This window comes from Priestia megaterium (assembly GCF_023824195.1).
Lineage (GTDB): Bacteria > Bacillota > Bacilli > Bacillales > Bacillaceae_H > Priestia > Priestia megaterium_D.
In genome coordinates, this window is the sequence record NZ_CP085442.1 from 1,102,057 (window position 1) to 1,217,399 (window position 115,343).

Consider the following 115,343-nt stretch of genomic DNA (forward strand, 5'->3'; position numbering starts at 1 on the left):
TTTGAGAAAATATTTGAGCCTATTAAGCCAGGGGATGTCCCAGCTACATATGCATCGACAGAGTTGCTGCAAAATGCTGTTGGATTCAAGCCGGAGACTTCAATAGAAGAAGGGTTACAAAAATTTTCAAATTGGTATGTGGATTATTATAATATGAAATAGAAAATAACATTAATCTAACTGAATAAGTTAGCTGAATTTTAAAAGGCTTAAATCTAGGTTCCATATTTTTTAGATATATTTGCTAATCTTACACTTCAATCATATAGCGGTCGTGTCAAAAGAGAAAATTTGTAGTGTTTAAAATTGATTTACCAAATTAAAGTAACAAGATAATTTATTAAAATTTATAAAAATTATAAAGATAAATTTGTCATTTGGAAAGTAAACAAATTATCAACTATGTCGATATAAATACCGGAATAGAGAGGTAAATGTTAATATTTCACCCATTTTACAAAATAGTGTAGTTAATTATAGCTTTGTAAAGTATAGTGAGAAGTAGATGTTTTTAAGAGGTTACTAAGTTCGGAGGTCAGTTATGGAAGAATCTATTGATTTAAAACAATTATTCGGGGTTATAAAGAAGAGATTCTGGCTAATAGCTTTGCTTACAATCATAGCAGCAACAATCAGCGGTGTTGTCAGTTTTTTTGTCTTAACACCCGTATATGAAGCTAATACCCAGATCCTAGTTAATCAAGCAAAATCAAAAGAGCAGTTTTACAATTCATCTGAATTGCAAACAAATGTTCAGTTAATTCAAACGTACAATGATATTATTAAAAGTCCAGCGATTTTAGGAGAAGTAACAAAGCAATTAAACTTAGATATGACTCCTAAACAGTTAAGCAATCAAATTCAAGTGACTAATTCACAAGACTCTCAGGTTGCTCATATTGTAGTACAAGATACAAATGCTAGACTAGCAGTGAAAATTGCAAACACAACGGCGGCTGTATTTAAAAAAGAAGTCCCTAAAATTATGAGTATTGATAATGTAAGCATTTTAGCTAAAGCGCAGCTTGATGAGGCTTTAAGTCCAATTAAACCGCAGCCGTTTTTAAATATTGCAATAGCGGTAGTTGTTGGGTTAATGGCTGGCGTAGGTTTAGCTTTCTTACTAGAATACTTAGACAATACGATTAAAAATGAACAAGATGTTGAACGTATTTTACAACTATCTGTTATCGGAGTTATTTCTGTTATTAAAGAAGAAGAACTTAAGGATTTTTCTTCCTCTAGTTATGCATCACCAGTAAGGGGGGAATCGCGTGGTGCTTAAAATATTTAAGAAATCAAGATCTGTTTCAAAAAAATTAATGCATATGCGCAGCTTAATCTCACATCAAAAACCAAAATCTCCTATCACAGAGCAGTATCGAACGGTGCGTACCAACATTCAGTTTTCGAATGTAGATCGTGATATACAGTCCATTATGGTTACCTCTTCATTTCAAGAAGAAGGGAAATCAACAACTGCAGCAAATTTAGCTGTTGTTTTTGCTCAGCAAAAGAAAAAAGTGTTGCTGGTGGATGCAGATTTACGTAAGCCTAGCGTGCAGTATACGTTTCAATTGCAAAATCATACAGGTTTAACCAATGTATTAACGAGGCAAACGGTGCTTCATTCCGCTGTTCAAGCTACGGGAATAGATTCGCTGGACGTGCTAACAAGCGGTCCTATTCCTCCGAATCCGACAGAGTTGCTTGGTTCACAGGCGATGAAAGAGTTATTGGAAGAGATGTACAAACAATATGACATCGTTATCATTGATACACCACCTGTGTTGCCAGTGGCTGATGCTCATATTTTGGCCAATCAATGTCATGGGCTTGTATTGGTTATAAAAAGCGGACATGTAGAAAAAGACTCTGCCCTAAAAGCGAAAGATATATTAGAAAGCGCAAAAGGCAAGCTTCTTGGAGTCATAATTAACCAAAAGCAGCAGCCAGATGATGAACAATATTATTATTATGGTACAAAATAGTTTAAAAAAAGACCCTTGAGAAGAGTCTTGCTTTTGTTAAGTAAACAATGAAAAAAACTACACAGCCAGTATGTTTCGGTATTCGCCGGAGCATACTGGCTTATTTTGTTTGAATTCTTGTTGATTAGTAAAATTAAGTATATACCTTGGCTGCTTAAACCAATTTATTTTCTATCTTATGTAAAGAAGAGGGTAATTCCTCTGTTTTAAGCTGAGAAAAAACGATCCTAAATAAATGATGCCTTAATCTAGAAAAAGATAAAAATCAGAGACTTCTCATGAGTTCACTAAGATTTTGTAAAACTTCTTTTTTATATTTTGTAATATATATGAACTTGCGCCGTAGTCGCTTTCTCCGTATGATATTGGCAGGACTTTCGCCAAAATACAGATATTCTTTCTTCAAAAAATAAAATTCCCGCTAGGTTATTCTTTGTCCACCTGAACCTTTACTTCATTTTGTCTATCCTTATATTTTTATAACAATTGAGTTACTTCCTCCTTTATAATAGTTAAACGAATATAGTAGTTATCTATCTTAAATAGAAGCAAATAATAATCCTTTGTGTCACTTTTACAGGTATAATTATATTTTGTAACATTCATGTTTTTTCAAAACCGATATCTTTTCACTTGGGATAGATGAAAGGAATTAATTGCAGTAGAAATTACAAACAGTAAGCAATTAAGGGCGGCTTAAAATTATTCTTTTTTCGTCTTGAGATAAAAAATGACTTCTAAGTGCCGATAATATTAAAGTAAATTACCTTTCATTCAATTTTCACTAAAAAGACATAGGGTATATACATAAAGGGCAAGAACTAAAATATAATTTATAGGAGAAATAACGTGTTTTTTACGTCTAAAATATTTTATCACTGGCATCGTATTAGATTAGCATTTTTGGAACTATTAATAGAAGGCTGTGTGGACCAGAAAATAAAAAATAAATTAAAGAGCAAAATTAACTATCATAAGCAGAAAATGAGAGAGTATCAAAAGACTAACTTTAATCCTCTCGAAAGAGGGAAATAGTACAAAGAAATACTACATAAAAAAAGCTATAGGAGATTGCAAGGAATGTTTAAGCGTAATGTAATTAATGCTTTATTTTTAGGTTCAATTCTATTTATTATTGGTTTAACGATGTTTCCAGAAGCTTCATTGGGTATCGGTGTAGACCAAGGGGGCATTAATCTTGTGCCCTTTTATACAATTGGAGATTTATTACTTCATCGCTCTTTTGGCGATTTTATAATAAATAATATGGGGAATATTATTTTGTTTGTCCCTTTTGGTATCTTGTTACCCTTTAAATTCAATAGTGTAAGTAGTTTTTCAAAAGCGTGCCTAATAGGAATGGTATTTTCATTGCTGATTGAAATTGTTCAATTGTCCATGCCTAATAGGTGGACTGATATAGATGACGTTATTTTAAATACTTTAGGAACGGGGATCGGTTACGGCTTATCTAAATTATTAAAAAATATTTCGAAAACAGCATAGAAATATACAAGCAAGAGAGTGTATAGCAGTTCTATCTTTATTAGACAAAAGGTGCGGTTTCTATGAGGATAACTTTATGAATTTAAACAAAATATAGAAACAAAAGAGCGCTGATTCCTGCGCTCTTTTGTTTGCAAAAATAAATAATTTAAAATATATTTTTTGTTCATTAATTGAAATAAAATTATTCCTTAGATATGTTCTAGTAATTTAGCAGCCTTAACTTTATTTGTAAGTTTCAGTGTATTTTTAGTATATTTTCATGGTTTTTTCATTTTTTATCGCTATAATAACTCACGTGAAAATTCCTATACAAAAATCAAAAGATTAGGATGGAAAGCTAACAGTCTAAGTCAAATGACTATGACAGCTGGAATGTCTGGTAAAAGGGGAACTTAAAGTGATAGAGTTTTTTAAAAAGATTTTAAAGTGTAAGATTAAGGCGCAACATAAAGTAGAAATTTCTTCTGGTAGATGTATTCGATGTGGAAAAGAAATCGTTAAGTAATGTCTGATTGAGAGAAAAGTCCTTCCAAGATTGGAGGGGCTTTTTTATGCGCACTCGTTATTATTAAGTAAGAAATGTCAGGCACCCATAGTGGAAGAGCAAGAAGATAAACATCCTAATATTGAGGGCCATAAGAATTATATATACAGATTTATTAGGTGAAATCGTTGAAGGATATGATGATTTTAATAGTCGCACATTCAAAAGCATGGAGTAGTGATGATTCTTTTTGAGAGTATATCAATTGGTTAGTAGATAAATCATTTAACTAAAGATAAATGCTGATCTAATAAAACAAAGAATTTCTGCTTAAAAGAATTATATAAAAGAAAAAATTGGTTTTTATACTAAACTATTTAAGTTTTAAAAAATCTTTGATTATATTAAAATGAAATCCTTCTATGGTAAAATATACTTCATTAACTAGATTGGAGAATGAAGTAATGAAAGTAATTTTAATGAGAGTGGGTTTATTAACCTGCTTAGCACTAGGCTGGTTTCATGGAGAGGCATTTGCAGAAGTTGAACAACCCTCTCAATGTGCCTCATACGGTGAAATTAAGCAAAAACAGAATCCCTCACTGCAGCATGTAAATTGTTTATTGACGAATGCAGCTCTAGAAGCAGATATCCCACCTGAAGTTGTAAAAGCGATAGCTACAAAAGAAAGCGGGGCAACAGAAGATAATCGTATTTGGAGTCAATTCGACAACGAAGGTAAACCTAGAATTTCTCAAGACGGTGGAATTGGGCTTATGCAAATTACAAATCAGTCAACCTACGATCAAGAGAGGTTAAAATACGATGTTTATTATAATATTCAGACAGGTGTTCGGATACTTAGTGATATGTACAATCGGACTGATCTTCCTAAAATAAAAGGAGTGGGAAGAGAAATAATTGAAAATTGGTATTTTCCAGTGATGGCTTACAATGGAACCAAGCCAGTAAATAGTCCTCTTTATCAATCTACTGGTGAAAAAAATACGGAAGCATACCAAGAAAAAGTTTTTGCTTTAATAGAATACTACAGTTTTGTAAATGATTCTAAACTTAAGCTAGGACAGTTTCCTTTTACTACAGAAGACTTTGATTACGATGTATCTCAAGATGAAAATATCAAATTTTCAAAAAAAGAGTATACTTTAACTGATCAGTTGCATTCGTCAACCTACTCTTTTAAATTGGGTAATAAAGTAACGGTAACAGGTGATGGCGTGAATTTAAGGTCGCAGCCAGGAACCTCTTCAACTATTAGTACGTTAGCTAAAGATACAGCCTTGGTTGTTAATGGAGACTTTAAATATGATCAAGATTCAGGAAGTGAAAGGCAATTTGTATGGTATCCTGTCAGTACGTTAGATCAGCAATCAGCGGGATATATTTCATCAGCCTACCTTATGAAAAGTTATACACCAGGAAAAGTTACGAATGTGAGTATGAGTACAGATAAGCCAAGCCCCCAAACAGAAGGAACGCCTGTCACACTCACAGCAACATCTGAAGGAAGCATCGAACCGGAATATCGGTTTTATGTGAGAGACGAGAAAGGAACTCTTACAATGCTGCAAGAGTACGGATCAAGTAATAAAGTAACGTGGACCCCCAAAAGCAAAGGAACGTATACCTTAATTGTACACGCAAAAGACAAGAGTAAATCAGGTGCAAATAGTTACTATGAAGCACGCACAGAGAGGACTTATCAAGTAGAAGCAGGGAAAGTTACGAATGTGAGTATGAGTACAGATAAGGCAAGCCCTCAAACAGAAGGAACATCTGTAACACTGACAGCAACGTCCGAAGGAAGCAGCGATCCGGAATACCGGTTTTACGTAAGAGATGGAAAAGGAACTCTTACCACGCTGCAAGAGTACGGATCAAGTAATAAAGTAACGTGGATCCCTCAAAGCAAAGGAACGTATACCTTAATTGCGCATGCAAAGGATAAGAGTAGATCAGGTGCAAATAGTTACTATGAAGCACGCACAGAGAAGACTTATCAAGTAGAAGCAGGAAAAGTTACGGAAGTGAGTATGAGTACAGACAAGGCAAGCCCTCAAACAGAAGGAACATCTGTAACACTGACAGCAATATCTGAAGGAAGCATCGAACCGGAATATCGGTTTTATGTGAGAGACGAGAAAGGAACTCTTACAATGCTGCAAGAGTATGGATCAAGTAATAAAGTAACGTGGATTCCTCAAAGCGAAGGGACGTATACCTTAATTGTGCATGCGAAAGACAAGAGTAATTCAGGAGCAAATAGTTATTATGAAGCTAGAATGGATACCTCTTATGTTATAAACTAATTAATATGCAGCTCTATCATTTTTTAATGGTAGAGTTTTTATTATAGGAAACAAAAGTGACTAGTATTTATACACATTTAAATGGATTATCTTCTTAGCCGCAGATTTATTAATAGTAAATTGTTAAAATCTAAAAAGAAATTCTTATTTGCAAAAGGTAGCGTACCTGTTTTGTTATTCATATGATCTTTTACGCAATAAACGACATATAATTTAAAAGGACATTTTTTTAAAAAAATAGGTATTTAGTTCCTTGTTTTGATGAGTATAATAGACTAATCGAGGTGATTTTCACAAAGTTTAAAAATACTAATAACTTTATTTTAGCAACGATGGAAACGGTATCAAAAAATCATTTAGTAAATTCGAGAAAATTTTAAATTTTTCTTATAAACAAGTCTGTTGGCTCAAGAAAATATAAGGTTTTATTGGTAAAATTCTAAATAGATAATTTTGGGCAATAACCTATACATTTACATTTTTTTCGTAACATTAATATTACACTGTTATAATTTTGAAATATATTCACGATAATTTTAATGGGTAATAAGACCTGATTAAATAATATAAAAAGTATATAAAACTGGTATTCGGGGTATTTCGACAAAAACAGACATTGAACCTATAAAAAAGCTATGCTAGTATTGATAATGTTTTTGTAGGACTTTTGAAGGATGGTGAAGGTGAAGGTGATAGATTTACATTGTCATATATTACCTGGTGTTGATGATGGTGCAAAAGATATAGCATCGAGTGTTGAAATGGCAAAACAAGCAATCTCACAAGGGATTCATATTATTGTCGCTACACCTCATCACCAGAATGGAAAATACATAAATGAAAAAGAAAGTATTGAACAGCAGGTACGTTTATTAAATCAAGTGTTGCAAGAACAGGAATTACCTTTAACTATTTTACCCGGGCAAGAGTCGCGTATCTTTGGGGAAATGGTCGAGGAATATCATGCTAGCCGAGTTCTTACGCTAAACAATACAGGTAAATATATATTCGTAGAGTTCCCATCTAGCCAAGTGCCACGATATACAGAACAACTTTTATTCAATCTTCAGTCAGAGGGGCTTACACCTATTATTGTACATCCGGAGCGAAATAGCCGTTTAATTGAAGAACCTGATCTTCTATATAATTTTGTGAGCCGAGGGGCATTAACACAATTAACTGCTTCTAGTCTAGCTGGTGATTTCGGGAAAAAAATTAAGAAATTTTCTCATCAATTGATTGAAGCCAATCTAACTCATTTTATTGCTTCAGATGCTCATAATGTAGCTGGGAGATCTTTTAGAATGAAAGAAGCATTAAGCATAGTAGAAAGAGAGTATGGCATTGACTTAGTTTATCAATTTAATGAAAATGCAATATGTGTGGTAGAGGGGAAAACTTGCTTTATAGAGCCGCCAGAACGAATACAGCGCAAGAAATTTTTAGGCATATTTTAGTTAAGGTATGTTAAAGGTTCTTACAAATTTGTTAATTCTTTAGATTATATAGTTTATTATTCAATATTAGAAATGAAATAGTAAGGTAATGTCTCCTCACCTTTATCAATGGAGATACTCGATTGTACTGTGGGTGATTGACACCTTAGACGCTTGTCGTCAAAAGTACGGTGTGAGGGTGGGTTAGATGCCCGACTTTATTGAATAAATACTTACGAAAGAGTTACTAGCAGTAACTCTTTCATAAGTATTTATTCTATTATTACATAATTAAATAATAAAGAAGAAAAAAAAGAAAGAGGTATAGAATGTATGAAGAAAATCCGTAAAGCTATAATACCAGCAGCTGGTTTAGGAACCCGCTTTTTACCAGCTACAAAAGCAATGCCAAAGGAAATGCTGCCAATCGTTGATCAACCTACTATTCAATATATAGTGGAAGAAGCCATTGAGTCTGGTATTGAAGATATTATTATTGTAACAGGCAAAGGAAAACGAGCGATTGAAGATCATTTTGATTATGCACCGGAGCTGGAGAATAATTTAGTAGAAAAAGAGAAGTTTGAATTGTTAGAAAAAGTTCGTCAATCTTCAAACGTAGAAATACATTATATTCGACAGAAAGAACCAAAAGGTTTAGGTCATGCTGTATGGTGCGCTCGGAAGTTTATTGGAAATGAACCATTTGCTGTGTTATTAGGTGATGACATTGTCCAAGCTGAAACACCTTGCTTAAGGCAGTTAATGGATGAATATGAAAACACATTATCTTCTGTAATTGGCGTTCAAACCGTTGCAGATGAACAAACTCACCGTTATGGAATTGTAGACCCAATTTCGAAAGAAGGAAGACGTTATCAAGTAAATACATTTGTTGAAAAGCCAGCAGCAGGTACTGCGCCTTCTAATTTAGCAATTATGGGGCGTTATGTATTTACACCGGAAATTTTCATGTTCTTAGAACAGCAAGAAGTAGGTGCAGGTGGCGAAATTCAATTAACGGATGCTATTCAAAAGTTAAATGAAATTCAGCGTGTTTTTGCTTATGATTTCGAAGGTACGCGTTACGATGTTGGAGAGAAATTGGGCTTCATTCAAACAACGCTGGAATTTGCACTGCAACATGAAGAAATGCGAGATGAATTACTGGAAGTGATGACTTCTATTATTGAACGAGAAAGTAAGAAAAAAGTGAATATTAATTAATCATACTACAGGGGAAAGGGGATTAAACATTGTCAGAAATGGTAGGAAATAAAGCTGTTTCAGATACATCTGTTGCTAAACAATATCCAAATGTAACAGTAAATAATAGTATGTCGTTTCAATTTGCAAAAAGAACCCTAGATATAGTGCTTACTAGTGTGGGGTTGATACTACTTTCGATAGTTTTTCTAATAATTTCTATAGCAATAAAGATTGAAGATCCTAAGGGACCTGTTTTGTTTTCACAAAAAAGGATCGGCAAAGACGGCAAAGAATTTAATATGTATAAGTTTCGGTCAATGGTTACAGATGCTGAAGCGAAGCTCCAGGAACTATTGAAACATAATGAAACAAGCGGTGCTATGTTTAAAATGAAAAATGATCCTCGTGTAACGAAAGTAGGCAGATTTATAAGAAAGACCAGCATTGATGAATTGCCTCAATTGTTTAATGTGTTGAAAGGCGATATGAGCTTAGTAGGGCCAAGACCACCTTTACCTAGGGAAGTTGCAGAATATAATGAATATCATAAACAGCGCTTACTTGTAACACCGGGTTGTACGGGCATGTGGCAAGTGGGAGGCAGAAGTAATATTGGATTTGAAGAAATGGTGGAATTAGATTTGTATTACATAACAAATCAAAGTAATTTGTTAGATTGTAAAATAATATTAAAAACATTTAAAGTACTTTTTGGTTCCAACGATGCTTTTTAAATGTTAATGAGTATATAAGGTGAAAATAGATGAATTCTTTAACTATGTATATAAAAGAACGTAATAAAACAGTACTTATTCTATTTAGTGTTTTGATAAGCATTTTTCTTGGTGCTTTTTTATCATTTGTTGCTTATAAAAGTTTTTTAATTGGAGTAGGTATGTTTGCTGTTATATTGTTAGGCTCAATCATGCTCCTTTTACTCAATTTTTCAGGTATCAAAAAGACATTAATTATTTTATTCTTTTTTACTTTAGCTTTTAATATCGAATTTCCTTTGTATCCATTCAATGGAGGATTTTCTGCAAGTCATCCGGGGGGATTAAGAGGAGCTTTAGTCGTCAATCAGTTTTTTCTAATACTTCTTGCTTTGAGTCCGGTCTTTTTAAAAGAAATTACAGATAAACATTTAGCTTCAAAGAGACAATTAAAATCTTTAGAAATTATATTATTTGTCTTCTTTACATTGATTTCAATTATTTCATTTTTCTTTGCAGATAATAAACCAGCAGCATCTTATACTGTTGTAAGGTTAATATTTATGATGCTTTTTGTATTTATGATGCTCAAATTAACTTTTTCTTCTATATGGGATTTCTTTTTAAAGGGAGTTATTTTACTTTTACCAGTGCAATTTGGAATTGGAATTACACAATATATTACTGGTCAATATGTAGGCTTCCGTATACTTGGAGAAAGCAAAAATCCATTTCGAGCAGAAACTGTATTTGGTGCAGCAGAAAAAGGGTTAAGTGGTACGCTTGGGCACCCGGGTATATTAGGTGCTTTTTTAACGCTTGTAATGCCTTTTCTTCTTTTATATTATTTGAATTCAGAAAAGAAAACAAAAATCAGAAGTTGTTTAGTATTTTTATCAATTTTGCTTTGTGCATCGTTAATCATACTAACAAATGCAAGAACATCAATTGTAATTATGTTAGCAACTTTCTTTCTGGGGTTTTTAGGAACCTCTATTATTCGATACAGAACGGATGAACCTGCAAATAAGTTGCTGTGGTACCTATCTATTTTTACGCTGGCTATTTTAACATTTATTTTTGTATTTTCAGATGCTTTGATGGAGAGATTTGGAGATTCTGATTTATTATATCAAGCAAGTTATAGAGGGAACCTAAGTGTTATTAGCTGGGATATTATCACAGCTAATTTCAAAAACTTCTTTATAGGAGTTGGCCCTAATAACTATACAGATACAGTAGCGACAATGGGCAGCGGATTTGCGTATACTCAACCCGTTCACAATATGTATTTATTATTATTTGCTGAAGGCGGCATCTTTTTCGCGTTGTGTTATGTAGGTCTTTTGGGGACTGTGTTATTTAAAATGATAACAGTAATTATTCAGAAAGGTACACACTCATACTATGCGTTAGCAATAATCATAAGTGTAATTAACATCTTTCTATATAACTTTACTGGCTGGGCAAATAACAACAATCAAACTTTTATTTTATTTGTGATAATTTGTATATTCTCTATAAAAATTTATGAAGAACATAAACAAACAAGGTTGGGACAGTTATGACATTAGGAACTAATTTTTCAAGTGTTGTTGATATAGGCAGTGAAATTACTCTTGTAGGTTATTATGGGATGGATAATTTCGGGGATGACCTTATGTTAAAGAGTTTATTAGATGAATTTAAAAAGCATGATTTAAGAGTTAATATTTTAGCTTATCGAGAGGTTAGCTGGTTATTAAAAGAAGCCTACCCTAATGTGAAAGTATGGATTTGGCCGGACTCCAAGATAGGGAAATTTCAGATCTTTAAAAAAGCTTCGCAAAACAGCAAAGCAGTCTTTTGGGGCGGAGGCACCTGCTTTACAGATGAAGATGGAGACGGATATTTCAAGTATATGATTTATGCAAAACTATTAAGCAAGAAAGTTGGCTATCTAGGAGTAGGAATTGGTAATCTTAGCAAGACTTCAAGATTATTTAAGACTAAAAAGCTAATTAATATTTCAAGCATTTTAACGTTTCGGGATAAAACATCGTTAAAGAAAGCTTTAAATTGGAAAAAGAAATCATCAAAAGCATCAATTGAGCTAGTAGAAGATCCTGCAAATCAAACACTAAAAGTATTGGCGAGTTCTTTGCCGGTGCAAACAAATAATAATAGTCTTGTGTTAGCATGGCGTGATTTAAGCGATTATTCGAATACTACTATAGGTTCTGAATTATTGCCTGTATCAGAAATGGCGATTAGATTATGTCAAGAGTACAAAGCAAATAGAATTATAATTATAGACACAGATTCTGTAAGAGACAGAGAGCTGAGCATTTCTTTAAAAGAAAGCATTGAAAGACTTAATGGTACTATTTCTGTTGAGTATAATGACTGTAAGAATTATGAAGAAAAGCTTGCAGTAATTAATGAAAGTAAAGTGATTTTTACTTCTAGATTGCACGTAGCTGTAGCAGCTAAGTATTTAAATAAAGAATGTTTTGTATATAATTATTCTCCTAAGATTAGTTATTTTGTTCAAGAGGAAGGCAATAATAAAATTCAGCTAATCGATAAGGACTTAACTATCAAATCGGCTTAATTGGAGTTTTTTAAATGTCATTAAAGAAAAAGTTAGCTAGTAGCAAAAATAAAAATATCCTGGATATTTCTGTTCTATGGATATCGCAATTCGGTGCTGTGGGCATAGCCTTTTTCACCCAATTATTGTTAGCACGTATATTAAAAGTAGAAGATTACGGTTCGTTCACTTCAGCTATTAATATCGTAACTATTCTAGGGGGGGCAGCTGCCTTTGGGGCTGGATCGAATTGGTTGCGGGCCTTTGGAGTTGAGGGATGGAAGGCACATAGATGGGTAAGACCTACAATTAAAATTAACCTAATAATTGCAAGCATTGTTATTGTCGGACTACTAGTTTCTACTTACTATATGTCTGTATCGGATTCAACGAAAATCCTTACAATTATTTTTATTTCAATTTTATTGTCTTTAACTTTTTCAACTGCCGCTGAGGCTGTGTATCAACTAGAAGAAAAATACCAAAAACTTTCATTTCTAAAGTTTTCTGTACAAGGTTTGCGGTTTTTAGTAGTACTGATTGCTTCATTTATTGGTGCAAATCTGTTATTCATTGGAATAGGTTATGCAGTAGGAGCGTTTATACTAATTTATGTTTACTTTAGAATAATAAGAAGATTATATAAACAAAAAGTAGAATTGAAAGGACATGCACCATATAAAAATCGGACCTTAAATGATATACCTAGTACTAAAACAGCTTTTAAATATTTATTACCCTATGGTTCAACAATTGTCTTTTATTCTATTTACTTTCAAAGCAATATCTTTATTATAGGTCTAATGAGCGGAGAAGAAAGTGTTGCACTATATAATGTGGCTTTTACAATACTCAACGTCATTTATCTGTTCCCTACCACTTTTTATCAAAGTTATCTAATTCCTAAAGTTCATAGATGGGGAGAGAACAATGAAGAAAAAATGTCTCTCTTATTTAAACAGGGAAGTAAGATCGTTTTGACAATTGGAATTATTATTATGCTTGCAGTTGCAGGCTGTGCTTCATTTGTAGTTCCATTATTATTTGGAGAACGTTATGCAGAAGCAAGTTTAATATTAATGCTTTTATCGATAACTATTCCATTTAGATTACTTTGCAACAATCTGGGCAGTATCTTAGTAACAGAAAAGCATGTGGTGAAAAAAGCATATTATCAAATGACAGGTGCAATAGTAAGTATTGTTTTAAATGTTGTTTTCATCAACATATGGGGGATTTATGGAGCAGCTTTAGCGACAATTATTACAGAATTTATTGTTATGTTGTTATTTATAATAGGTGTAAATTCTTATGTGCCAGCGATTAAAAATCACAAATGGAAAAATACTAAGAAATTCACCAACCTGTTGCTAGTTACAACATTATTAGTTGTCTATTATTTCTACGTTTTGTCTAATAATGTAACTGCTTTTGAGTTTTTTATACCGATTTTAGTAATTGGTTTAGTTTTAATCTATTCGTTAGTTAAATTAATAAAAAATGATTTAATTGTTTCAGTTAAAAAACTTCTACTTTAAATTTAAAGTAGAAGTTTTATTGTCAAAGAAAAGATTTAGAGAGAAGTGAGACTTATGAAAAAGATTCTTTTCATCACAAACCTCATTCCTTACCCGTTAGATAATGGTGGGAAAATAAAAAGCTACAATACAATCGTAGCTTTATCAAAAATTTACAATATTGATTTACTTTGCTTTGCTAACTCACAGGATGAGTTAAAACATGTAGATGCTTTGAAAGATATTACCGATAACGTGAATGTTGTTGTTAAAACTTTAGTTAGAAGCGCTTCTAAATCAGCTTTCATAAAAGATTATGCAAGCAGTCTTTTTAGCGCGTGGCCTTATAGTATTAATAAATTTTATGATAACCGCTTTAAAGAGCATTTGCTAACTTACATAAAGAAAAACACCTATGATTTTATTTATGTCGATCATTTGCCGATGATGGTATACAACAAACATTTTAATGATATCCCTATATTATTAGATCAGCACAATGTAGAAAGTTTAATCTTTAAGCGTTTTATAGAAACAGAAAGTAGCCGTGTAAAAAAGATTCTAGGGACCTATGAATACGCAAAATTAAAAAAATTCGAAATTCAATCTATGCATGAATCATCTCAGATTATTTGCTTAAGTAAAAACGATCAGCAGGAGTTTCATGAATTTGGAGTTTCAACAGAAAAGCTATCAGTTTTGCCAATTCATATAAAATTAAATAAAAAGTATGAACCTAAAAAGCATGAAGGTGGAAAATTCAAATTATTATTTTTGGGTTCAATGTCATGGTATCCCAATCAAAATGGCTTGAAATGGTTTATGGAAAATGTATGGCCAAAGTTAAATCATTCTGAGTACGAACTTTACATTGTAGGAAGTAAACCACCTGCTTTTATTCAGTCATATCACAATGGAGAAAATGTCTTTGTAACTGGCTATGTGGATGATGTAGATGAATATATCGAGTTATGTGATATCAGCATTGTCCCTCTTTTTGTAGGAAGCGGGCAGCGTGTGAAAATTATTGAATCTTTCGCAAAAGGTATACCTGTAATCTCTACGTCAATTGGTGCTGAGGGACTTATCTGGGAGAATGGAAAAGAAATATTAATAGCAGATGATAGTAATGAGTTTATAAATAAATTAAATACCATAAAGTCTAATCCAAATATGTTAAAAGATTTATCAGTAAATGCCATGAATACATTTGAAACATATTATTCATCTGATAAGTTACCGAGAAAAATAGAGAAAATTATACAAAGAATGGATCTAAAAGGATGAGTGTATTGACAACTAATCAAGTTAAATTATTTGACATTAATTTTGATAATTTAACCATGCTAGAAGCTATTAATAGAATTGAAGACACGGTTGAAATTAATAAAAAAAATAACCAATGTAGTTATGTTGTTACTCCAAATGTTGATCATATTGTAAATACTTATAAAAATGAAAAATTCAAACAGGTGTACGATAATGCAGACTTAATTTTAGTAGATGGGATGCCTATCGTACAAGCATCTAGAGTGCTAAAGTCTGAATTGAAAGAAAAAGTATCCGGCTCAGATCTAACTCCAGAGTTATTTAAATTAGCTCAAAAAAAACAGTATAAAGTTTTTATTTTTGGTTCTAGAGAAGGTGTAGCAGATTTAGCTATACAGAAAATTCAAAAAGATTTCAATTATGATTTTCCAATTAAAGGTTTTTCACCTCCTTTTGGATTCGAAAAAGATCCTATTGTGCTTCAAGAATGTATACAGAAAATCGTAGATTACCAACCTGATATGTTACTAGTATCTTTAGGTTCTCCAAAAGGAGAATTTTTTATTTATAACCATTTATCGGAACTAAAGGTACCTGTTTCTTTACAGATAGGTGCGTCAATTGATTTTATTGCCGGTACAGTAAAAAGAGCACCTGTATGGATGCAAAAGTCCAGTCTAGAATGGTTTTATCGTTTTGTCAAAGAACCTAAACGCATGTTTAGAAGATACTTTATAAATGATAGTTTATTTTTTAAGATTTTTATTCAAGAATATGTTGCGAAGAAAAGAGGGAATTAAATGAAAACGATACTTTTATCAGGTGGTTCAGGAAAAAGACTATGGCCTTTATCAAATGATGCTAGATCTAAACAATTTTTAAAAGTGTTAGAAGATGATAATCAAGAATTACAATCTATGGTACAACGTGTTTGGAAACAATTAGAGAATGTGGAGTTAGCTGATTCGGCAGTATTAGCTACTAGTAAATCACAAGTGGACATGATTCATAGTCAATTAGATAACAAAGCTGATTTAATCGTAGAACCTTGTCGTCGAGATACTTTTCCAGCTATCGCTTTAGCTGCTACATATTTATATAGTGTACAAGACACGGGGCTAGAAGAAGTAGTAGCTGTGTTACCTGTAGATCCTTATGTGGAGAATCGCTTTTTTAACCGTGTAAAAGACTTAGAAAAAGCTGTACATGATAGCGATGCTCAACTTGCATTGATAGGAGTAAAACCGACTTATCCTTCAGCTAAATATGGCTATATTGTACCGGCAAATAACGAAGGTAATAACGAGTATTTGCCAGTAAGTCGTTTTACAGAAAAACCATCCGAAGATAAAGCAGCAACCCTTATCGAGCAAGGTGCACTGTGGAATTGCGGTGTATTTGCTTTTAAATTAGGCTATGTCATTTCAATCTTAGAAGAAAAAGGCTTGCCGATTCAATACGATGAGTTGTTAAAACAGTATGAAGGGCTTCCTAAAATCAGTTTTGACTATGAGGTAGTAGAGAAAGCAGAAAAAATTGTTGTTCTTCCATACGATGGATACTGGAAAGACTTAGGTACTTGGAATACATTAACAGAAGAAATGGCAACAAGCCAAATTGGTAAAGGCGTTATTAGTGAGGACAGTACAAATATTCATTTAATTAATGAATTAGATATTCCAGTTACCGTGTTGGGGGCTTCTAATTTAGTTGTAGCATCTAGTCCAGATGGCATCTTAGTCTCTGATAAAGAAGCTAGTCCAAGAATTAAAGAACTAGTGGGAGAATTTGATAATCGTCCTATGTATGAGGAGCGTCGTTGGGGATGGTATCGGGTATTAGATTATACGAAGTTTGAACAAGGAAAAGAAGTCTTAACAAAGCGCATTGGCGTAGATGCCGGTAAAAACTTAAGTTATCAATTACATGATTATCGTGATGAAGTATGGACTATTATCAAAGGTGAAGGAGAGTTTATCTTAAATGATAAGCTTAGCACTGTGAAACCTGGTGATGTTCTTCGAATTCAATCAGGAGACAAGCATGCTATAAAAGCCAATACTGATTTGGAAATCATTGAAGTTCAAACGGGGTCACAATTAATTGAAGAAGATATTGTCCGCTTATTCATGACTTGGGAGGAAATAACTGAACATGTATTGAGTTTGAAGAAGGCCTAATTATCCTCGAGAAAGAGTAGGTATTGTTAATCCTACTCTTTCTTTGGTTTATCATTTAACTCCAGCATGTTCTATAACTTATAAAGTTAAAAATTCAGTTATGAATTTTAATAAGATTATACATACATTTTAGCAAACAGTATTAGAGGAGATGTGTAAGCATTGAAACAACCATTATTTTTAAAGCCCTTATTTCAAGAAAGGATTTGGGGTGGAACGAAATTAAATGAGCTTTATGGCTATGAAATTCCTTCAAACCAAACAGGTGAATGCTGGGCTATTTCAGCTCATCCAAATGGTGAAAACATTGTTAAGAACGGAGAATTACAGGGGAAAACATTAGGGCGGTTATGGGAAGAAAACCCAGAAATTTTTGGCCGTTTTGAAAGTGACCGGTTTCCACTATTAATTAAAATTTTAGATGCAAATGATGATTTATCAGTACAAGTTCATCCAGACGATGAATATGCAGATGAGTATGAAAATGGTGAGCTAGGTAAAACAGAATGCTGGTACATTATTGATTGTGATGAAGATGCAGAGATGATTTTTGGTCATCATGCAAAATCACAGGAAGAACTGGTTAAATTAATTGAAGAAGGAAACTGGAATAAGCTTTTACAAAGAGTAAAGATTAAACCAGGAGACTTTTTCTATGTTCCAAGTGGTACTATACATGCTTTATGTAAAGGAACATTAGTATTAGAAACTCAACAAAGTTCTGATACCACATATCGCGTATATGATTATGATCGCCCTGGCCAAGATGGGAAATTACGTGAACTTCATCTAAATAAAGCAATTGAAGTGACCACGGTCCCACATGTAGCAGAGAAAGTAGAATCTGCAACTGCAAAAATAAATGGAGGAACAATTACAACATTTGTAGAGGAAGATTATTTTACTGTTTATAAGTGGGATGTTCAAACTTCCTTGGAACTAACGCATGGTGTACATTTTATATTAGCAAGTGTTATTAAGGGAAATGGAATGCTTATTACAGAAGAAGGCGAGTTTCCTTTGAAGAAGGGTGATCATTTTATCTTGCCGAATGCAATAGATACTTTTGCTATTAAAGGAAATGTAGAACTAATTGCTTCACACCCTAACAACAAAGGAGGACATAACTATGACATGGCAAACACAACTAGAGAAATGGCTAACATTTGATCATTTAGACAGTGAATTAAAAGAAGAGCTTTTATTAATGCAAGAAAACCAGAAAGAAGTAGAAGATGCATTCTATAAAAATCTTGAATTTGGAACAGGTGGTATGCGAGGAGAACTAGGACCAGGTACGAATCGTTTAAACTTATATATGATTCGTAAAGCAACAGAGGGATTGGCTAATTATATTGAAGAAAATGGTGAAAAAGCGAAAAAACGAGGTGTAGTTGTTGCTTATGATTCACGCCATAAATCCCCTGAATTTGCCCTAGAGGTTGCAAAAGTACTAGGACAACATGATATTAAGACATATATATTTGAAGAATTGCGACCTACACCTGAGTTATCATTTGCAGTTCGTCATTTAGGTGCATTTGCTGGTATTGTTATTACAGCAAGTCACAATCCACCGGAATATAACGGGTATAAAGTCTATGGAGAAGATGGAGGGCAAATTCCTCCAGAAGTTGCAGATACAATTATTAGTTATGTTAATGCAGTAAAAAACGAATTAACAATTCCAGTAATGGAAGAAAGTCAACTGCTCGAAAAGGAATTGTTAACATATATTGGTGAACAGATAGATTCTGCTTATATTGAACAGTTAAAAACGATTCAACTTAACCGAGAAATGGTTGAAAAGTTAGGAAAGGACTTAAAGATTGTGTTTACGCCATTACATGGCACAGCTAACAAACTAGTTCGTGCAGGATTAGAAGCTTTCGGCTTTAGCAATGTAACAGTTGTTAAAGAGCAAGAACTACCTGATCCAGATTTTTCAACAGTTAAATCACCTAATCCTGAAGAACATGCAGCATTTGAACTGGCGATTAAATATGGTAAAGAAATTGAAGCTGATATTTTAATGGGAACAGATCCAGATGCAGACCGTTTAGGTATTGCTGTGAAAGATAACAATGACAATTATATTGTACTAACAGGAAATCAAATGGGTGCACTTATGCTTCACTATTTACTGTCTCAAAAGAAAGAAAAAGGGATGCTACCTGAAAATGGCGTTGTGGTTAAAACTATAGTTACCTCTGAAATTGGACGTGCAATTGCCGAAAGTTTTGGTCTAAATACAATTGATACGTTAACTGGTTTCAAATTTATTGGTGAAAAAATTAATGAATTTGAACAAACAAAAGAATATACATTTGAATTTGGTTATGAAGAAAGTTATGGGTATTTAATAGGCGAATTTGTACGTGACAAAGATGCAGTTCAGTCAGCAATTTTTGCTGCGGAGGTAGCTGCTTACTATAAAATGCAAGGTAAGTCTTTATACGAAGGCTTGCTAGAAATCTTTGAACAGTATGGCTTTTATAAAGAATCACTTCAATCAATAACTTTAAAAGGAAAAGATGGAGCAGAACAAATAGGCAATATCTTGACGTCATTCCGAACAAACCCGCCACAAGAAGTGGCTAGTGTTAAAGTAGTAGCAATTGAGGATTATCAAATTAGCCAAAAGACAATTTTAGAGACTAATATTACTGAAACAATTCATTTACCAAAATCAAACGTATTAAAGTTCTATCTAGAAAATGGTTCTTGGTTTACAATTCGTCCATCAGGAACAGAGCCTAAAGCTAAATTTTATTTTGCAGTTAAGGGGAATTCTACACAGGATAGTGATAAAGCAATTAATCTATTAGAGTCTTATGTCATGGGAATGGTCGATGATATAGTGGGTTTAAAGAACTAAAAAAGTACTGTTTTAATTTTGAATAGCTTTTTTAGTGTAAAAAGATTCATTTTAACTTTAATATCTTGACGTTTTTTTCTATTTTTATCTAAAATTTATAAAAAATCATAGATGTTGTATAAAAACTCTATTATAATAGAAGCTATGTGAATTTATCTTTTTTATTGGAGGTCATCATGGAAGAAACACTTACTTTAAAGGAGTTGTTTCAGGCTTTAAAAAAGCGTCTTTGGCTTATTGCATTAATTACGGTTATTACTGCAACAGTTAGTGCCGTACTTACTTTTTTCGTTTTAACGCCAATGTACGATGTGAAAACACAATTACTTGTAAATCAAACCAAGTCTGAGCAACAAATCTATAATACTACTGAACTGCAGGCAAACGTCCAATTAATTAATACTTATAATGTAATCATCAAAAGCCCGACTGTTTTGGATAAAGTACGTAAAAACTTAAATCTAGAAAGAAATGCAGATGAGCTCAATAAACAAATTTCAGTGACAAGTGCTGAAGAATCTCAGATTGTTGAAATAGTAGTAGAGGACAAGTCACCAGAAATGGCTGCCAAAATTGCTAATGAAACAGCCAAAGTTTTTAAAGCAGAAGTCTCTAAGGTCATGAACGTAGATAATGTAAATATATTATCTAAAGCTGTAGTAAAAGAAAATATTAATCCGGTGAAACCAATACCAGCTTTAAATATTTTAATTGGTATTGTAATTGGTTTAATTATAAGCATTGCGACTGCATTTGTATTAGAATTCTCTGATAAATCAATTAAAACAGAAGTAGATATTGAGAAGTATTTAGACCTCCCAGTTATGGGTGTTATAGCAAATATTGAGGACATTCCGGTCTCTTCCTCTAGATCATCTCGAGTTTCTAATCAAGCTAGTAGTAGAGTAAGGGGGGAATCAATTGGCTCGTAAAAAGAATCAAGTCAACGATAAAACATTAACAGTAAAGCGCCGATTAGTTGCTCATACTAATCCTAAGTTACCAGTAGCTGAACAATATCGTACAATACGTTCCAACATTCAGTTTTCTAGTCTAGACGAAGACATTCGCTCTTTGGTAATGACGTCTGCTGGTCCAGGAGAAGGGAAATCAACAACCGCTACTAACTTAGCTATTGTATATGCACAGCAAGGTAAGAGAGTCTTGTTGGTTGATGCCGACCTGCGTAAGCCTACAGCGCACTTCTCATTTAGATTAGAGAATCACATTGGGTTTACAAATGTCTTAACTAAAAAAACGAAATTATTAGATGCTGTTCACCAAACTGATATTCCTAACCTATTAGTTTTAACAAGTGGTCCAATTCCTCCAAATCCTTCGGAGCTTTTGGGCTCTAAAAATATGGATGAATTGTTGCAAACAATGTATGACAACTTTGATTTTATCGTATTTGATACGCCACCTACTTTGGCTGTAACGGATGCTCAAGTTTTGTCTAACAAGGCTGAAGCTACAATTTTAGTCGTCAGCAGCGGTGCAACAGATAGAAATGCTGCTCAAAAAGCTAAAGAATTATTAACTAATGCGAAGGCTAAGTTATTAGGTGTTATTTTGAATAACCGCAAAATTGAGTCAGGAGATTATTACTACTATTACGGCAGTAATTGAATTTACAAATAGCGTGGACCTTTACCGGACTTGGTAAAGGTCCACGCTATTTTAAGTTCGTTTAAACTGATAATTATCAGTTTAGTGTTATAAAGTAATAAATTATAATGCAACTATGAATACATGCTAATAATATGTTCATTTATAAGAAAAGCTTCTTATACCACACTAATAATTTAGATATGGTATAAGAAGCTTTTTTAAATTAATTTATCTTAAATTTAAATTCTCTTTTAAAGTTTGTGAAATCTTAGTACGCTCTGCATCCAGTACTTCATAGTAGTAAATACCATTGATTTTTTTACCTGTACCGTTAATTTGGATATGCTCCACATTATTACGGGCTTCTTTATAGTTTGATTGAATTTCTTTCATATCATTAAACGTAAGGTTGGTTTTAACGTTATCCCCAATAGCATCTAGAATTGTACCATAATTCGTCAGAGATTTGATACTTGCTCCTTCGTCAATAACGGCTTGAATGATTTGTTGCTGACGAGATTGGCGACCAAAGTCACCACGTGGATCGTCATAGCGCATGCGAGAGTACTTCAGGGCGTTTTCTCCGTTTAATTCAAGCGTTCCTTTTTCGAAGTGATGGCCTTCATATGTGAAATCTAGCGTATTATTTACCGTGACGCCTCCAACTGCATCCACAATGTCTTTAAAGCTTTCCATATTTACTTGTACATAGTAATCAATTGGCACATCTAAAAAATTTTCAACCGTGTTAATTGACATATCAACGCCGCCATAAGCATACGCGTGATTTATTTTGTCTTGCGTGCCTTTGCCAACAATTTCAGTGCGTGTATCACGAGGGATACTCACCATTTTGACCGACTGTTTGTCTGGGTTTACTGTTAACAGCATGAGTGAGTCTGAGCGCCCTCGATCAGCTCCGCGCTGATCAACACCGAGTAATAGAATTGAAATTGGATCGTGTTTTGCAAGACTTACTTTTTCAGAACGCTTTTCTGATTTTTCTCGGCTTAGTGGATCGTGTGTTCGATTTAGTGTATTTGCTACTGAACTGTAAACTGAATAACCATAAATCCCTACGCCAAGAATAAGAAGTAAAATAATAGCTAAAGCAATTTTAAAGCCTTTTTTCTTTTTGGATTTGCGTTTTCTGCGCTTGCGCTGCAGGTCTTGTTCTGTTTCCATTTTTCTCGTCCTTTACAATTTTTTCGGGTATATAGTTCGTGTCTTTCATTATGTGACAAAGTACACAACCATTCTTATATTCTATCAAAAAATTGTCAGTTTTAATCATTTTTCATAAAAAATAAGTAAAAAATATATTATAATGGAAAGATAAGTGAAAAATAAGAGAGTTAGTTTATGAAAGTAATGGTAAACATTATAGCAATTATTGTGCTTATCGGGACTATTATCGGAGGTAAGTTGTATTGGAATAAACAAACATCTGCTGGAACGTCAACATTAGTAGAAACTGCAGTTGCATCAAACGAAATGGCAAGTAAAACAAAGAATAGAAGTTGGGAAGAGTACACTAAAAATCTTCCAAAATCTGTTGTAGCTAAACTTAAAGAAGCAGAAAAATCAGGAAAACCTATGAATTTATTAATTGTGGGTTCACAGGCAACATCAACAGATTCAACAGGATGGCCTGCTATGCTCAAAGAAACATTAAAAAATACATATGGTTCACTTATTAATGTGAAAGTATTAGAATATAAAGATACTACAACATTAGATTTTGTTCGAAATAAAGAATATGAAGATATTATAAAAGAGAAACCAGATGTATTATTATGTGAGCCATTTCTGTTAAATGACAATGGTATAGTAGGTATTACAAATACGCTCGATAACTTAAATGTTATTATGTCTCACCTGACAAATTCCAATTCAAATCTTGTGACGATTCTTCAGCCTTCACAGCCGATATATAATGCCAGTAATTATCCAAAAGAAGCAGATGCCTTAAAAGATTTTGCCGAAGAGAAGGGCTATGAGTACTTAAACCACTGGAGTGCGTGGCCTGATTACAGGTCAGACAAAATACTAGATTATTTGATTCAAAAACAGCATGTTCCAGCTAAAAAAGGTAATAAAGCATGGGCTAGCTATTTAAAAGAATATTTTACAGCTTCTTAAACCTGTCGAACGACAGGTTTTTTTATTGTATATAAGGGAGTAAAAGGTAAAGTGCATAACTAATATATATAGTTTGTAAATAAATTACGTGTAAAAATCATGTGATAATAATTGGAATTTATTGAAAATCATTGAAGAAAGTATTAAGATAATACATATTAATCCTTAGCATAGTTACTAAAGGAGGAATCGCTGTGGTAGATTTGTATACTCATATCTTGCCTAACGTAGAAAAAGGTCCGCGTGATGTGAATGCTTTTTTAACAATGGCAAAGTCTTTAGTTGATCAAGGTGTAAAGAATGTGGTGGCTTCCCCCACTTATAACGGACAAGATTTAGAGAAGCAAAATATTATGCTATACGTTGAGGCGGCAAATAAACACTTGCGGCATGCTTTTATTCCTCTCACTATTCTTCCTGGATAGAAGATAACGATTCATTATTGTCTTATTCAAGCATTTGAACAGAATGTACATCTTCCGATTAACCACTCTACAAAATATATGTTTTTACAGCTTCCAAATGAAAACACCAACGTTTTAAATGAACAAATTCTCTATGAGCTTCAGTTAAAAGGTATTGTTCCCATTATTAATGAGCCAGAACGCCATCCAACATTTCTTGAGGATTCTGATCTGCTTTATGAAATCGTAAAAAGAGGTGCTATTGTTCAGCTATCATCAGATAGTATAGTTGGTGAAAATGGTCGAAAAGAGAAGAAAGCCGCTTTAACTTTTATTGATAAAGGCTTGGCACATATAATTGCTTCAGGCGTATGTGCGGATACTTATGAGAGCTATACTTTACCTAAAGCCTACGATATGGTATCCAGACAGTTTGGAACACAGGTACTTTATAAGTTCATGGAGAATGCAGATTATATAGTCGAGGGTAAGGCTATCTTTAAAGAACAACCAGAGCGGGTAAAGAAAGGGAAATTTCTAGGTATATTTTGATTTACAAAAGCCTATTTGTTATAAACAGGCTTTTTGTTATGGTCCTAAAGGTTATTATTTAGGTAAGACAAGTGTGCTAAAATAATGAATATAATGTTAGAATTTCCAGATAATTATCTGAAAATAAGGAGAAGATTTTGTGATAGATATTTATACCCACATGTTACCGGGAGCGGCAAGCAGCAAGCAACAGTTTTTAGATGCCGCTAAATATTTAGTTAGTCAAGGTGTAAAGGAGTATCGACAACTTTAGATAAGGAAACGAATACTTCTCTTTCTCTCTATGTAAAAGAAGCAAACCAAACATTAAAAGATAACAATATCCCTCTTACGATTGTTGAAGGAACGGAAGTGGTGGCGAACCGTACGTTTGCAGAATCTTATCAACGCCGTGATGCTATGCTTGCTTCAAATGAAAAATATATCGTGTTAACCATTCCTAAACAGGAAGAGGCGGATTATCTTAAACAGCTGGTATATGAAATTTAGCTAAATAAAATTGTCCCGATTATTAGTGAACCTGAATGTCACCCATACTTTTTAGAACATAAAAATGCATTGTATAAATTTGTTAAAAAAGGAGCTATTGTACAATTATCTTCAGATAGTATTATTGGTAAAAACGGCAAGCCTGCAAAAAAAGCTGCGATGCAGTTTATTGAACGTAACCTTGCTCATGTGATTGCTTCTGGTGCAAGCTTGGATAACTACAAGCAGCATTCATTGCGTCAGGCTTATGATGTAATCACAAAAGAAAAAGGAGCTGAGACGGCTCAGCTGCTGATGCAAAATGCTGAAGCTACATTTAATGGTCAAGGTATTCAAATTTTACCGCCTGAACGCATCAAAAAAACAAAATTCCTAGGGATCTTTTAATATTTCCCTTTGTACCCTGATTAACATTCGTTTAATCGGGGTATTTGCATACAAAGACCTATTTCAGTCCCTTCTTTTCTCATTATTATTTGGAGTTATTTTACAGATTATGTTTGCGTTTTCACATAGAATAATAGTAAAATATTGTTAGTTAAGTGGAGAACAGGAAAGGACGCGGTTTTCCGGGGTTCGTGGTGGTAAATGTCGAGAAGAATACATAGTTTCATATGAGAAATCGTCGTAGAATAGAGCTATACAAAACGCAGGAGGGGAATAAAGTGATTGATATTCATACGTACATATTGCCTAATATCGATAGCGGACCTGAGGAAGTAGACGGCTTTTTGAAGATGGCACGCTCCTTAGCGGATCAAGGTGTTCAGTCTGTTGTGGCGACGCCGCTTTATGATAGTGATCAAGAGTTTATGAAACACCATTTATTTCTCTATGTGAATGCAGCTAATGAATGGCTCACAAATTCATATATTCCTCTTCAAGTATTACCAGGTCAGCTTGTCCCTTTATCGCCTCAACTTCTGCGAAACTATGAGCGAAATCAGCTTCTTACGCTTAATCACACCGATAAATATTTGTTTCTTTCACTGCCTGAATATGATGTCTCACCTTATTTTGAAAATATACTGTATGATCTTCTAACAAAAGGCGTTGTGCCAATTCTTCGTTCACCAGAATGTCATCCGATTTTTCGAGATCATCCTGAGCGTTTGTATGAGCTTGTTAAAAAAGGCGTACTCGTTCAGCTAAGTGCCGCTAGTATTCTCGGTTTAAACGGAAAGAAAGAAAAAAAAGCGGCGTTTACGTTTATTAAATACCGCTTGGCCCACGTGATTGCCTCTGGCGTTCATGCTCGCAATTACCACGACTATTCACTTTCAAAAGCGTATGATTACATTTCCGATATATACGGTGCTTCAGAACTTTACTTTTTTATTGAAAATGCGGAAGCAATTATCGATGGTCGTCCGGTTCATCAATTAGAGCCTGAGCCGATGAAAAAATTTAGTTTATTTAAATTATTCAGCTGAAAACAAGGGACTTTTCCATAAAAACGGGAAAGTCCCTTGTTTTGTCTTTCTCTCATTGTGGTATGGAATAGAAACAAAGTTAAAGAAAGGAAGGCTGAATATGATAAAAACTACAGCTGGAAAAGCAGCTATGTCCGTGTTAAAAGAATGGAATATCGATCACATTTTCGGGATGCCGGGAGACTCAATCAATCATTTTATGGACAACTTGCGCAGTGAAAGAGATGAAATTGAATTTATTCAAGTCCGTCACGAGGAGGTAGGGGCACTTGCGGCATCTTCTTATGCTAAAATCACGGGCAAAATCGGCGTGTGTCTGTCGATTGGGGGGCCGGGTGCGATTCATTTGTTAAACGGTTTGTATGATGCGAAAGCAGACGGTGCACCGGTGTTAGTGCTAGCTGGACAGGTGCCACGTGAGAAGCTTGGCAATGAATCGTTTCAAGAAGTGAACTTAGAACGTGTTTTTGATGATGTGTCGGTGTTTAATCACCGAGTAGACTCGCCTGAATCGTTTCCGCATCTGCTGCAGCAAGCGATTCGAACGGCTTATGCAAAAAAAGGTGTCGCGGTATTAGTTATTCCAGATGATATTCCGTCTTCAACGATTAAAATTGACTCAAAAACGCCAATTGCAAATGTATCAAAATCGATTTCTCACAGTGACCCAGAAGATGTAGCTAAAGCGCTTCTAGCGATTAAATATGCAAAAAAACCGGTTATTTTAGCGGGAACAGGTGCAAAGCACGCGAAGCTTGAGTTAGCACAGTTTGCGGAGAAAATTGCGGCGCCGGTTATTTTTACGCTTCCCGCTAAAGGAATACTGCCTGATCATCATCCTTATAATCTTGGGCAGCTCGGGCAGCTTGGGACGAAGCCGTCTTATGAAGCGATGGAAGAAACCGATTTGTTAATTATGATTGGGACTTCGTATCCATACCGTGAGTTTTTACCAGATGGAGCCGAAGCAATACAACTGGACTCAGATGCCACACAAATTGGCAGACGCTATCCTGTATCAATCGGATTAGTCGGTGACTCTAAAACGACGCTGTCACAGCTTACGCATAATTTAGACTATCAAGAAAACCGTCGTTTTTTAGAAGAGTGTCAGGTCAATATGGAAAACTGGTGGAAACACGTAGAAAAAGAAGAAAATGAAGTGAGTACGCCAATCAAGCCGCAGCAAGTCATTCCTAAGCTTCAAAAAATAGTTGATGATGATGCAATTGTATCTGTTGATGTCGGGAACGTTACGGTATGGATGGCGAGACATTTCCGCATGACGAATCAAAAATTTGTAGTTTCCAGCTGGCTGGCAACGATGGGCTGCGGACTTCCGGCTGCGATTGCAGGAAAGCTTGCCCATCCTGAAAAACAATCGGTAGCCGTATGCGGTGACGGAGGCTTTACGATGGTGATGCAAGATTTTGTAACGGCTGTGAAGTATAAGCTGCCGATCGTTGTAGTGGTGCTGAACAACAGTGAAATCGGGATGATTAAATATGAACAAGCGCTTCAAGGTCACTTGGATTATCAAACGCAGCTTGGTGAAATGAACTTTGCGAAGTTCGCTGAATCGTGCGGAGGAATTGGTTACCGAGTTGAAAAATACGAAGAGCTAGAAACAGCTTTTGAAAAAGCAGCGCTTGCGAATGTCCCTGTTGTGATTGATGTGGTCGTAGCAGATGAACCGCCGCTTCCAGGCAAAATTTCGTTCGGACAAGCAGCCAATTATTCGAAGCATATCATGAAAAAGTTCTTCAAAGAACACGAGCTCGAAATGCCGCCGCTTCGTAAAGGACTAAGCAGAATGCTTTAATCAGTGACTCTCCTTACAGGGGAGTCTTTTTAGGAGGGATATCATGGGAGTGTTTGAAATCATTTTACTTATTTTTGGCGCGGTAATGATGCTTGTTATTTTAGTTCCAATTATCATTGCTATTATTCTTTGGATGAAAGATGAAAAACAAGAAGAGCATTCGGTTTTGAGAAACTATCCGCTGCTCGGGAAAATGCGCTATATTTTTGAGAAAATGGGGCCCGAACTGCGTCAGTATTTATTTTTAAATAATAACGAAGGCAAGCCGTTTTCTAGAAATCAATATGAACAAACCGTTAAGTCAGGTAAGTACTTGAACCGAATGATGGGATTTGGCTCAGAACGTGATTTTAGCGAACCGGGCTACTATATTCGAAACGCGGTGTTTCCAAAACAGCGCGACGAAATGAAAGTGGATAATACACAAAAAATTAAAACGAAAGTATATAAAATGGATGCGGATAACTTATTCAGCCGAAGAGAGCACCGAGAAGATAAAGAAGCGGATCCGTTTTATTTGCGGAATGAAGATGCGGTCGTTATAGGGCCTTCATGCAAAAAGCCGTTTGTTGTAAGAGGATTAATCGGTCAGTCAGGCATGAGCTTTGGAGCACTTGGTGACCATGCGATTACCGCTTTATCACTAGGATTAGGGCGAGCAGGCGGTACGTGGATGAACACGGGAGAAGGCGGACTTTCACCGTATCATTTAAAAGGAAACGTTGATATTATTTTTCAAATTGGTCCAGGGCTTTTTGGCGTTCGGACAAAAGAAGGCGAATTTTCATGGGAAGAATTTAAAAAGAAAAGTGAAATGAAGCAAATCAAAGCGTTTGAAATCAAGCTGGCGCAAGGAGCTAAAACGCGAGGCGGTCACGTGGACGGTTCAAAAGTAACGGAAGAAATCGCTGAAATTCGCAACTTGAAGCCAGGAGAATCTGTAGACAGTCCAAACCGTTTTAAAGAGTTTGCGTCGTATCCTGAAATGTTTGAGTTTATTGAAAAACTTCGAGATGTAGGCGGCAAGCCAGTAGGCATTAAAATGGTTGTAGGCAACACAAATGACCTTGAAGAAATGGCGGCGTATATGAAAGAGACGGGAAGCGGTCCTGATTTTATTACGATCGACGGAGCAGAAGGCGGAACAGGCGCATCGTTTCAAGAATTAGCAGACGGAGCCGGCGTGCCGCTGTTTTCAGGGCTGCCTTTTGTGGATGAACTGCTTAGAAAGTATGGCGTTCGTGATGAAGTGAAGCTTTTTGCATCGGGTAAGTTGTTAACGGCTGATAAAGTTGCAACGGCTTTATCGCTAGGTGCCGACTGCGTTAATATTGCCAGAGGCTTTATGTTTTCTGTCGGCTGTATTCAAGCGCAGGTTTGTCATAATAACCGTTGTCCCGTGGGCGTAGCCACAACAGATCCGAAGCTGCAAAAAGCGCTTATTATTGAGGAAAAATCATACCGCGTGTGCAATTACGTGCTGTCGCTTCGTGAAGGATTGTTTAATTTAGCAGCAGCAGCCGGTATTGATTCGCCAACGAAGTTTTCAAAAAAACACGTGGTGTTCAAAAACAGCAGCGGACAGTTAGCTGACATTTCTATAAAAGAAAAGATGTACGTATAAAAAGCTGCCGATTGGCAGCTTTTTTATTGTCTTCTTTGAAGTAAATGCAGGCAAAACTCTAAGTCTTTTTGAAGGTGTTCCTGCATTAACGCTTCCGCTTTTTCAGCATTGCGTTCTTTAATAGCGTTATAAATATCTTCGTGTTCGTCAATTAAAAACGGGCGGTTGTAAAACACCACGGTGTGACGGAATAAGTAAATGATCGACTGCATGCGGTCGATGATATTAATCATTACGTCATTGTTGCTTGCGTTCACAATAATGGCGTGGAAATGTTCATTCGCGCTCATGATTTCTTCAAACGAGCCGTTTCTTCCAATGTCTACGCATTCCTTTAATTCTTCTAATTCTTTGTCAGACAAAAAAGTTGCGGCAGCTTTAGAAGCTGAGCCTTCTAGCAGCATTCGCACTTCAAACAAGTTGCGTAAGTCTTTTTCTGTCGGCGACACCACTTTTTTTCGAACGATCAGTCCTTCATATTCTAAGCGTCTGATGGAATCACGAATTGGCGTTCGGCTGAATCCAAGCTCGCTCGCTAATTTTTCTTCGACGATTTTTGTACCGCCTTCAAGCTCACCGTTTAAAATTTTATCTCGAATCATCTCATAAGAAGGGTGATGAGACGAACGAGAACCTTGATTTCTTAACATACTCTGCTTCACCTCTAGCATTCGACACGAGGAGATCTCGTCTCTTTCTCTCTTTATTTTTTATCATTTTGTACGCGTATACCCAAATCATACTATAACTTGCGAAAAGGTGGGACGGAAAGTTTCGCTTTTGGAAATAAATTTCATTTAAAAAAAGGCTAGACAAATAAATAGAATGCGAATATGATGAGTGTATACAAAATTATCAGAAATGTATACAAAAAATATTTTAACGTATACATTCTTTTTTTAAAAGTATTTGAAAACGTATACAACAAGGGGAGGAAACGAAAATGACAAAACGCGTTGGATTTATTGGACTTGGAATTATGGGAAAACCAATGACACTCAATTTATTAAAAGCAGGCTTTGAGGTAACGGTTTACGATATTAATAAAGCAGCAGTGGAAGAAGTGAAAGCAGCAGGAGGATTTGGAGCAGAAAGTCTTGCTGAAGTTGCAGTGAACAGCGACGTGATGATTACAATGCTTCCGGCTTCACATCATGTAAAAAGCGTAGTTCTTGGAGAAGAAGGGTTAATTCATAGCGCAAAAGAAGGAAGCGTTATCATTGATATGAGTTCGATTTCGCCGGTAGCTTCTAAAGAAATTGCGGCCGAACTAGCACAAAAAAGAATTCACATGCTAGACGCTCCGGTTAGCGGAGGAGAGCCAAAAGCAATTGACGGTACGCTTGCGATTATGGTCGGAGGAAATGAGCATGTATTTGAAAGCGTTTCACACATTCTTCATGCGATGGGAACAGAAGTGACGCTTGTTGGAGACAACGGAAGCGGCGTAACGGCTAAGCTTGCAAACCAAGTGATTGTAAACTTAAACATCGCAGCAATGTCTGAAGCACTTGTATTAGCAGCTAAAGCAGGCATTGACGTTGAAAAAATGTATCAAGCGATTCGCGGTGGATTAGCAGGAAGCGCTGTATTGGATGCAAAAGTACCGCTTATTTTAGACCGCAACTTTGTAGCAGGCGGACGCATTGATATTAACTTAAAAGATATGACAAACGTGATGGAAACGGCTCATGACATTGGCGTACCGCTTCCGCTTTCAAGTCAGCTTGTGGAAATTTTCCACGCGTTAAAAGTAGACGGAAAAGCAAGCGATGATCACGGCGGAATTGTGCAGTACTATGAAAAATTAGCAAACGTTGAAGTGAAAAAGAAGGTGGAAGCATGATTAAACAACATGAAAAACGTCTTGTAAGCGATGTGTTTAAAGACATTCCAGCGGTCGATGAAGCACTTGTACAAGAAATGCTAGACGCAGAGCTTCTGACGTTTAATCAAAAAATCATTGTGCTAGATGATGATCCAACAGGTGTTCAAACGGTTAATGGCATTTCCGTGTACACAGACTGGAGCAAAGACAGCATCAAGCAAGGGTTTTTAGAAGAAAATTCAATGTTTTTTATTCTAACAAATTCACGCGGATTTACCGCTTCTGAAACGGAAAAAGCACATGAAGACATTGCCGCTGTTATTACAGAGGTAGCGGCTGAAGTAAATAAAGAGTTTTTAATTATCAGCAGAGGTGATTCAACTCTTCGCGGTCACTACCCGTTAGAAACAGAAATATTAAAGAAAACCGTTGAACAGCATTCCAATCAAGTGCTTGACGGCGAAGTTATTTTTCCTTTCTTTAAAGAAGGCGGACGATTTACGATTGATAATATTCACTATGTGCAAGATGAAGATTACTTAGTGCCGGCAGGAGAAACGGAATTTGCAAAAGACCGTACGTTTGGCTACAGTAAATCTCATTTAGGGGAGTGGGTGGAAGAAAAGTCAGAAGGGAAATTTAAAGCAAGTCATACGACGTATATTTCGCTCGGGAGCATTCGTGCACTTGATTTAGTGACGATCACAAATCAGCTGATGGAAGTGAAAGACTTTAACAAAGTAGTTGTGAACGCAGTGGATTATGTGGACGTGAAAGTTGTGACGATTGCGCTTCTTCGCGCGATGAAGCTTGGAAAGCACTTTATGTATCGAAGCGCTGCGGCTCTAACAAAAGTGATGGGCGGCGTGAGCGACAAAGACCTTTTAACAAAAGAAGAGCTCATTAAAGAAAAGTCGTCAAACGGCGGGTTAATTATGGTTGGTTCGCATGTTAAAAAAACAACAGAGCAGTTAGAAGAATTAAAGAAATGCAGCTTCATTGAATTTATTGAATTTGACTGTCATCTTGTCTTAGAACCTGAAAAGTTTGAAGAAGAAGTGAACCGTATTATCAATGAAGCAGAGAAGCTTATTTCACAGGGTCAAACGGTAGCTGTGTATACAAGACGCGAGCGCTTAGATCTTGGCGAAGGAAAAAAAGAAGAAGAGCTTAAATTATCTGTAAAAATTTCAGATGCGGTTACAAGTATTGTTCGCCGCTTAAACGTTCGTCCAAACTTTATCGTTGCAAAAGGCGGCATTACGTCAAGTGATATTGGCGTAAATGGCTTATCCGTAAAGCGCGCAACGGTTGCTGGACAAATCAAGCCGGGCATTCCGGTATGGGTAACGGGAGAGGAAAGCAAGTTTCCGGGCATTGCGTACATCATTTTCCCTGGAAACGTCGGAGCCAAAACAACGCTTCGAGAAACGGTTGAGTTATTAAGTAAATAAGCAGAAGTGAACGTACGATGTGCGTTCACTTTAGAAATTATTTGAAAGCGTATACATTATTTGGATGTACGTACATGAAAAATGGTCACACTAAGGGGATGAACATATGAATTCAGTATTCGGATTAAGTCATGAAGCAAGTCTTTTGCTGTATGCGATTGTATCGATTGTCGGACTGATCTTTTTAATTGCCAAATTTAAAACAAATCCGTTCGTAGCGCTAATTGTTGCGGCTTTGTTTATGGGTCTTATTTCAGGAATGAAGCTGCCTGATATCGTAACGGCTTTCCAAGAAGGAGTAGCGAGCGTCTTAGGATTTATCGCGATTGTTCTTGGTCTTGGAACGATGTTAGGTAAAATGATGGCAGAGTCAGGCGGAGCCGAGCGTATTGCCCGCACGTTAATTAAAGTATTCGGTGAAAAGAACGTACACTGGGCAATGATGGTTGTAGCCGTTATTTGCGGTATCCCGGTCTTTTTCCAAGTTGGTGTTGTGTTATTAATTCCGCTTGTGTTTGTAATTGCCAAGCATACGGGTACGTCACTTATTAAAATTGGTTTATCATTAATTGCAGGTTTAGCAGTTGTTCACAGTTTAGTACCTCCGCATCCGGCAGCGATGCTAGCGGTGGATATCTTTAAAGCAGATTTAGGTAAAACGATTTTGTATTCATTAGTTGTGGCATTTCCAGCTGCAGCCGTGGCGGGTCCGATTTACGGATCGTTCATTTCACGCCGTGTTCATGTAGAGCCAACGGGTGAAATTATGGAGCAGTTCACAGAGTCGAAGCATAAAGACCTTCCTGGCTTCGGAATTACGTTATTTACGATTTTACTACCGGTACTATTAATGCTTTTAGCAACGATCACTGGGTTTGTTTATCCGGAAACAAGTACGATTCGCTACGTAACAAACTTTATCGGAAGTCCAATCGTTGCGCTGTTAATTTCGCTAGTGTTTGCTTTTTATTCGTTCGGTTTTGCAAGAGGGTACAACAAAGATGATTTATTAAAATTCACAAACGAATGTCTTGGACCCGTTGCTTCGATCATTTTAATCATCGGTGCAGGCGGCGGTTTTAATAAAATTTTAACAGCAAGCGGTGTAGGTGATGCAATTGCAGGGTTTGCTCAAGATGCACATCTTTCTCCTATCGTGCTAGCGTTTGTGATTGCAGGGTTAATTCGTGCAGCAGTTGGTTCAGCAACAGTGGCGATGACAACAGCGGCAGGTATTGTAGCGCCTATCGCAGCAACAATGCCAAACGTAAGCCCGGAGCTGCTAGTACTAGCAACAGGCGCAGGTTCTGTTATGTTATCGCACGTAAATGATTCTGGATTCTGGCTAATCAAAGAATTCTTCAACATGTCAGTTGCCCAAACGTTAAAAACGTGGACAGTGATGGAAACGATTCTATCATTTGCAGCGTTTGCGATGGTTCTTATTTTAGACATTTTCATCTAAGAGAGAAAGCGCTGGTTTCAGCGCTTTTTTCTTTGGATATAAAATATATTCAAAATATTTAAAATAATAAGAAAAAAAGACTAGATTTTCCCCGTTTCGATAGTATAGAATAGTTATAAAGTAGCAAAAGGGGGTAGATGTATGACAAATGATGAAAATTATCAAATTGGTTTGACGACAAAAGCACTGATTCCGGTGAACGATCCTATTCACCGCACGAAGGTGCTAGATGAAACAGGAGAATACATGCTAAGCAAGACGTGTAAGCAATTATTAGAAGAAGCGTGTATTCGAGAATTAAGTACGTTTAACGGCTCTATCGCTGCCGTTCGAAAAATGTTTCCGTACAAACAGCTTACGCCGCTTGTTATTAATCGTTCACAAGCCATCATTGCATTTCCGACATCTTCGCCAAACGACTATAGCTGCGCTTGGATTTTTGCCTCTCATGTTCATACTTCACATACGCTTGCTACAGTTAATTCACCCTCTACGCTGATTTACTTCAAAGACGGAACGTTCATCCCAGTGAAACTTTCTTATTATAGCTTAGAAAAAAAGTTGGCCCGAGCGGCTGTTATTCGTAATTATTGTTTAGAAAGTCCGCTTGTCTTTGCTTAATGCGTTCGATTTATCAAACGAACTTGTCCTACATATGAACAATCGTTTGCACGGGACTACACATATGTACTGAAGGAGGAAGCTTATCATAAGCTTCCTCCTTTTCTTACTCCCTAAGAAGCGAGGCTTTTAGTTTCCTGCGAGCTGCTTTTCCCCAGTTTTTAACGGCTCCCGTGGAGACTTGGTATTTGTAGGCGATATCTTTATACGAGTAGCCTTCTAGCAGATGTTCGAGTACATAGATTTTTTCTTTTCCTGTTAAATGTTCGATATGCTGCTTGATGATTTCACTTTCTAGCGGGACGGGAAGAGCGGGATCTTCGTTTAGTGAAAGCAGGTTCTGCTCAGCTGGTGTTTCACGTTCTTCGTACAAAATGGTGCCTTTTAAATGAGAAAGGATCGTACCGCGCACGGTTGTGTAGGCATAAGCAGAAAAAGATCCTTTGCTTTCATCAAATTTTTGATACGCTCTCCATAAACCAATTAACGCAATTTGATAGTATTCGTCGTAGTCTTTGTAAATATGAAACTTTTTAATCATCGATACAATTAGTGGATGAAAAGATGAAGCAATTTGATCAAATGAGCTTTTTTGCATGTAGCATTCCTTTTTCAAAAACGCGTTTTTGCTGTATTCCGCCGGTATCTCTACTGTACAAGGGGAAGGTCACATGTGCGAATGAACGTACATTATGTTTTCTTTTTAAGAAACGTGACGTAATTTCCCCGGAAACTTCACGTTTCGCTAGGAAATATGCGAAGTATACGTGTATTTGTAGAGATTTTACGTACGAAAGGTCCCCCATTCCAATTTCTACTAATCTATAATTATTTCTATATCTATTATCGATGTAGCAACTCTACCATCACCAAAGAGCGGTGATGGTAGAGTTGCTAGACCTAAGCGGCAGTCACCCTCCCTTGCGGGTTTGCGCCTGCCGCATAGGTGAAACTTTTTGGGCAAATTCAGTGAAGTATTTTTGTGTTTGTCCTTTTGTTTATTCTATTGAATGTAAGTTTGGTGGGCAGAATATATTTGGCTTTTAAAAATGGGTAAAGGGGAGATTGAATGAAGGCGATGGTTGGGGTAAATGTGGCGGCGGCTGTTTTGTGCGGGGCGGTGATGTATGCGGGGATGCAGCACTGGCAGGAGAAAACGGAAGCGCAGGCAAGTGAAGTAAAAACTGCTGTTGTACATAAAGAAAAACAGTTTTCCGATGTATCTGCTTATACAAAAAATCTTCCAGACTTTATCACAAAGCAAATTGAGTCATCTATCGCAAATAAAAAACCTCTGACTCTTGTAATTGCCACATCCGCAAAGGAAGCAGGGTGGCCTCAGCAATTAAAAAAAGAGCTAGCAGCTACATATGGAAGTGATGTATTTACGGTTAAAACACTTTCATACGGCACCGGGACAACTGATGAACTTTTATCCTCACATATTGCCGATCAAATTGATCAACTTCAGCCAAACATTATTCTGTTTGAAGCACCTCTTAAAAATGACTATCAGCACCTTACGCTGGATGAAACGCTTGAAAATACAGACAAGCTGATTCATCAGCTCAAAGATTTGAAAAAAACTCTTATGATTCAGCCGTCACAGCCATATATTTCACAAACGGAGTCTTATGAAGAAGGAGTAGAAGCGATTAGGGGAGTCTCTGAAGCAAACTGGGTGTATTATATGAATCACTCACTCATTTGGCCGTTTCATTTAGGTGAATATATAAATAAAGACAGCGGTAATTTAACGAAAAAAGGAAATGAAGTGTGGGGAGAGTACGTTGTGAATTGGTTTACGGGAAAATAAAAAGACAAGCCCTATTTCAAAAGAAATAGGGCTTGTTTTTTATAATTTTATTAGATTATGACTTTTCTTCGTTTTATAGTAGTAGCTTTTTGTATCTCTACACTTATAAAGCTTAAAGCCCAAAATTTCTAAAGGAGTCCAAAGTTTTTTAATGTTTACGAGTGGCATGTTGATTCTCTGTTCTGTTCTTTATAAAGGTCTGTATATTCATTATAAAGAATAAGAGGGTGATAGTAAATACTATAAAGAACGGTTTGTTTAAAAAATTCTTTATAAAGAATTTTTGGGATTTTTATTTTTGGCTTATCAACATTTAGGAGTGATTTTTATCATAGCCTAGGTTATTTATTCTTGCTAAATTAATGTTGTGAAAAATATCACAAAATAAAATGCAAAGGATGATTCAAATTAAAACATAATTAGACCACTTATTTTTTTTGCTTGCTGCTAAAGCAATGGAATCGCATACATACCATAACTGTGTTAGATAATCTAACACACAAGTTGAACGATTCAGAAAATTCATATATCTTAAGTATATCTTTAAAGATGCATAGAAAATATATCTTTGAAACAAGCAGGTATAGACGCCAGGGGAGGAATGGAAGATGCAAAAAAAGAAACTCGTATTGATTGGAAATGGAATGGCTGGAGTTCGAGCGATTGAAGAAGTATTGAAGGTTTCAAACGAAGCGTTTGAGATTACGATTTTCGGAAGCGAGCCGCATCCGAACTATAATCGTATTTTACTATCAAAAGTGCTCCAAGGAGATACGAATGTTGAAGACATTACGTTAAACGATTGGAACTGGTATCAAGAAAACAATATTACATTATATACGGGCGAAACGGTTACTAGTATCGATTCAGTAAAAAAAGAAGTAGCGACAAACAGCGGTAGAGTAGAACCGTATGATGAGTTAATTTTAGCAACGGGTTCTCTTCCTTTTATTCTTCCGATTCCAGGGTCTGATAAAAAAGGAGTTACGGCTTTTCGAGATATAAAAGACACGGACGAAATGCTGCAGGCATCTCAGCAGTATAAAAAAGCAGCGGTTATTGGAGGCGGACTGCTTGGATTAGAAGCAGCGCGCGGACTGTTAAATCTGGGAATGGACGTATCTGTGATTCATTTAGCTCCGTATTTAATGGAACGTCAGCTTGATCCAACAGCCGGCAAATTGCTTCAAAACGAATTAGAAAAACAAGGCATGAAGTTTTTGCTTGAAAAACAAACGGCGGAAATCGTTGGGGATGAGCGAGTTGAAGGATTATCTTTTAAAGACGGGACGTTTTTAGAAGCTGATTTAGTCGTGATGGCCGTTGGAATTAAGCCAAACGTTCAGCTTGCAAAAGAAGCGGGACTTAACGTAAACCGAGGAATTGTCGTGAATGACTATATGCAAACGGACATCTCAAACATCTACGCCGTTGGAGAATGTGCAGAGCATAGAGGAATGGTATACGGACTGGTGGCACCTCTGTATGAACAAGGAAAAGCGTTAGCAAAAGCGATTTGCGGGGCAGAAAAAGTGCCTTATGAAGGATCGGTTTTATCCACGCAGCTAAAAGTATCAGGTGTTGAAGTGTTTTCAGCCGGAGACTTCACGGAGGATGAAGAGAAAAAAGCGATCAAAGTGTTCGATGAACAAGACGGCATTTATAAAAAGCTTGTTCTGCGAGGCAATCAAATCGTAGGAGCTGTTCTTTTTGGAGACAGCAGCGACGGAAATCGACTGTTTTCAATGATTCAAAAGCAAGAAGATGTATCGGATGTCGCGAAAGTTTCGATTTTACAGCCGTCTGGCGGTAACGCCGGTGAAAGCTTAGTAGCAAGCATGAGCGCGGATGATATTATTTGCGGCTGTAACGGCGTAACAAAAGGTACGATTGTGGAAGCTATCCAAAAACAAGGATGCTCATCGGTTGATGAAATCAAAGCTTGTACAAGTGCCTCTCGTTCCTGCGGAGGATGTAAACCGCTTGTAGCGGAAGTGCTTCAGCATACTCTTGGCGCTGACTTTGACGCGGTGGCTCAAAAAGAAGCGATTTGCGGCTGTACGACGCTGTCAAGAGATGAAGTTGTCGAAGAAATTAAAGCAAAAGGACTTTCGCATACGCGTGAAGTTATGAATGTACTTGGATGGAATAATGAAGAAGGCTGTTCGAAATGCCGTCCGGCGCTAAACTATTATTTAGGTATGGTGAATCCAACCGGGTATGTTGACGAACGCGAATCAAGATTTGTAAATGAACGTATGCACGCAAATATTCAAAAAGACGGTACGTATTCTGTTGTTCCTCGTATGTACGGAGGCGTCACAAATGCGGAAGATTTACGGCGAATTGCAGACGTCGTTGATAAATATGAGATTCCGCTCGTAAAAGTGACGGGTGGACAGCGTCTTGATTTGTTTGGTGTTAAAAAAGAAGATTTGCCTAGCGTATGGGAAGAGTTAGATATGCCTTCTGGCTACGCGTACGGTAAGTCACTGCGGACGGTGAAAACATGCGTCGGCGAACAGTTTTGCCGTTTTGGCACGCAGGATTCAATGGGCGTTGGCATTGCGCTTGAGAAAAAATTTGAAGGATTATGGACGCCTCATAAAGTAAAAATGGCTGTATCCGCTTGTCCGAGAAGCTGTGCTGAGTCAGGTATTAAAGATATCGGCTTTATTGGAATCGACGGCGGCTGGGAAATTTACGTGGGCGGAAATGGAGGTACGCATCTTCGCGGAGGAGATTTGTTGTACAAAGTAAAAACAGACGAAGAATTGATGGACATTACAGGAGCGTATTTGCAGTATTACCGAGAAACGGCTAATTATTTAGAACGTACGTCAGCATGGATTGAGCGCATGGGACTTTCGCACATTCAGTCAGTGCTTGATGAAGCTGAGACGAGAAGAGAGCTGAATATGCGTATGGACGAAGCGTTATCTACGTACCGAGATCCTTGGAAAGAAATCGTCGAAAGCAAAAAAACGAAAAAAGAGCTGTTTGAAACAGTTGTCACATCATAAAACTGGGGGGAAATAAAGATGGTGAATAAAAACATTATAAAAGTATGCGTAGGGTCTATTCATGATTTTCCAGTAAGCCTAGGTAAAACAGTGAAAGTAAACGGAAAAGAAATTGCGGTGTTTAAGCTATCAAGCGGAAAAATACGGGCAATTGAAAATCGCTGCCCGCATAAAGGCGGGGTGCTAAGTGAAGGAATCGTGAGCGGCGACTCGGTGTTCTGTCCGATGCACGACTGGAAAATTTGCTTGCATGACGGCAACGTGCAAGAGCCTGACAGCGGATGTGTAGACACGTACGAAGCGTCGGTTGAAGGAGATTTGCTGTATCTTTTAATTGAAGAATAAGTAATGGTGGCGCGTTGATTTTCAACGCGCCACAAAAATTCAAGGGGACATTCAAAGGAGCGAAGCAAAAATGAGAACAGGAAAAGTGTACATTGTAGGAGCCGGACCAGGAGATCCAGATTTACTAACAATAAAAGCAGCCAAATGTTTAGAAAAAGCAGATGTTATTTTATATGACCGATTAGTGAACCCTGTTCTTCTTCAGTATGCAAAAGAAGGAGCTGAACTCGTCTACTGCGGGAAAAAGCCTGGTGATCACTGCGTTTCTCAAGATGATATTCATGATTTGCTTGTATTCTACGCAAGAAAAGGAAACACCGTCGTCCGCTTAAAAGGCGGAGATCCGTTTATTTTCGGAAGAGGCGGTGAAGAAGCGGAAGTGCTCGTTGGGCACGGAATTCCATTTGAAGTCGTTCCAGGTATTACAGCGGGAATTGCGGCACCGGCCTATGCTGGAATTCCTGTGACGCATCGTGAGCTGAGCCGTTCGTTTGCCGTTGTGACGGGACACTGTTTGAGCGGCAAGCCGGAAAGTATTCGCTGGGAGCATTTGGCAAAAGGAGTTGATACGCTTGCGATTTATATGGGCGTTAAAAACTTACCTTATATTTGCCGTCAGCTTTTACATGCTGGAAAAAGCGCGAATACGCCTGTCGCTCTTATTGAACAAGGCACATCGGTTTATCAGCGCACGGTTACAGGTACGCTTGGCACTATCGTAGAAACGGCTGCCGAGCAGCAAGTGAGCAATCCCGCGATGATTGTGATTGGTGAAGTGGTGAAGCAAGCTTCTGCTCTTTCTTGGTTTTTGGAAAAAACAGAAGAAAAAGTATGCGTCTAAGATAAATAAAAGGAGGAAACACTTTTGTTTAAGAATTCACTGCAGTCAATGAATGAGTTAGCCCGCGAAAAAACGAACCTTGTGAATGATCATTTGCCGAGTTATTTTCTGTTAGCTGTGCTAGCGGGTGCTTACGTAGGAATTGGCGTTATATTAGCTCTATCAGTAGGAGCGCCTTTAGCCTCTGCTTCTTTACCGGTCGTTTCTCTTGTGATGGGGTTATCTTTTGCTGTTGCTCTACTGCTTGTCGTATTTGCAGGAGCTGAATTGTTTACCGGAAATCACATGGTCTATACGGTGAGTACGCTATCGGGAGTCACTACATGGAAAGATACGTTCAAGAACTGGACGTGGTGTTTTATCGGAAATGCGGCAGGAGCGTTTGGGCTTTGTTTGTTAATTACCGGAACCGGTTTGTTTAAAGGAATTGAACTGAATCATTTACTCATGACGCTGGCAGCTAAAAAAATGAATTTGCCGGTCAGTGAATTATTTTTTCGCGGCATCCTTTGCAACTGGCTTGTTTGTCTGGCAATTTGGACGGCTTCGCGCACTAAAAGCGATGCGGCAAAGATCATGCTTATTTTTTGGATGCTGTTTGCATTTGTTGCTTCAGGATATGAGCACAGCGTGGCAAATATGACGTTTCTTGGTCTAGCTTTATTGCTTCCGCATCCTGATGCGATTTCGGCTGCTGGACTATTTCATAATTTAATTCCTGTTACACTCGGAAACATCGCAGGGGGAGGACTGTTTGTAGGAAGCCTCTACTGGTTCGTGAACGCTAGGCAGCTAAAAGAAGCTAAAAAACAGCCGGCTGCTCTCTCAGCTGACTTGGATTCTGCTAAACTGTCTAAATAGCAAAAAACCGCTCTTTGTACCATATAGTCTGCTTTTTAAAGCTATCATCACGGTATTTTAGAGCGGTTTCTTCTATATAATATAAACTGCTTAAAGCGTATTCACATCTATACGTATCGAACAAGCAGTATCGTTCTTCATTTTATAGAAACAGGAAGTCTGTGAGAATTGAATCGGACAGATTCTGTTGAAATGAATGTGTGAGGGTGTAGGTATCATCGAAGAGGCAGAGGGCATCTTAGAATTTTAATGTTGTTTGGCATTTTATGCTCTTTTTGAGCTTCCTTAAAGCAGTTGTACATTGCTTTGCTGCCTAAATGATTGGCGGAGTGAATCGTAATTCGATCGGCATATAAATGATGCTTTACCATCAAATGCACGAGCATTAATCCATTCCGTGTCTTGCTGAGTAAATCGTGATCGAGTGACAAATGTTCAACGTCAAATGATCTTAGCAGATCAATACATTCATCAATCGTTTCGGCTAAAACATGACCGTCAGGGCATTTGCGATAGTCGTCTAGAAAAACATTGATTTTCATGACTGATTCTCCCTTCCTTGCCTTGTATTTAGTGTAACATACATAATGTCATATACCTACCTAAGTCTATTCGACACATTTTACTGCACTCCTTCTTAAATAGGGGTAAAAACACGAATCTTTATCATTATTTGCATATTCGCGGCGAATAAAGAGGGAATAAGGAAAGAGATGTCGAACGAAAAATGAATAAATAAACAGTTAAAACTGGACATTGCTTTTTTTATCCCTCTATCTTTATGTAAGAAGGCCATTTTAATCCCAGATTTTACAAGGGATGGAAGGGGATTAACCAATAAAAGATTGTCAGAAAAAAACTATCATTTACGATTTTTTTAAAATAAATTGGAAATTTCTCTTTACGAAAAAGATGGTTGGGACGTATAATTTGATTTAAGGATTTTTTGGAACATAGTATGACAATATGACAAAAAAGAAAAGTAAGGTGAATAGAATGGGTAAGTTATTTAGTATCGGTGAAGTATTAATTGATATGATTCCAGCTCAAAAAGGTCTTCAATTGAAAGAAGTGGAATCGTTTACGCGTGTGCCAGGCGGAGCGCCGGCAAACGTTGCGGCAGTTGTTGCTACATACGGTAATGAGTCAGCGCTTATTACAAAAGTTGGAGAAGATGCGTTTGGAGACTTTCTAGTAGATACGCTTCGTGAAGTAGGAGTAGGTACTGATATGGTCTATCGTACAGAAGAAGCAAACACAGCTTTAGCTTTTGTTTCCCTGCGTGAAGACGGAGAAAGAGATTTCAGCTTCTATCGTAATCCTTCAGCAGATTTATTACTAACAGAAGACGAAATTAACCCTGATTGGTTTGCAAGTAACGATCTTCTTCATTTCTGTTCGGTTGATTTAGTTGAAAGCCCTATGAAATACGCTCATATGAAAGCGATTAAAAGCATGAAAGAAAAAGGCGGCGTTATCAGTTTTGATCCAAATGTACGTCTTCCACTGTGGAAAGATCATGAGCTATGCCGTCAAACGATTTTAGAATTTATTCCTCAAGCGCACATTGTCAAAATTTCAGACGACGAGCTGTCGTTTATTACCGGCATTGAAGATGAACAGAAAGCGATTCAGTCTCTATTTACAGGTGACGTTCAAGTAGTTGTGTTCACAAAAGGAGCAGAAGGCGCAACGCTTTATACAAAACAAGCTGTCTATGAATCAAACGGCTACAAAGTAGCAGTTGTTGATACAACAGGTGCTGGAGATGCATTTATTGGCGGATTCCTTTATCAGCTATTAAGCCGCGATGTGTCACAAGAAAACTTAACGGCCATTCTTGACCGCGACCACGATGCTATTTTGCGTTTTGCAAATGCAAGCGGTGCCTTAACGACAACAGGAAAAGGTGCGATCAGTTCGATTCCAGCCAAAGAAGTAGTAGAGCAATTTTGTAAGCCTGTAGCTAACTAAAATGAAAAGGCTTTATCTCTTCTTATTTTCAATCAGCAGAGGCGTTAGTTTCTGCTGATTGCAGATCACATAAGTGGAAGAAGCAGGCTGTGGAGCAAGAAGAAAAAATTTTTTTCTGTTTTTAAAAAATAATCAAAAAAATTTCTAGCTAAACAATAAATGTTCGTGTTAGTATAATACGAGCAGCAAGAAATAGCAGTTTTACCACCATTTATGAAAACGTTATATATTTATCGGTGTAGAAAATTTGATAGGACTAAAGAGCAGTCCTATCAAATTTTCTAGACCTAAGCGTCTGCTGCCCCCCTTGCGGGGTAGGCAGCAGACGCTTAGGTGAACCTTTGAGGGATTATTCAAGGGAGTGTGAGTGCTTGACCCTTGGTGAAAGAAAAGCAGTAGGTTATTACGTACTATGTACATAGATTAGAAATAGGAAAGTAGGTTAAGAGAAAGATGGATATTTTGCTAGGTGTTCTTCCTTCCGTTGCGTGGGGAAGCATGATTTTAGTTAGTATGAAGATGGGCGGTGGACCTTACAGTCAAACGCTGGGAACAATTATTGGAGCATTGATTCTTTCATTTGTTCAGTTTATGATTGTGCAGCCGGTGTTAACGCCAACGCTTGTTATTGTCGGAATTGTTTCAGGTTTATTCTGGTCAGTAGGTCAAAGCAATCAGTTTAAAAGTGTTCCATACCTTGGTGTTTCAAAGTCAATGCCGATTTCAACCGGTATGCAATTAGTATCAACAGCTCTTTTTGGTGTTATTGTATTTAAAGAATGGTCAACGCTTCAAACGATTGTGCTTGGATCTATTGCGATTCTTTTAATACTAGCAGGCGTTGTGCTTTCTTCATTAGACGGTAAAAAAGAAGGTGCACAAGGGGCTCCAGGACAAACGAAAAAAGGAGTTATCACTCTTATCATTTCAAGTCTAGGATTCTTAGTTTACGTAGTTATCGCACGTATCTTCAACGTAGACGCATGGGCAGCTCTATTCCCGCAAGCAATCGGTATGTTAATTGGCGGCTTAATCATTACATACAAACATAAGCCATTTAACAAATATACGATTCGCAATATCTTACCAGGTCTAATCTGGGCATCTGGAAACATGTTCTTATTCTTATCTCAATCAAGACTAGGCGTAGCAACAAGCTTTTCATTATCGCAAATGGGTATCGTTATTTCAATTTTTGGCGGTATTGTCTTCTTGGGAGAAAAGAAAACAAAGCGTCAATTATTCTATGTATCTCTTGCGAGTGTACTGATTATTTCAGGCGGTATCTGTATCGGTCTCGCGAAAGCACACGCTTAATGTATCGATGTAGAAAAACCCCCATGGCTAAAGTGCAGCCATGGGGGTTTTTCTAGACCTAAGGGTTTGAGGCACCCCTTGCGGGGTAGCCTCAAACCCTTAGTCAAAGTCAAGATCAAAACCTTAGTGCTCTTCTGAATTTCAAAGCTGTACGTTCCTGTTGCGGTTTTTCGTTCTTAAGGCTGATTATTTTTCATTCTTTGTTAGGAAGCTGTTTGGTGTGAAATGGCTTATAGTAGTAGAAAAGAATGGAGGGAAGGCTATGATTAAGAGTATTTATGAGACGCATGTGCAGGTGCGGAGTTTGGAGGATTCGATTGAGTTTTATAGACGTCTTGGGCTGACGTTTGTTCATCGAATTGAAGAGAGGCGCTGTGCTTTTTTCTTTGTTGGGGAACAAAAGCAGATGCTTGGGCTTTGGGAAACAGACGAAAAAGAGCTGAAAACCAGTCATTTTGCTTTTGGAATTGCAGCAGCGGATATTCATGAAGCGTTAACGTGGCTGCGTTCAAAAGGTATTGAACCGGAAGAGACTTCGTTTGGAAAGCCGCAAACAGAGCCGATTGTTCATACGTGGATGCCAGCGGCTTGCGTGTATTTTAATGACCCTGACGGCAACCGCTTGGAGTTAATTACGCTTTTGAATGATGAGCCCGTTGTATCTAAGGATTTTCCGTATTTAAGTGAATGGAACAAAGAGACCGGGACGAAATTATTTTAGCCGAGATGAAAAACGAACCATTGATCAAAGTGTTTGATTAGTGGTTCGTTTTTTTTGTGATGTTGAATGTAGGTTTGATCTGTTTCGTTCCTTCAAGCAGTTGATTGGAGGGCAAGGCGAAGACTCCTGCGGGAAAGGCGGAACAGGTGAGACCCCGCAGGAGCGCAAGCGACGAGGAGGCTCACCGGCCGCCCGCGGAAAGCGAAGTCTTGCATGGAAATTAACTGCGGTGTCATAAGCGATCTATATGAGCTCATGTATCCCATTTGTTCGTCTTTAGATTGGATTCATTTCGTTATGTCTCAACCTTTTTTGTGTATCATAAACGTAAGTTTGACATAATAATAAACATATAATATATTTGTTTATAAATTAATAAACAAAATAGAAGGGTGTCTATTTATATGGTAAACGATTTGTTTTGGGAATCATCTTTTGATGATATGAAAAAAGGATACGGGGAAAGCGAAGAGCACTATCACTGCTTACTGTGCGGTGAAAGTATTGAAAAAGGCATTATTTATCCGGTGGAAGGTGTTTTTTATGAAGCAAAACGCTATATGAAGCTTCATGTTGAACAGGAGCACGGGTCTGTATTTCATCATTTAATACAGCTAGATAAAGATGTAACGGGTCTTTCTGATCATCAAAAAAATTTAGTGAAGTTTTTTAAGGAAGGAAAAAGCGATAGTGATATTCAAAAAGAAATGGGCATCGGCAGTTCATCCACCATTCGGAATCACCGCTTTACGTTAAAGAAAAAAGAGCGTCAGGCAAAAGTGTTTTTAACGCTGATGGAACTGTTGAACGACGGGGAAGAAGAGAAGGCGGTACCCATGTCAAATACAGCGCCTAAAAGAAGTCAGCGCTACAGCGTCAGCGATGAAGAACGTGAAAAAATTTTAGCGAAGAATTTTCCGCAAGGTTTAAACGGACCTCTTCGCACCTTTCACTTGCAAGAAAAACACCGTCTTGTTGTTCTTGAAGAATTAAGCGGGCATTTTGATTTTGGTAGCACGTATACGGAAAAAGAAGTAAATGATATGTTAACACCTTTTTATGACGACTACGCCGTGCTGCGACGCTATTTAATTGAGTACGGTTTCTTAGAACGCAGCGCAGACGGAAGCAGCTACTGGAGAAAAGGAGAGATAGGGATGAGTACCGATTCAAAAGACTATAAAAAACAAATGAAACAGCTCGCGAAAGAAGTAAAAACAGAAGGCGGCGTGTATCAAATAAAAAACCTTCACAACGATAAGATTTACATTGGCTCTACGCCTAACATCAAAACGTTAAACGGCGTAAAGTTCACGTTAAAGACGAACACTCATCAAAATAAAGAGCTTCAAAACGAGTGGAATACGTACGGAGCGGATGCTTTTTCAATTGAGATGCTGGAAACGATTAAAAGAGAAGAAGAAAAAGCACTTTCAAAAAAGGATTTGCTGAAACTGGAAGCGAAATGGTTAGAGAAGCTGCAGCCTTACGGCGAAAAAGGCTATCATTCGCCGAAAGCTGATACAAAGGAGAAATAGGTGTGAAGAATCAACATGTTAAAAGTGAAGTAGTGGAATCAGAAAAATCCGTCAGTAAGCTGATGCTTGTGTTTTTGATTCCGCTCATGTTAAGTAACGCCATGCAGTCAGTTGGGCAGCTGGCGGGAAGTATTATTGTCGGAAGAGCGCTTGGAGTTGATGCGTTAGCCGCTATTTCCGCTTTTTTTCCTCTGTTTTTTCTGCTCGTGTCGTTTTCGATTGGAATTGGTTCAGGAAGTTCCATTTTAATCGGGCAAGCGTACGGGGCACAAAATGAAAAACGAGTGAAAGAAATTATCGGTACCACGCTCACGTTTACGTTTTTAGTAGGCATTGTGCTTGCTGTTGCAGGAAGCATATTTGCTCCGGATATTCTTCGGATCATGGGAACGCCGGCTAATATTATTGACGTAACGGTTCACTATGCGCGCATTTTGTTTGTGGCAATTCCTGTTTTGTTTTTATACTTTGTTTATACGACGTTTATGCGCGGAACCGGAGACTCTAAAACGCCTTTTTACTTTTTAGTCGTGAGTACGGTCTTAAACATCATTTTCCTTCCAATTTTAATTTTTGGATGGATCGGAGTGCCAAAGCTTGGAGTGTACGGCGCTGCGTATGCAACGGTGTTTTCAACCGTATTAACGTTCATTATTATGATCGTTTATTTACGCAAGAAAAATCATCCGTTAAAGTTTGACTCATCTATTTCATTAAAGATGGACGGAACGCTTTTAAAGCTGCTTATGCGTTTAGGGATTCCAGCGAGTATCAATATGATTTTAGTTTCTCTTTCTGAAATTGCGGTCATTACGTTTGTAAATGGATTTGGCTCAGACGCTACAGCAGCGTACGGAGCGGTGAACCAAGTGGCAAGCTATGTACAAATGCCGGCAATCAGCTTAGGAATTGCGGTTTCTATTTTTGCGGCGCAGTCGATTGGTGCCAATAAATTTGAGCGTTTAAAAGAAGTTATTCGCTCTGGAATTATGCTGAATTACGTCATTGGCAGCGTATTGATTTTACTTATTTATCTCTTTTCCAATCAAATTTTAGCTCTGTTTTTAACAAGTCAGCACACGCTCCATATTGCCGAAGAGCTGTTAGTGATAACACTTTGGAGCTATTTGATTTTCGGTCATGCGCAAATTATTACCGCTACGATGCGAGCAAGCGGTACTGTGCTTTGGCCTACGGTATTTAGTATTATGGCTATTTGGTGTGTGGAAGTGCCCGTAGCCTATGTGTTATCGCAGTTTACATCTCTTGAAATCAAAGGGATTTGGATTGGATATCCAGCGGCGTTTGTGGTCAGCTTAATCCTGCAGTACAGCTATTATCAATTCGTATGGAAGAAAAAGAAAATTGAACGTCTTGTCGGATAAAAAACGAGTGGAAACGCTCGTTTTTTATTTTCCCTAATTAAAACACCCTTAGCTAAGAGTTTTAATAGGATAGTGCATATAACTTTTTGATGAAAAGAGGGTATGACACTATGAGTAAATCTGGATTTGTGCCGGATAATTCAAATATCAAAAAAAGCTCAGGAACGCCTAATCTGTCAGTGAACTATAAGCAAAATGTCCTGTTTAAACGAAATGATCAAAATATAGCGTATCGATTAACATCAACTCAGCTGCCTGCTATGCTCGGAGGTGCTTTTGTTGATTTATATATGACAAAAGGGCATATGAGAGAACCGCACTGGCATCCAAACGCCTGGGAATTAGATGTCGTCGTTTCAGGCGAAGTGCAGGTATCTATCTTAGACCCTGATACAAGCAGTATGCACAATTACCGAATAAAAGAAGGTGAAGTTGTTTTTATACCGATGGGCTGGTGGCATTGGATTGAGCCCTTATCGGAAGAAGCGCATCTTCATCTCTTTTTTAACAATGATCAATTTGAGTCTACAGAAGGATCCGACGTGCAGCGCTTGACGCCTCCGATCGTGTTTCAAAAAGCATACGGAGTAAGCGCAAGCGAAGTGGCAGAAGCCGTTGCTCCGATTACGGATACGGTTGTAATTGGACCGCCTAATGATCATTCTTTTTATCAAAAGAGCTATCTCAAAGATGAACGGGATGAAAGAATTGTGGTTAAAATAAATGAAAAAGTGGTGCCTGCTGAAGATAAGTAGCATAAAAAACCATTGAGCCTGGGGTCAATGGTTTTTTCGTGAGGCGTTTTTTATAAAAACAGCTCGTTGCGTTCTAAGTGCTTGTACAGCCGCGTTGTGACTTGTTTTTGATTCCATTCGTTTTGCGGAAACTGCTGCTTATCTACGTGAGCAACGGCCGGCTTATAGGTTTTTTGAATTCGTTTAATTTCATTAAAGGTTGCGTTGGTTTCAATGTGATCAGCGAGCGTAAATACAAGAGAATGCAGCTTTGCAACATTGGGAATCGTAGCTGCTTGGCTGAAAATGGCTTTCGCTACGGACAGCTGTCTTTCATGCGCAGTAAAGATGTCTTGCTCATTACGCTCCTTTAAAAAAACAAGCGCTTCTTTTCCGTTAAGGCGAATCGATCCTTTTGGAAACACAATGTTGCTATGTTCAAAAGCACGTTTGTTTGTGACGATAATGCCGCCTAATTTATTTACAGCATCGACGACTGACTGCTGATCCATTTTGACATAATAATCAACAGGAAGCTTTGCATATGCTTCAACTTTCTTTACAACAGCATTCATATTTCCTCGGTGATAAATGGTTCGCAGTGTTTCATTGCCGAGCTGAGTTGACCCTGGCAAGTGGGTCATTTTTATTGACTCATGCTGTTTATTAACAGTCATATACATAAATGAAGTATTTTGATGGTTTTCTTGGATTAAAAGCAGGGAAAACGGTTGCCCTTTTTTTAAATTGACGTGTGTTTTGTTACCATGCTCAAGCGGTACATACGTTTGATCAACGGCAGCTTTCACCGTATGATAGCCTGCAAATGTGATGCTGACAAAACTGACGAGTAAAAATAGTACGAGACCGCCAATCCACTCTTTTTTTGCTTTGCTGCTCATCGTCTCACCTTTTTCTATCGAAGTCGTTCGTAGTATTGCCATCTTAAAAGGGGAGTAAAACAAATGAGCGCTATTTTTATTGCGTATCTCGCTTTTTCTTGGCGTAGGTCTTGAGTTCTGTAATTAAGATCGCTTGTTCTTCCACATCGTTAAACGCTTCAATGCCATAAAGGTATTCGGTGTGCCGTTTTTCTTTCCACACGCAAAGTCCGGTAATATGGATGGGTTTTTCATTTAAATAAAAGCTGATTTTTAGCTGAATTTGATGGTTAAAAATAGGTAAATCAAGCGGCGTAATTATTTTGATTCCTTTTGGTGAAAGGTCGATAACAGACAAAGGACCGGGCTTAGAATCGATTTCTTTGTTGTCGTATTTAGCAATGGAAAACGTTCCAACAATGGGAGTCTCAAATAAAAAGCGAAACGGTTCTTCACGTTTAAAATGCATGTATCATCAGTCCTTTTCGTAATCTAAGTTTGTTAAGTAAGTATTCGCTGAAAGTCTAAAAATTCCTACACGTTTTTCCCCACCACCCATATAATGTTTATCGATGTAGAAAATCTCATATGACCACAGACCGGTCATGTGAGATTTTCTAGACCTAATCGTAGGCGATCCCCCTTGCGGGGTTGATCGCCTACGATTAGGTGAACCTTTGTGGGAGGATTCAAGCGGTCTTAGTTATCGATTGCCGATTGTTAGTAAGGCATTCGTAAGAAGTATAATAACTGCTTTTATAGTATCGGAAGTTTTGTTTGAAACTTTAAATGGTGAGGAAAAGGTTTTGAAAAAAGCGCTACGCTAGAGTTGGATTGTATGTTAAAATTAAACTTTGTGAAGTAGCTGTATTACAAGTCAGCGTTCCTTCAACTAATTAGGAGGTGAGATGAATGGGCACTGATGACCCCATTTCGATGAAGGTTACTGCAAAACAAGATAGGGGCAACAAAGGTGTATATGTTCCTCTCATTTCAACGAAGGAAAATACTCCTTAATGCCTCAATGATGTGAGGTGAAAAATCAATGATTAAAACGTACTTATATGATGATGAAACAAAAGAAATGGTAACGAATCTTGATTTAGGAGACGTGCATGAAAAATTGCGCAATCCTGATAATTTGCTGTGGATTGATCTGTATGATGTCCACGGACAAGAGCTTGCTCAAATTGCTAAATTATTCGATTTTCACCCATTGGCGATTGAAGACTGCTTACACGACAGTCCTCGCGCTAAAATGGATGATTACGAAGACTATAAATTTTTCGTTTTTCACGCGCTTCGCTATAACGAAGAAAGTGATGACGAGATTACGACGCTTGAGTTAAATGCCTTTGTCGGATCAAATTACGTAGTGACGATTCATAAACATAAAATGGGCTGGCTTCGCAAAATGGATGCTGTGTGCTCACGCTATCCAAAGTTTATGAACCGCGGCGCCGACTTTTTACTGTATGCTTTGATTGATGGCATCACGGACGAATACTTTCCGATTTTAGACCGAATTGACATGCGTATTGATGAATTAGAAGATGAAATCTACAACAAAGAAGTGCGCGGAGTGACGGAAGAGTTCTTGGCGTTAAAAAGAACGATTATCTTAATCCGGCGTGTTATTCTGCCTCAGCGCCGAATTTTCTTAACGGTGAATGGAAAGTGGAAATTCGACATACGAGAAGAAAATGTTCCTTTCTACATTGACTTGCTTGACCACTTAGAGCGTATTGTAGACTCTGCTGAAACATTTAGAGACCTCGTAAACAGTGCACTTGATACGTATTATTCTATTACCAATGCAACTTCATCTGAAAAGCTGAACGTCTTAACGCTGATTTCAACGATTATGCTTCCGCTAACGTTCGTAACCGGATTTTTTGGCATGAACGTACCGATTCCCTATCAAAATTCCCACTGGGCTACTGCTGTTATTATCGTTATGTTAATTGTGTTAACGTGGGGAATGTGGAAATACTTTAAAAACAAACAGCTTTTATAACAAAAAGGCACTTGGCCATAAGCCAAGTGCCTTTTTTCTTTATTTTGTCACCGTTTTTGCTGTTGCTTTACTCGTATTGTTCGCTTTGTCTTTTGCCGTTACGCTTAAGACTGTTTTTTCTTTTTGCTTTTTAATTTTTACTGAGTATTGCCCTTTGCTGTTTGCAGCAGCAGAGCCAATGCTTTTTTTGTTTACTGTTACCGTTACGGTAGCATTTGCTTCTGCTTTACCTGTTACAGCCGTGCTTTTTGTTGTGACAGCATTTACGCTTGGTGCAGCAGGGGGTGTTTTATCGCTCACTTTTACAGTCGTAGCTTTACTTGTGTTGTTAGCTGCGTCTGCCGCTGTTACGCTGATTGCTGTACCTGCTTTTTGTTTTTTAATTGTCATGCTGTACTGGCCTTTTGCATTGGCTTTTGCTTTGCCGATTTCTTTGTTGTTCACTTTCGCTACAACAGATGCATTTGCTTCAGCTGTTCCTTTAATAGCCGTATCCGCGTCGCTGACTGGATTCACTTTAGGTGCATTTGGAGCAATAACGTCACGCACCGTTACTTTTACTTCTTCACTTTCTTGTTGTTGGCTGTTTGTAGCTGTAATGTACAAAACTGTGTTTTCTTTTTGTTTTGGAATTTTTACTTTGAACGCGCCTTTTGCATCAGCTTTTGCTGAAGCAATCACTTTCTTAGCGCTGTTTTTAACATTTACCGTAAAATTCGCTTTAGACGTTCCTGTTACGTACTCATCTTTATTCGTTACGGCTTTTACCGCTGGTTTGGCAGGTGCTTTTTGAACAACTGCACGAATGTTCGTACTTGCTTTTCCATTTGTAACAACCACTTGTAAAACCGTATCAGCTTTTTGAGCTGGAATGTTTACAGAGAACGTATTTTTTGCATCAGCTTTGGCTGTGCCAAGTGTTTTTGAGCCGTTCATTACTTTAACAGTTGAACCGCTTTGAGCTTTACCTGTAACAATTTTTTGCGTGCTGACAAATGTATTTACCTGCGCTTGCAGCTGCTGTGCACTTACCGCGCTGTATGCATTTAAACGTCCCCATCCTGATACGTAATCGTAGCCTGGAGCAGGAGGTTCTAATGGACTTTCTTCATCATCGTATACAGGAGCATCTTTTTCATCAAATTTAATATCTTTGGCTGTATCCGTTAGGCGCTTTTCAACGTCTTTTGGCTTTAAGCCTGGGTTTTGCGATAGCAATAATCCCGCAACGGCTGCCACGTGAGGCGTTGCCATTGATGTTCCGCTTAAATAAGTGACGTTCCCGTCTGGAACAAGACTTGGAATATCAGAGCCTGGAGCTGTAATATCTAATCCTTTTCCGTAGTTTGAGTAGTCAGATACGATATCTAAACGGTTTGATGCGCCTACTGAAATCGCATAGGCAGATGAAGCAGGGTAAGAGAGCTCTTCCATACCGTCGTTTCCACTTGCAGCTACAACCGTTACGTTATGATCGTATGCGTATTTTAACGAATATTCAAGCACGCGGCTGTAAGATCCGCCAAGGCTTAAGTTAATGACTTTTGCACCGTGATCAACCGCGTATTTAATACCGTACGCAATTTGTTCTGTATCTCCGCTTCCAGATGCGTCTAAAATTTTAACCGGTAAAATTTTTGCATGAGAATTAATGCCGGCCATTGAATAGTTATTGTTTGCAGAGGCTGCGATAATACCTGCTACGTGAGTTCCGTGTCCGTTGTCGTCTGTTGCATTTGACGAACGATCTACGTAGTTATAGCCTGTTTTTGTATCCACCACGCCTTTTAAATCAGCTAGTGATGAATCGACGCCCGTATCCGCAACGGCAATAACCGTATCTTTTAATTTTTGGCCGTTTAGTAATTTTTCAAGTGATTCGTATTGAATATCGGCATGTTGAGTACCGTCATTTTTACCCGTATTGTTTAATGACCATTGATACGGATATTGTGAATCCATTGAAAGAGCGTGGTACTCTTGAACCGGCTCGATAAATTCAGTTTCAGGAAGTGCCTGAATTTGTTTTGCCGTCATTTTACCTTGAGCAGACGACGTGCTGAAGCTTTTTGCATTGCTGTCATCTAATTGAATAACAAACATATTATCAAAAGAAGCAGCTGATTGTTTTAATGGATTAATAGATTCAATGCCTGCTGATTTTGACTGTGCTTTTGTTTTGAATGATTTAGCATTTGCACCATCTTTTAATTTAACAATATAGCGAGTCTCAGCTTTTGTTGAAACGCTGTTCGCGCTGACTAATTTAGCTCTTACTAATACAGACGACACATTTAAGTCCGTAACGTCTTTTAATTTTGTCTGTGCTGCTACTTTTTCTAAGTCTTTCTTTAAAGCAGCTGGAACAGATTTGTACGCGATGCTGTATAAATCATTGATGGCTTTTTGGTCAGCACTTGTAATCATATATGTGCTTGATGCGCCGTTTTTCGCCACATCTGTAAACAAACTTTTTAGCTGAACTAAATCTTTGTATACTTGTTCACGCATCGATTTATCAATAATCATTTTAGAGCTGATAAACGGAGCGGCTTTGTAATAAAGAGAAGAAAGGTCTTTTCCGCTTGCTGTTTTTGAAAGCACAGCGTCGCGAATTGTACGCAAATCTTTTAAAATACCTTTTCCGTTTTCTTTTTGGCTTGTACTTAATTCAGCCGGGCATTCTTCTGCCATCATTTGAGAAGGGGGAAGTGAAGCGCCTTCATAGCTGATTGTGTAAGGCACTTCTGTTTTTAATTCCGGCTGGGGTTCAGAAGGAGTTTGTCCATCTTCTCCGGTATCATCTTCAATGATAAGATCTTCATCTCCGTAATACTCAACCTTTACATAATAAGGACCTGTCCAAGCGATTGGAAAATCTAGTTGAGCAGGCTCGTCTTTGTAAGAGTATCCCATATAACGGTCAAATGCCACGTTGTTTTTGGCATCTTCAAGACTAGAGTAAACCGTGATGTTTACTTCATCATCACTTTGCAGCTTAATTCGGTAGTGTGAAAACTTTGCTACATCTTGTTTAGAAGGATTAATCTTGTACCAATGTGCTTGTTCTGGTTCTGTAAATGTTCCTTTTGCTGCTTTACCAATGCTTAATGTTTTTTCATTAGCAGGGGGATTGCCTGCTGCTTGTGTTTTCAGTAAGCCTAATTGGCTAAAACACAAGGTGAACATTAAAGCAAAAGCAATAAAACGATAAATTGACCCTTTTTTCATGTTAAACCTCCAAAAAATATAGTAAAAAATAGGAATTACATACCTATTAAACCATAAAGTTTGAAAAAATGTAAATAATTACTGTTTCTTATTTTGAAATTCTGTAAAGTTATTAATCTCGTAAAATAAATAGTGAGATAAGTCCTAGTTGCAAAAGGTAGAAAAAATTGGCAGAATAAAGAGTGACCTGTCTATAAAAGGCGAGGGCACGCTTAAAAGGAAAGAAGGGAATGAGGATTATTTTTAAAAACAGCATTCAGCGGAGAAAATTTGATCGGTTTCTTTTTACCTGTGTTTATAAAGAGGAGATCGGGCTATATAAATAAAGATTGGAAGAATTTTCAGTCTAATTAAGTTCATTTGTAGCATATAATACGAGCTGGATTTCTTTTATAATAAACAAAAGCAAACTAAGAGCAAATGGTGAAAAGGAGTGAAAGAAGTTGTCAAATGTGATGCAACGACACGAAAAACGAATGAAGTTTGATGCCGAACAGCTTGCACCCCTTGATATTGATAAAGAGATAAAGAAGTTGCTAACAGAAAAAGGATTGCCAAAAGAAGCTTCACCATTTCTAGAGTTCGTTTCATCCAAAGGGAAGTTAACAACGCTATGCGAAACATTTCAGTTATCATCTCGCTACCAACACTATTGGTTTTTAGGAACAACAGGTGCCGGAGATCCAATTTGTCTTCATCATAAAAACGGTTCTGTTGTGCTGCTCGATACGTCTAACGATGACTGCGAGCGCTTTGTTAATACAACTTTTCCGCAGTTTTTAGCATGCTTAGATGTGTTTGAAGAACTAGTAGAAGAAACGATTCAAGCTAACGGAGAATCTGCATACTTAGAGCGGCACATTCCTGCTGAGGTGCTGCAACGATGCAAAAAGCGTATGAATGAAATTGATGAAGCTTGTTTAGCCCCTTATTCTTTTTGGTCCAAAGAATTTTCTTTTTAATAATATAGCAGAAAAATAGACATGACCACTTTTGGTCATGTCTATTTAATTGTGGCTGCAAGCCTATAAATCTACATAGAATAAATAGAAAGAGTGTTATATAATGGATATAAATCCCTTTTTTAGGCGAGAGGAGGGTGTAAATGATTTCATTACTAGGGTGGATGAGCATGTTCTTTGTGCTGCTTTTCAGTGCGTCTTATTTCTTCTATAGAAAGAACTCGCCCGTACAGTACGGAATTTCACTTAGCAGCATCCTAATGAGCATATTTCTATTTTTATATAGCATACTTGGAGTTGAAGGCTTTGAAGGAATGGGTCTAGGTGCTTTAGTGGTTGCTTTGTTTGTGGCGTCGGTTCTGAGTTTGTTTGTCAGTGTTCTTTTTAACATAATAAATAGACACGGGAAAGGTGCTGTATGAAATGGGAGAAATAACTTTTAGAGAAGCAGTGCGGGAAGATTTAGATCAAATTGTTGGAATGCTTGCTGATGATATACTCGGAAGCAAACGTGAGCGCTATGAATTACCGCTTCCAGACTGTTATGTTCAAGCATTTCAGGCGATTGAGGGGGATCCGAACAATGAACTGATTGTCGCATGTAAAGGTAATAAAGTAATAGGTGTTCAACAAATTACTTTTACGCCCCATATTGTACGACAAGGCGGATGGAGAGCAACGATTGAAGGAGTTCGAACCGCTTCGTCAGAGCGTGGGAAAGGGATTGGATATCAGCTGATCACATGGGCGATTGAACGAGCGAAAGAACGTAATTGTCATTTAGTACAATTAACAACTGATAAAGAACGGTCAGGGGCTTTACGATTTTATCAAAAACTTGGATTTACAGCTTCTCATGAAGGGCTAAAGCTTCATCTGTAATCCGCTCTTAATTATTATATTCCTGTGGAAAGAATTTTTTGAAAAAATGAGTTTTTTCCGTTTAGTTCAATTGAAGCGTGGTATATAAATAGTACAGGGCCAATAGAAATTCTTCTAAGGCTACTGTGAAAGGTAAATACTTAGTTTCATGAAGGGACTGATTTAGTTTTGGAAGACTTAACAGCAACTTCAGCAAACGTATTACCTCACATGAAAAGCAGATATTCTGATCTGACGATTGGCACTCTCGTTATGAACCGATATACGTAGCGAAAGGGCCTCACAAGGGCAAATGAACATGAAGCAGTCAGTATGATAGGAAGAGAAGAACCTGTATCAGTTTTGATGCAGGTTCTTTTTTGTGAGATGCAGAAGAAAACTTATATAAAGCTTCGGGAGGGATTTACATGTAAAATCTATAGGTATGGTAAACTATTTGAAATTGTATCGGCACGAAAAAGGAAGGAGAAGTTCTATGGATACACGCGAGCTCTTTTATTACATTTATCAAAAGAGTGTCACAGCGGAAAAACATTATTTACCATGGGCACTTTCTATGCTGCAACGTGAACAGGATTCTTTGTCTCTTTCTATTTTAGCTTCTCTCCGCCCGCCTTATAATCTCTTTGAAATAGAAGATTATTTTCAGCGTACTTTAACAGAGCTTTCCTTATCGGAACCGAGTGAACAGGAATGTACAGATTACCTGATCTATACGCGGCTTCAAACAATTGTGCAGTATGAAGAAATGGCGCTAACAGAAGCCAATCACTTATACACCATGTTCATTGAGCTCGACTGTCCGATTGAGTTAGTAGGTTGGCTTGAAATTAGTGATATGATAGATGACTATCAGTACGGAGACAATTATTTTAACATCACAGATGAAATCATACATACAACTATTATGAAAGAAGCTAAAAGCCAGCTGGAACATTACCGTAAGAAAATCCTCAAATGAAGGCATTACAAAATTTCTTATAACTCATTTGACACCTAAGGTATAAAAGAGTATACTTATGTTAAACATAGTAATAATGTTGGATAAGTAGGTTATGGTGCTGTGAACAAGACTTCTACTGATAAAGAGGAGATCCTAGTCCAAATCGTACAGTCCGACTTTGATGAGATGCTTTTAAGCATCTTTTTTTGTACAAAAAAACAGCCGCACGGGCTGTTTTCTATAGAGAAGTAATTCTTCCTTTGTAAGTATCAATCAACCGCCGATTATGTTCATCTGAACCTTCCATGTTTCCACTTAAAAAGACAGGAGGCGTGATGCCGCGGCTGAGCAGTTTTTGAATGGTTCTAGATAGGATATCGTTTAAGATAGCGCCTCCAATTACAGTAGAACCAGAAGCGAAGGAAATGTCTTGCTGATGAAGAAGAACGTCTCCTTTTGGAATATGATTATTAATGACAAGATCAACGACATCATGAAGGTACTTTCCACTTTTATGTCGTGAAGCCCGGCTTGTGGCATAAGAAGGAGAGGTAAGCCCAATAACAAAGGCACCTTTTTCTTTTGCAATTAAGGCCACATCAATAGGAACGGGGTTTACGCCCGATGTAGAAATGACAATTATAATATCACCTGGTACGATATCTTCTTTTTCCATAAATGTGTGAGCATAGTCGTTTTTCCGCTCTAATTGCGAAGAGCGTGAAGCTCCTTTGTGAAGCATCAGTTCTTCTACAAAAATAGGATGAATTGGTGCAAGCCCTCCGGAACGGTAAAACACTTCTTCCGTTAAAATATGAGAATGACCGCACCCAAATAAATGAATGAGGTGATGAGCAGCTAATTGCTGTGAAATTTTCTCGGCTGCGGATTCAATTGCCAGCTGTTCATGCGCCTCCACTTTGGCAAGCAGTTTTGTTAGTTCCTGTAGATATAAACTAGACATAAAAAAACTCCTTAGTTAAGATCGTGTCATGTTAATCGTAAACTTATAGCGGTCTGCTCGGTACGAAGACTTCACCACTTCAAGCGGCGTGCCGTCTTGCAAATACGTATTTCTTTGAATCAATAGAACGGGTGAATATGAGCTGATTCCAAGATGCTTCACTTCGGTTTCAGAAGCTAAAATGGATTCTAACGTTTGATTGGCTTCGCCAATTTTTAGCCCGAGCTCTTCTTCAATATAGCGATAGAGAGAGTCATTAACAATGGATTCTGTTAATCCTTTGACTAAGTTAGCGGATACATATACGCTTTCAAGCGCCATTGGCACGTCGTCAGCTAAACGAATACGCTTGATTTCATAAACGGGTGCATGAAGAGAAATTTGCAGCTGCTCGGCAATTTTTTCTGAAGCCGCAATAATTTCAAAGCTCAGCAGCTTACTGCTTGGCACCATTCCGCGCGCTTTCATATCTTCTGTAAAACTCGTTAATCCAACGAGCTGCTGCTCAAGCTTTTTTTCAGAAACAAAGGTGCCGCGGCCTTTTTGACGGTATAAATAACCGTCGTTTACTAAATTGTTAATCGCTTGGCGAACGGTCATTCTGCTGATTTCAAATCTTTCTGCAAACTCTCGTTCAGAAGGAAGCGAATCATTTGGTTTTAACTCTCCGTTTTCAATTTGTTTTTTCAACTGTTCTTCAATTTGATAATAAATCGGAAGAGGTGAGCTTTTATCAATCACTTAAGTTCTCTCCTTTATGTAAACCTCCTCATCTAAAAAAGACGAGGAGGTATGTTATCTATATATACTCTAACTAATAGTCAGAGATCTTTCTTTCATAAAGACGGATTGATTATAGCCGGGGTAGGCTACTTGACTATTCTTTCAAAGGTTAGAAAATTCAAATTGGCCGCTCTTTGGTCATATTTGAATTTTCTACATCGATACTTTAGCTAAAGCTTCTTGGTCCGCAATAATTGTAACACAGTGATGCTTCTTTAAAATAGAAGCAGGAAAGTCTTCTGTGATTTCTCCGTTAAGCAGTTGATACATCGCTTCTGCTTTGGCTTCCCCAGAGATAAGCAGTAAAATTTCTTTACTTTTCATAATCGATTCAATTCCCATTGTAATAGCCTGAGTAGGCACTTCGTCAAGAGAATTAAAGTAGCGCGCATTCGCTTTTCGCGTTGATTCTTCTAACGTCACAATATGAGTAGGAGAGTTGAATGACGTACCAGGTTCGTTAAAGCCAATATGTCCGTTTTGACCGATTCCAAGGATTTGAAGGTCAATGCCTCCGTGATTTTGAATCATTTCATCGTAGCGGCGGCATTCTTCTTCAGGCGTATCAGCTAGGCCGTTAGGAACGTGCGTGTTGCTTACGTCAATATCAATGTGATTAAATAACGCATCTGCCATATAGTAGTGATAGCTGTTTGGATCTTGCGGCTTCATTCCGACATATTCATCTAAGTTAAAGGAAGTAACGTGTTTGTAAGACGTGCCGTGCTCCTTATGATCTTGAATTAAACGATCATATAATCCTTTCGGCGTGCCTCCCGTTGCAAGTCCCAGATTCATATTTGGTTTTTCATGAAGTTTGCTAATCAGCATATCAGCTGCTTTTGCACTCATTTCACTGTAATTTTTCACTTGGATGATATTCATTGTTAGTCCTCCTTTTGAAAGCTCAATGTGCCTCGGCAAAATGTCATTTCAACATCTAAGTTTTCATTTAACACCACGATATCCGCATCTTTTCCAATTTTGAGGCTTCCTTTTGTATCGAACAGATTAAGCTGTTTTGCTGGGTTTTCAGCGGTCATTTTTACGATGTCTTCTAATGAACAGTTCGTAAAGCTCATCGTGTTTTTAATCGCATCGTTCATCTTTAAGATGCTTCCTGCTAATGTTCCGTCTGCAAGGGTAGCCGTTGTATCGTTTACGTGAACAGGCTGTCCTCCTAAATCATACGTACCGTTTTTTAGCCATTTGGCACGAAGAGAATCCGTAATAAGAATCATGCGTTCACTTGTAATTTGATCGTACGCAAGCTTGACCATTTCAGGTCGGCAGTGGATGCCGTCTGTAATTAGCTCTACAAATAATTCATCTCTCAAATACGCGGCCCCTAATACGCCCGGCTCTCTATGGTGAAGACCGCGCATGCCGTTATATAAGTGCGTAATATGAGACGCTCCTGCTTCGATGGCTTCACCAACTTGATCGTATGTGCTGTCGGAATGGCCAATAGAAGCGACGACGTTTGTTTCTTTTAAATAAGAAGTAAGCGCTAAGCCGTTTGGCTGCTCCGGAGCTAATGTAACAAGTTTAATATGTCCTCCGGCTGCTTTTTGCCACTCTTGAAACAGTGTCACATTCGGATCTTGAATGTGAGTAGGCGGCTGTGCGCCCGCACGTTTTGGTGAAATAAACGGACCTTCTAAGTGAATACCAACTACTTCAGCATCCGCATCTGTTTGCTCTTCGATATAAGTGCCGGCATTGCGAAGCGCTTTTTCAACCGCTTCATTCGACTGCGTCATAGTGGTTGCTAAAAAGCTTGTTGTACCTTCTTTTGGGAGCGTGCGCGCCATTGTTTTTAATGCTTCTGCTGTACCGTCCATCGCATCGGCATTGTTAACGCCATGAATATGCACATCAATGGCACCCGGAATAACTTTATAGGAAGGAGAAAGTTCAATTACATGGTCTTTTGGCTGACGTACGTATTGATGTATCTCTCCGATTTCAGTGATTTTTTTGTTCGTTAGTTTAATATACCCATTTTTTAATGTCTGATTTTCACTATAAACGGTTACATTATAAATAATGATGGATGAATGTGTATCCATACATACACTCCTTTGCTCGTTGTATTGATTTAAGTGTAACGCTTTTTGGAATAGTTGTCTAGACCAGTTGATTCTTTTTTGTGAACTAGAAAGTTTTGTAAGGGCTTTTAACATTGATATAGAGAGGTTTTTAAAAAGAAAATTGGTATAGACAACTATATATTTTATGTGCTAGTATGAGTCCATGCAGTAAAACCGCCGTTATTTCAGCTGATGATGTAATCATAGGCCGGGGATGAATGCGGTAACTTGTCATCCGATAAATATTGTTACGAAAATCCTTGCTCGTAACATCGGGTTAAATACGTTATACAAAGGGGATAGAAACATGCTGAATTTTTTACAACGTATTGGTAAATCGCTTATGCTGCCAATCGCAGTATTACCTGCTGCGGCATTGCTTCTTCGTTTGGGTCAAAAAGACTTATTGGATATTCCGTTTATGGCTCAAGCCGGAGATGCGATTTTTGCGAATTTAGCACTACTGTTTGCACTCGGTATTGCTGTAGGGCTTTCAAAAGATGGAAGCGGCGCAGCAGCACTTGCCGGAGTGGTCGGTTATTTTGTTTTAACAAAAGGGACTGTAGCTATTGATAAAGATATTAACATGGGTGTACTCGGCGGGATTGTCTCGGGGGTAACGGCTGGTTTACTATACAATCGTTTCTCAGCCATTAAGCTGCCAGAGTGGCTCGGCTTCTTTGCAGGAAAGCGGTTTGTACCGATTATTACCTCAGTCGTTATGCTTGCGCTTGCAGGAATTTTTGGCGTTATTTGGCCGCCGATTCAAGATCAAATTAACAACTTAGGAACGTGGATTACAGGAGCAGGAGCACTTGGTGCAGGTATATACGGATTTTTGAACCGTCTGTTGATTCCAATTGGACTGCATCACGTGTTAAACAGCTTAGTATGGTTTGTATTCGGAGACTATCACGGTGTAACGGGAGATTTGAATCGTTTCTTTAAAGGCGATCCAACGGCAGGAACATTTATGTCTGGATTCTTCCCGGTTATGATGTTTGGTTTACCGGCAGCTGCGCTTGCGATGATCGCAGCAGCTAAAAAAGAAAAGCGCAAACAAGTCAGCGGTATGTTAATTGGACTTGCTGTTACTTCTTTTTTAACGGGAATTACGGAACCAATTGAATTTCTATTTATGTTCGTAGCACCGCTATTATACGTTATTCATGCCGTTTTAACGGGAATTTCGATGGCTTTAGCCGTTGCTCTGGGTATTCACGCTGGATTTGGATTTTCAGCAGGGGCCATTGATTTCTTCTTAAACTACGGAATTTCACAAAAACCGCTGCTGTTAGCAGGAATTGGAATTGTGTATGCAGTCATTTACTTTGTCATTTTCTACACGCTCATCAAAGCATTAAATTTAAAAACACCGGGACGTGAAGATGATGAAGAAGTAGACACATCAAACGAAACGGTTGTGGCAACAGGCGATAAATATGTGGATATGGCGTCTTATTTTATTGAAGATTTAGGCGGAAAAGAAAACTTAACCGTAATTGATAACTGTGCGACTCGTCTTCGCTTACAAGTAGCTGATGCCAGCAACATTAACGAAGCTGCCTTAAAGCGTCACGGAGCGAGAGGAATCATGAAGCTCAGCAAAACAAATGTTCAAGTAATTGTCGGAACAGAAGTAGAGTTTGTTGCAGACGCAATGAATCAATTAGTTAAATACGGCACAGCGTCAACCGCTGCACCTGTTGAACAACAGGCTGTTCAAGCAGACGCACACACAGAGTTTGTTTTACCGTTTGAAGGCGTTGTAAAGCCGCTTAGTGAAGTGGAAGATCAAGTATTCTCACAAAAAATGATGGGCGACGGTTTTGCGATTGAACCTATTGAAGGAACGCTCGTATCACCGATTGACGGTGAAGTAATGACCGTATTCCCAACAAAACATGCGATTGGACTAAAAACAGTCGAAGGAATTGAAATCCTGATTCACGTTGGGTTAGACACGGTGAATTTAAAAGGAGAAGGATTTGAAGCGCTTGTTCAAGAAGGGGACAGTGTTCAACAAGGAATGCCTCTTTTACAAGTGAATTTAGAGTATGTTAAAAAGCATGCACCTTCTATTGTGACACCAGTTGTATTTACCAACTTGCCAGCGGATAAAGAAGTGAAGCTGTTAAAAACAGGCTATCAAAAGCAAGGCACAAAAGACGTTATTACATTTTAATCAAAAGAGACTGGAACAAACGTGTTTTAGTTGAAGGAAGATCCGAACGATGAATCGTTCGGATTTTTTCATTGTGATGGTGAACGTAGGCTTAATCTATTTAGTTGCTTCTAGCTGTTGATTGGGGGGCAAGGCGAAGACTCCTGCGGGAAAAGCGGAAGCGACGAGGAGGCTCATCGGCCGCCCGCGGAAAGCGAAGTCTTGCACGGAAATCAACAGCGGTGTCACAAGCAGTCCAGCTCATGTATCCCATTTGTTCGTTTTTAGATGGGGGGGATTTAGTTATGTTTCAATCTCTTTTTTCTTTTCTTCATAATTGAAAGAATTTTGTGTTAAAATTTAGTGTGTTTGATACAGCTAGTGCGGAGCAGAGAGGGAGTAGAACAAATGAAAAAAGAAACGGCATTATTCATGGTAAAGGTGACAGCATGTTTATTATAGGAGCATTAGTAAATGGACTAGCGATTGTTGTAGGAACATTAATGGGCAAGCTTGCTCACCGCATTCCTGAAAAAGTAAGCGTGACGGTGATGCAAGTGATGGGTTTATCCGTTATCACGCTCGGTTTGCAAATGGGCTTTAAAAGTCATCAGTTTTTAATTGTGATTTTGAGCTTAGCCATTGGAGCGGTTATTGGTGAGTTCATTGATTTAGATGAAAAGCTAAACCTTTTAGGCAATATGATTGAACGAAAATTTCAATCTCAGCAAAATGACAAGCAAATATTCAGTATTTCACAGGGCTTTGTAACAGGGACGTTAATTTTTGTCATTGGAGCGATGGCGATTGTAGGGGCATTAGACAGCGGAATACGCGGCGATCACAGCGTATTGTTTACGAAAGCGGTGATGGATGGATTTATCTCATTATTATTAACGACTACGCTTGGAATAGGCGTCATTTTCTCAGCTGTGCCCGTATTTCTGTACGAAGGCATCATTGCGTTATTTGCTACGCAAATTAATGCGGTCGTGCCGCAAGATTTAATGAATAGTATCATTGCCGAAGTCACAGGAGTAGGCGGCGTGTTAATTTTAGCGATTGGAATTAATTTATTAGAAATTATTAAGATCAAAGTTGCGAATTTACTGCCTTCGATTTTAATTGCGGTTGTGATTGTAGTTGTACAGCATACATATTTTTCATGAAGAAAAAGCTTGTGAATAGTATTCGCAAGCTTTTTTGTATATATGAGCAAAAGTTAAGGGAATAGCAGGTATAAAGTGATACGTGGATAATGGTATAGAATGAACCAAAAACAAAAAGGAGGATTAAAAATGCCGAGTCCTGTTTTCAATAAAATGAATACGGTATTTATCCACGTATCTCATTTAAAAACTTCGGTAAAATGGTATAGCGAGTTATTGAATCAAGAGTACAAGATGAGCGAGGTTAAGAACCCAGTATATAATCTTAAAATTGATGGAGAAACAGGATTAACGCTAGACGCAGGTCCTGAAGGAAAAGAAAAACAAATAGCGGTTAGTTTCCATCCAATTTTTAATTTTCATACTGAAGATATTAAAGAAGCGTATGAATTTGTTAGAGGGCTGCACTATACGATTGATTCTCCGATTACTTCTTTTGAGGATTTTTCGTTTTTTACTATAAAAGATCCGGATGGACATGTGGTCATGATTTGCACAGGTTAAGTCGTTAGCTCCAGAAGTTTAAGATATAGTATACTAATAATAAAACCCTAATGAGATGAAGTAAGGAGAAATACTGCTTATGAAAGACAATCAACAGATTACAGCTCTTATTGCTGCACAAGTGGAGAAGTTAGCACGTCAATTTGGCTATGACTTTTTATCTGAAAAACAAGGGAATCAAACGCTTTGTCAAATTCTTCAGCGAGATGAAGACGGATCTATTTTGGCAACACCGCTTAGTTTTCATTTACATATGAATGAAGACAAAGGAACCGGAGATATTATTTACTACCATGAACAAGGAGAATTTAAGCGTCAGCAGGTGAATGTATATGAAGAAAATAGCCTTGTGAACGTTTTGTTATTTATCCAAGAGCGGTTAAAGGTCAATCGATAGAAGCGAGTTTCCTAACATATGCATAGAAAAAAAGCAGGGAGTTCCCAGCTTTTTTTTCTATGAATTGATATAGCGCAATCCTACGCGGTTATTAAAAATTTGGTTGTGATTTTTGAAGACAAAAGCACCTGCTGCGTGATCAATCACCAGCTCATTGTCGTACACTTCTTCCATGTCATCATCAACAATAAATTCTAAGTCTTCAACCGTTACAACTTTTTCATAGGGTTGAAGGCTGCGCTTTGAGATGATCTTCATTTCATAAATTGTATTAACAATATCGCAGCTTCCTCGATCAAAAGAAAGCTGAATCATTTGATTTTGTTCTACGTTCTGCAACGCTTCTTTTGCAGAAGAAGTGACGCGTATATTCATAATGATATCCTCCTTTTTCTATCCTCAAATTAAATTGTGTAAAATGTATTTAGAAATACTTTACTCGATTTTTATATCACCGGCAAGAAAAAAGCTTTCTTATATTATTTCCCTTTCGAACCAGAACAAAACGCTGCTTTTTTTATCATGTTTTCATAAAGGCGTACATAGATATCACCTGTATGTGATTAAAGGAAAAAGAGATCGACTATAGAAAAACGCTGCTTCGTAATCCTTAGGTGTAAATGCTTAAAAATAGGGATATATTGTAAAAAATAAGAAGTTAAGTCATTTAACTATTTTAATAGTTATTGAGATAGTTTTGAATAATTGGTTTTATTTTCAATATATTAGGTACTTAAGTAGAGTACTTTGCACACGATATTGAACCGAAAGACATCGGTTTATCGGACTAATTATTGTCTTATTTTGTCGAAGTAGTAGAATTTATGGAAACCTTTCCTTATCATGTACAAAGTGAATAACAAAATACATAGGAGGTTCTGGTGTAGATGAGTGAGAAAGATCAAAACAGAACAACAGACGAAACAGCGGCTTCGCTAGAAACAGCGCCCGCTCCCAAAAAAGCGCCGGCTAAATGGGTTATCATTTTAGCAGCTTTAATTGTGATTATTGGAGGAGCAATTACATTTGCTACGGTATTTAAAAAATCTCCTAAGCAATTATACTTAATTTCTGAAGTAAATACGTATCAAAAAGCAGCTGATGAATTAGAAACGAAGTACAGTGAAACGATGGCTTATCAGGAAAAAGCGATGAAGCAGCCTTCTACCACAAATGCTACTATCAAAGGCGGCTTTAACATGGATTCACTTTCGTATGATCCAAGCTTTAAAATGATTCAAGATCTTATCAGTAAAGCTGAAATTAAAATTAAAGCGGAACAAGATCCGAAAAAAAGTGAAGGATACGGTTCACTGGCTCTTAATATCGGCGGTTCAAAAGCACTTGATCTAGAAGGTTTTCAAACGAAAGAAAGAATAGGCTTTAAAGCCCCGATTCTAGCAAATGAATATTTCTATTTAAACTTAGACGAATATGGACAGGTAGCGCGTAAGTTCGATCCTTCTTATTCAGGTCCTGAAACGCTTGATATTAACACAAGCAACGTGAGTTTAGAAGACTTAAAGTTAACGGCAAAAGAAAAGACCTACATTGCAAAAGAGTACGGAACGTTCATTTATGATGAGCTAGACAGCGATTATTTTACAAAAGAAAAAAATGTGGATTATAAAACAAATGGCAAAACGCTTCAGTTAACAAGCGTGACGCTTAACATGTCTGATAAAGAAACAAAACAATTTATGGATAAGCTTATTGCGAAGGTAGCAAAAGATGACAAGCTTCATACCATCTATGCAAATCACGTATCTAAGCTGTTTAAATCTTCGACAGCAACGAATCCAGAATTAAAAGATATGGCAGATCCAAAAGAATTGAAAAAATCAGTAAAAGAAAGTCTTCAAGACTTCCAAAAAGAAGCAAAAGATACGACTTACCCTGGCGGTGTTAAATCAACTGTGTACGTTCAAGATGATATTGTGGTAGCGCGCGATATGAACATGGGCGTAAAAAATGCTTCTAACGATAAAGGCAAACTTAACGTAGTGACTAAAAATATTCCGTATGAAGATAACAAAACGGCTAAGCAGTTTAAAGCAGTCTTAACCGATAGCACTACCGATGATGCGTTTACGTTTGATATGAAAAATAATGTAACAACGGAAAGTGAAAAACGAAAAGAAAACATGTCTATTCATTTGTTAACAAAAGATTCAAAAGATGAAGACACGAATATGACGTTTAAAATGAATTCAGTAATCAATGGTAAAACCGATGCGAAACAAACGGCTGACCGTACTTTCTCTTTAGACTTAGGTGATCAAGAAGATCTAGTAGTAAACGGGGAAGTAAAGCAGAATCAAGCAATAAGTGCTTCAAAAGGAAAAGCAGATTATTCGTTTGATATTCGTACAAAAATAGGACCAAAAGCAGATCCGGCAAACGTTACGTTAAAAATTGACTCTGCTTCTCAATTAAAAAAATCAGCATCTATTCCAGAGCTTGACGCATCTAATGCGACAAACGTAAAAGATGTAACGCCTGAAGATATGCTGTCGATTCAAGAAAATTTCGCTAAAAATGTTCAAGGTCTCATGATGAATATGGGAACCGCTGGTTACTAAAAGGTGCAAAGCAGATGAAGATATATTTCTCTTTGACTCTTTTTACATGTAAAGCTCTATTGAAAAATATAAAATCTCTCATACTGCTAATAATGATCCCTGCTCTGTTTTTACTTGGAGCAGGGATCATTATTAGTCAGACCATGCAAGGTGAGGAGAGAGTAAATCGGTTCCCCGTGGCAATTGTGGATAAAGATGATACTGCACAAACGAAGTACGTCATCGAACAGCTGACTGAAGGTAAGCTCCGCAGAATCATGAAGCCTCTTTACACGAATGAACAGAAAGCTAAACAGCTGCTGCAGCAAAATAAAGTGGCAGCCATTGTGACGCTGCCAAAAGGTTTTAGTCACGATATTGCTCATGGAAAAAATCAGCCTTTACACGTCATTGGAAATAGCAATAAGCCGCTTCAGTCACAGCTGTTTCGCTACGTGATGGAAAGTGCAGCCGACTACACGTCAGCTGCTCAAAGTGGTATTAATACGGTTGATACCTTTTTAGAAAAAGAAAATGTTTCCGATGAAAATAGACGCGCAGAGTTTAAGAAAAGCTTGGTGACGTTTGGGCTTCATGTGTTAGATAGAGGAAGTTTATTTGATGAACAAATAGAAACGAGTTTCTTTCAGCAGGATATGAAGCAATATTATGTCCTGTCTTTTGCTGCTTTGCTGCTTATGATTTGGAGCTACAGCGGATGGCTGCTTGCTAGTGAAACGCAGACTTCTCCCGTGCTGGCTCGAATGAAAACAAGAGGTGTATCGTTTGTCCACATTTATTTAGCGCAGCTGACGGCTCTGTATGTTCTTTTGCTACCGGTATCTGTCGTTTTGTTTGGCAGCCTCCTTAAAGGATTGAAACTGCCTGTAACCGGTACGTACGGAGAGCTTTTTTTAGGGATAAGCGGAAGTTTGTTTGCTTTTTTATGTTTGTTTTTACTGCTTCGTGTTCTTTTTTTATCACAAAAAGCTTATCAAATAACCGGTTTGCTGTTTATTTTGCTGAGTGCGATTTTAAGTGGACATGTTGTGCCCGTCGTCTATTTACCAGACTGGGCGAGTGGTTTTCAGAAGTGGTCACTCAACACCCGCGTCTTGGAGCTGTTATTTTATGAATTTGATGGATATAACACAAACGAAGCTTTTCTTTACCTTAAGCCTATTCTCATTACGGCAGCAGGAAGTTTTGTTCTTGCTGTTGGCTACGTGATGACTCCGCAAAGGCGGTGGAGAAAATGATCAGTGAAAAAATAAAGCAGCTGCTGAAGCGCCCTATGCTTGTTATCATGATTTTCTTTTTGCCTTTAATAGGAACGATTATTAGCAGCTCGTTTTTAGCAAAAGTAGAAAGTGATTCAAAAATACCCGTTGCTCTTGTCGATCAAGATCACAGCAAAATGTCTAAACAAGTGATCAATCGACTACAGAAAACAACAGAAATTCAGTTTCTTTCTCTGAACGAAGAACAAGCGAGAAAGCAGCTGGCAAAAAATAAAATTGACAGCATTTTTATGTTTCCTCACGGATTTCAACAAGAAGTAGAAGCGGGGAATTATCAAGGAGTAATTGATTTGCTCACGCTGCCTTCTTCTGTTGCCATAGAAGCGGTTCGAGAAGTCGTGGCGAGTGAAGTGACAAGGTTAACGACAAATGTTAAAGCGGCAAATGAAGTGCGTTTTTTATATAAAGTCTATAACATTCATGCAGGACCGGATTTATGGAAAGAAGCGTATCGTTATACCGATAACCAGTGGAAGCCAAAGCCGCTGATGACAATTGATTACGAGGGGCAAGGAACGAAGCATACGAGGCAAGGGAGCGTTCAAATGACCGGATACGTGCCGCTATGGGGATTCTTTACGCTTTTACTTTGCTGCATCACATCAGATTGGATGATTAAAGAGCGGAGGCACCTTTTCAAACGAATGAAAACGATGCAAAAAGGACTTTACGGTTATATTCGAAGCGTCAGTGCCGCTTATGCTGTGTTATACGTGCTTCAAGCTCTCATAAGCTTTGTTCTATTTAAATGGCTGTATGGAGTAGAGTCTTACGGTGTGCTGCTGTATATGTGTATCTATGTGATTGTGTGCGTTGCTTTTAGCACGTGGCTTGCAAGTGAAAGTCAGCGAGTTGGATCTTATTATATGATCAGCGTTGTCATGGTCACAGGACTCAGTATAATAGGAGGGAGCTTTTTCCCGGTAGGAGAGCTTTCTGCAACGATTGAAAGAATAAGTCAGTGGCTTCCGCAGCATTTGCTTCTGTATCACCATGCACTGCCGCTTACGTTCATTTGGAAAGAGATAGCTGCTTCCATTGCATGTATAAGTTTGTGCGCGTTTAAAATAGTGTGGAATGTGAGGAGCATCAAATGATTGAAATTAACAATGTTAGCAAAACATACGGAAAAAAACGGTCGTTAGCAAATGTTACGCTGACCGTAGAAAGTGGAGAAGTCATTGGTCTTTTAGGACCAAACGGCGCTGGTAAGTCGACGCTTCTGTCTATTTTGTCTACCATTACGGCTCCTTCAAGCGGTAATGTCACGATTGGAGGCTTATCGCTTAAGAAAAATCAAAAAGCGATTCGAGAAGTCATTGGCTACGTTCCACAGGACATAGCGCTGTGGGAAGAGCTTAGTGTAAAAGAAAACATGAAAATGTGGAGCAAAATGACTTCACGCTCTCTGTCGAATGAACAGCTTCAGTCTCTTTGCTCAGCTGTACAGCTCGAAGGAAGATGGAAGGAAAAAGTGAAAAATTTATCAGGAGGCATGAAGCGAAAGCTAAATATAGCCGTTTCACTTATTCATGAACCGTCAGTTTTGTTAATGGACGAGCCGACAGTCGGAATTGATTTGCAGTCCAAGCTTGAGATCATTCGTTATATTAAACAGCTGGCGGCAAAAGGAAAGACGATTATCTATATTACCCATGATTTGAATGAGATCTTAGACGTGTGTCATCGGTTTGCGGTCTTAAAGGAAGGAAAGCTGGAATTTGTCGGCACGATGGACCAAGCGAAGGAAAAGACTGGGGAAGATGCAGAAGAGAACGTTGTGTATAAGCTGCTGCATGATTAAGATAAAGTAATGATAAAAAAAGAGCCGCTTCATGAAGAAGCGGCTCTTTCTATTATGCTTGTGTAACTTCTTGTTCTGGTGAATGACTTTCAGGCTGCACGCGTTCTTCTTCAGGAAGGGCACGTACTTCTACTTCTTTCATTTGGTGACCGTCCATTTCTTTTGCAATAAACTCGTATCCAAAAAGTTTGAACGATTCGCTTTCTTGAATATCGATATTTTGCATTAGCATCCAGCCACCAATTGTATCGATATCGTCGTTTTCAATTTCGATATGAAGTACTTCGTTGACTTCTTCAAGCAGTACTTTTGAGTTGAAGACAAAGTGCTGATCGCTGATTTTTTGAACAAGCGGCTTTTCATCTGTATCAAACTCATCTCGAATTTCTCCAACGATTTCTTCTAAAATATCTTCAACGGTAACGATACCAGCCGTACCGCCGTACTCGTCAATCAACACAGCCATATGCGTACGTTTCTTTTGCATCGAGCGCAATAGGTCTTGAATCGCTACGGTTTCAATTACTTGAATAATAGGATTCATATAAAGCTTCACGCTTTGCTTTTTTAGCGCATCGTTAATTACGACATCGTTTAGAATCTCTTTGACGTTGACTAAGCCGATAATGTTATCTTTGTCTCCGTCAACGGTAACAGGGTAACGGGTGTAGCGATCTTCTACAGCAAGCTTTAAGAAATCTTCAATGCTGTCGTCTTCAGAAACAGCTGAAATTTCTGTTCTTGGTACCATGATTTCGCGAGCAACACGGTTATCGAATTCGAAAATGTTGTTCACGTACTTATATTCAGACTGGTTAATTTCCCCACCTTTAAAACTTTCTGATAAAATAATGCGCAGCTCTTCTTCACTGTGCGCAAGTTCATGCTCTGAAGCTGGCTTTAATCCAAACATTCCAGTTAATAAACGGGCAGAACCATTTAGTAACCAAATGAAGGGGAACATAATTTTATAGAATAAAATTAACGGACGAGCAAACAATAACGTAACTGTTTCAGCTTTTTGAATCGCAAATGTTTTTGGCGCTAATTCACCAACGACTACGTGAACAAACGTTACAAGCGCAAATGCGATAATGAATGAAAGAATATGTGTTAAAGATGCAGCAACACCCAATTTTTCAAACAGGGGTTCTAAAATCTTCGCAACAGTCGGTTCTCCTAACCAACCGAGTCCTAAAGCAGTAATCGTAATACCAAGCTGACACGCAGATAAATACTCATCTAAGTGTGTCGTCACGGTTTTAACCGCATTCGCTCCTTTTTTTCCTTCAGCAACAAGTTGATCTACCCGTGAACTACGAAGCTTCACAATTGCAAACTCTGAAGCAACGAAAAAAGCAGTGAGTACAATTAAAATCGCAAAAATAATTAAGTTAATGGTTATCAATGAATATACTTACTTTATAGTGCTATAAAGTAAGTAAACACCTCCTGTAAATAATAAATTTACGACAGCAGCAGCAGTAAAGAGTGCAAAAGAGTGACGCTTTCTGGTGAAAGCCGATTCATCATTACTTTTCGATCTTCTTCATTAAGCTTCTCCATAAGCGGTGCAACTTCTTTTAAACTGTCGTTTAGTACGTAAAATTTGGATGCTAATTCGTCTTTGGAGTGGCTATTCTCGGATTGCTCTATAGAAAATAGAGAAGAAATCTCTTCAAGAGAACGGCCTTCGCTTTTTAATTTTTCAATTAAGTAAAGACGTTTCAGCGCTTCATCGTTATAAAAGCGATAGTTAGAAGCAGAGCGTTCTGCTTTTAACAACCCAATGTTGGTATAATAGTCAACCGTGCGTTTCGTTACATGTGCCATCTCTGCAAGTTCGCCAATTTTGTATGTCGCAACCCCATCAGAATACCACCTCCTTTAACTATGTTAACCATCACGTGATGGTTTTTATCTACGTAACTATTTATCTTTTATCCTATCGTAATTAAGTATACGCGCGTAAGATCAAAAAGTTTCATTTTTTTATTAGCATTCAGTATATCTCAAAATAAGGTAGTTTGACAAAGATTTTATAAAAAAACTCGCTTGTATTAAGCGAGTTTTTTAGTAGGATGACGTACGATAATGTGCATGCGTTCATACACATATTGAATACGTTCAGTATATTCTATGAACTCAGCACTCATTGGAGATAGCTGATCAGCAATACGGTGCATAATAGCAGCTTCTTCTTTTAACGAATCTAAATTTTGAGTTTGTCAATTCTTGCTTTAAATGTTAACGAAATCATGTTATTCACCTCGTTGTTATGTTACTTGTTATGAGGCGCTATGTCCGTGACTTTTATCACTCTAGTTAAAGGTGATAACGTAATTATTTGATGTTTGCCGGCATTTTGTGTAGGATGATTAGAAAAGGGTTTTTATGGGAGAATGAAATGAATTTAAAACGAATGCACCACGTAGCCATTATAGGAAGTAATTATGAACGTTCAAAAGCTTTTTATGTAAATGTGTTAGGATGCAAGATTATAGAAGAAACATATAGAAAAGAAAGAGATTCATATAAGCTAGATTTAGAAGTAGCTCCTGGCTATCAAATTGAGTTGTTCTCGTTTCCAAATCCGCCACAACGTCCTTCAAGACCTGAAGCGTGCGGCTTACGCCATTTAGCTTTTGCGGTTGAAAGCGTAGAGGATTCCAAGCGTGAACTAGAGCAGCAAGGGATTGATGTGGAACCTATTAGGGTAGATAAACTAACGGGAAAAAAATTCACATTTTTTGCTGATCCGGACGGGTTACCGCTAGAGCTTTATGAAGAGAAAGAGGGGGAATAAGGAGTATGTGCAATTATTTATTTGTATACGGAACGCTTCTTGAAGGAGAAGGTAATCACGGATTGCTGCATCATGCGCGCCCTATTGCCAAGCAGGCAAAAACGAAAGGGAAATTATATGACACAAAGCAAGGCTATCCGATGCTTGATATCGACAGTGAACATATTGTGTACGGAGAAGTATATGAAGTGACCGATCAGCTTATGTGGAAGGCTCTTGATGAATTAGAAGGGTACATTCATGAAGGTCATAAAGACAATGAATATGATAAAGTTGTGCAAACGGTTGAAACGGACCAAGGTGAATTTGAAGCCGTTGTGTATGTAGCAAGAGACCGTTCCCTGCTGCACGAATTTATCCCGGGCGGAAACTGGCGCGTGTGGAAAGAAGATTTATTAGAAGGCATGCTGTATTTTGCTTACGGTTCATGTATGGATAACGATCGTTTTATTCAGCACGGCGTTGATCAGCATTTCCGGGACTGTCTCGGCAGAGCTGTTTTCAAAGGCTATACGCTTCGATATAACCACGTTATTCATGACGGAGGACGTGCAGACATGGTTGAAGAAGGCGGAGTCGTTGAAGGTAAACTGTACCGCGTGCCGCCCGAAGCGATTACGTATTTGTATGGCAGAGAAGGGGTAGATAATAACGGCTATCGTCCTGCCATTATCTCTGTCGAGCATGAAGGTAAGATGGTGGATCATGTTCTTACTTTTTTTGTATTAAATAAAGAAAAAGAAGTCGCACCTCCGGATCATTATTCGACTGAAATTATTCGAGGAGCAACAGGTGTACTCAGCGAAGAATACGTTCAGAAGCTAATAGAGCAAGTCCATGCGCTAAAAAATAGTGATGTTGTAAATAACTAATATAAAAGCCTATTTGGAGGTATCCAAATAGGCTTTTTGCATTAGCTAAAGGAAACAGAGAACTCTGTTTGAAATACACCGTCTTTTGATAAACGGTTGATGCCTAATTTTTCTTTGAAATTTCCGTTATGATCATGCGTATCTGCAATTCCAAACCAAGGTTCGATGCAAAGAAAAGGAGCGATTGTATGATTTTCTGCATCATACTTTGACCAAATACCGACATACGGGAAATCATTAAACTGAACGTTAATTTGATTTTCATTAACCGGCGATTTAATCGTAATTCCGTCAATATGACTAAAAATTAACGCATCATTTGCAAATAAATCTGCGCTTAGCGGCAGCTGGTGCAAATTTTCTGCAGCCCCTTTTTCATGAATAAGAGCGTCTTTTAATACAAATTCCTTCGGCGTAGTTTCAGAAGGCTCTATTTCTAAAAAGTAATCAGAAATCTGCTCGTTTTCACGTAACGGAATACGAAAAGCAGGGTGGGCTCCAATTGAAAAATACATATCGCCTTTATCTTCATTCACTACCTTCCACTGAAACGTTAATATGTTGCTTTCCAGACGGTAGCTAATTTCAACTGAACATTCAAACGGATATACGTCTTTAAAACGGCCGTTTGTAGCAAATTGCAGCCGTGCTGTTTCGTTTGTTTGCTCGATCACGCTGAAAGTAGAATCACGTAAAAAACCGTGCTGAGGCAAAGAGTATACGCGCTGATCAACGGTATACTGATCATTTTTTAATCGGCCTACAATCGGAAACAATACGGGCGATACTCGTCCCCAATAAGCGGGATCGCCGCTCCACATAAACTGCAGGTCTTTTTCTTTATGAAATACTTCTACAACTTCCGCTCCTTTTTCTTCAATGCTGACTTTCATTTTGCTATTTTCTAGTACAATCATTACAACATCTCCCAAATCATTCTTGTACGCTAGAGCAGTCTCAAACGTACTGGCTTTGCTTATATTATACCCTTCTTGGCAAAAAAGGTATTAATTTCCCTATTTTTGTTCAAATTAAATAGAAAAAGGAGGGTTCAAATATGAATCATGCAACATTATTGCTCATTAAATTTGCAGCGGCACTTATTGCGTTTGGTATAGGACTTGATTTGTTTTTTGATGCAACCATCGGAGACATTATTTCTTTTAGCTTGCTAACGACAGTTGTGACATATCTAGTAGTGGATCGAATTGTACTGCCTCGAGTGGGCAATCGCGATGCCATTATTGTTGAATTTGTTCTAACCTATATGAGCGTATGGATTTTTGGCACATTGTTATTAGACAGCTACGTTCAAATTGCTTGGGGAAGTATTATTTCTGCAGCTATTATTACATTTGCCGAGGTTTTTGTTCACCGCTACTTATTCAACCATATTGAAACCAAACATACAGCGAGAACGCGTCCGGCTTTTAAGCGAAAACTAGCGTATGACACAGAATTTGCAGAAGAACAGCATGTAGAAAACAAGGAAAATCCAAAATAAAAAGAAAGCTCACTTTTGAGCTTTCTTTTTTATGTGTTAATGCATAAAAGTCATTTCCTTTAAAGGCCAGTATTTCATATTGACTTCTCCCATGATCGAAGAAATCGGAGTGAGGCCAAAATGCCTGCCATCTCGGCTAATGCGTCTGTTGTCACCTAGCACTAATACGTATCCATCCGGTATTGTGCCGTCTGGAGACAGTTCGTACGTGGAAAAATTTTCAGTAAATCGCTCGTAAGCGGGCACTTTGGATAAATATTTATGAAGATGCGGCTCTTTTTTGACTTTGTTATTTATATACAGAACATCATCTTTGTATTCGACCGTTTCTCCTGGTAAGCCCACAATACGCTTTACTAGAAAATCACTGCTATAGGGAGCTTGCAAAACGACAATGTCAAAGCGCTCCAGCTTGCTGTGTTTGTTAATAATAATTCGATTGCCTTCGTGCAAAATAGGCTTCATAGAATCGCCTTTTACAGTGTAGGGTTGAAACCAATAGTGCTGAACGACAACAGAAAGCAAAACGGTGCCGAGGATGACGCTTGTGTATGTAAGGATTTCACGCTTTATTTTTTTATTGATCATAATGGATGAACACCTTCTTAACGGTAAGACTGTCAATTTAAGTTTTTCATAGAGATATAACAGTGTTGATTGTACCATTCAGAACTAAAGTTTTCCATATTTATCTGTTTATGCGTGTATGCCAAAAGTATGCTTGGCGGAACAAAAAATGAAAAAAGCCGTTATTCTCTAGAATAACGGCTTTTTTTTATTATAACTGAGCGCGCTCAGTTCGAGTAGCTGGTTGATTTGGTTCTTCTTCCACAACAGGCTCAACAGGCTTATGCTGCTTAATTTCTTCTTCCAGTTCAGCAATTCGCTTGTTTTTCTGCTTCACTTGTCCTCTTAATTGAACAATTTTTACAAAACTTAATGAAGCAGCAACAACTCCTCCAAACACAGCCGTTGTTAAGATAATTAAAATAAGAGGCCATTTTTGTGAACCAAATACATAGTTGAATTGTACCGGATCGTTGTTAATTACAGCTAAAACAGCAATGATAAGAGCAAATATAAGTCCTAAAATAAAAAAGCTCTGTCCTTTCATAAGCTGCACTTCCTTTCTTTACATGGTCATTACAACTTTTATAGCGTAACCACTCATCTTAAGTGTTTGCTATCTTGCTTATAGGTATACGTATCCACATTTAAACAAAATCAAACATTTTCTTGATTATATATCTTTCTTTTAAAACACAATATATCGATTGGTGTAGAAACTTTGACATGTCCAAAGACCTGTTATGTCGAATTTTTGGAATAAAGAGCTCGCGTATCCTTTTTTTGCTTAATCAGAGGGAGAGACTTTCATTTAAATCATATATGTCCAAAGAGACCTTTATCTATTAAAGGTCTCACTTTTATTAAAGGAGTTATATAAACGCAAGATAAGAATTAGTACAGAAGCTGAGATTTTGGTTTAATTCTCATAAATCACTTCATTATCTATCGCCCGGAGCAGGGTGGTCTACACCTTTAACATGATGACGATGCTGGTTGTCTTCGCTGGTATAAAAGTCATAATGGTGAACGTGCATACCGTTTCCAACGGGAATAGCTGGGCCGGAGTAGGCTTTGTAATGATGGGTATGTCCGTCTTCAAAAACAACATAGCCTTCTGTGTAGTGAATGTGGCTTCCATCCTCGCTTTGAATTGGAGGAGACGTTACATCGAGGCACTGATGGACATGTCCTGACGCAACAGAAGTGTAGTCCACTGAGCCATGATTATGATGAGGAACAAACCCTGAAATAAAATCATCTTTGCCTATTTTTTTCATTTTACTTCCCCCTACAAATTCAATTTAAAAAAACTGTTTAAGTAAATTCTTTAAATGGGCATCTGAATTTCTCTTTTTAGTTAAATTCAAAAATACATGCTATTGATATGAACAAAGAAAAATAAATATGACTTTTGATAATCCGGATTTATAAAATGGGTAGTTTTCCTGTGTGTGTTTGCCGTTTCTACTTGATAACTTTCACATATATTTATTAAGGAAGGACAAGTTATTATAAGAGAGGAAGTCAGCATAATGAGTTGGGAAAATAAAAAGAGTCTATGTCAGGAGTTTGCGAGAATTCTAGGTGGACAAGGCAGTTTAGATGAAAATGGTGTTTGTTTGGTACAAAAGTTTCGTACGATTCGTTTTAAAATTTTAGGGCGTCCAACACGCTCTCCATTAGTTACTCCTCAATTTTTCACTTTTGAAGATTTAGATAGTAAAGGAAGAGCGCTAAATCTAGGTGAAACCGTGCTTTTGCAAGAAGAGGTAAATCCATTATTAACGGAGCTTAGAAAAAGAGATATTAAGGTTACAGCCGTTCACAACCATTGGCTATTTGAAGAACCGAGAGCAATGTATATGCACTTTGAATCCGTAGAGCCACCGTTAGATTTTGCACGAAAAGTAAGAGAAGCGTTTAGAGTATTAAAAGGATAGAAAGCAGTTTTTTATAGAATAAGTTTAGTCTTACTTACTGCTTTTAAAATTAGGTTAATAAAACTTTAAACATGTATATTATATATTGGTTTATAAGATGCACTTGAATGAACCTATCAGGTTAACTAATTTTTGAGCAGTGAGATTATTCGAGTACTTCTATCAAAATAAAAAAAGCACGCGTTCGCCGCGTGCTTTTTTTATGTATAAACTTAAAATGCGTTTAGGGTGTTATCGCTTAACCACTGTTTGCGTTCAGCTGCATCTTCGAATAACTCATCTGCATTTGTAAATTGAGAAGCAATGACATATTCAATTGTTGCAAGAGGAGCTGTTAGCAAACGCCAGTTTAATACGATTGTATTATCTTGAGTCGTAGCGTATTCTTCACCTAACTCGTCCCACTTAACAGATTCAGGAGCATTGTCTGCTGCTTTTTTAACAGATTTCAAAGCTTCTTGGAATTTTTCACCTGCGCGGCCTTGGTACCATTCTGTTAATAGTTGTCCAATACCTTCATTTGTTTGCTGCTCGTTCCAGCTTTCAGGTACTGTAGCAATGAATTTTGCACGGAATGTCATTTCAGCCTTTGGTACATCTCCACGAACGATGTTTAAGCGGTATTGACGTCCTAGGTAAGGGAATTTGTCTCCTTCTTCAAAAGAACCAGTTTTAGCTGTAGAAGCTGCTGCTTTAGGAGCCTCTTTTTTAGCTGTTTCTTTTTTTACTGCTTCTTTCTTTGGAGCAGCTGGCTTTTCCTCAGCTGGCTGTGAACCGTTTAGTTGTTTTAAAATCCATGTTGCTTTGCGTGCGATGATTGAACGCACATTGTTTTCATTAAGACCTCTCGGGATAATTACTTTTACCCCTTCTTTGTCACAAATTTGCACCGTGATATCGGTTCTATTTGGAACGACTTCAATTTTGTAGTCAATTGTTTGATTGCCTGTTCGATACGTATACATAAAATTTTTCGTACTCCTTTCTACAAATCTTCATTTTATAAGCAAAGGTAGAGTTTGGTCAAATGAAAGAATAATCAGACAGTTATCAACTGCTGTTGCAGCGCCTTGCAGAATGATATGTATTCCAATATTTAGTGGAAAAGCGCCAATAATAATTGCTTCAATTCTTCTTTAGTTTTTACAAAAACATATAAAAATATGCCGATACTACTAATATAGATTAGACATTCTATGTCTTTAGATGGTATAGGGAATGAAAAATAAAAAAAGCGTTTCAAAGTTTACATGTGAAATGCTATATATGATGGTCATAACACTTACTGTAATTGAAGTGACAAATTATTATCTTATTATGAAACAAGAGCAAGCAGCCTCGATTATGCTAGTGATTACATTTCTGTTTGCTTTTCTTACAACTACCGTGTTCTATTTTATCATACGTCGCTCTATAATTGCGGTTGAAAATTTAACGAAAGTAATGAAAGGGCTTTCGTAAGGGGATTTATTGATATTTGTTCAGTATAATAAACTGTAAGTATTGGTTTTTATGATAGCTTTCATAGAAAGAGATAATGAAAATTGACACGTTATAAAAGCAGTTGTATAGTGAGTACGCAAGGCGGCAGTCTGTCTTTTTTAATTCTTAGTAAACTTATAAGTTAAATAAAATATTTAAGCACTACATAAGGAGACGAAGAGATGAAAAATAAATTCCGTTTGGCAACAAATGACGACGCAGATAACTTATTGAACTTAACTCTACAAGCATATAAGCCTATTCGAGAGCTAGGCATTCCTTTCTTAGCAGCTACTGCTGATCTTGCCCTCGTTAAGAAAAATATTTCTCAAAACCTTTGCTATGTATATGAGGAAGATAAAAGAACCGCTGCAACTGTGTCTATACGAATGCCTTGGGGAGAACATCCAGGTCCGTTTGCTGTTCCGCATCTTTGGTGGTTTGCAGTAGACCCGTCGTTTGCGAGGAAAGGCGTTGGATCTAAGCTGCTGCATCTAGTAGAGGAAGAGGTAATAAAAAATACGTTTAAATCACCAGGTGTGTCTTTAGGAACAGCAAAAGAACATCCTTGGTTAGTTGAGATGTATGAACGAAAAGGATATGTTCAAGCTAAAGAAAAGCACCTTGCAGAAGGTTATACGACCGTATTTCTTTATAAAAAATTCAATGAGTTACACTCTTTGTCGTAAAAGATAGAAGAGTGCACCAAATTAAGAAATGTGAAAGAGTGATAAATATGACAAATCAATTACTACTAAATAAGCTAATAGACATACGCCGTGAGCTGCATCGGTTTCCAGAGCTTTCAATGAAAGAATATGAAACAACTAAACGTATTAAAAAGTGGTTAAAGCACTATGATATTTCTATAGCGGATGCATTCCAATTAGATGTAGGAGCAGTAGCAGAAATTGTGGGAGGAAAGCCGGGACCTACTATCGCTATTCGAGCTGATATTGATGCGCTGCCAATTGAAGAAAAAACCAATCTGCCATTTGCTTCTGAAGTGAACGGTGTTATGCACGCATGCGGCCATGATTTTCATACGGCTTCTATAATCGGAGCAGCCATTCTTCTTAAAGAGCGTCAGCAGGAGCTTTGCGGCACGGTTCGATTTATCTTTCAGCCAGCCGAAGAAACGGCTTCTGGGGCAAAAATGCTAGTTGAAAAAGGTGTGCTCGAAGGAGTGGAAGCGATATTTGGGATGCATAACAAACCGGATCTTCCTGTAGGAACGATTGGTATCAAACCGGGACCTTTAATGGCAAGTGTTGATCGTTTTGAAATTGACGTCAAGGGAGTAGGAGGTCACGCGGGTATTCCTGAAAAAACAATAGATCCGATTGCTGCTGCTGGTCAAATTGTTACTAGTTTACAAACCATTGTCAGCCGTAATCTCAGCTCATTTCAAAATGTTGTTGTCAGCATAACTCAAATCCATGGAGGGAACTCGTGGAACGTCATTCCTGACAAAGTAACACTTGAAGGAACAGTGCGTACCTTTCAAGAAGAAGCGAGAGAAAAAATACCGGCTCTTATGAAACGAACTGCTGAAGGGATTGGCGCAGCTTTCGGGGCTTCAGTAGACGTTAAATGGTATCCATATCTTCCTGTAGTAAACAATGATGATACGCTGGAAAAACTGGCTATTAAAGCGGCAGAGGATCTTAGTTATCAAGTCGTAGAAGCTGAACAATCGCCTGGAGGAGAAGATTTTGCCGTATATCAGCAGCATGTACCAGGATTTTTTGTATGGATGGGTACAGCTGGAGAATATGAATGGCACCATCCTTCTTTTTCATTAAATGAAGAGGCATTACTTGTAGCAGCTTCTTATTTTGCTAATCTAAGTTTTCATTTTTTGAATTCATTCCATTACCAAAAAAATTAAAATATTTTTATTTTTCTATTTACGCGGATAAAATTGTTTGATAAAATAAATTTTAAATTAAAAAAGTTATCACGAGTGGACGAGAGATCTGGCTCTTTGACTCCACAGCAACCTACGAATGTAAGGTGCTCCTACCAGCAAAGCATGTGCTTTGGGTGATAAAACGGGTGAAAAACTCATTTTGCATCAAAGCAAAATGAGTTTTTTTTATTTTTCTAAAAGGAGAGGGTTTTATGAGTCATACAGCAGTTGCAGCACATACAGGAGAGAAAGCATTAAAGGAAGCAGTGAAATTATTAGGAAAGCATTATCAAGTAGCTTATCGTGAATTAGAAACATTTTATGAAATTGTGGTCGAAAACCATGTTCGTACATATGCTGTAGGCATAGATATTAAAGATGTACAAAAAGCAAATGAACTAGAAATTTATTCATCATGCTGTTCCAAGCTTGAGCGAGTAGGCTGTCTTTTATAGAAGAAGTCTGCTCGCGCCTCTATTTTTTAAGTGTTCTTAAATAGAAAGCATGGTTTTTGACAAGCAAAGAACCTGGTGGGTATAATCAATATTCACTAGATTTTAAAATTAATAATAAATTGTCGAAATTTTTACACAAATTAAAGGTTACATTCGAAATGAATTGTGGTATGTTATAAAACAAGAATATTTTATGAAAGGAGCATTGAAATGGAAATGTCTCTTGAACACGGAAACGATGCAGGAAGCGAACAGCTTATTGATCGTATCCTAGACTTTTTAGAAGATGACGAAAAGTAAAAAAAGAGTGTGCGGTGCTATCCCTAGCCGCACACTCTTTTTTTATCATGTGCGTAAAGGCAGCGCCATACTATGATACATAGGGATAGAATGAAAGGGTCTCTGTCAAAGGGATTGACGAATGGTTTTGTTTGATAGAAAATTTAGAAAAAGGAAAGAGATGAAGGGTATGTCGAACAAAACATCTTTGTATCAAACAAAAGAACAGTTAAAAAAACTTGTAAGCGAATTGGTTTCTATACCTAGCGTGACAGGAACGATGGCAGAAGTGGAAATGGCTGAATCGATAGCGTCTTATTTATTGAAGCTGCCTTACTTTCAAAGAAACGAGCAAGTCGAGCTTCATTCAACAGGAGACGGGCGATCGATTGTCACAGCTTTTGTTCAAGGGAAAAGTACGAATAAAACAGTTGTACTAGTAAGTCATTACGATGTAGTGGATGTACAAGATTATGGACACTGGAAAAAGGATGCTTTTCACGCTGATACGTTAACGAGCACTTTTTATAACCATATGGAAGAAGTTCCGACGCACGTACAAAAAGATATGATAAAAGGAGACTGGCTTTTTGGCCGAGGAACGATGGACATGAAAGCAGGCATTGCCCTGCATATCAGTATGATTGAACGAGCATGCAACGGAGAGTTTGACGGAAACATCCTGCTGCTGTCGGTGCCGGATGAAGAAGTAAATTCGCTTGGGATGAGAAAAGCAGTGCCTGTTCTTTTAGAACTTGCCCGCAAACATCAGCTGGATTTTTCTCTCATGCTAAATGCAGAGCCAGTATTCAGCCGCTATCCTGGAGATCAAACGAACTATGTGTACTCAGGATCGATTGGGAAGATCATGCCAAGCTTTTTGTGTTATGGAAAAGAAACTCATGTAGGAGAACCGCTAGCTGGTTTAAATGCTAATTTACTAGCTTCTTATTTAACAAAAGAAATAGAATTAAACGTTGATTTTTGCGAAAAAGTAAGAGATGAAACGAGTCCACCTCCTACGGTGCTGATACAAAAAGATTTAAAAGAAGAGTATTCAGTTCAAGTTCCGCACTCTGCCGTTGTCTTATTTAATTTATTTATGTTAAACCGCTCTCTTAAAGAAGTAACAGATCTGCTGCTAAAATCAGCTAGCCTAGCGGCTTTGGATGTAAAAAAACATTATAATAAAGCCGCTAGGCAGTACGCTGTGGGAATGGAGGGTTCATCTCTTGACGTGAACGTATGGACGTATGAAGAACTTTATACTCATGCAGTAAAACAGCACGGTGAAAAATATGTGCACGAAATGGAAGCAGCACTTTTGGCACAAGAGGATGATGACAGAAATAAAACCATTAAATTAGTAAACTCTTTAGCTGGTTTATGTAAAGAAGCAGCTCCGATGATGGTCTTATTTTTTACGCCGCCTTTTTATCCGGCCGTTTGTTCACATGATGATCCGTTTGTACAAGGAATTTTGTCAAACGTACAGGCAATTGCCAAAGAGCAATTCCAAGTGGAGCTAGTTGAACAAAGTTATTTTGGCGGAATTTCGGATTTAAGCTATGCCAGCCTGCAGCATCCGCTTCATACATTTAACACATTAGTAGAAAATATGCCGCTATGGAATAAAGGGTATCATATCCCGCTGGAAGAGCTAGAGGAGCTGAAGATGCCGGTGCTGAACATTGGACCGCTGGGAAGAGATGCGCATCAATGGACCGAAAGATTAGACGTTCAGTATTCCTTTGAAATTTTGCCTCATTTCATTTATCGAGCTATAAAAGAAGCACAGAAATAAACATCCGCCGGCGGATGTTTATTTGTTGAATTTAAAAGAAGCTCCTTGTACGGTAATTTGTTGCGGTGTTAGGGCGTGATCCAATTCAACCAAAAATGGACGCTCTCCAACTTTTTTTAATGTATCATGGACAACACTTTGTGTTCCGCTGCAAAAAATAAGGTTTCCTCCATTGACATATAGTTTTTGACAACATGCATCAAGTAAAGAGTCTTTGTAGCTTTCGCCAGACTGAACATCCAGCAGTTTCGTCCACTTGCTGATGGATTCTTCAAGGTTATGTACAGCACAGTAAATATTTTTTAGCTGCAGCTGACCAGCTTGGTGGGAAGAAAGAGCCGCTAGCTTTGGCTTGCGTTTTTCTTCTGGTTCACCCCATTCAATAAAAAAAGGAAGAGGCAGAGAATCGTGGTCATCTTCAATAAAACACATTTTCCATTGCAGCTTTTCTCCATCATTGGTTTGACGAGAACCCACTACAGGACCTTTTACAGTGACGTTCTTGCTTTCCAGCTCTTTTATTAGCAAATCCATATCATCTGTACGGAGTGCAAATCGACCAAAATGACCAAACGGTGTATGTTCGTTAACAAGCTGCTGAATAAGGTCATTATCTGTAACGCTTTGAGCTAACGCGATATCTCTAAGCCCAAGCCACTCAATATAGCTCAGGTTAAAATAAGCCAATGTGTTGAACGTTCCCCATTTTTCATGGATGCCGCCTTTAATGACATTTATTCCGTATTCGTTTAGTTCTTTCTGAGCCTTAATAGGATCAGGTGAAAAATGAACAAGGTGATCAAAAGATAAGTGCATGGATAGGCCTCCTTTTAAGAGAGATTCTTTCCCATTATTATACGTTGTTTTCCTTTTCAAGAAGAGTAAAATGAATGATTATGTAAAATAAAAAAATAAAAATCTTTAAAAAAGCAAGCCGCGTATGTTTTAAACTCGACTTGCTTTAGATTTATTTAGCGACGACAGCCATGCCCTTTAAAGCAGCAGCCAAATGATTTATTAAACCATGGGTATGAGCAACAAGGTGAACCGCAGCGACAGCGGCGACGGCTAGAACGGCGAGTAGAACGACGAGTAGAACGACGAGTAGTGCGGCGAGTAGTGCGGCGAGTAGAACGACGAGTAGTGCGGCGAGTAGTGCGGCGAGTAGAACGGCGAGTAGTGCGACGAGTAGTGCGACGAGTAGTGCGGCGAGTAGAACGACGACGAGAGCGTCTGTGGCGCGCAGTTGGCTCTTGGTACATAAATGTTTCAAGCTCAGTGCAAGCAAGCGCTTCTGTTGCTTCTCTAATTCTTTCAGCAGTGATATGCATATAAACACCTCCTGGCTAATTCAGTAGTACATAATACAATATGTACAAGGAAGGTGTTTGGATATAGTGAAAACATGGAATTTGTCTAAATTTATGAATGAAATGGAGTGGGTTTCATGCTTCAAACCCTAGAACATCAAAGAGTGGATATCGCTCTTCAAATAGTAGCTGTGCAAGTAGAAGCTTATCAAGAAGAAGCCAGACTCATTGGTTTTTCAGGCATTCCTCAGCTTACAGAAAGCAAAGAAGATATTATGAAAAGCAAGGAAGTGTTTATCGGAGAAATGATTGAAGGTAAGCTAGCTGGCGTGCTGTCGTTTGAAAAAGAAAATGAGCGATTAACGGTTTGCCGCCTTGTTGTACGTCCTCGTTACTTTCGAAAAGGAATTGGAAGCCGTCTTTTAACACATGTACTCCAAAGATATTCAAAATGTGAATGTATCGTGTCGACAGCCGAGCGAAATACACCTGCGATTAAGCTGTACAAAGCGCATCAGTTTTCAATTATAAAACGTACTGCAGCTGCTGATAATCTTGTGTTAGTAACGATGAAAAGAGATTGAGACATAGCTAAATTAATGCAAAGACCAACAAATTAGCTACATGAGCTAGTAGGAATCGGCTGTTGATTTCCGTGCAAGACTTCGCTTTCCGCGGGCGGCCGCTGAGCCTCCTCGTCGCTTCCGCTTCTGCGGGGTCTCATCTATTCCGCTTATCCCGCAGGAGTCTCCGCTTTGCTCTCCAATCAACCACTAGAAGTACTTACATATATGAAACCTACGCTCACTATCACCATGAAAAAATCCGAACGATTCATCGTTCGGATCTTCGTTCGACTAAAATACGTTTGTCCCCAGCCTCTACGATGATAGTGTTTGCTCAGAATAATCTAGAGCTGTATGACGCTGAATCAGCAGTAAAGCAGCTAAAGTGACAACCGCTCCGATAATAAAAGGCAGCGTCATATTGAGTTTAAAGGCAAATGCACCAAGCAGAGGGCCAAAAATACGCCCTAAGCTATCCATTGAAGCAGTTAGCCCCGAAGCAGAGCCATATCCTACTTTGGTTCTCATCGTAATTAATGAGAGGACACAAGGACGAATAAGGGCATTTCCTGCTGTAAATATGCATAAAAATAAGGTAGCATTAGCGGCACTAGAAGATAACAAAATAGACGTAAATCCTATTGCTGAAACCAATAAGCCAATGGCCATCAGCTTTTTTTCATTTCCTTTTTTAAATCGCTGCAGCACACCGCCTTGAATCAGCGCTTGAGTTAAACCGCTCGCCATAAACATCCATCCGATTGTCGTAGGAGTAGCATTAATTTTCGCTATTTGAAAAAATTGAAAAGTAGCTTCTAAACCAGCGAGCGTAAAAGTAGCTAAAAATGAAAGAACATATAAATACTTCATAGCTCCTTGAAAATCTGACGTGAAATCATGCCATCTGGATGTCTGTACTTTAGCAGCAGATTCTTTTCGTAAAGATTCTTTTAATGTAAAGAATGAGAACGCTGTCATAATCAGTGACAAGATACCAGAGATAACGAAGGGAACAAACAAGCCGAAAGATGAAAGGACGCCGCCTAATGCCGGTCCCAAAATAAATCCTAAGCCAATCGACATTCCTAACAGTCCCATTGCTTTCGTACGGTTTTCTTCATCTGTACTATCAGAAGCATATGCAAAAGCACAAGGAATAACAGCTCCTGCGAACAAACCTCCGATGATGCGCGACGTATACATTAAAGTCAGAGAGTTTTCTGCCGCCGAAAAAAGAAAAAAGCTTGCGCTAAATCCAAGTAAGCCCCAAAGTAAGATGGGACGCCGGCCTTTTATATCGGAAAGCTTTCCCCAAAAAGGTGCAGTAATAAAAGATGCGATCGAATAGCTAGCCATTAGTATTCCTAAATTGACCGTGCTTGCACCCGTGGCACGAATAACTTCAGGTACGATGGGGATGATCACTCCAAAGCCGACAAATACCATAAAAATAACAAACATTAACGTTCCAAGCTGTTTGTTCATATGCAATTAAGCCCCTTTCTCTGTAGAACATGCCGTGAGTTTAGTATACCAAATACAAAGAAGTTTTTTACGTATATTTGGTAAAAAGCGTTTTATTTACAAGTGAAGAAGGTATGTTAATATTTACCTGTTGTGCTGAAGATGATACAATTAAAAGAAAAGGGACGTGAAGCGATTGCCAATATGGATTGTATTTGCTGGGATCATAGGCGGTCTTTTAGGGTTTGGGGCGCTAGTGGATTATATAGCTAAAAAGAGAAGTATCGAGTTAGATCCAGAAGAAGGGATAAAGAACGCTTCTGATGCAGAACACATCTATGTGGAAAATTATCTTTATCAAACAAAAGAAAGTAACAATCACTTTCAATAAAAAAAGCTTGGAGACGAATCTCCAAGCTTTTTTAATGCGGTAAAAAGATGAGCTGATAGAGAAATAAAACAGCAAAGACATACACAAGCGGATGAACTTGTTTGCCTTTTCCTTTTACCAGCTTCATTAACGGATAAGAAATGAAGCCAAGCGCAATTCCTGTTGCAATACTTGATGTAAGAGGCATTGCTAGAACAACTAAAAAGGCAGGAAACGCTTCATCAAAGTCATTCCAATTAATTTTAGCTACAGCACCCATCATTAAGCTTCCGACAATAATTAATGCAGGTGAAGTAATAGCTGCTACGTCAGAAACCGAGCTTACAACTGGACTAAAGAACGCTGCAACAATAAATAAAATGGCTACCGTCACACCCGTTAGACCTGTACGTCCGCCTGCTGCTACACCAGATGAAGATTCAACGTAAGCCGTTGTTGGGCTTGTACCAAATAAAGCTCCAATCGTTGTACCAAATGAGTCAGCAAGCAATGCTTGACGTACGCGAGGCATCTTATTACCTTTCATAAGACCGGCCTGTTGAGCTACTCCTACCATTGTACCTGTTGTATCAAAAATTGTAACAAGTAAGAAAGAAAAAACAACTGTGTACAGATTATGATGAATAACATCTCCAAAAGCAGCAAAAGGATTTGAAATCATTAAGCCGTCTGGAAGGTGAGGAGAAGCAAACAAACCTTTATCAAATGAAAGCTGTCCTCTAAAGAAAGCAATTAATCCCGTAATAATCATACCGAAGAATAAAGCGCCGTTTACATTTAGTGTATATAAAATGATTGTAATCGCAAGTCCGATCAGTGTTAAAACTACTTTTTCAGACTGCAAATCACCAAGTCCAATTAAATTTGATTTATTTGCAACAATAATACCGGCTGAACGAAGCCCGATAAAAGCAATAAATAAACCGATACCAGCACTAATCGCGTGCTTTAAATTGTTTGGAATAGCTTCAATTAATTTTTCACGAAACGATGTTAACGATAGGATGATAAAGATAATACCCGCTACGAATACAGCTGAAAAAGCAGTAGCATAGTCGATACTTCCATTTGAACCAACAACTAAAGCAGCAAAGTATGCATTCATTCCCATACCGGGAGCAATAGCAATTGGATAGTTAGCTGCAAGAGCCATCCATAGCGTAGCTACGACTGCTGAAATAATAGTAGCTGTAAATACTTGATCAAAAGGAACGCCGGCGCTGGATAAAATAACTGGGTTCACAATGACGATATAAATCATGGTTAAAAACGTTGTAATACCAGCTAAAATCTCCGTTTTAGCATCCGTGTTATATTCTTTTAACTTAAACATAAGTAACCTCCAAAAATAACGAACATTAAAAGCAACATGATATATAATATTCGTTTTTTACTCGAAATGCAATAGATTTGCATATAAAAAATCAAAAACCAAAAAAGTGACGATAAAAGAGCTAAAACAAGTGTGAAATATTTCTTTTTTTCGGTGCTTTTTATAGTGTGTGCGTATAGAAGAGGCTCATACGAAAAAAAGCCGCTTAGGCTACAGCGGCTATGTTGCTTGTTTTGACGAAACAACTATCGGGAATTTTATTTTAATAGAAAGAGTTAAATCGTGATATGTATATTCTAAGCGTCCGTGGTATTTGGAAACAAGTTGAGAAATAATCCATGTGCCAAGACCTTCGTGATGTTCTTTCTTTTCTGTAACATGAAAAGAAGTAAACAAATGATCTTGACGCTCTCTTGATAAAGCAGCGGTAGAATTGCTGATTTCTAAAATGTAAATGCCACTACGAATCATGCTTGAAACGGTTATCTCTTTTTTTTCGGAAGAATGAGCGGCTTCTAACGCATTATGCATTAAATTCATAATGAGATTCATTTGGTCAAGGTGCTTCAATGGCAGCTGTGATAACGGTGAATCTAAGTGAACATTCATATGTATTCCCCACGAATTTGCTTGATTCTTGCTTTGATGCATAACAGAAGCAACGTGAGAATGTTCACCTTGAATATATGAATGGGTATCATTCAAGGCTTCAACGTAATCTTGAATATAATTTTGTGCCTGCTGTCTTTGTTTTGTTTCTAGAAGGTAGGATACGGCACTAACATGTTTGATAAAATCATGCCTTTCAGCTCTTAACGCTTGAAAAAGTTCATTGTTTTTTTGAACTTCACGTGAAGCGCTGCTTTCCCGGTTTCTTACGAATATGTATTGTTGATAAGACGAAAAAATGTCGGTCATGTAACCAATGATTGCGATAACGGTTAGACTAATACTGAAAGGTGAAGATAGACTACATAGAAGCAGGAAAAACGAAGCCAGGGTAATTGTTTTCTTTATATTTATTGAAGGAGCCGTCTGATATTTTTTTCTCCATATAAAAAATGAACCAATAATAAAAAGACTAAGTATGAGATGTAAACTAACAGGTAGGCTTTTGAAAAAGAGGAGCACCAAAACGGTTAGTAAAACTAGTGTGTAAAATAGTCTCATTTTAGATAGTCCCTCCTTTAAAAATAGTCTTTTTGTAAAACGTCCAAATTCGTTTTTGTGATTAAAGCTGTTTTTTCAGTGCGTTGAAAGATCACGGAGTATGAGTGTTTGGTATACAGCGAGAAATTTTGAATATAGGAAATGTTAATAATAAAAGCTCGATGAGACCTTAGAAAATGACTCGCTGTTAATTCTTTTTCAATTTCGTTTAACGATTGATAGGTACTAAACTCTCCATTTGTCGTTATGATTGTAGTAGAGCGACCCGTTCGTTCTGCAAATATAATATCTTGTTTGTTCAGCACTTGCATTTCAGTTTTTTGTTTTAAAATAAGCTTATCTCTTGTTTCTTTTGATTGTTTTTTTTGATGGAAACGCTGAACGCCTTTTAACAGACGCTCTTTAGAATAAGGCTTCATAATATAGTCCAAAACGTTGAGTTCAAATGCATGAACGGCAAAGCCGCTGTGCCCAGTGACAAAGATGACTTGAATATCAAGTGCGTAAGCATTGATAAAGTCTGCAAGCTCATAACCTGATAGCTTTGGCATTTCAATATCGGTGATTAATAAATCAATTTCATTTTTTTTAATTTCGTTATAAGCTTCCTCCGCGCTGCTAGTTGAAAAAAGTATGTCTATATCATCTTCTCTTTCTAAAGAAATCCTCAATTTCTCTAAATCATATGAATGATCGTCCACTAATCCTACCTTCATAAATAAAAACCCTCTTTGTTTCATTCTATTGGATATTACCACACTATTTTACCATGATTTACAAGATAGAAAGGACGTTTCGCGACATAAAAAACCCTCTTTATGACAAGATGGAAGATGCTGTATAAAAAATAAGCTAAGATATAGTTAATCACAGTAAAAGGGGAGAGCGGATATGATTGAAATCCAAGGTGTTACGAAATATTTTAAAGAGAAAAAGCAAACAATTGCAGCTATTGAAGATGTTAATGTAACCATCGCAAAAGGAGAAATTGTAGGGCTTTTAGGTGAAAACGGAGCGGGGAAAACAACGCTTTTACGAATGCTGGCGACTGTGCTTGAACCATCGGAAGGTGATATGTTCATTAACGGAATTAACATTCATAAACAGTCCGATAAAATAAAACAAAGAATCGGCGTACTTTTTGGCGGTGAAACAGGTTTATACGACCGTTTGACTGCCCGTGAAAACTTAGCTTATTTTGCCAAGTTTTATGGAATGAGCAAACATGAAACAAAGGTAAGGATTGAGGAACTGGCCAAACGTTTTGGAATGAAAGACTATTTGGATCGTCGCGTAGGAGGCTTTTCAAAAGGAATGCGTCAAAAAGTAGCTATTGCACGCACCATTCTCCATAACCCCGACGTTATCCTATTTGATGAGCCGACAACAGGATTAGATATTACATCGGCAAACATGTTTCGCGAGCTTATTAAGAGTCTGCAGAAAGAAGGAAAAACGATTATTTTTTCCAGTCACATTATGGAAGAAGTAGAGATGCTGTGTCAGTCTATCATCATGATTCATAAAGGAAAAATGATTTATCAAGGAACAAATGAACAGCTGTATAAAGAAGAGGAAAGCACAGATTTAAACTACATCTTTATGTCGCGTATCGTGAGGGGGGCTTAATATGATTTGGCATATTTATAAAAAAGAGTTAATTGATTGTTTGAGAGATCGCAAAACGATTATCTTTAGCGTGTTGATTCCGATTTTGTTAAATGTAGGGATTATCTTTTTTGCCGACAAAATGATGGCCAGTGATCGAACAGATTCTATGTCGGTAGCTGTTATAAAGAATTCTGATGCCAGTGTTATTGATTGGTTAAAAAACGATGACAACATTAAAGTAATTGAAAGTAAAAATCCACTCAGCGCTGTAGAACAAGGGAAGGCATTAGCGGCATTACAGATACCAGGTGATTTTTCTTCAGAAATGCGTAACATGAAATCGCCAGAAGTTACTGTTTATACTGATTCATCCAGTATGAACTCAGGCGCTACGGCGGATTATATACAAAATATATTGAATAAACATCGAGAAGCTATAGTTAACGAACGTTTAGGTCAATTAAATGTCAATAGTCAAACGATTGCTCCGTTTAATGTGGTAGAAAAAGGAGTGTCTAAGGAAGATGATGGCTCTTTAACTATGATTGCGATGTTTGCCCCAATGATTATCATTATGGGCGTTTTAGGTGGTATTCTTCCTTCTGCAAATGATATCTTTGCAGGTGAAAAAGAACGAAAGACGATGGAAGCTTTATTGATGTCTCCTGTCAAACGAACGCAATTACTGGTTGGAAAATGGCTGACTATCTCTACATTCGGTATCATAAGCGGCCTTTTGTCGACATTGGCCTTTGTTTTGTCTGTGCGTTATTTAACAACCGTATTAAATAATGCACTGCAGCTTAACGGGCATTTTACAACCTTTATTTTCTCATTTTTAGTTAGTCTTACTTTACTAGCGCTTCTAGGAGCTATGGTATTATGCATTCTTAGCCTTTTAGCAAGTTCGGTTAAAGAAGCGCAAAGCTACACATCCCAGATTATGATTGTAGCGATACTTCCGTACTTTTTACTGATGGGAAAATCCGTACACGAACTGCAGCCAAGCGGATTCTTAATTCCTATTTATAACGTATTTGCACTTATGAAACAGCTTCTCTACGGTGTCTATGACATGCAGAGTCTTGCCTATACAATAGGAAGCTTGTCGGTTTGTACAGTTGTTTTATTTACGATTGGTTATACGATGTTTACCAAAAGCCGCTGGGTGCTTGGTAAAGGGTAAGAGGCTGGGACAAAAGTAGTTTAGTTGAAGGAAGATTCGAACGATGAATCGAGATTCTTGATGGAGAATCCAACTCGTTCGGATTTTTTCATGGTTATGGTGAGCGTAGGTTTCATGTATGTAGTTGCTTCTAGCTGTTGATTGGAGGGCAAGGCAAAGACTCCTGGGGGAAAAGCGGACGAGGAGGCTCAGCGGCCGCCCGCGGAGAGCGAAGTCTTGCACGGAAATCAACAGCGGTGTAATAAGTGATCCATACTAGATCATTTATCCAATTTGTTCGTCTTTAGATTGGAGTGATTTAGTTAGGTCTCAATCCCTTTTTGTAGGAAAATATAATGTAAAAGAGAATGTAGAAAGAAAGGAGAGTGAGATAGTTGCAGCCTATTATAGTAGAAGAACTTCCTCATTCTATAAAAAAGTATGTAAAGCAAATCGAAAAAGTGACGTTTCCAAAGCAAGGGTGTACATCGGATGTTGGTATTCTTCATACTCCTAAAGGGAGATATGTTTTAAAGCGAGCAAAAGGGGAAAAGTACAGAAAATGGTTATTTAAGGAATATTGTGTATTGGGAAATATAAAAATGCTGGGAAAATTCCGATGTCCGAATGCTTACAAATTCGTTCAAACAGCAGAACAGAGCTGGCTGCTGCTAGAATTTTTTGAAGGAAAGACGGTAAGAGAGTATTTAGAGAAAGAAGATAATGAAAAAAAGCGCGAGCACGTTGTCTATGAAATGGGGCGTCTGCTGGCTCGTATTCACGATGCGAAATGTCCAAAACGATTAGTGAGTAAGCAGCCGTGGATCCACCGAATGCTGCAAGAGGCAGAGTACAATTTAACCCACTATAAGGTAGACGGAAATCAACAGCTGCTAAAACAACTACAGAAGCAAAACATGATATGCAGAAAAGAGGTGCTTATTCACGGAGACTACACGATTGATAATGTACTTATACACGACGGTCGGATAACAGCTGTTATTGACTGGAGCGGAGGAACTTGCGGAGATGCTCGTTATGATATGGCGCTTGCTGTGGGCTTTGAAGACGGAATCTTTACAGGTAAAGATTCCGTCTTTTTTTAAGGGATATGGCAAGCAGATTTCACAGAGCGAATTTTGTTATTTTGCAGAAGGTTTATACGAGTTTTTTTAAGGAATAATGACATCATTTTCTTCATTTGTTGAACGTCCACTTTCTTTGACGAATTCATACTAGTTTTGTCACGTATGAAGGGATTTAAAAATTTCTCTCGAAATGGCTAGTAAATGAAAAAAATGGAGGGATGGAACATGACGATGAAAACGGTAGATGTGGCAAAGTCGCTGGGAATACATCCAAGTACGGTATTAAAATGGGTTAAAATGGCGGATATCGAGCTAGAGAGAAATGAATCGGGACACTGTGAGTTTACAGAAGAAAATATTGAAGCACTTAGAAACTTTCAAAAAAACCGCAATCGTCAAGCCGTCGTCAAAGTGGTAGAAAAAGTAGTAGAAAAAGAGGAAGTCATTATATCTGATGAACGTGCGCAAGACATGCAAAAGCAGCTTGATCAGCTTTTTTTAAGACTGATTGAAAATGAAAAGCGTACAGAAGAAAAAGCGGGAGAAGTAGTGACCTTTCAAATTTTAGAGCATCGTTCAGAAATCGATCGATTAAATAAAGTTATTACAAAATTAGAAAATCGAGTAGTGGAACTTGAAAGTCAGTTAAAAAGTGAAGATAGCTTAAAAGCCAAAAAGCCTGTTCCGAGATGGAGAAGCTTTTTAACCGGTATTTTTAGCTACTAGCAGCGATTTACCATAACGGTAAATCGCTTTTTTTATGGAATTTTATGAAAAATACATCAATTCGTACAGATTTGTGGAAAAAAATCTCAATGATAGTTGACGAAACGCTTAGTAATTTGATAAAACTAATTAAGTTAAGAAAGTGAAATACTTTCGTAAATACATATTCGTTATCACGTGATAGCGATAAGGAGAGTGACAAGTGAAAAAAAGAGAAGAGCTCGTTCAAGAAATGGAGACGCTGTTTCGCTTTGTGTTCAGGCAGCTTCGCCAAGAAATTAATGAAGTATACAATTCAGAGCTATCAACAAATGAATTTATGGTGCTTCGTATGCTAGTTGATTCCGGCAGGCAGCGATCAACTGATTTATCAAAGTATCTTCAAGTGTCAGCAAGCCACATTACGGCGGTAACAGACTTGCTTTTATCAAAAGGCTACATTGCACGCAAACGGTCTGAAAACGATCGGCGTATTATTGATATCGAACTGACCAAGGAAGGACAGGATATTTTTAATTCTATTCAAGAGAAGAAACGAGCCTATTTCCTTGAGCGTTTTGAGCACTTTACAGATAAAGAAATTGAAACGGTGAATAAACTGTTTCACAAAATTAAAGGCGATCAAAAATAAAGCGCTTTAAATACGGAAAAATAATCAGTGAATATGGCCTTCACTGGTTATTTTTTTGTCTTAAAACGGAAAGAGTACAAGAAGCAAGTTAGTTGGTGAGAACATCAAATCAGCGTATAATAATAGAAAGAACACATGAAGGAGGTCATCTTTTTGACAGAACAATATGAAGTAGCAACTTTTGCCGGCGGCTGTTTTTGGTGTATGGTAAAGCCCTTTGATGAACAGCCAGGCATTATAAAAGTTGTATCTGGCTATACAGGCGGTCACAAAGAGAACCCGACGTACAAAGAAGTATGCTCAGAAACAACGGGCCACTATGAAGCGGTCCAAATTACATTTGACCCAGAAGTTTTTCCATATGAAAAGCTTTTGGAACTATACTGGCCTCAAATTGATCCAACGGATGCAGGCGGACAATTTGCCGATCGAGGCGACTCGTATCGAACAGCTATCTTTTACCACAATGAACATCAAAAGGAACTAGCTGAAGAATCGAAGCAACAATTAGAAGCAAGCGGTCGTTTTTCTGAGCCAATTGCTACACAAATTCTACCGGCAAAACCGTTTTATGAAGCGGAAGAATACCATCAAGGTTATTATAAGAAAAATAAATTCCGCTATGCTATGTATCGACGCGGGTCTGGACGTGATCGTTTCATTAAAGAAAACTGGAAAGACTTTGGACGCGACGAGAAGCTGAAAACGACATTAACCCCTATTCAGTATGAAGTGACTCAAAATGACGCAACGGAACCTCCGTTTCGCAATGAATTTTGGGATCATACAGAAGAGGGTATTTATGTAGATGTTGTATCAGGGGAGCCATTGTTTAGTTCAACTGATAAATATGATGCCGGATGCGGATGGCCATCTTTCACAAAAGCGATTAATAAAGATGAAGTAAAAGAAAATATGGACGTTAGTCATAATATGGTTCGTACAGAAGTACGAAGCAAAACAGCTAACTCTCATTTAGGTCATTTATTTGATGATGGTCCGCAAGATGCAGGCGGCTTGCGTTACTGCATCAACTCAGCAGCTCTTCGCTTTGTTCCCAAAGAAGATTTAGAAAAAGAAGGATACGAGGAATACGCTGTTTTATTTAACAAATAACATAGTATGAAAAAAAGAAGAGCGTGATTCAACTTAAAGTTGGCTCACGCTCTTCTTTTTGTGTTTTCTTTTGTTTTATTTTGGCTCGAATGAGGCTATAGAGAAAAAGGAAAGGAATGTAGCCATAAATAAAGTAAAAGCCGGTCATAGATAATCGTGTATTAAGCTGATCGATGGTTTCTCTATCATCAAAGAAAATAGAAAAACCAAGAAGGGCAATAAGAACTAATATGAGAAAAATCGTAGGCGGCTTATTAAATGTTTTACTAAATCCACGAATTGTACACCATACGCTGACAGCAATAGTAGGAAGAACGACTAAAAGCCACAGAGAAATTAAAATATATTCAAAACGCTGTAAAAATGGGATTTCAATAATTTTAGCCATCGTTAAAGTTGGCCATATGGTATGAGCTAACTGTCCTTGACTAAAGTAGGCAAATGACACTAATGCTGTGCACAAATATAAAAAAGTGCTGAACAAAACGCCGAATTGCCCCCACTTCTGACTAGTAGCGCCATTTTTTATAAAAGGATAGAAAAAAAGCACGGATTCAAATCCTAAATTATCAAAGGTCATCATTTTAGTTGAAATTAAAAATTCCCAGATCGTGTGGTCAAATAAAGGAAATAAATTATTAAGGTGCCCATATTTTAGCGGGTAAATTAAAGCAAATAAGAGTGGCAAGGGAAGCACGACCCCAAAAAAAGCAATTCCAGTAATAACGCGAAACCCACCGGAAACTGTATAGTAAATAATAGGTAAGTAAACAAGTGATACAATCCATGTTTCCAGCTGTGGAAACATCCATATTTGTAAAATCTCTACGTACGTTCGGTAAATTGTTAACGCAAAGATAAAATAATAAATGGAAGCGGCAAGAGTTAAAGCTCCTCCAAGGTATTTCCCGAAATATAACCGGTGAATATCGATAATATCGCTGTTTTCACGGGTTAAGATATTAAAAATCATCGCTAATAAAATACAGATGCTAATTGCAGCAAGAAAGATGGATATCCAAGCTTCATATCCAGCTCCTTTAATAATATAACGCTGAAATCCTAGTATCCCAACGCCAATTTGCGTAGAATGCACTAAGAAAAAAAGAAAAGAAGGGGAAACTTGATTTTCTTCTTTAATTGTATTATGCATCTTTTCTTCCTCCTAGTTGCTAATCCCGGTTTGAATAAGATGAACGCGAGCTTTTACTTCAATATTCATATCCGGATATTGCGCTTTGAATTCTTCACTGTTAAACCCGCGTGTTTTACTTCGAACATAATCTGTAAAACAAATGGGATCGATTTTGTGCTGCTGAAGTTTCTTAATAAATGCATCCCCATCTTTTTCAATATCTTTTTGAAGCGTTTTTTCTACCATTTTAATACGAGCTGGGTCTGTTAAGTTCACCCATCCAGGAAACTCTTTTACAAGCCCATCGATAGTTAAGTGTGCAACGATACTTGGATGTTGATGATTTCCTTTAATTTCATACTTTGTTTTGGTGCGCAAGTTTTGCAGGATGATCTCGCCTTTACGGTCATTCTCTTTAATTTTTACTGCGTAGCGGCCGTGTTTTGTTCCGCTTGTTAGCAGCTTAAATAAAAATGTTTCTTTCATTCCAATGGTTGTAACAACTTTTTGTTCTTTAAACAGCGCCAGTCCCTTTAATTTAATGGCATCTTTTTCTTGAGCTAAAACAGGCAGATACGGGTCGCGGTCGTCACTAAAAAAACTGAATAAAAAAATTTGTAAATTGGTGTTAGGCAAATTTTCTGTTCGGATATTTTGTTCAATCAAATTAGAAATAAACTGATAGTCTTTAATTTTCTTTTTTGTAACAGAGCTCAATAATTCATGTGCGTTGCCATCTACGATGCTTAATTTAATATTACGTCCAAGGTCTGGATTTCTAGCAATCGTGTTTACTAATTCATCCACGCCGTGTGTTGCAAATTCTTTTCCCATGACAATGCTCCTTAGCTGCCCAAAAGCGACCGGAAGAGATGATTTATTGTTTAAACGAAGTGGAATATCAAATGACGAATTAGTAGTAGCCGCAATAATACTGGGTTCTTCCGTTGGCCCGTATTTATAGATAGGGTATAAAATGGTTCCTCTGACTTTATTGCTTTGAGGAATATAATCATATCCGATGGAGTTAACTACTTGAATTTCGTCAATTGTTTCACGGTCTGCACAGCTCGTTAAGAAAGTAAGGCAAGTGCATAAAATAAGTATTCTCTTCATGACGTTTCCCCGCTTTACTCATTATCTAAATTACTTTTTCGTTTAGCCTTATTCGCTTTATTTGGGTTATAGCGAAAGCGCTCTAAAGGACGCAAGTAGCTTGGGCGCTTGGCTGTATGACTATAGGGCAATCGCAGAAAGGTATCCCTATACTCTGTTGGGCGAAACGGAAAAAGCGGAACAAGATAAGGCATACCCAAAGATTTTAAGCGAAGCAAATGAACCAGCAAGAAACAAAAACCAAACGTGATGCCGACTAAACCAAACGCAGTAGCAAACAAAATAAACGGAAAACGTAACAGCCGGATGGTGTTAGACATTTTAAAAATAGGCGTTGTAAAAGAGGCTAAAGCTGTCAGTGAAACAATAATAAGCAAAATATTGCTTGTTAACGCAGCTTCTACTGTTGCTTGCCCAATAACAATCCCACCTACGATTCCCAGTGTTTGGCCTACTTTTGTTGGAAGCCTGGCTCCGGCTTCGCGAAGCAGTTCAATGGTTATTTCTAAAAAAAGCACTTCGATAACAGGTGGAAAAGGAACGTTTGTCCTTGAAAAGATAATAGGACCAAGCAGATCTTTTGGAAGCATCTCATAATGATACGTAACAATAGCTACATAAAGAGGCGTAGCAAAAATAGAGAAAAAGACGCCCAAAATACGAATAACTCGGAAAAATGACCCTAGAACCCATGGCAAATAATAGTCTTCGGGTGAAATAAAGAAGTCAAGCAGCGTTGACGGTCCCGTAACTGCGTAAGGAGAACCGCTCGAAAAGAAGGCAGCTTGCCCGTTTAACAGACTAAACAAGACGCGATCAATGCGTTCCGTTGTTAAAAAGAGCGGAAACGCCGTAGAAGAATTATCGGAAATTAATTGATCAAGCATTGTACTATCAAAAATGACGTCAAAATCTATATCTTCAAGGCGCTGGGTCATGGTGTCTACGTGCTGAGGGTTCGTTACGCCTTCTAAGTAAACAAGCACCACGCGCGTTTTCGATTTATTTCCTACGGTGAGTTCTTTAAAAATAAGGTTTTCGGAAATGACCGTTTTTCTCATTAAATAGAGATTGACATCTAAATCCTCTACAAAACCAATTTTAGGACCGACGACGCTGAACTCATTTTCTGTTTCATTTTCTTTTCGAAACCCTGTATCAAAGCTTTGAACTTTAATAAGCGCTACTAGCTTATCGTCTTTATGCAATTGAAACATCACATAGCCGCGCAGCATCTTTTCTAAAATTTCTTTTGTATCTTTTGTGACTGAAATATCTTCAATCGGCAGAACATTTTCAACTTCATATATACTGCTTAACGTGAAGTCTAGTTTTTGAAAAGGCTCGAGTATTTTATCTTCAACACTTTGCATGTTTACGAGCTGCTTAAAATAAGTAATGATGTACTTTCGGTGCTGCGAACCGATGGCTAACGTTGTAAAATCACTTGATTTTTTAAATTGGTTAATCAGTTCATCCAATGTTTTTTTGGGCTGATCGTCTGCATTCTTTTTTTTAAATAAATGTTTAAACATAACCGTGCCCCTCGCATGACTTTCTATTACTGGTAGTTTGTTCATGTACTTCCTTTTTATTCGACTATTTTTTCTGAAGAAGAAAGGAAGAATATAAAGACAAACTTTACACTCTTTTACAGTGGATAAACAGTGGATTTACGTTTGAATGGTAACTTTAGACATGTCGAAGACAATTAAATAAAGGAGCGGATACATTTATATGAAGAAAAAATTAGCAGGTATTACACTGGCAGGAGCAGTAGCATTGGCCTCGTTTGGTGTAGGAAACTCACTTATTCAAACGGAAGCAAAAGTGGAGCATAAGTCAGCTAAGAAACCTCAAAATGTCATTATGATGGTAATGGACGGGACGAGTTCAAATGCTACTACACTCGCAAGATGGTACAAGGGAAAACCGTTACATATGGATCAGCTGATGGCCGGGGGAGTACGTGCGTATTCGGCAGAATCTGCTATTACAGATTCCGCCCCGGCAGCTACTGCTTTAGCAACAGGAAATAAATCAAATTCAGGTTATGTAGGTGTGCTTCCTTCAGTAGTGAATACACCTGGAGTTAAATCCGTAGAAAAAGAAGATCAATTTCGTCCCGTAGCAAACGTTCTAGAAGGAGCAAAGCTTTCAGGGCGCGCGACAGGAATTGTGGCTACTTCTGAAATCCAACACGCCACACCAGCTGGTTTTTCAGCCCACAACTATAACCGTGATGATTTTCAAACGCTAGCCGAACAGCAAGTGTATCAAAATATTGATGTAGTGCTTGGAGGAGGTAAGCAATCTCTTCTTCCGGGAAAAGAAGAAAAAAGCCGGAAAGACGGGGAAAACTTAGTCAACGTATTGAACAAAAGAGGATATGACTTTGTGGAAAATAAAAAGGAATTAGAGCAGTCACGCGCCAAAAAAATCTGGGGGAGCTTTGCCGACCGAGATTTAGCGTATGATATGGACCGACCGCAGACAAAAGCAGAACAGCCAAAGTTGTCCCAGATGACAAATAAAGCAATAACAACACTATCAAAAGATAAGGACGGTTTTTTCTTATTTGTTGAAGGAAGCAAAACGGATTGGGCAGCTCATGCGAATGATCCAGTAGGAATGATTAGCGATGTATTAGCGTTTGATGAAGCAGTGGGCAAAGCAGTAGAGTTCGCTAAAAGAGATGGAAATACGATGGTTATTGCGATTGCCGATCACGGAAACAGCGGTCTTTCAATCGGTAATGCAAATACAACAAAAGGATACGATACCACACCTGTTTCTGCTTATATTGATCCATTAAAAAAAGCAAAAATGACGTTAGAAGGTGCTACGTCTAAATTAAAAGAAGATTTATCAAATAAAGAAGAAGTAGCTGCTTTGTATGGTTTATCAAATCTAACTTCAGAGGAAAAAGCGCAGCTGACTAAAGCAAGAGATAAAAAAGAGATCAGTGCTACACTATCGAAGTTATTAGCCAACCGAGCAAACCTTGGATTCACAACGGGCGGTCATACGGGTGAGGATGTATTTCTGTATTCATACGGCGTAAATCGACCAACGGGGCACTTTGATAATACGGATATTGCTAAACATATGGCTAAATCAATGAATATTAACTTAAACGAGTTAACAAATGAATTATTTATTGAAGCAAATAAAGCTTTTAAAGGCTCAAATGTAGCGGTGGACTCCAAAGACAAAAACAACCCTGTGCTGGTTGTTACAAACAATAAGCGAACGGTACGTTTCCCAGTAAATAAAAATATTGCTATTGTAAATGGAAAAAAAATTCAAATGGACAGTGTGGTTGTTCAGGATAAAAAGAATCGTTTCTTTGTACCGAAACAAGCACAGCAAATTGTAACAAATGAAAAATAAGAAATAAATGCAAAACGGGCCGAAGTATAACTTTAGGCCTGTTTTTTTACAAATAATAGATGGATAATTAGGCATGTTTATCCTTTGTAGAGGAATGGATTGATTAATTTTACAAATAAATAGCTGTGAACTCTTAAAGGACTGGAAAGTCTTCACGTTTAACTATATGTGATTTATACTATGAAATGGTATAATAATCATAGTTCTAAAAGGAACTAGTTCGGAATACATATGTAAGTTCATAACGTTATATGCTAGAATTTTTATAATAAAATGAATAAAAAATACATAAATTTTTGTAGATAAGCTTACAAATACATGGTTATCGAGGATAATATGGAATTAATTCCCTTGAATAAAAAGTAAAAAAACTAATAAAAGTATGGGTGAAAGAACGTAGAACATGTTTTAATAGTAAGAGAAGACAAAATGATTGAAAAGAGCCTGTCATCTTTATCAAAAATATTGAATAAAGATTTTTGGCATGCTGATTTACAGATTATAAAAAGGGTATTAAATCATTGTTAGGAAAATAAATGATAATAGCTAAACGGTTTTTATTTCTTCTTCTAGAAAACCTACAATTATTGCAATATTCCCCATGAACAATCGTTATGCGTTTCATTAACGATTAGCTTCCGTGTAGATCATTCATCTCAACATAAAAACACTATAATGATGTGTAAACATGCGTAAAGCAGAATGGGCAATAGTTCGTACTATACTTTAACATTGTATCCTAGGGGGAGTCAGGATGAACAAAATTAACTTAATTATTGCCGATGATAACGAAGATTCGGTTGAAATTTTAGATTATTTTATAGAGCAGCTTCCGGAATTTGAAGTTATCGGAATCTGTAAAGACGGAGAGCAGCTTGTACAAGAAGTGATGGCTAAAAGTCCAGACCTTTTGCTCGTAGACATTAACATGCCTACGATTAACGGTGTAGATGCAATAAAAAAGTGCCTGCGCATTAAGCCGAATTTAAACTTTATTTTTATCACCGGTTACGATGAATTTGCCGTGAAGGCATTTGAGTTGTCAGCACTGGATTACATTGTAAAACCGATTGAAAAAACCAGACTTTACATGGCGTTAGAGCGGGCCAAAAATTCCATTAGAATTGATAACAATCAGTCAAAAAAGCCGGGTGATCAATTAAAGAGGCTGCCTGTAAAATTTAATGGATCTACTTATTACATTCCAATTGATCAAATTATCTTTATCGAAAAATCCGGAAAAAAATGCTTGATTTATACTCAATCACGTGTGTATGAGACGTATGAAAATATTAGTGATATCTATATGTATTTGAATCCTTCCATGTTTAGTCAAACGCATCGGTCTTATATCGTAAATTTACAGAAAGTTTCACACATCACACCAAAAAACGAAACATATCTTGTTTATTTCTTAGAAATTGATGAATATGCTCATATTTCAAAACTAAAAATCCAAGACGTTCAAAAACAGCTGCATCAGTTAATGACCAATTAAGAGATGCTGCCGCTTCTAAAATAGTTATGTTGATGAAAGGACGAAGCTTATGTAAGTTTCGTCTATTTTATGTGTCTGTTTTCGGAATAAATGATAGTAATATAGTTCTTATGAGGAGAGTTAGATAGAAGAAGTAACGTTGAATTGAAAGGAAAGAAAATGATTTCAATTACTGGTCATTATAATGAATTTACCGTATTTCTTGCTGTCATTGTAGGGATCCTTGCCTCTTATACAGCACTTGATATTATGAGCAAAATGATGAAAGAGCAGCGAAATAATTATTTATGGCTTACTCTGTCAGCGGCTTCAATGGGAATTGGAGTAGGGGCTATGCACTATATTGCTATGTTTGGTTATTATGTGCCTGTTAGCTTTCATTTTGATGGTGTACTTTCCGTCCTTGCTTTAATAATAGCGATTAGCGGATCACTAGGTGCATTTTGGACATTTTGGAAATGGCGCACGTCGGTATGGTCAGGGCTGATTTTAGGAAGCAGTATTCTGGGTACACATTATATTGCAATGGCAGCAATTGAAACCGAAGCGCACATTCATTATGCGGTGCTATCTGTTTTGCTTTCTATCATCATTGCTCTAGTCGTTGCATTTTATGCCATGCACCTGTTTTTTCGTTCGAAAAGCGTGAAAGCTAACCCGTTCCTTAAATTGGTTAGCTCTATTTTATTGGGCATTGGCATTTCAGTTATGCATTTCATCAGTATGTATGGGATGAAGCTGCATATTGCACATTCATTTGCTAGAAGATGGGGCCAGTGGCTGCCGTATCAAGCGCCATTTTCCAATATGATTGCAAGCATCACAATTACGCTACTCATTGTCTTTCTGCTTGTTGCTGCTTTTAAGCGTCAGGAAGAAGTGAGAGACAGTCAATTAAAAGAAGAGTATTATCAATCTCTTTTTAACTACAACCCTAACATTGTGTGTGCAGTTGATTTGTACGGCAATATTCAAACAATTAATCCAAAAGGAATCGAGCTAACAGGATACACGTTAAATAAAATGGAGAAAATCCCGTTTCCTTCTATGTTTAGAGAAGCTGAAATAGCTGAAGAATATATGTGGAAATCCCTGAGCGGAGACTCTGTATATTATGAGGCAACGCTGATTCGCAAAGATAATCAGTCTGTATACGTTGAAGTAACGCAAATGCCCATTATTGTTCATGATCAAATTAAAGGCAGTTACGTCATCGCCAAAGATGTGACAGATCGAAAAATGGCTCAACAGCAGCTTTTGAATTTACAAAAAGATTTAAAACGCACGCTTTCACAGCAAGATGGCACTATTTTTAAATTTGTGAAAGGCAGTAAAGGGTATGTCTATACGATGTGCGAAGGCAAAATGATTCGTGAAATGGGATATGACGAAACAGATGTTGTCGGAAAAACACTTGATGAATTTTTACCTGAATCCTACGCAAGAGATAATAGGAGTTACTATGATAAAGCATGGGCGGGAGAGAAAGTGTCGTATGAAGTACTTTTGAACGACTTTGCTTATTATACGAAGTTAACGCCTCATATCTACAAAGGAGAAGTACAAGAAGTTATTGGTTCTATAGTAGATATTACTGATCTTCACGAAGCAAGAGAAAAGCTGGCTAAAAGTGAAAGCATGTATCGCTCCGTTCTTTCTACAATGTCAGAAGGCGTGGTGTTTCATGACCTTGAAGGAAACTTAATTGCTGCCAATGCATACGCTGCTAAGATTCTCAACGTGCCTTATGATGAAATCTTAGCAGTTAACCCGTTTGGTTTAGATTGGGAAATTATTCATCCTGATGGCACAGCTTTTGCACTCGAAGATATTCCATCTGTCCGCTGTCTTCATACAAAAGAGCCTGTGCGAAACACGGTCATGGGCATTTATTTGAATGAGAAAAAGTTGACTTGGCTTTCGGTGAATGCTGAACCTCTGCAAGAAAGCAAATATTATAAAGGCGTAGTTGTCACATTTTATGATATTACAAAGCAGCAGGAACAAGAACAGGACCTGCTTCATTCCAATCAGCAAATGATTATAGCCAAAGAAGAAGCCGAAAAAGCAAATCAAGCTAAGTCAGAATTTTTATCAAAGGTAAGCCATGAACTTCGAACGCCTTTAAATAGTATTTTAGGCTATGCACAGATATTGGAAGAACAAGGAGAGAAAGATTTAACAGAAAAACAATTGAATCGTATACGAAAAATTTTAAAAGCTGGTAATCATCTTCTTTATTTAATCAATGAAACGCTTGATTTATCGAAAATTGAATCAGGTCACTTGGCGATTAACCTTGAACCAGTGTCGGTAAAAGAAGCAATTGAAGACGCGCTTAAAATTATGAAACCATTAGCAAAAGATAAGCATAGTATATTTTATACTCGCTTTCACGCATACCAAGAAGTCTTTGTGGAAGTAGATGAACTTAGGTTTCAGCAGATTTTATTAAACCTGCTTACCAATGCCATTAAATATTCGCCTGCTTATCGCGATATCATTATCTATACTGACATCACTCAGCATCACGTAACTATATCGATTGAGGATAAGGGCTTTGGAATTCCAGCTTCGGAATTGCATCGGATTTTTGAGCCTTTCTACCGTGTGAATAGACTAGAAAAAGACGGAACAGGAATTGGGCTGGCGCTTGTAAAACAGCTTGTTGTATTAATGAATGGAACGTGCGGAGTGCAAAGTGAAGAAGGAAAAGGCAGTACATTTTGGGTTCGTTTTTCTTTAGTACATCCACCTGTTCCTAAACAATTATCCAATGAAGGAGAAGCTGAGCCTTTTTTAGGCTTTTCCATGCCGACATCAATTGTATATATTGAGGATAACGATACAAATATTGAGCTTATGCAATCGATTCTTTCTCCATATAAAAACGTTAAGCTCCTAGTTGCCAAAACAGGCGAAAACGGCATCCAGCTGATCAGGTCTATTTCACCGGATATGATCTTAATTGATATTGATCTGCCTGATATGAATGGTTTTGAGGTATGCAAACAGCTTCAGCTGGAAAAAGAATTGAAGCACATTCCTCGAATTGCCCTGAGTGCAAGCGCGATGCAAAGCGATATCGATCAAGCTTTTTTAGTCGGCTTTAGTGAATACGTAACAAAGCCTATTCATATTTCAGCGTTTTTGAATGTATTACAACGCTTAACAAAAGCTTAACAAAAGTTTAGAGGGCTTTTAATTGACTTATTAGTGGACCTTTTGTAAAATAAAAACAACTTAATACATTTACTTCTTACGGAGTAAAGGGGAGTAGCGTCAGGGAAACCTGAAACAAAGTCGTCATTACATGGAGTATTCCATCGGCTTTGTTGGCATAATGATTATGCTTAGCAAGACCTTTGCCATATTTGGCAAAGGTCTTTTTGTGTTTTATTCCGGTAATGAGGATAAATAAACTTATACAAAGAAACGAGAGGGGATTTTTATGGATGCATCGCTTTTGTTAGAGTATGGATGGGTATTGCTAGTGCTGGTTGCATTAGAAGGAATTTTGGCGGCGGATAATGCTCTTGTGATGGCCATTATGGTCAAACATTTACCGGAAGAAAAACGCAAGAAGGCATTATTTTACGGATTAGCCGGTGCCTTTATTTTTAGATTTGGTTCATTGTTTTTGATTTCATTTTTAGTCGACGTATGGCAGCTTCAAGCCATAGGAGCCATTTACTTATTGTTCATTTCCATTAATCATATTGTGAAGCGGTATGTGAAAAAAGACGATCGTGAAAAAGTGAAAGAAGCAGATGAGAAAAAGGGCTCAAGTTTCTGGATGACGGTTTTAAAAGTAGAAATAGCGGACATTGCTTTTGCCGTTGATTCAATTTTGGCCGCTGTGGCTCTCGCCGTTACATTGCCAACAACAAACCTTCCTCAAATTGGCGGACTCGATGGCGGACAATTCTTGGTGATCTTCGCCGGAGGAATTATGGGATTAATTATTATGCGTTTTGCTGCAACTTGGTTCGTGAAGCTATTAAATACGCGCCCAGGCCTAGAAACGGCAGCTTTTGCTATCGTAGGCTGGGTAGGGGTTAAGTTAGCGGTCTACACCCTTGCTCATCCAGAGTTAGGTATTATTAATGAACATTTCCCTGAATCAAAAGTGTGGAAAATTACGTTTTGGATTGTGTTACTTGCTATAGCAGCTTCAGGCTGGTTTCTATCTAAAAATAAAGAACAAACTGATCTTAAAGGCTCAGAGAAAGAAAAAGAATCGTTAAAAAAAATTGAAAATCAATAATACAAAAAAACGCGCCTTCAATGCGAATTGAACGCGCGTTTTTTATATTGAGACAAAATACCTAGTTTAGATCGTTTAGAGAAAGGGTAAAAGAACTAACTGCTGTTTAATTACTGTATATCCGAATGTTTTGCTTTTTCGTTCATATTCTGTAGAGAACAGAAAGCAGCGGTGAGTAATTCAGTTCAATGAAGTTTATTTCAGTTCATAAACATATATTTCAAATGTATGTTAATTGGTAAAATTGAGCTATTATGGGTTATAATAAAGGGAAATTAAAAGGAGCAGAGCGCTTCTCAACCCTGCTCGTCATCAAAAGAATGGATATTAACATGGTATAAAGCAACTGAGTATAGTAAAAGAGGTGAAGCCAATGCTCACAAAAGTTCAAACGCCTCCATCGCTTGAAACGCTTGTACTGACGATTCAGCAAGGGGATAAACAATTACATAATGAAATGATTCAACAATATAAACCGTTTATTGCTAAAGTTGTTTCAGCTGTATGTAAACGTTATATAAGTGAAGCTGACGATGAATTTAGCATTGGTCTGATTGCATTTAATGAAGCCATTGAAAATTACACAATCCAAAAAGGACGATCCCTTCTTGCGTTTGCGGAGCTTATTATCAAAAGAAGAGTAATCGACTATATTCGAAAAGAAAAGCGAAATCAAACGCTGCTCTATAACCGAATTGAAAATGAAGGTTTTATTCAAGGGAAGGTAGAAAGGGATATATCCCTTTCTAACTATAAGAGGCAAAGTGAAACTTCATATATTCAAGAGGAAATGACTTATTTTTGTCAGACGCTAAAATTGTTTAAATTAACTCTTGAAGACATTATTAACACGTCTCCTAAACATAAGGATGCAAGGGGAAATGCAGTGGAAGTTGCATCTTTTATCGTCAATGAAAAAGAATTAAAAGATAAGCTGTTTTTAAAGCGGCAGCTTCCTATTCGCTTGATTGAAAAACATGTCAAAGTGAGCCGGAAAACGATTGAAAGAAACCGTAAATATATCATCGCGATGGTTATTATATTAGCGGGGGACTACGTGTATTTAAAAGACTATATTATGTAAGAAAAAAGGCACGCGCAGGTGCCTTTTTTTAGCCATGTTATGAAATTGTGTTTTATTTTTGTGTGCTGCCGCTTAAGTGAGCTTGAGCTTGTTGCACTAAGCGTTTTGTGATTTCTCCGCCTACTGAGCCGTTGCTGCGTGCAGCAGTGTCAGAACCTAGAGTTACCCCAAATTCTTGAGCGATTTCATATTTATATTGATCTAAAAATTGTTCTACTCCTGGTGTTAATAGTTTATTTGTTCTAGCCATGATTAGTCATCTCCTTTTTTAGTTGTACAGCAGTTCACTGCTGTACCTGTATTATTTGTTGTTTACCATTTTGCATACTGGTAATGGTTTGCAAGAAAGTATAAAAAAGCCCAGCTTTCAAAGAAGCTGGGCTTTTTTATATATTATTTTACAACTGCATATTGCTCAAGAGACTGAGCAAATGACTTTTGAAGAGATTTTACTTGTTCTACGTATGCATCAGATACGTGTTGGAATTCTTGGCGCGTTTTCTTTTGCTCTTCTACTAATTGTGTTACTACTTGATGATATTGTTCTTGAGCTTGCTTTACTAAAGAATAGCTTGATTTGCTTTGGTTAAGAGAAAGCTCTTGTAATTTATTTAATGCTTCATGCGTGCGGTTTGTCCATTCTTCATAAGAATCGGCAACAGCGTTACCAGCTGTTTTACGTAAGTTTTCAACTGTTTTTTGTTGAAGATCTTCTAATTCAGCTTTCCATTGTTTGTCTGTTGCTTGAAGTTGTTCAACTGCTTTTGTTACAAATTCTTGCTGTTGCTCAAGTGCTTTTAACGTCCATTGCTCAATTTGTTTGTTTCCGTCTGCAATGTTTTGTAACCCCTTTGTCCATTGTTCCCACATTGCATCAATTACTGTATCATACTTTACTGTTGACATAATCAAATTCCTCCTTGAATAATTTGGTCTGGCGAACAGTTATCGTAATGAACAAAACGTTAAAGAAGAAATTCGTAGTTGTGTAATAAACCTAACATTCCGCGCTCGCTGATTGACCGTGAAATTTAACATTATATTAGGAAACGCAGATGTACTGCGTGAATCCCTTTAATCGTTTTCTTCCTCTTTTGATTCTTTTGACTTTTTAGAAGAAGAAGAGCTAAAAGGGAACAACATGTCGGTATACATGTGAAAAAATGAATCTAACATGTTTTGATACTGTTCAAGTGAATTAGCCCACATGCTTAAATATTGTTCACCGGCATCTGTTAATGAATAAATCCGGCGTGCAGGTCCTTCAGCTGATGTATCCCATTGCGATGTAATCAAGTTGTCTTTTTCAAGCTGTCTCAGCGTGCGGTAGACATTTCCTTGATCAACTGATGTGAATCCAAAGCTCATTAGTTGCTGAATGAGCTTGTAACCATGTAGATTCCAACCTCTTAAACTTAAAAGAAGAAAAGGAACCATCAAGTTTTTTGGTGCACCGCTAATCGATTTTTCTAAGTTGTTTGAATTAGAGGTGTTATCTTTTTCACTTGATCCCAAGGTAATCACCCCTTCGAAAAAAGAGAATTTGTTTTCTATATGTGTAATTTACACCTAGATGAAAAAATTGTCAACACTTTAAAACAGGTCTTTCAAATACAGGAAAAAAGAACGATTTTTTGGATTTCGACAAAAAGCGTCAAAAAAATTCAAAAATAAACAAAGATTTAGAATTGTTTATTTTGGAAAACGAATTTATAATAGTACATGTAGGTAATTTTTATAACATTTATAATTTGTTGGTAAGTGAATTGTGAAAAGATTTACATTATCCAATAAATAAACGCAAAATTGGTTGCGTTTACTTAGAGCTTCTAATATGTCGCTTGTCACATTAAGTGTCCATATTGAAAGCCATCACTTTTAACGTACACAAGAAAGGAGATGGAGTTTTGGAACAGCAAAAAGTATTTGATCCGTTTCAAGCATGGAAAGACGTATATGACAAAACCGAATCTTACTGGGGTAAAGTTATTGGGGACAATATGAATCGTGAAGAATTTTCCCAGCTCATGGGAAATGTGCTAAATATGAACCTTCAATATCAACAAGCAGTAAATGAAGTAACGGGGCGCTATCTGCACCAAGTAAATGTACCAACAAAAGAAGATGTAGCAAACGTTGCGTCATTAGTCATCAATGTGGAAGAAAAAGTAGAATTATTAGAAGAGCAATTTGACGATCGTTTTGATGAATTAGAAGCACAGCAAGAAAGTGCATCTGCTTTGAAAAAAGATGTAACTAAGCTGAAATCTGATGTCAAATCGTTAGACAAAAAACTCGACAAAGTTTTGTCTCTTCTTGAAGGGCAGCAAAAAACACAAGACGAGTTAAAAGAAACTATTCAAAAACAAATTAAAACTCAAGGTGAGCAGCTTCAGGCTCAGCTGTTAGAAAAACAAGAAAAATTAGCTGAAAAGCCAAAGGCAGAAGCTAAAGCTGAAGCAAAACCATCAAACGCTCAAAAAACTGAGCAGCCAGCTCGCAAGTAAGGTATAGGGGATTTTATAACAACATTAACTGCTGTATTTACAGTAAAAATCATCGCTGAAGAAGCAAGGGGGAAATTTTTCATGACAACATTACAAGGTAAAGTAGCAATCGTAACAGGCGGATCTAAAGGTATCGGGGCAGCAATTACACGTGAGCTTGCTTCTAATGGAGTAAAAGTAGCAGTAAACTATAACAGCAGTAAAGAATCTGCAGAAGCAATTGTAAAAGAAATTAAAGACAACGGCGGAGAAGCTATTGCGGTTCAAGCTGACGTGTCTTATGTAGATCAAGCAAAACACCTAATCGAAGAAACAAAAGCTGCGTTTGGTCAATTAGACATTCTAGTAAACAATGCTGGAATTACGCGCGACCGTTCATTCAAGAAGTTAGGTGAAGAAGATTGGAAAAAAGTAATTGATGTAAACTTACATAGCGTATACAACACAACATCAGCTGCGCTAACGCACCTTTTAGAATCTGAAGGTGGTCGTGTTATCAATATTTCATCAATTATTGGTCAAGCGGGCGGATTTGGTCAAACAAACTACTCAGCTGCTAAAGCAGGTATGCTAGGATTCACTAAATCATTAGCTCTTGAACTAGCTAAGACAGGCGTAACGGTTAATGCAATTTGCCCAGGATTTATTGAAACGGAAATGGTGATGGCAATTCCTGAAGATGTTCGTGCAAAAATTGTTGCGAAAATTCCAACTCGTCGCTTAGGCCACGCTGAAGAAATTGCACGTGGAGTTGTTTACTTAGCAAAAGACGGCGCGTACATTACAGGACAACAGTTAAACATTAACGGCGGCTTATACATGTAATAGATGCTGGCCCTGACTTTTGTCGGGGCTGTGCTTGTTAACTAACTACTAATGGAATGAAAGGGTGTGTATATTCGTGGCAATTCCTTACGTGCAAGAGTGGGAAAAATTAATCAAATCAATGCCAAGTGAATATAAAAGTTCTGCAAGACGTTTTAAGCGTGCATATGAAATTATGACAACAGAAGCGGAACCGGAAGTTGGATTAACACCAAAAGAGGTTATTTGGAAAAAGAACAAAGCGAAATTATATCGCTATACGCCAGTAAAAGATAACCTGCATAAAACACCAATCTTACTCGTATATGCACTGATCAATAAACCGTATATCTTGGATTTAACACCTGGAAACAGCCTTGTTGAATACTTATTAAACCGCGGTTTTGACGTGTATTTGCTTGACTGGGGAACTCCTGGGCTTGAAGATAGCAATATGAAGCTAGATGATTATATCGTGGACTATATTCCAAAAGCGGCGAAAAAGGTGCTGCGCACTTCTAAATCTCCTGATTTGTCTGTTCTTGGTTACTGCATGGGCGGAACTATGACATCTATTTTTGCTGCATTAAATGAAGACTT

The 115,343-nt window shown here is 37.7% G+C and carries 111 protein-coding genes, 2 pseudogenes and 2 riboswitches (2 of these 115 only partly in view); of the genes and pseudogenes, 80 read left to right on the forward strand and 33 right to left on the reverse strand.

Annotated elements, in window-relative coordinates:
• The 18 genes from LIS78_RS05670 to LIS78_RS05755 all read left to right on the forward strand — a co-directional run.
• On the forward strand, window positions 1–162 hold the 3' portion of the coding sequence (locus tag LIS78_RS05670) for a GDP-mannose 4,6-dehydratase (protein ID WP_252284793.1). Its footprint begins 870 nt before the window's first position; only the last 162 of its 1,032 coding nucleotides appear in the window; the start codon falls outside the window, past its left edge; its stop codon occupies window positions 160–162.
• 379 nt (window positions 163–541) lie between these two features.
• On the forward strand, window positions 542–1,285 hold the full coding sequence (locus tag LIS78_RS05675) for a YveK family protein (protein ID WP_252284794.1): 744 nt from the start codon (window positions 542–544) through the stop codon (window positions 1,283–1,285).
• Between the two features lie 37 nt (window positions 1,286–1,322).
• A complete protein-coding gene (locus LIS78_RS05680; protein ID WP_286676962.1) occupies window positions 1,323–1,991 on the forward strand; it encodes a CpsD/CapB family tyrosine-protein kinase in 669 nt (222 codons plus the stop codon).
• Window positions 1,992–3,071: 1,080 nt separating this feature from the next.
• Window positions 3,072–3,497, forward strand: a complete 426-nt coding sequence (locus LIS78_RS05685) for a VanZ family protein (RefSeq protein WP_098792469.1) — start codon at window positions 3,072–3,074, stop codon at window positions 3,495–3,497.
• A gap of 951 nt (window positions 3,498–4,448) precedes the next feature.
• On the forward strand, window positions 4,449–6,314 hold the full coding sequence (locus LIS78_RS05690) for a transglycosylase SLT domain-containing protein (RefSeq protein ID WP_252284795.1): 1,866 nt from the start codon (window positions 4,449–4,451) through the stop codon (window positions 6,312–6,314).
• 689 nt (window positions 6,315–7,003) lie between these two features.
• Window positions 7,004–7,771, forward strand: a complete 768-nt coding sequence (locus LIS78_RS05695; RefSeq protein WP_252284796.1) for a tyrosine-protein phosphatase — start codon at window positions 7,004–7,006, stop codon at window positions 7,769–7,771.
• 312 nt (window positions 7,772–8,083) lie between these two features.
• Window positions 8,084–8,977, forward strand: a complete 894-nt coding sequence (gene galU, locus LIS78_RS05700) for a UTP--glucose-1-phosphate uridylyltransferase GalU (RefSeq protein ID WP_098792467.1) — start codon at window positions 8,084–8,086, stop codon at window positions 8,975–8,977.
• Window positions 8,978–9,015: 38 nt separating this feature from the next.
• The gene (locus tag LIS78_RS05705; RefSeq protein WP_286676963.1) at window positions 9,016–9,693 is read left to right on the forward strand and encodes a sugar transferase; all 678 of its coding nucleotides are present in this window, start codon (window positions 9,016–9,018) and stop codon (window positions 9,691–9,693) included.
• Window positions 9,694–9,722: 29 nt separating this feature from the next.
• Complete coding sequence (locus LIS78_RS05710) at window positions 9,723–11,240, forward strand: O-antigen ligase family protein (protein WP_252284797.1); 1,518 nt, start codon at window positions 9,723–9,725, stop codon at window positions 11,238–11,240.
• Complete coding sequence (locus LIS78_RS05715) at window positions 11,237–12,265, forward strand: polysaccharide pyruvyl transferase family protein (protein ID WP_252284798.1); 1,029 nt, start codon at window positions 11,237–11,239, stop codon at window positions 12,263–12,265. Before LIS78_RS05710 ends, LIS78_RS05715 begins: the two co-directional genes overlap by 4 nt.
• Window positions 12,266–12,279: 14 nt before the next feature.
• Window positions 12,280–13,782, forward strand: coding sequence for an oligosaccharide flippase family protein (locus LIS78_RS05720; RefSeq protein WP_252284799.1), 1,503 nt, complete (start codon window positions 12,280–12,282; stop codon window positions 13,780–13,782).
• A gap of 54 nt (window positions 13,783–13,836) precedes the next feature.
• On the forward strand, window positions 13,837–15,048 hold the full coding sequence (locus tag LIS78_RS05725; RefSeq protein ID WP_252284800.1) for a glycosyltransferase: 1,212 nt from the start codon (window positions 13,837–13,839) through the stop codon (window positions 15,046–15,048).
• Window positions 15,049–15,053: 5 nt separating this feature from the next.
• Window positions 15,054–15,830 (forward strand): WecB/TagA/CpsF family glycosyltransferase, encoded by a 777-nt coding sequence (locus LIS78_RS05730; RefSeq protein WP_252284801.1) that lies wholly within the window; start codon window positions 15,054–15,056, stop codon window positions 15,828–15,830.
• Complete coding sequence (locus LIS78_RS05735) at window positions 15,831–17,210, forward strand: sugar phosphate nucleotidyltransferase (RefSeq protein WP_252284802.1); 1,380 nt, start codon at window positions 15,831–15,833, stop codon at window positions 17,208–17,210.
• Between the two features lie 162 nt (window positions 17,211–17,372).
• Entirely contained in the window at window positions 17,373–18,380 is a 1,008-nt protein-coding gene (manA, locus tag LIS78_RS05740) for a mannose-6-phosphate isomerase, class I (RefSeq protein ID WP_252284803.1), read from the forward strand.
• Entirely contained in the window at window positions 18,340–20,088 is a 1,749-nt protein-coding gene (locus LIS78_RS05745) for a phospho-sugar mutase (protein ID WP_252284804.1), read from the forward strand. The genes manA and LIS78_RS05745 overlap by 41 nt, the downstream gene beginning before the upstream one ends.
• A gap of 176 nt (window positions 20,089–20,264) precedes the next feature.
• Entirely contained in the window at window positions 20,265–21,020 is a 756-nt protein-coding gene (locus tag LIS78_RS05750) for a YveK family protein (RefSeq protein WP_098792459.1), read from the forward strand.
• A complete protein-coding gene (locus tag LIS78_RS05755) occupies window positions 21,010–21,717 on the forward strand; it encodes a CpsD/CapB family tyrosine-protein kinase (RefSeq protein WP_252281861.1) in 708 nt (235 codons plus the stop codon). Before LIS78_RS05750 ends, LIS78_RS05755 begins: the two co-directional genes overlap by 11 nt.
• A 210-nt stretch (window positions 21,718–21,927) precedes the next feature.
• On the opposite strand, the gene tagU is transcribed toward LIS78_RS05755, so the two are convergent.
• Window positions 21,928–22,884 carry a polyisoprenyl-teichoic acid--peptidoglycan teichoic acid transferase TagU gene (gene tagU, locus LIS78_RS05760; protein ID WP_252284805.1) on the reverse strand — a complete coding sequence of 319 codons (957 nt, stop codon included), beginning with the start codon at window positions 22,882–22,884 and terminating at the stop codon, window positions 21,928–21,930.
• 177 nt (window positions 22,885–23,061) lie between these two features.
• On the opposite strand from tagU, the gene LIS78_RS05765 reads away from it, so the two are divergent.
• From LIS78_RS05765 to LIS78_RS05790, 7 genes and pseudogenes are all read left to right on the forward strand, one after another.
• Window positions 23,062–23,841 (forward strand): SGNH/GDSL hydrolase family protein, encoded by a 780-nt coding sequence (locus LIS78_RS05765; protein WP_252284806.1) that lies wholly within the window; start codon window positions 23,062–23,064, stop codon window positions 23,839–23,841.
• Between the two features lie 194 nt (window positions 23,842–24,035).
• Window positions 24,036–24,797: pseudogene (locus LIS78_RS05770) on the forward strand (tyrosine-protein phosphatase).
• 354 nt (window positions 24,798–25,151) lie between these two features.
• Window positions 25,152–25,286 carry a hypothetical protein gene (locus LIS78_RS31280; protein ID WP_286676948.1) on the forward strand — a complete coding sequence of 45 codons (135 nt, stop codon included), beginning with the start codon at window positions 25,152–25,154 and terminating at the stop codon, window positions 25,284–25,286.
• A gap of 21 nt (window positions 25,287–25,307) precedes the next feature.
• On the forward strand, window positions 25,308–25,673 hold the full coding sequence (locus tag LIS78_RS05775) for a CpsB/CapC family capsule biosynthesis tyrosine phosphatase (RefSeq protein ID WP_286676964.1): 366 nt from the start codon (window positions 25,308–25,310) through the stop codon (window positions 25,671–25,673).
• Between the two features lie 278 nt (window positions 25,674–25,951).
• Window positions 25,952–26,719, forward strand: coding sequence for a tyrosine-protein phosphatase (locus LIS78_RS05780; protein ID WP_252281868.1), 768 nt, complete (start codon window positions 25,952–25,954; stop codon window positions 26,717–26,719).
• A gap of 100 nt (window positions 26,720–26,819) precedes the next feature.
• The gene (locus LIS78_RS05785) at window positions 26,820–28,541 is read left to right on the forward strand and encodes a pyruvate oxidase (protein WP_252284808.1); all 1,722 of its coding nucleotides are present in this window, start codon (window positions 26,820–26,822) and stop codon (window positions 28,539–28,541) included.
• A gap of 43 nt (window positions 28,542–28,584) precedes the next feature.
• The gene (locus tag LIS78_RS05790) at window positions 28,585–30,165 is read left to right on the forward strand and encodes an FMN-binding glutamate synthase family protein (RefSeq protein ID WP_252284809.1); all 1,581 of its coding nucleotides are present in this window, start codon (window positions 28,585–28,587) and stop codon (window positions 30,163–30,165) included.
• Window positions 30,166–30,188: 23 nt separating this feature from the next.
• On the opposite strand, the gene LIS78_RS05795 is transcribed toward LIS78_RS05790, so the two are convergent.
• Window positions 30,189–30,815 (reverse strand): GntR family transcriptional regulator, encoded by a 627-nt coding sequence (locus tag LIS78_RS05795; RefSeq protein ID WP_195780912.1) that lies wholly within the window; start codon window positions 30,813–30,815, stop codon window positions 30,189–30,191.
• Between the two features lie 293 nt (window positions 30,816–31,108).
• Here LIS78_RS05795 and garR point away from each other — a divergent pair, with 293 nt between their 5' ends.
• From garR to LIS78_RS05815, 4 genes are all read left to right on the forward strand, one after another.
• Complete coding sequence (garR, locus tag LIS78_RS05800; RefSeq protein ID WP_252284810.1) at window positions 31,109–32,011, forward strand: 2-hydroxy-3-oxopropionate reductase; 903 nt, start codon at window positions 31,109–31,111, stop codon at window positions 32,009–32,011.
• The gene (locus LIS78_RS05805) at window positions 32,008–33,447 is read left to right on the forward strand and encodes a four-carbon acid sugar kinase family protein (protein WP_252284811.1); all 1,440 of its coding nucleotides are present in this window, start codon (window positions 32,008–32,010) and stop codon (window positions 33,445–33,447) included. Before garR ends, LIS78_RS05805 begins: the two co-directional genes overlap by 4 nt.
• 106 nt (window positions 33,448–33,553) lie before the next feature.
• The gene (locus tag LIS78_RS05810) at window positions 33,554–34,912 is read left to right on the forward strand and encodes a GntT/GntP/DsdX family permease (protein ID WP_013055857.1); all 1,359 of its coding nucleotides are present in this window, start codon (window positions 33,554–33,556) and stop codon (window positions 34,910–34,912) included.
• Between the two features lie 141 nt (window positions 34,913–35,053).
• Window positions 35,054–35,533 carry a competence protein ComK gene (locus LIS78_RS05815; protein WP_098660384.1) on the forward strand — a complete coding sequence of 160 codons (480 nt, stop codon included), beginning with the start codon at window positions 35,054–35,056 and terminating at the stop codon, window positions 35,531–35,533.
• Between the two features lie 106 nt (window positions 35,534–35,639).
• On the opposite strand, the gene LIS78_RS05820 is transcribed toward LIS78_RS05815, so the two are convergent.
• Window positions 35,640–36,131, reverse strand: coding sequence for a sigma-70 family RNA polymerase sigma factor (locus tag LIS78_RS05820; protein WP_098998080.1), 492 nt, complete (start codon window positions 36,129–36,131; stop codon window positions 35,640–35,642).
• Window positions 36,132–36,602: 471 nt separating this feature from the next.
• Here LIS78_RS05820 and LIS78_RS05825 point away from each other — a divergent pair, with 471 nt between their 5' ends.
• The 5 genes from LIS78_RS05825 to LIS78_RS05845 all read left to right on the forward strand — a co-directional run bounded on the left by LIS78_RS05825 (window position 36,603) and on the right by LIS78_RS05845 (window position 42,419).
• Window positions 36,603–37,349: an SGNH/GDSL hydrolase family protein gene (locus tag LIS78_RS05825; RefSeq protein ID WP_252284812.1), complete on the forward strand. Its 747-nt coding sequence runs from the start codon at window positions 36,603–36,605 to the stop codon at window positions 37,347–37,349.
• Window positions 37,350–37,957: 608 nt separating this feature from the next.
• Complete coding sequence (gene nirB, locus LIS78_RS05830; protein ID WP_252284813.1) at window positions 37,958–40,372, forward strand: nitrite reductase large subunit NirB; 2,415 nt, start codon at window positions 37,958–37,960, stop codon at window positions 40,370–40,372.
• An 18-nt stretch (window positions 40,373–40,390) separates the two neighbouring features.
• Entirely contained in the window at window positions 40,391–40,717 is a 327-nt protein-coding gene (nirD, locus tag LIS78_RS05835) for a nitrite reductase small subunit NirD (RefSeq protein ID WP_252284814.1), read from the forward strand.
• Between the two features lie 70 nt (window positions 40,718–40,787).
• Complete coding sequence (gene cobA / locus LIS78_RS05840) at window positions 40,788–41,558, forward strand: uroporphyrinogen-III C-methyltransferase (RefSeq protein ID WP_252284815.1); 771 nt, start codon at window positions 40,788–40,790, stop codon at window positions 41,556–41,558.
• Window positions 41,559–41,582: 24 nt separating this feature from the next.
• The gene (locus LIS78_RS05845; RefSeq protein ID WP_252284816.1) at window positions 41,583–42,419 is read left to right on the forward strand and encodes a formate/nitrite transporter family protein; all 837 of its coding nucleotides are present in this window, start codon (window positions 41,583–41,585) and stop codon (window positions 42,417–42,419) included.
• Window positions 42,420–42,634: 215 nt separating this feature from the next.
• Here LIS78_RS05845 and LIS78_RS05850 read toward each other — a convergent pair whose 3' ends face one another.
• Window positions 42,635–42,961, reverse strand: coding sequence for a cyclic-phosphate processing receiver domain-containing protein (locus LIS78_RS05850; RefSeq protein WP_195780903.1), 327 nt, complete (start codon window positions 42,959–42,961; stop codon window positions 42,635–42,637).
• A gap of 454 nt (window positions 42,962–43,415) precedes the next feature.
• Between LIS78_RS05850 and LIS78_RS05855 the strand changes: the two genes are divergently transcribed.
• The 7 genes from LIS78_RS05855 to LIS78_RS05885 all read left to right on the forward strand — a co-directional run bounded on the left by LIS78_RS05855 (window position 43,416) and on the right by LIS78_RS05885 (window position 50,109).
• Window positions 43,416–44,393, forward strand: a complete 978-nt coding sequence (locus LIS78_RS05855) for a carbohydrate kinase family protein (RefSeq protein ID WP_013055865.1) — start codon at window positions 43,416–43,418, stop codon at window positions 44,391–44,393.
• Between the two features lie 453 nt (window positions 44,394–44,846).
• Window positions 44,847–45,710, forward strand: coding sequence for a GRP family sugar transporter (locus LIS78_RS05860; protein ID WP_013055866.1), 864 nt, complete (start codon window positions 44,847–44,849; stop codon window positions 45,708–45,710).
• A 262-nt stretch (window positions 45,711–45,972) separates the two neighbouring features.
• On the forward strand, window positions 45,973–46,431 hold the full coding sequence (locus LIS78_RS05865; protein WP_209151143.1) for a VOC family protein: 459 nt from the start codon (window positions 45,973–45,975) through the stop codon (window positions 46,429–46,431).
• Between the two features lie 40 nt (window positions 46,432–46,471).
• Window positions 46,472–46,669, forward strand: coding sequence for a hypothetical protein (locus tag LIS78_RS05870; protein ID WP_252284817.1), 198 nt, complete (start codon window positions 46,472–46,474; stop codon window positions 46,667–46,669).
• 166 nt (window positions 46,670–46,835) lie between these two features.
• Window positions 46,836–47,969 (forward strand): DUF2087 domain-containing protein, encoded by a 1,134-nt coding sequence (locus LIS78_RS05875; RefSeq protein ID WP_209151144.1) that lies wholly within the window; start codon window positions 46,836–46,838, stop codon window positions 47,967–47,969.
• 62 nt (window positions 47,970–48,031) lie between these two features.
• Window positions 48,032–49,354 carry an MATE family efflux transporter gene (locus tag LIS78_RS05880; RefSeq protein ID WP_245210699.1) on the forward strand — a complete coding sequence of 441 codons (1,323 nt, stop codon included), beginning with the start codon at window positions 48,032–48,034 and terminating at the stop codon, window positions 49,352–49,354.
• 110 nt (window positions 49,355–49,464) lie between these two features.
• Window positions 49,465–50,109: a cupin domain-containing protein gene (locus tag LIS78_RS05885; RefSeq protein ID WP_252284818.1), complete on the forward strand. Its 645-nt coding sequence runs from the start codon at window positions 49,465–49,467 to the stop codon at window positions 50,107–50,109.
• Between the two features lie 50 nt (window positions 50,110–50,159).
• On the opposite strand, the gene LIS78_RS05890 is transcribed toward LIS78_RS05885, so the two are convergent.
• Both LIS78_RS05890 and LIS78_RS05895 read right to left on the reverse strand, forming a co-directional pair.
• The gene (locus LIS78_RS05890; RefSeq protein WP_252284819.1) at window positions 50,160–50,990 is read right to left on the reverse strand and encodes an LCP family glycopolymer transferase; all 831 of its coding nucleotides are present in this window, start codon (window positions 50,988–50,990) and stop codon (window positions 50,160–50,162) included.
• A 76-nt stretch (window positions 50,991–51,066) separates the two neighbouring features.
• Window positions 51,067–51,438, reverse strand: a complete 372-nt coding sequence (locus LIS78_RS05895; protein WP_013055873.1) for a PilZ domain-containing protein — start codon at window positions 51,436–51,438, stop codon at window positions 51,067–51,069.
• 576 nt (window positions 51,439–52,014) lie between these two features.
• On the opposite strand from LIS78_RS05895, the gene corA reads away from it, so the two are divergent.
• Window positions 52,015–52,986: a magnesium/cobalt transporter CorA gene (gene corA / locus LIS78_RS05900; RefSeq protein WP_013055874.1), complete on the forward strand. Its 972-nt coding sequence runs from the start codon at window positions 52,015–52,017 to the stop codon at window positions 52,984–52,986.
• A gap of 39 nt (window positions 52,987–53,025) precedes the next feature.
• Here the strand turns inward: corA and LIS78_RS05905 are convergent, their stop codons facing one another.
• Window positions 53,026–56,217 (reverse strand): S8 family peptidase, encoded by a 3,192-nt coding sequence (locus tag LIS78_RS05905; RefSeq protein ID WP_252284820.1) that lies wholly within the window; start codon window positions 56,215–56,217, stop codon window positions 53,026–53,028.
• A 452-nt stretch (window positions 56,218–56,669) separates the two neighbouring features.
• Between LIS78_RS05905 and LIS78_RS05910 the strand changes: the two genes are divergently transcribed.
• The 4 genes from LIS78_RS05910 to LIS78_RS05925 all read left to right on the forward strand — a co-directional run bounded on the left by LIS78_RS05910 (window position 56,670) and on the right by LIS78_RS05925 (window position 59,022).
• The gene (locus LIS78_RS05910; protein WP_245210700.1) at window positions 56,670–57,179 is read left to right on the forward strand and encodes an SUKH-4 family immunity protein; all 510 of its coding nucleotides are present in this window, start codon (window positions 56,670–56,672) and stop codon (window positions 57,177–57,179) included.
• A 143-nt stretch (window positions 57,180–57,322) separates the two neighbouring features.
• A complete protein-coding gene (locus tag LIS78_RS05915) occupies window positions 57,323–57,601 on the forward strand; it encodes a YesK family protein (RefSeq protein WP_209151150.1) in 279 nt (92 codons plus the stop codon).
• Between the two features lies 1 nt (window position 57,602).
• Complete coding sequence (locus tag LIS78_RS05920) at window positions 57,603–58,061, forward strand: GNAT family N-acetyltransferase (protein ID WP_252284821.1); 459 nt, start codon at window positions 57,603–57,605, stop codon at window positions 58,059–58,061.
• Between the two features lie 475 nt (window positions 58,062–58,536).
• The gene (locus LIS78_RS05925) at window positions 58,537–59,022 is read left to right on the forward strand and encodes a hypothetical protein (protein WP_209151152.1); all 486 of its coding nucleotides are present in this window, start codon (window positions 58,537–58,539) and stop codon (window positions 59,020–59,022) included.
• A gap of 220 nt (window positions 59,023–59,242) precedes the next feature.
• Here the strand turns inward: LIS78_RS05925 and LIS78_RS05930 are convergent, their stop codons facing one another.
• From LIS78_RS05930 to nagA, 4 genes are all read right to left on the reverse strand, one after another.
• Window positions 59,243–59,968 carry an SIS domain-containing protein gene (locus tag LIS78_RS05930; protein ID WP_252284822.1) on the reverse strand — a complete coding sequence of 242 codons (726 nt, stop codon included), beginning with the start codon at window positions 59,966–59,968 and terminating at the stop codon, window positions 59,243–59,245.
• Window positions 59,969–59,983: 15 nt separating this feature from the next.
• Window positions 59,984–60,709 (reverse strand): GntR family transcriptional regulator, encoded by a 726-nt coding sequence (locus LIS78_RS05935; RefSeq protein WP_013055880.1) that lies wholly within the window; start codon window positions 60,707–60,709, stop codon window positions 59,984–59,986.
• Window positions 60,710–60,904: 195 nt separating this feature from the next.
• Window positions 60,905–61,636: a glucosamine-6-phosphate deaminase gene (gene nagB / locus LIS78_RS05940; RefSeq protein ID WP_195780891.1), complete on the reverse strand. Its 732-nt coding sequence runs from the start codon at window positions 61,634–61,636 to the stop codon at window positions 60,905–60,907.
• A gap of 2 nt (window positions 61,637–61,638) precedes the next feature.
• Window positions 61,639–62,823: an N-acetylglucosamine-6-phosphate deacetylase gene (gene nagA, locus LIS78_RS05945; RefSeq protein WP_209151155.1), complete on the reverse strand. Its 1,185-nt coding sequence runs from the start codon at window positions 62,821–62,823 to the stop codon at window positions 61,639–61,641.
• Between the two features lie 328 nt (window positions 62,824–63,151).
• On the opposite strand from nagA, the gene nagE reads away from it, so the two are divergent.
• The 5 genes and pseudogenes from nagE (at window position 63,152) to LIS78_RS05970 (ending at window position 67,078) form a co-directional block, all read left to right on the forward strand.
• A complete protein-coding gene (nagE, locus tag LIS78_RS05950) occupies window positions 63,152–65,029 on the forward strand; it encodes an N-acetylglucosamine-specific PTS transporter subunit IIBC (RefSeq protein ID WP_209151156.1) in 1,878 nt (625 codons plus the stop codon).
• A gap of 117 nt (window positions 65,030–65,146) precedes the next feature.
• Window positions 65,147–65,349, forward strand: a pseudogene (locus LIS78_RS05955) (hypothetical protein).
• A gap of 108 nt (window positions 65,350–65,457) precedes the next feature.
• Window positions 65,458–66,177, forward strand: coding sequence for a DUF554 domain-containing protein (locus LIS78_RS05960; protein ID WP_209151709.1), 720 nt, complete (start codon window positions 65,458–65,460; stop codon window positions 66,175–66,177).
• A 129-nt stretch (window positions 66,178–66,306) separates the two neighbouring features.
• Complete coding sequence (locus LIS78_RS05965; RefSeq protein WP_252284823.1) at window positions 66,307–66,681, forward strand: VOC family protein; 375 nt, start codon at window positions 66,307–66,309, stop codon at window positions 66,679–66,681.
• 79 nt (window positions 66,682–66,760) lie between these two features.
• Window positions 66,761–67,078 carry a hypothetical protein gene (locus LIS78_RS05970; protein ID WP_013082157.1) on the forward strand — a complete coding sequence of 106 codons (318 nt, stop codon included), beginning with the start codon at window positions 66,761–66,763 and terminating at the stop codon, window positions 67,076–67,078.
• A 57-nt stretch (window positions 67,079–67,135) separates the two neighbouring features.
• Here LIS78_RS05970 and LIS78_RS05975 read toward each other — a convergent pair whose 3' ends face one another.
• Window positions 67,136–67,453: an iron-sulfur cluster biosynthesis family protein gene (locus LIS78_RS05975; RefSeq protein WP_057238823.1), complete on the reverse strand. Its 318-nt coding sequence runs from the start codon at window positions 67,451–67,453 to the stop codon at window positions 67,136–67,138.
• Window positions 67,454–67,965: 512 nt separating this feature from the next.
• On the opposite strand from LIS78_RS05975, the gene LIS78_RS05980 reads away from it, so the two are divergent.
• From LIS78_RS05980 to LIS78_RS05995, 4 genes are read left to right on the forward strand one after another with little or no spacing between them, the layout of a single operon-like run.
• The gene (locus LIS78_RS05980) at window positions 67,966–69,660 is read left to right on the forward strand and encodes a DUF6583 family protein (protein ID WP_252284824.1); all 1,695 of its coding nucleotides are present in this window, start codon (window positions 67,966–67,968) and stop codon (window positions 69,658–69,660) included.
• A gap of 14 nt (window positions 69,661–69,674) precedes the next feature.
• Window positions 69,675–70,898: an ABC transporter permease gene (locus LIS78_RS05985; protein WP_252284825.1), complete on the forward strand. Its 1,224-nt coding sequence runs from the start codon at window positions 69,675–69,677 to the stop codon at window positions 70,896–70,898.
• A complete protein-coding gene (locus LIS78_RS05990) occupies window positions 70,895–72,037 on the forward strand; it encodes an ABC transporter permease (RefSeq protein WP_252284826.1) in 1,143 nt (380 codons plus the stop codon). Before LIS78_RS05985 ends, LIS78_RS05990 begins: the two co-directional genes overlap by 4 nt.
• A complete protein-coding gene (locus LIS78_RS05995) occupies window positions 72,034–72,744 on the forward strand; it encodes an ABC transporter ATP-binding protein (protein WP_195780883.1) in 711 nt (236 codons plus the stop codon). Before LIS78_RS05990 ends, LIS78_RS05995 begins: the two co-directional genes overlap by 4 nt.
• Before the next feature lie 52 nt (window positions 72,745–72,796).
• Here the strand turns inward: LIS78_RS05995 and LIS78_RS06000 are convergent, their stop codons facing one another.
• The 3 genes from LIS78_RS06000 to LIS78_RS31285 all read right to left on the reverse strand — a co-directional run bounded on the left by LIS78_RS06000 (window position 72,797) and on the right by LIS78_RS31285 (window position 74,930).
• Window positions 72,797–74,152, reverse strand: a complete 1,356-nt coding sequence (locus LIS78_RS06000) for a hemolysin family protein (protein ID WP_252284827.1) — start codon at window positions 74,150–74,152, stop codon at window positions 72,797–72,799.
• A 59-nt stretch (window positions 74,153–74,211) separates the two neighbouring features.
• Window positions 74,212–74,595, reverse strand: a complete 384-nt coding sequence (locus LIS78_RS06005) for a MerR family transcriptional regulator (RefSeq protein ID WP_280640315.1) — start codon at window positions 74,593–74,595, stop codon at window positions 74,212–74,214.
• Window positions 74,596–74,804: 209 nt separating this feature from the next.
• A complete protein-coding gene (locus LIS78_RS31285; protein WP_286676949.1) occupies window positions 74,805–74,930 on the reverse strand; it encodes a hypothetical protein in 126 nt (41 codons plus the stop codon).
• Between the two features lie 221 nt (window positions 74,931–75,151).
• Between LIS78_RS31285 and gloA2 the strand changes: the two genes are divergently transcribed.
• Window positions 75,152–75,550 carry an SMU1112c/YaeR family gloxylase I-like metalloprotein gene (gene gloA2, locus LIS78_RS06010; protein WP_195780879.1) on the forward strand — a complete coding sequence of 133 codons (399 nt, stop codon included), beginning with the start codon at window positions 75,152–75,154 and terminating at the stop codon, window positions 75,548–75,550.
• A gap of 5 nt (window positions 75,551–75,555) precedes the next feature.
• The gene (locus LIS78_RS06015; protein ID WP_252284828.1) at window positions 75,556–76,422 is read left to right on the forward strand and encodes a gamma-glutamylcyclotransferase family protein; all 867 of its coding nucleotides are present in this window, start codon (window positions 75,556–75,558) and stop codon (window positions 76,420–76,422) included.
• A gap of 41 nt (window positions 76,423–76,463) precedes the next feature.
• On the opposite strand, the gene LIS78_RS06020 is transcribed toward LIS78_RS06015, so the two are convergent.
• Window positions 76,464–77,339, reverse strand: coding sequence for an aldose 1-epimerase family protein (locus tag LIS78_RS06020; protein ID WP_209151163.1), 876 nt, complete (start codon window positions 77,337–77,339; stop codon window positions 76,464–76,466).
• Window positions 77,340–77,479: 140 nt separating this feature from the next.
• On the opposite strand from LIS78_RS06020, the gene LIS78_RS06025 reads away from it, so the two are divergent.
• The gene (locus LIS78_RS06025) at window positions 77,480–77,926 is read left to right on the forward strand and encodes a YndM family protein (protein ID WP_016763336.1); all 447 of its coding nucleotides are present in this window, start codon (window positions 77,480–77,482) and stop codon (window positions 77,924–77,926) included.
• Window positions 77,927–77,962: 36 nt separating this feature from the next.
• Here the strand turns inward: LIS78_RS06025 and lepB are convergent, their stop codons facing one another.
• The 3 genes from lepB to LIS78_RS06040 form a co-directional block, all read right to left on the reverse strand.
• A complete protein-coding gene (gene lepB, locus LIS78_RS06030) occupies window positions 77,963–78,514 on the reverse strand; it encodes a signal peptidase I (RefSeq protein ID WP_048020272.1) in 552 nt (183 codons plus the stop codon).
• Window positions 78,515–78,704: 190 nt separating this feature from the next.
• Complete coding sequence (locus LIS78_RS06035) at window positions 78,705–79,040, reverse strand: LapA family protein (RefSeq protein ID WP_014461129.1); 336 nt, start codon at window positions 79,038–79,040, stop codon at window positions 78,705–78,707.
• A 394-nt stretch (window positions 79,041–79,434) separates the two neighbouring features.
• Window positions 79,435–79,773, reverse strand: coding sequence for a YmaF family protein (locus LIS78_RS06040; RefSeq protein ID WP_195780875.1), 339 nt, complete (start codon window positions 79,771–79,773; stop codon window positions 79,435–79,437).
• 255 nt (window positions 79,774–80,028) lie between these two features.
• On the opposite strand from LIS78_RS06040, the gene LIS78_RS06045 reads away from it, so the two are divergent.
• Window positions 80,029–80,436: a DUF1259 domain-containing protein gene (locus LIS78_RS06045; RefSeq protein WP_016763340.1), complete on the forward strand. Its 408-nt coding sequence runs from the start codon at window positions 80,029–80,031 to the stop codon at window positions 80,434–80,436.
• Window positions 80,437–80,648: 212 nt separating this feature from the next.
• On the opposite strand, the gene LIS78_RS06050 is transcribed toward LIS78_RS06045, so the two are convergent.
• Window positions 80,649–81,401, reverse strand: coding sequence for a M48 family metallopeptidase (locus LIS78_RS06050; protein ID WP_252284829.1), 753 nt, complete (start codon window positions 81,399–81,401; stop codon window positions 80,649–80,651).
• A gap of 301 nt (window positions 81,402–81,702) precedes the next feature.
• Between LIS78_RS06050 and LIS78_RS06055 the strand changes: the two genes are divergently transcribed.
• From LIS78_RS06055 to LIS78_RS06075, 5 genes are all read left to right on the forward strand, one after another.
• Window positions 81,703–81,897 (forward strand): hypothetical protein, encoded by a 195-nt coding sequence (locus LIS78_RS06055; protein WP_252284830.1) that lies wholly within the window; start codon window positions 81,703–81,705, stop codon window positions 81,895–81,897.
• A 203-nt stretch (window positions 81,898–82,100) separates the two neighbouring features.
• Window positions 82,101–82,607, forward strand: a complete 507-nt coding sequence (locus LIS78_RS06060; protein WP_209151165.1) for a GNAT family N-acetyltransferase — start codon at window positions 82,101–82,103, stop codon at window positions 82,605–82,607.
• Between the two features lie 47 nt (window positions 82,608–82,654).
• The gene (locus LIS78_RS06065; protein ID WP_252284831.1) at window positions 82,655–83,809 is read left to right on the forward strand and encodes a M20 peptidase aminoacylase family protein; all 1,155 of its coding nucleotides are present in this window, start codon (window positions 82,655–82,657) and stop codon (window positions 83,807–83,809) included.
• A gap of 63 nt (window positions 83,810–83,872) precedes the next feature.
• Window positions 83,873–83,974, forward strand: a riboswitch (SAM riboswitch).
• Window positions 83,975–84,042: 68 nt separating this feature from the next.
• Window positions 84,043–84,285: a hypothetical protein gene (locus LIS78_RS06070; RefSeq protein WP_028414204.1), complete on the forward strand. Its 243-nt coding sequence runs from the start codon at window positions 84,043–84,045 to the stop codon at window positions 84,283–84,285.
• Window positions 84,286–84,754: 469 nt separating this feature from the next.
• Entirely contained in the window at window positions 84,755–86,368 is a 1,614-nt protein-coding gene (locus LIS78_RS06075) for a M20/M25/M40 family metallo-hydrolase (protein WP_252284832.1), read from the forward strand.
• Between the two features lie 18 nt (window positions 86,369–86,386).
• Here LIS78_RS06075 and LIS78_RS06080 read toward each other — a convergent pair whose 3' ends face one another.
• Together LIS78_RS06080 and LIS78_RS06085 are read right to left on the reverse strand one after the other, a co-directional pair.
• Window positions 86,387–87,184, reverse strand: a complete 798-nt coding sequence (locus tag LIS78_RS06080) for a VOC family protein (RefSeq protein WP_209151168.1) — start codon at window positions 87,182–87,184, stop codon at window positions 86,387–86,389.
• Window positions 87,185–87,339: 155 nt separating this feature from the next.
• A complete protein-coding gene (locus tag LIS78_RS06085; protein WP_252284833.1) occupies window positions 87,340–87,699 on the reverse strand; it encodes a CotG/ExsB N-terminal domain-containing protein in 360 nt (119 codons plus the stop codon).
• A gap of 116 nt (window positions 87,700–87,815) precedes the next feature.
• Between LIS78_RS06085 and LIS78_RS06090 the strand changes: the two genes are divergently transcribed.
• Window positions 87,816–88,262 (forward strand): GNAT family N-acetyltransferase, encoded by a 447-nt coding sequence (locus LIS78_RS06090; RefSeq protein WP_252284834.1) that lies wholly within the window; start codon window positions 87,816–87,818, stop codon window positions 88,260–88,262.
• Between the two features lie 45 nt (window positions 88,263–88,307).
• On the opposite strand, the gene LIS78_RS06095 is transcribed toward LIS78_RS06090, so the two are convergent.
• Both LIS78_RS06095 and LIS78_RS06100 read right to left on the reverse strand, forming a co-directional pair.
• Entirely contained in the window at window positions 88,308–88,448 is a 141-nt protein-coding gene (locus LIS78_RS06095) for a hypothetical protein (RefSeq protein WP_252284835.1), read from the reverse strand.
• Between the two features lie 111 nt (window positions 88,449–88,559).
• A complete protein-coding gene (locus LIS78_RS06100) occupies window positions 88,560–89,729 on the reverse strand; it encodes an MFS transporter (protein WP_209151172.1) in 1,170 nt (389 codons plus the stop codon).
• Between the two features lie 175 nt (window positions 89,730–89,904).
• Here LIS78_RS06100 and LIS78_RS06105 point away from each other — a divergent pair, with 175 nt between their 5' ends.
• Window positions 89,905–90,099 carry a hypothetical protein gene (locus LIS78_RS06105; RefSeq protein ID WP_209151173.1) on the forward strand — a complete coding sequence of 65 codons (195 nt, stop codon included), beginning with the start codon at window positions 89,905–89,907 and terminating at the stop codon, window positions 90,097–90,099.
• 31 nt (window positions 90,100–90,130) lie between these two features.
• Here the strand turns inward: LIS78_RS06105 and LIS78_RS06110 are convergent, their stop codons facing one another.
• The 3 genes from LIS78_RS06110 to LIS78_RS06120 all read right to left on the reverse strand — a co-directional run bounded on the left by LIS78_RS06110 (window position 90,131) and on the right by LIS78_RS06120 (window position 93,318).
• Window positions 90,131–91,432, reverse strand: a complete 1,302-nt coding sequence (locus tag LIS78_RS06110) for an NCS2 family permease (RefSeq protein ID WP_252284836.1) — start codon at window positions 91,430–91,432, stop codon at window positions 90,131–90,133.
• Between the two features lie 219 nt (window positions 91,433–91,651).
• Window positions 91,652–92,602, reverse strand: a complete 951-nt coding sequence (locus LIS78_RS06115) for a sensor histidine kinase (RefSeq protein WP_252284837.1) — start codon at window positions 92,600–92,602, stop codon at window positions 91,652–91,654.
• 17 nt (window positions 92,603–92,619) lie between these two features.
• The gene (locus LIS78_RS06120; protein WP_209151176.1) at window positions 92,620–93,318 is read right to left on the reverse strand and encodes a LytR/AlgR family response regulator transcription factor; all 699 of its coding nucleotides are present in this window, start codon (window positions 93,316–93,318) and stop codon (window positions 92,620–92,622) included.
• 175 nt (window positions 93,319–93,493) lie between these two features.
• Here LIS78_RS06120 and LIS78_RS06125 point away from each other — a divergent pair, with 175 nt between their 5' ends.
• From LIS78_RS06125 to msrA, 6 genes are all read left to right on the forward strand, one after another.
• Window positions 93,494–94,231 carry an ABC transporter ATP-binding protein gene (locus tag LIS78_RS06125; protein ID WP_209151177.1) on the forward strand — a complete coding sequence of 246 codons (738 nt, stop codon included), beginning with the start codon at window positions 93,494–93,496 and terminating at the stop codon, window positions 94,229–94,231.
• A 1-nt stretch (window position 94,232) separates the two neighbouring features.
• Window positions 94,233–95,399, forward strand: a complete 1,167-nt coding sequence (locus LIS78_RS06130; RefSeq protein WP_209151178.1) for an ABC transporter permease — start codon at window positions 94,233–94,235, stop codon at window positions 95,397–95,399.
• A gap of 374 nt (window positions 95,400–95,773) precedes the next feature.
• Window positions 95,774–96,484 (forward strand): phosphotransferase family protein, encoded by a 711-nt coding sequence (locus LIS78_RS06135; protein ID WP_252284838.1) that lies wholly within the window; start codon window positions 95,774–95,776, stop codon window positions 96,482–96,484.
• Between the two features lie 207 nt (window positions 96,485–96,691).
• On the forward strand, window positions 96,692–97,192 hold the full coding sequence (locus tag LIS78_RS06140) for a MerR family transcriptional regulator (RefSeq protein WP_209151179.1): 501 nt from the start codon (window positions 96,692–96,694) through the stop codon (window positions 97,190–97,192).
• Window positions 97,193–97,394: 202 nt separating this feature from the next.
• Complete coding sequence (locus LIS78_RS06145) at window positions 97,395–97,823, forward strand: MarR family winged helix-turn-helix transcriptional regulator (RefSeq protein ID WP_209151180.1); 429 nt, start codon at window positions 97,395–97,397, stop codon at window positions 97,821–97,823.
• A gap of 153 nt (window positions 97,824–97,976) precedes the next feature.
• Window positions 97,977–98,939: a peptide-methionine (S)-S-oxide reductase MsrA gene (msrA, locus tag LIS78_RS06150; RefSeq protein WP_195780862.1), complete on the forward strand. Its 963-nt coding sequence runs from the start codon at window positions 97,977–97,979 to the stop codon at window positions 98,937–98,939.
• A 28-nt stretch (window positions 98,940–98,967) separates the two neighbouring features.
• Here the strand turns inward: msrA and LIS78_RS06155 are convergent, their stop codons facing one another.
• From LIS78_RS06155 to LIS78_RS06165, 3 genes are read right to left on the reverse strand one after another with little or no spacing between them, the layout of a single operon-like run.
• Complete coding sequence (locus LIS78_RS06155; RefSeq protein WP_209151181.1) at window positions 98,968–100,092, reverse strand: GerAB/ArcD/ProY family transporter; 1,125 nt, start codon at window positions 100,090–100,092, stop codon at window positions 98,968–98,970.
• 12 nt (window positions 100,093–100,104) lie between these two features.
• On the reverse strand, window positions 100,105–101,190 hold the full coding sequence (locus tag LIS78_RS06160; protein WP_209151182.1) for a Ger(x)C family spore germination protein: 1,086 nt from the start codon (window positions 101,188–101,190) through the stop codon (window positions 100,105–100,107).
• A 14-nt stretch (window positions 101,191–101,204) separates the two neighbouring features.
• Window positions 101,205–102,725, reverse strand: coding sequence for a spore germination protein (locus LIS78_RS06165; RefSeq protein ID WP_252284839.1), 1,521 nt, complete (start codon window positions 102,723–102,725; stop codon window positions 101,205–101,207).
• Window positions 102,726–102,927: 202 nt separating this feature from the next.
• Here LIS78_RS06165 and LIS78_RS06170 point away from each other — a divergent pair, with 202 nt between their 5' ends.
• The 5 genes from LIS78_RS06170 to sigI all read left to right on the forward strand — a co-directional run bounded on the left by LIS78_RS06170 (window position 102,928) and on the right by sigI (window position 111,432).
• A complete protein-coding gene (locus tag LIS78_RS06170; protein WP_252284840.1) occupies window positions 102,928–104,583 on the forward strand; it encodes an alkaline phosphatase in 1,656 nt (551 codons plus the stop codon).
• 754 nt (window positions 104,584–105,337) lie between these two features.
• Window positions 105,338–106,081, forward strand: coding sequence for a LytR/AlgR family response regulator transcription factor (locus LIS78_RS06175; protein ID WP_195780857.1), 744 nt, complete (start codon window positions 105,338–105,340; stop codon window positions 106,079–106,081).
• Between the two features lie 159 nt (window positions 106,082–106,240).
• Window positions 106,241–109,264 carry a PAS domain S-box protein gene (locus LIS78_RS06180; RefSeq protein ID WP_252284841.1) on the forward strand — a complete coding sequence of 1,008 codons (3,024 nt, stop codon included), beginning with the start codon at window positions 106,241–106,243 and terminating at the stop codon, window positions 109,262–109,264.
• Window positions 109,265–109,340: 76 nt separating this feature from the next.
• Window positions 109,341–109,436: riboswitch (yybP-ykoY riboswitch) on the forward strand.
• Window positions 109,437–109,532: 96 nt separating this feature from the next.
• Window positions 109,533–110,348 (forward strand): TerC family protein, encoded by an 816-nt coding sequence (locus tag LIS78_RS06185; RefSeq protein ID WP_195780855.1) that lies wholly within the window; start codon window positions 109,533–109,535, stop codon window positions 110,346–110,348.
• A gap of 373 nt (window positions 110,349–110,721) precedes the next feature.
• A complete protein-coding gene (gene sigI, locus LIS78_RS06190; RefSeq protein WP_057238761.1) occupies window positions 110,722–111,432 on the forward strand; it encodes an RNA polymerase sigma factor SigI in 711 nt (236 codons plus the stop codon).
• 52 nt (window positions 111,433–111,484) lie between these two features.
• Here sigI and LIS78_RS06195 read toward each other — a convergent pair whose 3' ends face one another.
• From LIS78_RS06195 to phaQ, 3 genes are all read right to left on the reverse strand, one after another.
• A complete protein-coding gene (locus LIS78_RS06195) occupies window positions 111,485–111,682 on the reverse strand; it encodes an alpha/beta-type small acid-soluble spore protein (protein WP_013055933.1) in 198 nt (65 codons plus the stop codon).
• A gap of 143 nt (window positions 111,683–111,825) precedes the next feature.
• Window positions 111,826–112,338, reverse strand: a complete 513-nt coding sequence (gene phaP, locus LIS78_RS06200; RefSeq protein WP_014461097.1) for a polyhydroxyalkanoic acid inclusion protein PhaP — start codon at window positions 112,336–112,338, stop codon at window positions 111,826–111,828.
• Between the two features lie 168 nt (window positions 112,339–112,506).
• The gene (phaQ, locus tag LIS78_RS06205; protein ID WP_013055935.1) at window positions 112,507–112,947 is read right to left on the reverse strand and encodes a poly-beta-hydroxybutyrate-responsive repressor; all 441 of its coding nucleotides are present in this window, start codon (window positions 112,945–112,947) and stop codon (window positions 112,507–112,509) included.
• A gap of 392 nt (window positions 112,948–113,339) precedes the next feature.
• Here phaQ and phaR point away from each other — a divergent pair, with 392 nt between their 5' ends.
• The 3 genes from phaR to LIS78_RS06220 form a co-directional block, all read left to right on the forward strand.
• Complete coding sequence (gene phaR / locus LIS78_RS06210) at window positions 113,340–113,939, forward strand: polyhydroxyalkanoic acid synthase subunit PhaR (protein ID WP_209151186.1); 600 nt, start codon at window positions 113,340–113,342, stop codon at window positions 113,937–113,939.
• Between the two features lie 81 nt (window positions 113,940–114,020).
• Window positions 114,021–114,764, forward strand: a complete 744-nt coding sequence (locus LIS78_RS06215; protein ID WP_013055938.1) for an acetoacetyl-CoA reductase — start codon at window positions 114,021–114,023, stop codon at window positions 114,762–114,764.
• Window positions 114,765–114,840: 76 nt separating this feature from the next.
• Window positions 114,841–115,343, forward strand: partial view of a class III poly(R)-hydroxyalkanoic acid synthase subunit PhaC gene (locus tag LIS78_RS06220; RefSeq protein WP_013055939.1) — the 5' end (the start) only. It continues 586 nt past the right edge of the window; the window shows 503 of its 1,089 coding nt (coding positions 1–503); its start codon is at window positions 114,841–114,843; its stop codon lies beyond the right edge, outside the window.

Coding starts and splice junctions, on each gene's coding strand:
- LIS78_RS05675 (WP_252284794.1), top strand. CDS start 542: ATGGAAGAATCTATTGATTTAAAACAATTATTCGGGGTTATAAAGAAG.
- LIS78_RS05680 (WP_286676962.1), top strand. CDS start 1,323: ATGCATATGCGCAGCTTAATCTCACATCAAAAACCAAAATCTCCTATC.
- LIS78_RS05685 (WP_098792469.1), top strand. CDS start 3,072: ATGTTTAAGCGTAATGTAATTAATGCTTTATTTTTAGGTTCAATTCTA.
- LIS78_RS05690 (WP_252284795.1), top strand. CDS start 4,449: ATGAAAGTAATTTTAATGAGAGTGGGTTTATTAACCTGCTTAGCACTA.
- galU (WP_098792467.1), top strand. CDS start 8,084: ATGAAGAAAATCCGTAAAGCTATAATACCAGCAGCTGGTTTAGGAACC.
- LIS78_RS05705 (WP_286676963.1), top strand. CDS start 9,016: ATGGTAGGAAATAAAGCTGTTTCAGATACATCTGTTGCTAAACAATAT.
- LIS78_RS05710 (WP_252284797.1), top strand. CDS start 9,723: ATGAATTCTTTAACTATGTATATAAAAGAACGTAATAAAACAGTACTT.
- LIS78_RS05715 (WP_252284798.1), top strand. CDS start 11,237: ATGACATTAGGAACTAATTTTTCAAGTGTTGTTGATATAGGCAGTGAA.
- LIS78_RS05720 (WP_252284799.1), top strand. CDS start 12,280: ATGTCATTAAAGAAAAAGTTAGCTAGTAGCAAAAATAAAAATATCCTG.
- LIS78_RS05725 (WP_252284800.1), top strand. CDS start 13,837: ATGAAAAAGATTCTTTTCATCACAAACCTCATTCCTTACCCGTTAGAT.
- LIS78_RS05735 (WP_252284802.1), top strand. CDS start 15,831: ATGAAAACGATACTTTTATCAGGTGGTTCAGGAAAAAGACTATGGCCT.
- LIS78_RS05745 (WP_252284804.1), top strand. CDS start 18,340: ATGACATGGCAAACACAACTAGAGAAATGGCTAACATTTGATCATTTA.
- LIS78_RS05750 (WP_098792459.1), top strand. CDS start 20,265: ATGGAAGAAACACTTACTTTAAAGGAGTTGTTTCAGGCTTTAAAAAAG.
- tagU (WP_252284805.1), bottom strand. CDS start 22,884: ATGGAAACAGAACAAGACCTGCAGCGCAAGCGCAGAAAACGCAAATCC.
- LIS78_RS05765 (WP_252284806.1), top strand. CDS start 23,062: ATGAAAGTAATGGTAAACATTATAGCAATTATTGTGCTTATCGGGACT.
- LIS78_RS05785 (WP_252284808.1), top strand. CDS start 26,820: ATGATAAAAACTACAGCTGGAAAAGCAGCTATGTCCGTGTTAAAAGAA.
- LIS78_RS05790 (WP_252284809.1), top strand. CDS start 28,585: ATGGGAGTGTTTGAAATCATTTTACTTATTTTTGGCGCGGTAATGATG.
- LIS78_RS05795 (WP_195780912.1), bottom strand. CDS start 30,815: ATGTTAAGAAATCAAGGTTCTCGTTCGTCTCATCACCCTTCTTATGAG.
- garR (WP_252284810.1), top strand. CDS start 31,109: ATGACAAAACGCGTTGGATTTATTGGACTTGGAATTATGGGAAAACCA.
- LIS78_RS05805 (WP_252284811.1), top strand. CDS start 32,008: ATGATTAAACAACATGAAAAACGTCTTGTAAGCGATGTGTTTAAAGAC.
- LIS78_RS05810 (WP_013055857.1), top strand. CDS start 33,554: ATGAATTCAGTATTCGGATTAAGTCATGAAGCAAGTCTTTTGCTGTAT.
- LIS78_RS05815 (WP_098660384.1), top strand. CDS start 35,054: ATGACAAATGATGAAAATTATCAAATTGGTTTGACGACAAAAGCACTG.
- LIS78_RS05820 (WP_098998080.1), bottom strand. CDS start 36,131: ATGCAAAAAAGCTCATTTGATCAAATTGCTTCATCTTTTCATCCACTA.
- LIS78_RS05825 (WP_252284812.1), top strand. CDS start 36,603: ATGAAGGCGATGGTTGGGGTAAATGTGGCGGCGGCTGTTTTGTGCGGG.
- nirB (WP_252284813.1), top strand. CDS start 37,958: ATGCAAAAAAAGAAACTCGTATTGATTGGAAATGGAATGGCTGGAGTT.
- nirD (WP_252284814.1), top strand. CDS start 40,391: ATGGTGAATAAAAACATTATAAAAGTATGCGTAGGGTCTATTCATGAT.
- cobA (WP_252284815.1), top strand. CDS start 40,788: ATGAGAACAGGAAAAGTGTACATTGTAGGAGCCGGACCAGGAGATCCA.
- LIS78_RS05850 (WP_195780903.1), bottom strand. CDS start 42,961: ATGAAAATCAATGTTTTTCTAGACGACTATCGCAAATGCCCTGACGGT.
- LIS78_RS05855 (WP_013055865.1), top strand. CDS start 43,416: ATGGGTAAGTTATTTAGTATCGGTGAAGTATTAATTGATATGATTCCA.
- LIS78_RS05860 (WP_013055866.1), top strand. CDS start 44,847: ATGGATATTTTGCTAGGTGTTCTTCCTTCCGTTGCGTGGGGAAGCATG.
- LIS78_RS05865 (WP_209151143.1), top strand. CDS start 45,973: ATGATTAAGAGTATTTATGAGACGCATGTGCAGGTGCGGAGTTTGGAG.
- LIS78_RS05875 (WP_209151144.1), top strand. CDS start 46,836: ATGGTAAACGATTTGTTTTGGGAATCATCTTTTGATGATATGAAAAAA.
- LIS78_RS05880 (WP_245210699.1), top strand. CDS start 48,032: ATGCTTGTGTTTTTGATTCCGCTCATGTTAAGTAACGCCATGCAGTCA.
- LIS78_RS05885 (WP_252284818.1), top strand. CDS start 49,465: ATGAGTAAATCTGGATTTGTGCCGGATAATTCAAATATCAAAAAAAGC.
- LIS78_RS05890 (WP_252284819.1), bottom strand. CDS start 50,990: ATGAGCAGCAAAGCAAAAAAAGAGTGGATTGGCGGTCTCGTACTATTT.
- LIS78_RS05895 (WP_013055873.1), bottom strand. CDS start 51,438: ATGCATTTTAAACGTGAAGAACCGTTTCGCTTTTTATTTGAGACTCCC.
- corA (WP_013055874.1), top strand. CDS start 52,015: ATGATTAAAACGTACTTATATGATGATGAAACAAAAGAAATGGTAACG.
- LIS78_RS05905 (WP_252284820.1), bottom strand. CDS start 56,217: ATGAAAAAAGGGTCAATTTATCGTTTTATTGCTTTTGCTTTAATGTTC.
- LIS78_RS05915 (WP_209151150.1), top strand. CDS start 57,323: ATGATTTCATTACTAGGGTGGATGAGCATGTTCTTTGTGCTGCTTTTC.
- LIS78_RS05920 (WP_252284821.1), top strand. CDS start 57,603: ATGGGAGAAATAACTTTTAGAGAAGCAGTGCGGGAAGATTTAGATCAA.
- LIS78_RS05925 (WP_209151152.1), top strand. CDS start 58,537: ATGGATACACGCGAGCTCTTTTATTACATTTATCAAAAGAGTGTCACA.
- LIS78_RS05930 (WP_252284822.1), bottom strand. CDS start 59,968: ATGTCTAGTTTATATCTACAGGAACTAACAAAACTGCTTGCCAAAGTG.
- nagB (WP_195780891.1), bottom strand. CDS start 61,636: ATGAATATCATCCAAGTGAAAAATTACAGTGAAATGAGTGCAAAAGCA.
- nagA (WP_209151155.1), bottom strand. CDS start 62,823: ATGGATACACATTCATCCATCATTATTTATAATGTAACCGTTTATAGT.
- nagE (WP_209151156.1), top strand. CDS start 63,152: ATGCTGAATTTTTTACAACGTATTGGTAAATCGCTTATGCTGCCAATC.
- LIS78_RS05960 (WP_209151709.1), top strand. CDS start 65,458: ATGTTTATTATAGGAGCATTAGTAAATGGACTAGCGATTGTTGTAGGA.
- LIS78_RS05965 (WP_252284823.1), top strand. CDS start 66,307: ATGCCGAGTCCTGTTTTCAATAAAATGAATACGGTATTTATCCACGTA.
- LIS78_RS05970 (WP_013082157.1), top strand. CDS start 66,761: ATGAAAGACAATCAACAGATTACAGCTCTTATTGCTGCACAAGTGGAG.
- LIS78_RS05975 (WP_057238823.1), bottom strand. CDS start 67,453: ATGAATATACGCGTCACTTCTTCTGCAAAAGAAGCGTTGCAGAACGTA.
- LIS78_RS05980 (WP_252284824.1), top strand. CDS start 67,966: ATGAGTGAGAAAGATCAAAACAGAACAACAGACGAAACAGCGGCTTCG.
- LIS78_RS05985 (WP_252284825.1), top strand. CDS start 69,675: ATGAAGATATATTTCTCTTTGACTCTTTTTACATGTAAAGCTCTATTG.
- LIS78_RS05990 (WP_252284826.1), top strand. CDS start 70,895: ATGATCAGTGAAAAAATAAAGCAGCTGCTGAAGCGCCCTATGCTTGTT.
- LIS78_RS05995 (WP_195780883.1), top strand. CDS start 72,034: ATGATTGAAATTAACAATGTTAGCAAAACATACGGAAAAAAACGGTCG.
- LIS78_RS31285 (WP_286676949.1), bottom strand. CDS start 74,930: ATGCACCGTATTGCTGATCAGCTATCTCCAATGAGTGCTGAGTTCATA.
- gloA2 (WP_195780879.1), top strand. CDS start 75,152: ATGAATTTAAAACGAATGCACCACGTAGCCATTATAGGAAGTAATTAT.
- LIS78_RS06015 (WP_252284828.1), top strand. CDS start 75,556: ATGTGCAATTATTTATTTGTATACGGAACGCTTCTTGAAGGAGAAGGT.
- LIS78_RS06020 (WP_209151163.1), bottom strand. CDS start 77,339: ATGATTGTACTAGAAAATAGCAAAATGAAAGTCAGCATTGAAGAAAAA.
- LIS78_RS06025 (WP_016763336.1), top strand. CDS start 77,480: ATGAATCATGCAACATTATTGCTCATTAAATTTGCAGCGGCACTTATT.
- lepB (WP_048020272.1), bottom strand. CDS start 78,514: ATGATCAATAAAAAAATAAAGCGTGAAATCCTTACATACACAAGCGTC.
- LIS78_RS06035 (WP_014461129.1), bottom strand. CDS start 79,040: ATGAAAGGACAGAGCTTTTTTATTTTAGGACTTATATTTGCTCTTATC.
- LIS78_RS06040 (WP_195780875.1), bottom strand. CDS start 79,773: ATGAAAAAAATAGGCAAAGATGATTTTATTTCAGGGTTTGTTCCTCAT.
- LIS78_RS06045 (WP_016763340.1), top strand. CDS start 80,029: ATGAGTTGGGAAAATAAAAAGAGTCTATGTCAGGAGTTTGCGAGAATT.
- LIS78_RS06050 (WP_252284829.1), bottom strand. CDS start 81,401: ATGTATACGTATCGAACAGGCAATCAAACAATTGACTACAAAATTGAA.
- LIS78_RS06055 (WP_252284830.1), top strand. CDS start 81,703: ATGATGGTCATAACACTTACTGTAATTGAAGTGACAAATTATTATCTT.
- LIS78_RS06060 (WP_209151165.1), top strand. CDS start 82,101: ATGAAAAATAAATTCCGTTTGGCAACAAATGACGACGCAGATAACTTA.
- LIS78_RS06065 (WP_252284831.1), top strand. CDS start 82,655: ATGACAAATCAATTACTACTAAATAAGCTAATAGACATACGCCGTGAG.
- LIS78_RS06070 (WP_028414204.1), top strand. CDS start 84,043: ATGAGTCATACAGCAGTTGCAGCACATACAGGAGAGAAAGCATTAAAG.
- LIS78_RS06075 (WP_252284832.1), top strand. CDS start 84,755: ATGTCGAACAAAACATCTTTGTATCAAACAAAAGAACAGTTAAAAAAA.
- LIS78_RS06080 (WP_209151168.1), bottom strand. CDS start 87,184: ATGCACTTATCTTTTGATCACCTTGTTCATTTTTCACCTGATCCTATT.
- LIS78_RS06085 (WP_252284833.1), bottom strand. CDS start 87,699: ATGCATATCACTGCTGAAAGAATTAGAGAAGCAACAGAAGCGCTTGCT.
- LIS78_RS06090 (WP_252284834.1), top strand. CDS start 87,816: ATGCTTCAAACCCTAGAACATCAAAGAGTGGATATCGCTCTTCAAATA.
- LIS78_RS06100 (WP_209151172.1), bottom strand. CDS start 89,729: ATGAACAAACAGCTTGGAACGTTAATGTTTGTTATTTTTATGGTATTT.
- LIS78_RS06110 (WP_252284836.1), bottom strand. CDS start 91,432: ATGTTTAAGTTAAAAGAATATAACACGGATGCTAAAACGGAGATTTTA.
- LIS78_RS06115 (WP_252284837.1), bottom strand. CDS start 92,602: ATGAGACTATTTTACACACTAGTTTTACTAACCGTTTTGGTGCTCCTC.
- LIS78_RS06120 (WP_209151176.1), bottom strand. CDS start 93,318: ATGAAGGTAGGATTAGTGGACGATCATTCATATGATTTAGAGAAATTG.
- LIS78_RS06125 (WP_209151177.1), top strand. CDS start 93,494: ATGATTGAAATCCAAGGTGTTACGAAATATTTTAAAGAGAAAAAGCAA.
- LIS78_RS06130 (WP_209151178.1), top strand. CDS start 94,233: ATGATTTGGCATATTTATAAAAAAGAGTTAATTGATTGTTTGAGAGAT.
- LIS78_RS06140 (WP_209151179.1), top strand. CDS start 96,692: ATGACGATGAAAACGGTAGATGTGGCAAAGTCGCTGGGAATACATCCA.
- LIS78_RS06155 (WP_209151181.1), bottom strand. CDS start 100,092: ATGCATAATACAATTAAAGAAGAAAATCAAGTTTCCCCTTCTTTTCTT.
- LIS78_RS06160 (WP_209151182.1), bottom strand. CDS start 101,190: ATGAAGAGAATACTTATTTTATGCACTTGCCTTACTTTCTTAACGAGC.
- LIS78_RS06165 (WP_252284839.1), bottom strand. CDS start 102,725: ATGTTTAAACATTTATTTAAAAAAAAGAATGCAGACGATCAGCCCAAA.
- LIS78_RS06170 (WP_252284840.1), top strand. CDS start 102,928: ATGAAGAAAAAATTAGCAGGTATTACACTGGCAGGAGCAGTAGCATTG.
- LIS78_RS06175 (WP_195780857.1), top strand. CDS start 105,338: ATGAACAAAATTAACTTAATTATTGCCGATGATAACGAAGATTCGGTT.
- LIS78_RS06180 (WP_252284841.1), top strand. CDS start 106,241: ATGATTTCAATTACTGGTCATTATAATGAATTTACCGTATTTCTTGCT.
- LIS78_RS06185 (WP_195780855.1), top strand. CDS start 109,533: ATGGATGCATCGCTTTTGTTAGAGTATGGATGGGTATTGCTAGTGCTG.
- sigI (WP_057238761.1), top strand. CDS start 110,722: ATGCTCACAAAAGTTCAAACGCCTCCATCGCTTGAAACGCTTGTACTG.
- LIS78_RS06195 (WP_013055933.1), bottom strand. CDS start 111,682: ATGGCTAGAACAAATAAACTATTAACACCAGGAGTAGAACAATTTTTA.
- phaP (WP_014461097.1), bottom strand. CDS start 112,338: ATGTCAACAGTAAAGTATGATACAGTAATTGATGCAATGTGGGAACAA.
- LIS78_RS06215 (WP_013055938.1), top strand. CDS start 114,021: ATGACAACATTACAAGGTAAAGTAGCAATCGTAACAGGCGGATCTAAA.